General features: G+C 47.9%; 117 protein-coding genes and 3 pseudogenes (2 of these 120 running past the window's edge). 58 read left to right on the top strand and 62 right to left on the bottom strand.

All coding sequences use genetic code 11. The features are described 5' to 3' along the window. Positions 1 to 16 carry the 5' portion of an RNA polymerase sigma factor SigM gene (gene sigM / locus AUL54_RS05715; protein ID WP_003155312.1) on the bottom strand. Its footprint begins 476 nt before the window's first position, so 16 of the gene's 492 nt are visible here — the first part of the coding sequence; it begins with the start codon at positions 14 to 16; the stop codon falls past the left edge of the window. Between the two features lie 238 nt (positions 17 to 254). Here sigM and AUL54_RS05710 point away from each other — a divergent pair, with 238 nt between their 5' ends. Then, positions 255 to 854 (top strand): lysophospholipid acyltransferase family protein, encoded by a 600-nt coding sequence (locus AUL54_RS05710; protein ID WP_045927079.1) that lies wholly within the window; start codon positions 255 to 257, stop codon positions 852 to 854. Positions 855 to 899: 45 nt separating this feature from the next. On the opposite strand, the gene AUL54_RS05705 is transcribed toward AUL54_RS05710, so the two are convergent. Both AUL54_RS05705 and AUL54_RS05700 read right to left on the bottom strand, forming a co-directional pair. Beyond that, entirely contained in the window at positions 900 to 2234 is a 1335-nt protein-coding gene (locus AUL54_RS05705; protein ID WP_016938387.1) for a hemolysin family protein, read from the bottom strand. Positions 2235 to 2295: 61 nt separating this feature from the next. Next, positions 2296 to 2721: a Cu(I)-responsive transcriptional regulator gene (locus AUL54_RS05700; protein WP_016938386.1), complete on the bottom strand. Its 426-nt coding sequence runs from the start codon at positions 2719 to 2721 to the stop codon at positions 2296 to 2298. 178 nt (positions 2722 to 2899) lie between these two features. On the opposite strand from AUL54_RS05700, the gene AUL54_RS05695 reads away from it, so the two are divergent. The 3 genes and pseudogenes from AUL54_RS05695 (at position 2900) to AUL54_RS05685 (ending at position 6980) form a co-directional block, all read left to right on the top strand. Further along, a complete protein-coding gene (locus tag AUL54_RS05695; RefSeq protein ID WP_060965060.1) occupies positions 2900 to 4084 on the top strand; it encodes a pyridoxal phosphate-dependent aminotransferase in 1185 nt (394 codons plus the stop codon). 32 nt (positions 4085 to 4116) lie between these two features. Next, positions 4117 to 5360: pseudogene (locus tag AUL54_RS05690) on the top strand (beta-ketoacyl synthase N-terminal-like domain-containing protein). 231 nt (positions 5361 to 5591) lie between these two features. Beyond that, positions 5592 to 6980 carry a hemolysin family protein gene (locus AUL54_RS05685; protein ID WP_060963185.1) on the top strand — a complete coding sequence of 463 codons (1389 nt, stop codon included), beginning with the start codon at positions 5592 to 5594 and terminating at the stop codon, positions 6978 to 6980. A 13-nt stretch (positions 6981 to 6993) separates the two neighbouring features. On the opposite strand, the gene crcB is transcribed toward AUL54_RS05685, so the two are convergent. From crcB to AUL54_RS05670, 3 genes are read right to left on the bottom strand one after another with little or no spacing between them, the layout of a single operon-like run. Continuing rightward, entirely contained in the window at positions 6994 to 7353 is a 360-nt protein-coding gene (crcB, locus tag AUL54_RS05680) for a fluoride efflux transporter CrcB (RefSeq protein ID WP_045927082.1), read from the bottom strand. Next, positions 7350 to 7745, bottom strand: coding sequence for a fluoride efflux transporter FluC (locus AUL54_RS05675; RefSeq protein WP_060963184.1), 396 nt, complete (start codon positions 7743 to 7745; stop codon positions 7350 to 7352). The genes crcB and AUL54_RS05675 overlap by 4 nt, the downstream gene beginning before the upstream one ends. A gap of 1 nt (position 7746) precedes the next feature. Further along, a complete protein-coding gene (locus AUL54_RS05670) occupies positions 7747 to 8463 on the bottom strand; it encodes a glycerophosphodiester phosphodiesterase (RefSeq protein ID WP_060963183.1) in 717 nt (238 codons plus the stop codon). Between the two features lie 168 nt (positions 8464 to 8631). Here AUL54_RS05670 and AUL54_RS21120 point away from each other — a divergent pair, with 168 nt between their 5' ends. The 3 genes from AUL54_RS21120 to AUL54_RS05660 all read left to right on the top strand — a co-directional run bounded on the left by AUL54_RS21120 (position 8632) and on the right by AUL54_RS05660 (position 10811). Further along, entirely contained in the window at positions 8632 to 8736 is a 105-nt protein-coding gene (locus tag AUL54_RS21120) for a YhdX family protein (protein WP_003155299.1), read from the top strand. Between the two features lie 164 nt (positions 8737 to 8900). Further along, the gene (locus AUL54_RS05665; RefSeq protein WP_016938378.1) at positions 8901 to 10016 is read left to right on the top strand and encodes a mechanosensitive ion channel family protein; all 1116 of its coding nucleotides are present in this window, start codon (positions 8901 to 8903) and stop codon (positions 10014 to 10016) included. Positions 10017 to 10079: 63 nt separating this feature from the next. Then, the gene (locus tag AUL54_RS05660) at positions 10080 to 10811 is read left to right on the top strand and encodes an NAD-dependent protein deacylase (protein WP_395941028.1); all 732 of its coding nucleotides are present in this window, start codon (positions 10080 to 10082) and stop codon (positions 10809 to 10811) included. Between the two features lie 34 nt (positions 10812 to 10845). Here AUL54_RS05660 and AUL54_RS05655 read toward each other — a convergent pair whose 3' ends face one another. After that, positions 10846 to 11694 (bottom strand): polysaccharide deacetylase family protein, encoded by an 849-nt coding sequence (locus AUL54_RS05655; RefSeq protein WP_060963182.1) that lies wholly within the window; start codon positions 11692 to 11694, stop codon positions 10846 to 10848. Positions 11695 to 11950: 256 nt separating this feature from the next. Here AUL54_RS05655 and dat point away from each other — a divergent pair, with 256 nt between their 5' ends. Next, the gene (dat, locus tag AUL54_RS05650; protein ID WP_060963181.1) at positions 11951 to 12802 is read left to right on the top strand and encodes a D-amino-acid transaminase; all 852 of its coding nucleotides are present in this window, start codon (positions 11951 to 11953) and stop codon (positions 12800 to 12802) included. Positions 12803 to 12843: 41 nt separating this feature from the next. Here the strand turns inward: dat and AUL54_RS05645 are convergent, their stop codons facing one another. After that, positions 12844 to 13428 carry a TetR/AcrR family transcriptional regulator gene (locus AUL54_RS05645; protein ID WP_060963180.1) on the bottom strand — a complete coding sequence of 195 codons (585 nt, stop codon included), beginning with the start codon at positions 13426 to 13428 and terminating at the stop codon, positions 12844 to 12846. 108 nt (positions 13429 to 13536) lie between these two features. Here AUL54_RS05645 and AUL54_RS05640 point away from each other — a divergent pair, with 108 nt between their 5' ends. After that, positions 13537 to 14088 (top strand): hypothetical protein, encoded by a 552-nt coding sequence (locus tag AUL54_RS05640; RefSeq protein ID WP_060963179.1) that lies wholly within the window; start codon positions 13537 to 13539, stop codon positions 14086 to 14088. A 38-nt stretch (positions 14089 to 14126) separates the two neighbouring features. On the opposite strand, the gene AUL54_RS05635 is transcribed toward AUL54_RS05640, so the two are convergent. Next, positions 14127 to 14627 (bottom strand): universal stress protein, encoded by a 501-nt coding sequence (locus AUL54_RS05635; protein WP_016938372.1) that lies wholly within the window; start codon positions 14625 to 14627, stop codon positions 14127 to 14129. 420 nt (positions 14628 to 15047) lie between these two features. On the opposite strand from AUL54_RS05635, the gene AUL54_RS05630 reads away from it, so the two are divergent. Next, positions 15048 to 16805: a multidrug ABC transporter ATP-binding protein BmrC gene (locus AUL54_RS05630; RefSeq protein ID WP_060963178.1), complete on the top strand. Its 1758-nt coding sequence runs from the start codon at positions 15048 to 15050 to the stop codon at positions 16803 to 16805. Continuing rightward, entirely contained in the window at positions 16802 to 18823 is a 2022-nt protein-coding gene (locus AUL54_RS05625; protein WP_060963177.1) for a multidrug resistance ABC transporter ATP-binding protein/permease BmrD, read from the top strand. Before AUL54_RS05630 ends, AUL54_RS05625 begins: the two co-directional genes overlap by 4 nt. A 40-nt stretch (positions 18824 to 18863) precedes the next feature. On the opposite strand, the gene AUL54_RS05620 is transcribed toward AUL54_RS05625, so the two are convergent. The 6 genes from AUL54_RS05620 to AUL54_RS05600 form a co-directional block, all read right to left on the bottom strand. After that, positions 18864 to 19484, bottom strand: coding sequence for an NAD(P)-dependent oxidoreductase (locus AUL54_RS05620; protein ID WP_060963176.1), 621 nt, complete (start codon positions 19482 to 19484; stop codon positions 18864 to 18866). Positions 19485 to 19512: 28 nt separating this feature from the next. Then, positions 19513 to 19638, bottom strand: a complete 126-nt coding sequence (locus tag AUL54_RS21635) for a hypothetical protein (protein ID WP_235588401.1) — start codon at positions 19636 to 19638, stop codon at positions 19513 to 19515. 102 nt (positions 19639 to 19740) lie between these two features. Next, positions 19741 to 19947 carry an alpha/beta-type small acid-soluble spore protein gene (locus AUL54_RS05615; RefSeq protein ID WP_060963175.1) on the bottom strand — a complete coding sequence of 69 codons (207 nt, stop codon included), beginning with the start codon at positions 19945 to 19947 and terminating at the stop codon, positions 19741 to 19743. A gap of 224 nt (positions 19948 to 20171) precedes the next feature. Further along, positions 20172 to 20387 carry a YheE family protein gene (locus AUL54_RS05610; protein WP_012117190.1) on the bottom strand — a complete coding sequence of 72 codons (216 nt, stop codon included), beginning with the start codon at positions 20385 to 20387 and terminating at the stop codon, positions 20172 to 20174. A gap of 83 nt (positions 20388 to 20470) precedes the next feature. Then, the gene (locus AUL54_RS05605; RefSeq protein WP_060963174.1) at positions 20471 to 21829 is read right to left on the bottom strand and encodes a YheC/YheD family endospore coat-associated protein; all 1359 of its coding nucleotides are present in this window, start codon (positions 21827 to 21829) and stop codon (positions 20471 to 20473) included. Then, on the bottom strand, positions 21819 to 22910 hold the full coding sequence (locus AUL54_RS05600; protein ID WP_060963173.1) for a YheC/YheD family endospore coat-associated protein: 1092 nt from the start codon (positions 22908 to 22910) through the stop codon (positions 21819 to 21821). The genes AUL54_RS05605 and AUL54_RS05600 overlap by 11 nt, the downstream gene beginning before the upstream one ends. Positions 22911 to 23147: 237 nt before the next feature. Between AUL54_RS05600 and AUL54_RS05595 the strand changes: the two genes are divergently transcribed. Together AUL54_RS05595 and AUL54_RS05590 are read left to right on the top strand one after the other, a co-directional pair. Next, on the top strand, positions 23148 to 24281 hold the full coding sequence (locus AUL54_RS05595; RefSeq protein WP_060963172.1) for a DUF445 domain-containing protein: 1134 nt from the start codon (positions 23148 to 23150) through the stop codon (positions 24279 to 24281). A gap of 85 nt (positions 24282 to 24366) precedes the next feature. Beyond that, on the top strand, positions 24367 to 24717 hold the full coding sequence (locus tag AUL54_RS05590) for a YlbF/YmcA family competence regulator (RefSeq protein WP_045927096.1): 351 nt from the start codon (positions 24367 to 24369) through the stop codon (positions 24715 to 24717). 39 nt (positions 24718 to 24756) lie between these two features. On the opposite strand, the gene AUL54_RS05585 is transcribed toward AUL54_RS05590, so the two are convergent. Further along, a complete protein-coding gene (locus AUL54_RS05585; RefSeq protein ID WP_082761609.1) occupies positions 24757 to 25896 on the bottom strand; it encodes a DNA alkylation repair protein in 1140 nt (379 codons plus the stop codon). A gap of 370 nt (positions 25897 to 26266) precedes the next feature. Between AUL54_RS05585 and AUL54_RS05580 the strand changes: the two genes are divergently transcribed. The 3 genes from AUL54_RS05580 to AUL54_RS05570 all read left to right on the top strand — a co-directional run bounded on the left by AUL54_RS05580 (position 26267) and on the right by AUL54_RS05570 (position 30139). Further along, entirely contained in the window at positions 26267 to 27133 is an 867-nt protein-coding gene (locus tag AUL54_RS05580; RefSeq protein ID WP_060963171.1) for a Cof-type HAD-IIB family hydrolase, read from the top strand. Positions 27134 to 27245: 112 nt separating this feature from the next. Further along, complete coding sequence (locus tag AUL54_RS05575; protein WP_060963170.1) at positions 27246 to 28748, top strand: coproporphyrinogen III oxidase; 1503 nt, start codon at positions 27246 to 27248, stop codon at positions 28746 to 28748. A 101-nt stretch (positions 28749 to 28849) separates the two neighbouring features. Further along, on the top strand, positions 28850 to 30139 hold the full coding sequence (locus tag AUL54_RS05570) for a lysine N(6)-hydroxylase/L-ornithine N(5)-oxygenase family protein (protein ID WP_060963169.1): 1290 nt from the start codon (positions 28850 to 28852) through the stop codon (positions 30137 to 30139). 25 nt (positions 30140 to 30164) lie between these two features. Here the strand turns inward: AUL54_RS05570 and AUL54_RS05565 are convergent, their stop codons facing one another. From AUL54_RS05565 to AUL54_RS05555, 3 genes are read right to left on the bottom strand one after another with little or no spacing between them, the layout of a single operon-like run. Then, a complete protein-coding gene (locus AUL54_RS05565) occupies positions 30165 to 31379 on the bottom strand; it encodes a cation:proton antiporter (RefSeq protein WP_060963168.1) in 1215 nt (404 codons plus the stop codon). 7 nt (positions 31380 to 31386) lie between these two features. Next, entirely contained in the window at positions 31387 to 31884 is a 498-nt protein-coding gene (locus AUL54_RS05560) for a cation:proton antiporter regulatory subunit (protein ID WP_014469990.1), read from the bottom strand. Between the two features lie 27 nt (positions 31885 to 31911). Further along, positions 31912 to 32265 (bottom strand): hypothetical protein, encoded by a 354-nt coding sequence (locus AUL54_RS05555; RefSeq protein ID WP_060963167.1) that lies wholly within the window; start codon positions 32263 to 32265, stop codon positions 31912 to 31914. 185 nt (positions 32266 to 32450) lie between these two features. On the opposite strand from AUL54_RS05555, the gene AUL54_RS05550 reads away from it, so the two are divergent. After that, positions 32451 to 33218, top strand: a complete 768-nt coding sequence (locus AUL54_RS05550; protein ID WP_060963166.1) for an enoyl-CoA hydratase — start codon at positions 32451 to 32453, stop codon at positions 33216 to 33218. A 24-nt stretch (positions 33219 to 33242) separates the two neighbouring features. Here AUL54_RS05550 and AUL54_RS05545 read toward each other — a convergent pair whose 3' ends face one another. Beyond that, positions 33243 to 33428, bottom strand: coding sequence for a YhzD family protein (locus AUL54_RS05545; RefSeq protein WP_060963165.1), 186 nt, complete (start codon positions 33426 to 33428; stop codon positions 33243 to 33245). Between the two features lie 105 nt (positions 33429 to 33533). On the opposite strand from AUL54_RS05545, the gene AUL54_RS05540 reads away from it, so the two are divergent. The 6 genes from AUL54_RS05540 (at position 33534) to AUL54_RS05515 (ending at position 41256) form a co-directional block, all read left to right on the top strand. Beyond that, positions 33534 to 34430: an ABC transporter ATP-binding protein gene (locus AUL54_RS05540; RefSeq protein ID WP_060963164.1), complete on the top strand. Its 897-nt coding sequence runs from the start codon at positions 33534 to 33536 to the stop codon at positions 34428 to 34430. Continuing rightward, positions 34423 to 35682 carry an ABC transporter permease gene (locus tag AUL54_RS05535; RefSeq protein WP_060963163.1) on the top strand — a complete coding sequence of 420 codons (1260 nt, stop codon included), beginning with the start codon at positions 34423 to 34425 and terminating at the stop codon, positions 35680 to 35682. Before AUL54_RS05540 ends, AUL54_RS05535 begins: the two co-directional genes overlap by 8 nt. Positions 35683 to 35792: 110 nt before the next feature. Continuing rightward, positions 35793 to 37016 carry a metallophosphoesterase family protein gene (locus AUL54_RS05530; RefSeq protein ID WP_060963162.1) on the top strand — a complete coding sequence of 408 codons (1224 nt, stop codon included), beginning with the start codon at positions 35793 to 35795 and terminating at the stop codon, positions 37014 to 37016. Then, complete coding sequence (locus AUL54_RS05525) at positions 37013 to 39898, top strand: ATP-binding protein (protein ID WP_060963161.1); 2886 nt, start codon at positions 37013 to 37015, stop codon at positions 39896 to 39898. Before AUL54_RS05530 ends, AUL54_RS05525 begins: the two co-directional genes overlap by 4 nt. A 73-nt stretch (positions 39899 to 39971) precedes the next feature. Further along, a complete protein-coding gene (yhaM, locus tag AUL54_RS05520) occupies positions 39972 to 40916 on the top strand; it encodes a 3'-5' exoribonuclease YhaM (protein ID WP_060963160.1) in 945 nt (314 codons plus the stop codon). A gap of 112 nt (positions 40917 to 41028) precedes the next feature. Further along, complete coding sequence (locus tag AUL54_RS05515) at positions 41029 to 41256, top strand: sporulation YhaL family protein (protein WP_060963159.1); 228 nt, start codon at positions 41029 to 41031, stop codon at positions 41254 to 41256. Between the two features lie 38 nt (positions 41257 to 41294). Here AUL54_RS05515 and AUL54_RS05510 read toward each other — a convergent pair whose 3' ends face one another. Then, positions 41295 to 42152, bottom strand: a complete 858-nt coding sequence (locus tag AUL54_RS05510) for a peptidylprolyl isomerase (protein ID WP_060963158.1) — start codon at positions 42150 to 42152, stop codon at positions 41295 to 41297. Positions 42153 to 42310: 158 nt separating this feature from the next. Here AUL54_RS05510 and AUL54_RS20540 point away from each other — a divergent pair, with 158 nt between their 5' ends. Beyond that, a complete protein-coding gene (locus tag AUL54_RS20540) occupies positions 42311 to 42397 on the top strand; it encodes a YjcZ family sporulation protein (RefSeq protein ID WP_016938346.1) in 87 nt (28 codons plus the stop codon). Positions 42398 to 42521: 124 nt separating this feature from the next. Next, positions 42522 to 42608 (top strand): sporulation protein YhzE2, encoded by an 87-nt coding sequence (gene yhzE2, locus AUL54_RS05505; RefSeq protein ID WP_013351705.1) that lies wholly within the window; start codon positions 42522 to 42524, stop codon positions 42606 to 42608. A gap of 53 nt (positions 42609 to 42661) precedes the next feature. Here the strand turns inward: yhzE2 and AUL54_RS05500 are convergent, their stop codons facing one another. Continuing rightward, the gene (locus AUL54_RS05500; RefSeq protein ID WP_003155245.1) at positions 42662 to 42880 is read right to left on the bottom strand and encodes a hypothetical protein; all 219 of its coding nucleotides are present in this window, start codon (positions 42878 to 42880) and stop codon (positions 42662 to 42664) included. A 60-nt stretch (positions 42881 to 42940) separates the two neighbouring features. After that, positions 42941 to 43471, bottom strand: a complete 531-nt coding sequence (locus tag AUL54_RS05495; protein ID WP_016938345.1) for a DUF3267 domain-containing protein — start codon at positions 43469 to 43471, stop codon at positions 42941 to 42943. 210 nt (positions 43472 to 43681) lie between these two features. On the opposite strand from AUL54_RS05495, the gene AUL54_RS05490 reads away from it, so the two are divergent. Then, a complete protein-coding gene (locus tag AUL54_RS05490; protein WP_003155243.1) occupies positions 43682 to 44023 on the top strand; it encodes a YhaI family protein in 342 nt (113 codons plus the stop codon). On the opposite strand, the gene AUL54_RS05485 is transcribed toward AUL54_RS05490, so the two are convergent. Next, positions 44020 to 44631: an HTH-type transcriptional regulator Hpr gene (locus AUL54_RS05485; RefSeq protein ID WP_060963157.1), complete on the bottom strand. Its 612-nt coding sequence runs from the start codon at positions 44629 to 44631 to the stop codon at positions 44020 to 44022. The two genes, AUL54_RS05490 and AUL54_RS05485, sit on opposite strands and share 4 nt — an antisense overlap. Before the next feature lie 179 nt (positions 44632 to 44810). After that, a complete protein-coding gene (locus AUL54_RS05480; RefSeq protein WP_007409224.1) occupies positions 44811 to 45167 on the bottom strand; it encodes a YtxH domain-containing protein in 357 nt (118 codons plus the stop codon). Between the two features lie 118 nt (positions 45168 to 45285). Between AUL54_RS05480 and AUL54_RS05475 the strand changes: the two genes are divergently transcribed. After that, complete coding sequence (locus AUL54_RS05475) at positions 45286 to 45477, top strand: membrane protein YhzF (RefSeq protein WP_007409223.1); 192 nt, start codon at positions 45286 to 45288, stop codon at positions 45475 to 45477. A gap of 57 nt (positions 45478 to 45534) precedes the next feature. Here AUL54_RS05475 and AUL54_RS05470 read toward each other — a convergent pair whose 3' ends face one another. From AUL54_RS05470 to AUL54_RS05460, 3 genes are all read right to left on the bottom strand, one after another. Beyond that, positions 45535 to 46053: a tryptophan transporter gene (locus AUL54_RS05470; protein ID WP_060963156.1), complete on the bottom strand. Its 519-nt coding sequence runs from the start codon at positions 46051 to 46053 to the stop codon at positions 45535 to 45537. 119 nt (positions 46054 to 46172) lie between these two features. Then, on the bottom strand, positions 46173 to 47252 hold the full coding sequence (gene serC, locus AUL54_RS05465; protein ID WP_045925268.1) for a 3-phosphoserine/phosphohydroxythreonine transaminase: 1080 nt from the start codon (positions 47250 to 47252) through the stop codon (positions 46173 to 46175). 135 nt (positions 47253 to 47387) lie between these two features. Beyond that, a complete protein-coding gene (locus AUL54_RS05460) occupies positions 47388 to 47825 on the bottom strand; it encodes an HIT family protein (protein ID WP_007409220.1) in 438 nt (145 codons plus the stop codon). Between the two features lie 490 nt (positions 47826 to 48315). On the opposite strand from AUL54_RS05460, the gene AUL54_RS05455 reads away from it, so the two are divergent. The 3 genes from AUL54_RS05455 to AUL54_RS05445 are packed head-to-tail and all read left to right on the top strand — an operon-like array spanning position 48316 to position 51025. After that, positions 48316 to 49059, top strand: a complete 744-nt coding sequence (locus AUL54_RS05455) for an ABC transporter ATP-binding protein (RefSeq protein WP_060965058.1) — start codon at positions 48316 to 48318, stop codon at positions 49057 to 49059. Beyond that, positions 49052 to 50278: an ABC transporter permease gene (locus AUL54_RS05450; protein WP_060963155.1), complete on the top strand. Its 1227-nt coding sequence runs from the start codon at positions 49052 to 49054 to the stop codon at positions 50276 to 50278. Before AUL54_RS05455 ends, AUL54_RS05450 begins: the two co-directional genes overlap by 8 nt. 42 nt (positions 50279 to 50320) lie before the next feature. After that, positions 50321 to 51025 carry an EcsC family protein gene (locus AUL54_RS05445; protein ID WP_060963154.1) on the top strand — a complete coding sequence of 235 codons (705 nt, stop codon included), beginning with the start codon at positions 50321 to 50323 and terminating at the stop codon, positions 51023 to 51025. A gap of 21 nt (positions 51026 to 51046) precedes the next feature. Here the strand turns inward: AUL54_RS05445 and AUL54_RS05440 are convergent, their stop codons facing one another. From AUL54_RS05440 to hmoB, 3 genes are all read right to left on the bottom strand, one after another. Next, complete coding sequence (locus AUL54_RS05440; protein ID WP_060963153.1) at positions 51047 to 52234, bottom strand: M20 family metallopeptidase; 1188 nt, start codon at positions 52232 to 52234, stop codon at positions 51047 to 51049. 68 nt (positions 52235 to 52302) lie between these two features. Beyond that, a complete protein-coding gene (locus AUL54_RS05435; protein WP_060963152.1) occupies positions 52303 to 53688 on the bottom strand; it encodes a hypothetical protein in 1386 nt (461 codons plus the stop codon). Positions 53689 to 53801: 113 nt separating this feature from the next. Further along, a complete protein-coding gene (gene hmoB / locus AUL54_RS05430) occupies positions 53802 to 54302 on the bottom strand; it encodes a heme-degrading oxygenase HmoB (RefSeq protein WP_016938336.1) in 501 nt (166 codons plus the stop codon). Positions 54303 to 54424: 122 nt separating this feature from the next. On the opposite strand from hmoB, the gene AUL54_RS05425 reads away from it, so the two are divergent. The 6 genes from AUL54_RS05425 to AUL54_RS05400 all read left to right on the top strand — a co-directional run bounded on the left by AUL54_RS05425 (position 54425) and on the right by AUL54_RS05400 (position 63350). After that, on the top strand, positions 54425 to 56566 hold the full coding sequence (locus AUL54_RS05425) for a transglycosylase domain-containing protein (RefSeq protein WP_060963151.1): 2142 nt from the start codon (positions 54425 to 54427) through the stop codon (positions 56564 to 56566). Between the two features lie 123 nt (positions 56567 to 56689). Continuing rightward, the gene (hemE, locus tag AUL54_RS05420) at positions 56690 to 57751 is read left to right on the top strand and encodes a uroporphyrinogen decarboxylase (protein WP_029575331.1); all 1062 of its coding nucleotides are present in this window, start codon (positions 56690 to 56692) and stop codon (positions 57749 to 57751) included. A 75-nt stretch (positions 57752 to 57826) separates the two neighbouring features. Further along, positions 57827 to 58762 carry a ferrochelatase gene (gene hemH / locus AUL54_RS05415; RefSeq protein ID WP_016938333.1) on the top strand — a complete coding sequence of 312 codons (936 nt, stop codon included), beginning with the start codon at positions 57827 to 57829 and terminating at the stop codon, positions 58760 to 58762. A 27-nt stretch (positions 58763 to 58789) separates the two neighbouring features. Beyond that, positions 58790 to 60223 carry a protoporphyrinogen oxidase gene (gene hemY / locus AUL54_RS05410; RefSeq protein WP_060963150.1) on the top strand — a complete coding sequence of 478 codons (1434 nt, stop codon included), beginning with the start codon at positions 58790 to 58792 and terminating at the stop codon, positions 60221 to 60223. Between the two features lie 149 nt (positions 60224 to 60372). Then, the gene (locus AUL54_RS05405) at positions 60373 to 60945 is read left to right on the top strand and encodes a TetR/AcrR family transcriptional regulator (protein ID WP_016938331.1); all 573 of its coding nucleotides are present in this window, start codon (positions 60373 to 60375) and stop codon (positions 60943 to 60945) included. Positions 60946 to 61016: 71 nt separating this feature from the next. Continuing rightward, positions 61017 to 63350, top strand: a complete 2334-nt coding sequence (locus tag AUL54_RS05400) for a YhgE/Pip domain-containing protein (protein ID WP_060963149.1) — start codon at positions 61017 to 61019, stop codon at positions 63348 to 63350. 61 nt (positions 63351 to 63411) lie between these two features. Here the strand turns inward: AUL54_RS05400 and fabHB are convergent, their stop codons facing one another. Continuing rightward, positions 63412 to 64389, bottom strand: coding sequence for a beta-ketoacyl-ACP synthase III FabHB (gene fabHB / locus AUL54_RS05395; protein ID WP_060963148.1), 978 nt, complete (start codon positions 64387 to 64389; stop codon positions 63412 to 63414). Positions 64390 to 64524: 135 nt separating this feature from the next. Next, positions 64525 to 64731 (bottom strand): hypothetical protein, encoded by a 207-nt coding sequence (locus AUL54_RS21875; protein WP_060963147.1) that lies wholly within the window; start codon positions 64729 to 64731, stop codon positions 64525 to 64527. A 131-nt stretch (positions 64732 to 64862) separates the two neighbouring features. Here AUL54_RS21875 and AUL54_RS05385 point away from each other — a divergent pair, with 131 nt between their 5' ends. Beyond that, positions 64863 to 65894 carry a M42 family metallopeptidase gene (locus tag AUL54_RS05385; protein WP_060965057.1) on the top strand — a complete coding sequence of 344 codons (1032 nt, stop codon included), beginning with the start codon at positions 64863 to 64865 and terminating at the stop codon, positions 65892 to 65894. A gap of 39 nt (positions 65895 to 65933) precedes the next feature. On the opposite strand, the gene AUL54_RS05380 is transcribed toward AUL54_RS05385, so the two are convergent. Together AUL54_RS05380 and yhfH are read right to left on the bottom strand one after the other, a co-directional pair. Continuing rightward, a complete protein-coding gene (locus AUL54_RS05380) occupies positions 65934 to 67223 on the bottom strand; it encodes a glutamate/proton symporter GltT (RefSeq protein ID WP_060963146.1) in 1290 nt (429 codons plus the stop codon). A gap of 234 nt (positions 67224 to 67457) precedes the next feature. Beyond that, entirely contained in the window at positions 67458 to 67580 is a 123-nt protein-coding gene (gene yhfH, locus AUL54_RS20530; protein WP_370465857.1) for a protein YhfH, read from the bottom strand. A 169-nt stretch (positions 67581 to 67749) separates the two neighbouring features. On the opposite strand from yhfH, the gene AUL54_RS05375 reads away from it, so the two are divergent. The 4 genes from AUL54_RS05375 to AUL54_RS05360 all read left to right on the top strand — a co-directional run bounded on the left by AUL54_RS05375 (position 67750) and on the right by AUL54_RS05360 (position 71891). Then, positions 67750 to 68484 (top strand): MBL fold metallo-hydrolase, encoded by a 735-nt coding sequence (locus tag AUL54_RS05375; protein WP_060963145.1) that lies wholly within the window; start codon positions 67750 to 67752, stop codon positions 68482 to 68484. Positions 68485 to 68496: 12 nt separating this feature from the next. Beyond that, positions 68497 to 69492 (top strand): lipoate--protein ligase, encoded by a 996-nt coding sequence (lplJ, locus tag AUL54_RS05370; protein ID WP_016938323.1) that lies wholly within the window; start codon positions 68497 to 68499, stop codon positions 69490 to 69492. A gap of 81 nt (positions 69493 to 69573) precedes the next feature. Then, positions 69574 to 70218 carry an SDR family oxidoreductase gene (locus AUL54_RS05365; RefSeq protein WP_060963144.1) on the top strand — a complete coding sequence of 215 codons (645 nt, stop codon included), beginning with the start codon at positions 69574 to 69576 and terminating at the stop codon, positions 70216 to 70218. Positions 70219 to 70349: 131 nt separating this feature from the next. Continuing rightward, positions 70350 to 71891: a fatty acid--CoA ligase family protein gene (locus tag AUL54_RS05360; protein ID WP_060963143.1), complete on the top strand. Its 1542-nt coding sequence runs from the start codon at positions 70350 to 70352 to the stop codon at positions 71889 to 71891. Between the two features lie 50 nt (positions 71892 to 71941). On the opposite strand, the gene AUL54_RS05355 is transcribed toward AUL54_RS05360, so the two are convergent. Then, on the bottom strand, positions 71942 to 72337 hold the full coding sequence (locus AUL54_RS05355; protein ID WP_060963142.1) for a YhfM domain-containing protein: 396 nt from the start codon (positions 72335 to 72337) through the stop codon (positions 71942 to 71944). 154 nt (positions 72338 to 72491) lie between these two features. On the opposite strand from AUL54_RS05355, the gene AUL54_RS05350 reads away from it, so the two are divergent. After that, positions 72492 to 73742, top strand: coding sequence for a M48 family metallopeptidase (locus tag AUL54_RS05350; protein WP_060963141.1), 1251 nt, complete (start codon positions 72492 to 72494; stop codon positions 73740 to 73742). 43 nt (positions 73743 to 73785) lie between these two features. Here the strand turns inward: AUL54_RS05350 and AUL54_RS05345 are convergent, their stop codons facing one another. Then, positions 73786 to 74934 carry a S8 family peptidase gene (locus tag AUL54_RS05345; protein WP_060963140.1) on the bottom strand — a complete coding sequence of 383 codons (1149 nt, stop codon included), beginning with the start codon at positions 74932 to 74934 and terminating at the stop codon, positions 73786 to 73788. Positions 74935 to 75421: 487 nt separating this feature from the next. Here AUL54_RS05345 and AUL54_RS05340 point away from each other — a divergent pair, with 487 nt between their 5' ends. Continuing rightward, complete coding sequence (locus AUL54_RS05340) at positions 75422 to 76285, top strand: ABC transporter substrate-binding protein (protein WP_060963139.1); 864 nt, start codon at positions 75422 to 75424, stop codon at positions 76283 to 76285. Positions 76286 to 76300: 15 nt separating this feature from the next. Here the strand turns inward: AUL54_RS05340 and AUL54_RS05335 are convergent, their stop codons facing one another. From AUL54_RS05335 to AUL54_RS05310, 7 genes and pseudogenes are all read right to left on the bottom strand, one after another. After that, positions 76301 to 76876 (bottom strand): histidine phosphatase family protein, encoded by a 576-nt coding sequence (locus AUL54_RS05335; protein ID WP_016938316.1) that lies wholly within the window; start codon positions 76874 to 76876, stop codon positions 76301 to 76303. Between the two features lie 50 nt (positions 76877 to 76926). Then, entirely contained in the window at positions 76927 to 78018 is a 1092-nt protein-coding gene (locus tag AUL54_RS05330) for an acetyl-CoA C-acyltransferase (protein ID WP_060963138.1), read from the bottom strand. Then, positions 78006 to 79442 carry an acyl-CoA synthetase gene (locus AUL54_RS05325; protein ID WP_060963137.1) on the bottom strand — a complete coding sequence of 479 codons (1437 nt, stop codon included), beginning with the start codon at positions 79440 to 79442 and terminating at the stop codon, positions 78006 to 78008. Before AUL54_RS05325 ends, AUL54_RS05330 begins: the two co-directional genes overlap by 13 nt. A gap of 11 nt (positions 79443 to 79453) precedes the next feature. After that, on the bottom strand, positions 79454 to 80011 hold the full coding sequence (locus AUL54_RS05320) for a biotin transporter BioY (protein WP_060963136.1): 558 nt from the start codon (positions 80009 to 80011) through the stop codon (positions 79454 to 79456). Positions 80012 to 80141: 130 nt separating this feature from the next. Continuing rightward, on the bottom strand, positions 80142 to 80939 hold the full coding sequence (locus AUL54_RS21925) for a methyl-accepting chemotaxis protein (protein WP_420913154.1): 798 nt from the start codon (positions 80937 to 80939) through the stop codon (positions 80142 to 80144). A 9-nt stretch (positions 80940 to 80948) separates the two neighbouring features. Continuing rightward, a pseudogene (locus tag AUL54_RS21920) lies at positions 80949 to 81323 on the bottom strand (protoglobin domain-containing protein); the annotation flags it as partial. 232 nt (positions 81324 to 81555) lie between these two features. Then, the gene (locus AUL54_RS05310) at positions 81556 to 83079 is read right to left on the bottom strand and encodes an FAD-dependent oxidoreductase (RefSeq protein ID WP_060963134.1); all 1524 of its coding nucleotides are present in this window, start codon (positions 83077 to 83079) and stop codon (positions 81556 to 81558) included. Positions 83080 to 83202: 123 nt separating this feature from the next. On the opposite strand from AUL54_RS05310, the gene AUL54_RS05305 reads away from it, so the two are divergent. Beyond that, entirely contained in the window at positions 83203 to 84060 is an 858-nt protein-coding gene (locus AUL54_RS05305; RefSeq protein WP_007610477.1) for an SDR family oxidoreductase, read from the top strand. A 29-nt stretch (positions 84061 to 84089) separates the two neighbouring features. Here the strand turns inward: AUL54_RS05305 and AUL54_RS05300 are convergent, their stop codons facing one another. Beyond that, complete coding sequence (locus AUL54_RS05300; RefSeq protein ID WP_016938310.1) at positions 84090 to 84323, bottom strand: IDEAL domain-containing protein; 234 nt, start codon at positions 84321 to 84323, stop codon at positions 84090 to 84092. A 316-nt stretch (positions 84324 to 84639) separates the two neighbouring features. Between AUL54_RS05300 and AUL54_RS05295 the strand changes: the two genes are divergently transcribed. After that, a complete protein-coding gene (locus tag AUL54_RS05295; protein WP_045925287.1) occupies positions 84640 to 85218 on the top strand; it encodes a competence protein ComK in 579 nt (192 codons plus the stop codon). A gap of 145 nt (positions 85219 to 85363) precedes the next feature. Beyond that, entirely contained in the window at positions 85364 to 85735 is a 372-nt protein-coding gene (locus tag AUL54_RS05290; RefSeq protein ID WP_060963133.1) for an iron chaperone, read from the top strand. 212 nt (positions 85736 to 85947) lie between these two features. Here AUL54_RS05290 and AUL54_RS05285 read toward each other — a convergent pair whose 3' ends face one another. Then, positions 85948 to 86658, bottom strand: coding sequence for a YrpD family protein (locus AUL54_RS05285; RefSeq protein ID WP_060963132.1), 711 nt, complete (start codon positions 86656 to 86658; stop codon positions 85948 to 85950). A 195-nt stretch (positions 86659 to 86853) separates the two neighbouring features. Between AUL54_RS05285 and AUL54_RS05280 the strand changes: the two genes are divergently transcribed. Further along, entirely contained in the window at positions 86854 to 87123 is a 270-nt protein-coding gene (locus AUL54_RS05280; RefSeq protein WP_016938305.1) for an excalibur calcium-binding domain-containing protein, read from the top strand. 31 nt (positions 87124 to 87154) lie between these two features. On the opposite strand, the pseudogene AUL54_RS05275 reads toward AUL54_RS05280, so the two are convergent. From AUL54_RS05275 to AUL54_RS05260, 4 genes and pseudogenes are all read right to left on the bottom strand, one after another. Then, positions 87155 to 87467 (bottom strand): annotated as a pseudogene (locus AUL54_RS05275) (YbjQ family protein). Between the two features lie 40 nt (positions 87468 to 87507). Next, on the bottom strand, positions 87508 to 88977 hold the full coding sequence (locus AUL54_RS05270) for a sodium:solute symporter family protein (protein ID WP_060963131.1): 1470 nt from the start codon (positions 88975 to 88977) through the stop codon (positions 87508 to 87510). After that, complete coding sequence (locus tag AUL54_RS05265) at positions 88974 to 89174, bottom strand: DUF3311 domain-containing protein (RefSeq protein WP_003155162.1); 201 nt, start codon at positions 89172 to 89174, stop codon at positions 88974 to 88976. The genes AUL54_RS05270 and AUL54_RS05265 overlap by 4 nt, the downstream gene beginning before the upstream one ends. 114 nt (positions 89175 to 89288) lie before the next feature. Continuing rightward, complete coding sequence (locus tag AUL54_RS05260; RefSeq protein ID WP_060963130.1) at positions 89289 to 89648, bottom strand: YhjD family protein; 360 nt, start codon at positions 89646 to 89648, stop codon at positions 89289 to 89291. A 150-nt stretch (positions 89649 to 89798) separates the two neighbouring features. Between AUL54_RS05260 and AUL54_RS05255 the strand changes: the two genes are divergently transcribed. The 4 genes from AUL54_RS05255 (at position 89799) to AUL54_RS05240 (ending at position 93171) form a co-directional block, all read left to right on the top strand. Then, positions 89799 to 90425, top strand: a complete 627-nt coding sequence (locus AUL54_RS05255; RefSeq protein ID WP_016938301.1) for a TVP38/TMEM64 family protein — start codon at positions 89799 to 89801, stop codon at positions 90423 to 90425. Beyond that, positions 90422 to 90937 carry a signal peptidase I gene (gene lepB / locus AUL54_RS05250; RefSeq protein WP_045925291.1) on the top strand — a complete coding sequence of 172 codons (516 nt, stop codon included), beginning with the start codon at positions 90422 to 90424 and terminating at the stop codon, positions 90935 to 90937. Before AUL54_RS05255 ends, lepB begins: the two co-directional genes overlap by 4 nt. A 145-nt stretch (positions 90938 to 91082) precedes the next feature. Then, positions 91083 to 92561, top strand: a complete 1479-nt coding sequence (locus tag AUL54_RS05245; RefSeq protein ID WP_060963129.1) for a monooxygenase — start codon at positions 91083 to 91085, stop codon at positions 92559 to 92561. 88 nt (positions 92562 to 92649) lie between these two features. Then, entirely contained in the window at positions 92650 to 93171 is a 522-nt protein-coding gene (locus tag AUL54_RS05240) for a MarR family transcriptional regulator (protein ID WP_060963128.1), read from the top strand. A gap of 36 nt (positions 93172 to 93207) precedes the next feature. Here the strand turns inward: AUL54_RS05240 and AUL54_RS05235 are convergent, their stop codons facing one another. From AUL54_RS05235 to AUL54_RS05215, 5 genes are all read right to left on the bottom strand, one after another. Then, a complete protein-coding gene (locus tag AUL54_RS05235; RefSeq protein ID WP_016938296.1) occupies positions 93208 to 94365 on the bottom strand; it encodes an AbrB family transcriptional regulator in 1158 nt (385 codons plus the stop codon). A gap of 164 nt (positions 94366 to 94529) precedes the next feature. Continuing rightward, positions 94530 to 95726, bottom strand: coding sequence for an MFS transporter (locus AUL54_RS05230; RefSeq protein WP_060963127.1), 1197 nt, complete (start codon positions 95724 to 95726; stop codon positions 94530 to 94532). Positions 95727 to 95741: 15 nt separating this feature from the next. Next, positions 95742 to 96365 carry a TetR/AcrR family transcriptional regulator gene (locus AUL54_RS05225; protein WP_060963126.1) on the bottom strand — a complete coding sequence of 208 codons (624 nt, stop codon included), beginning with the start codon at positions 96363 to 96365 and terminating at the stop codon, positions 95742 to 95744. A gap of 208 nt (positions 96366 to 96573) precedes the next feature. Next, on the bottom strand, positions 96574 to 97083 hold the full coding sequence (locus tag AUL54_RS05220; protein ID WP_060963125.1) for a ferritin-like domain-containing protein: 510 nt from the start codon (positions 97081 to 97083) through the stop codon (positions 96574 to 96576). A 68-nt stretch (positions 97084 to 97151) separates the two neighbouring features. Beyond that, complete coding sequence (locus AUL54_RS05215) at positions 97152 to 97862, bottom strand: DUF421 domain-containing protein (protein ID WP_060963124.1); 711 nt, start codon at positions 97860 to 97862, stop codon at positions 97152 to 97154. A gap of 144 nt (positions 97863 to 98006) precedes the next feature. Here AUL54_RS05215 and addB point away from each other — a divergent pair, with 144 nt between their 5' ends. The 5 genes from addB (at position 98007) to AUL54_RS05190 (ending at position 110132) form a co-directional block, all read left to right on the top strand. After that, positions 98007 to 101507: a helicase-exonuclease AddAB subunit AddB gene (addB, locus tag AUL54_RS05210; RefSeq protein ID WP_060963123.1), complete on the top strand. Its 3501-nt coding sequence runs from the start codon at positions 98007 to 98009 to the stop codon at positions 101505 to 101507. Beyond that, positions 101494 to 105198, top strand: coding sequence for a helicase-exonuclease AddAB subunit AddA (gene addA / locus AUL54_RS05205; RefSeq protein WP_060965056.1), 3705 nt, complete (start codon positions 101494 to 101496; stop codon positions 105196 to 105198). The genes addB and addA overlap by 14 nt, the downstream gene beginning before the upstream one ends. A gap of 63 nt (positions 105199 to 105261) precedes the next feature. Next, a complete protein-coding gene (gene sbcD / locus AUL54_RS05200) occupies positions 105262 to 106434 on the top strand; it encodes an exonuclease subunit SbcD (protein ID WP_047476740.1) in 1173 nt (390 codons plus the stop codon). Next, a complete protein-coding gene (gene sbcC, locus AUL54_RS05195; protein WP_060963122.1) occupies positions 106431 to 109823 on the top strand; it encodes an exonuclease subunit SbcC in 3393 nt (1130 codons plus the stop codon). The genes sbcD and sbcC overlap by 4 nt, the downstream gene beginning before the upstream one ends. A 15-nt stretch (positions 109824 to 109838) precedes the next feature. Further along, entirely contained in the window at positions 109839 to 110132 is a 294-nt protein-coding gene (locus tag AUL54_RS05190) for a hypothetical protein (RefSeq protein ID WP_017417418.1), read from the top strand. A gap of 40 nt (positions 110133 to 110172) precedes the next feature. On the opposite strand, the gene AUL54_RS05185 is transcribed toward AUL54_RS05190, so the two are convergent. From AUL54_RS05185 to AUL54_RS05155, 7 genes are all read right to left on the bottom strand, one after another. Beyond that, positions 110173 to 110391: a spore germination protein gene (locus AUL54_RS05185; protein ID WP_003155143.1), complete on the bottom strand. Its 219-nt coding sequence runs from the start codon at positions 110389 to 110391 to the stop codon at positions 110173 to 110175. Between the two features lie 39 nt (positions 110392 to 110430). Further along, positions 110431 to 110826, bottom strand: a complete 396-nt coding sequence (locus tag AUL54_RS05180; protein WP_060963121.1) for a spore germination protein GerPE — start codon at positions 110824 to 110826, stop codon at positions 110431 to 110433. Continuing rightward, a complete protein-coding gene (locus AUL54_RS05175) occupies positions 110826 to 111002 on the bottom strand; it encodes a hypothetical protein (RefSeq protein ID WP_003155141.1) in 177 nt (58 codons plus the stop codon). The genes AUL54_RS05180 and AUL54_RS05175 overlap by 1 nt, the downstream gene beginning before the upstream one ends. Further along, a complete protein-coding gene (locus AUL54_RS05170) occupies positions 110999 to 111616 on the bottom strand; it encodes a spore germination protein GerPC (RefSeq protein WP_060963120.1) in 618 nt (205 codons plus the stop codon). The genes AUL54_RS05175 and AUL54_RS05170 overlap by 4 nt, the downstream gene beginning before the upstream one ends. 34 nt (positions 111617 to 111650) lie before the next feature. Then, positions 111651 to 111887 (bottom strand): spore germination protein GerPB, encoded by a 237-nt coding sequence (locus AUL54_RS05165; protein WP_007409164.1) that lies wholly within the window; start codon positions 111885 to 111887, stop codon positions 111651 to 111653. 12 nt (positions 111888 to 111899) lie between these two features. Next, the gene (locus AUL54_RS05160) at positions 111900 to 112121 is read right to left on the bottom strand and encodes a spore germination protein (RefSeq protein WP_060963119.1); all 222 of its coding nucleotides are present in this window, start codon (positions 112119 to 112121) and stop codon (positions 111900 to 111902) included. Between the two features lie 191 nt (positions 112122 to 112312). After that, on the bottom strand, positions 112313 to 112531 hold the full coding sequence (locus AUL54_RS05155; protein ID WP_060963118.1) for an aspartyl-phosphate phosphatase Spo0E family protein: 219 nt from the start codon (positions 112529 to 112531) through the stop codon (positions 112313 to 112315). Between the two features lie 215 nt (positions 112532 to 112746). On the opposite strand from AUL54_RS05155, the gene AUL54_RS05150 reads away from it, so the two are divergent. Beyond that, a complete protein-coding gene (locus tag AUL54_RS05150; RefSeq protein ID WP_060963117.1) occupies positions 112747 to 113652 on the top strand; it encodes a fumarylacetoacetate hydrolase family protein in 906 nt (301 codons plus the stop codon). A gap of 93 nt (positions 113653 to 113745) precedes the next feature. Continuing rightward, positions 113746 to 113779, top strand: the start of a protein-coding gene (locus tag AUL54_RS05145; protein WP_045925301.1) for a YisL family protein. The gene runs 323 nt beyond the window's last position; only the first 34 of its 357 coding nucleotides appear in the window; it begins with the start codon at positions 113746 to 113748; its stop codon lies beyond the right edge, outside the window.

Raw genomic sequence — 113779 nt, 5'->3', positions numbered from 1 at the left:
TTTCATCGATCGTCACTGCCTTTTCTCCCCTCTATGTTATACACGCATAAGAAAGGTTTAAAGTTGCACGTTCCATGCAAACGGCTTAAATTCATTTTCACCTCATCAAACACCATTTCTCTATAGTACCCAAAATCCGTCATAAAAGATAGAGATCGGCGGAGGAAAAATATATTTATTAGTACCAGGTAATAAAAAATATTGTTATAATAGAGAGAGAACACTTTTGATCATTACAACAAAGGAAGTGCGTTATGTATAAGTTTTGTGCAAATGCCATCAAATTCATTCTTTCTCTGCGCGGAGGAGTCAAAGTATACAATAAAGAGAATCTTCCGTCTGATAAAGGGTTCGTTATCGCGTGCACGCATGCGGGCTGGGTGGACGTCCTCACGCTCGGAGTCGGAATATTGCCTCATCAGATTCATTATATGGCGAAAAAAGAGCTGTTTCAGAAAAAGTGGATCGGAAGTTTTTTGAAGAAGATTCACGCGTTTCCGGTTGATCGTGAAAATCCGGGTCCGAGCAGCATTAAAACGCCGATTAAGCTTCTGAAGGAAGGGAAGATTGTCGGGATTTTTCCAAGCGGCACGAGAACTTCTGAAGACGTCCCGCTGAAAAGAGGGGCCGTGACCATCGCCCAAATGGGGAAAGCGCCGCTCGTTCCGGCCGCATACAGCGGACCGTCTGCGGGAAAAGAGCTGTTTAAAAAGGGAAAAATGCGGCTTATCATCGGCAAGCCGATTTTTTTGGAGGACTTTGCCGACCTTGCGCCGAAGGAGAGGCTTGCGGCCATGACAGAAGAGCTGAATGCCAGAATTAAAGACCTTGAGAAAAAACTGGAACAAATGTAAATAAAAAAGCTTGCCGTCTGTATCAGACGCGCAAGCTTTTTTTGGTTATGCTTCTTTTTGTTCGGCGGTTTCCAGCAGTTCATCAAACGCCAGTTTTTTTACTTCGATATATGCGACGTGATGGCCGTCAATTTCATTAATAATAAATTCACAGCCTTCTTCGATAATCGAGTCGTATTGTTCGACGTCGTATTTCTGTGTAAGGAACCAGCCGCCGATGGTGTCGACTTCGTCATTTTCCAAATGGATGCCGAGCAGTTCGTTCACTTGATCAATCAGAACCTTACCGTCAAGCATGTAATGGCCGTCGCCGAGTTTGCGGATTTCGTTGATTTCATCTATATCAAATTCATCACGGATTTCCCCGACGATTTCTTCGATGATGTCTTCAACGGTGACAAGTCCTGCGGTTCCGCCGTATTCGTCCGACAGAATCGCCATATGAACCCGCTCCTTCTGCATTTTCACAAGCAGGTCGTGAATCGGTGCCGACTCAATCACATGGATGATCGGATTGACAAATTCAGTAATCGGCGAGTCGACGGATACTTCGCCGCTGATGCAGGCGGTCAGCACTTCTTTAATATTAATGACGCCAATAATATTATCTTTGTCACCCTCTTCGACAGGGTAACGGGTATATTTTTCAATCTGAATGATGTCCATCATTTCAGAAATTTTGATATCATGCGGCAGACTGACGATTTCCGTACGCGGAATCATGATTTCTTTTGCAAGTCTGTCGTCAAATTCAAAGATTTTGTTCACGTATTTAAATTCAGACTGGTTGATTTCACCGCTTTTATAGCTTTCCGATAAAATGATGCGCAGCTCTTCTTCAGAGTGGGCAAGCTCGTTTTCTGACACCGGCTCCAGGCCGAACATCTTCGTTAAAAGACGGGCGGAGTTGTTCAGAAGCCATATAAACGGGAACATGATGCGGTAAAACCAAATGAGCGGTTTTGAAAACAGCATCGAAACGGCTTCCGCTTTTTGGATGGCGACTGTTTTCGGCGCTAATTCTCCGACGACCACGTGTAAAAACGTAATGACCGCGTAGGCGAGAATAAATGAAATAATGTGCGATAGTGAGCTTGGTACGTTTATCTTTGTGAAAAGCGGATGAAGCAGGCGTTCAATCGTTGATTCGCCTAAGACACCAAGACCAATTGAAGTCAATGTTATGCCGAGCTGACACGCTGATAAATACTCATCTAAATGCGTGGTCACTTTTTTGACACCGATTGCGGCTTTATTTCCTTCTGCTATAAGCTGGTCAACCCGTGAGCCTCTGATTCTGATTATCGCAAACTCAGATGCTACGAAAAATGCCGTCAGCGCGATTAAAACCGCGACTAAAATCAAATTCACAATGTCCAATTAGAACCTTCACTCCTTTTGGGAAGATGAAGGTAACACCTCCTGTTAGTAAGATAATGGTTTAACTTAACAGCAGCATGAATGATTGAAGCACTGCAAGCTTTTCAGGAGCCAGCTTTTTTTTCAGCTGTGCGCGCTCCTCTGGTTCAAGCTTTTCAAACCGATGCAAGATCCCGGAGATGTTTTGATTCATGTGATCAATTTCCGATGCCAGATTTCCAATATCGTCAGGCAAGGCTGAAGAGGGAAACTGGTTCTCCAGTCGGTCTTTTATATCAGACAGGGCCAATCGCTGCTTTTTACAAGCGACTATAAACTTTAACCGATTGAGTGCAAGTGTATCGTAGTAACGATAGTTTGAACAAGACCTGCCAGGCTTTAAAAGCCCGAGGTTTGTGTAGTAATCCACCGTGCGTTTCGTTACACCGGCAAGCTCTGCTAATTCACTGATGCGATAAGTCTCAGCCCCATCTAAATCCCTCCCCAACCATCACGTTATAGTTATGAGAATAGTTTAATATATGAAGGGGAGTTTGCACAAGTTTATTGTTTTCCGTCTTTCTCTTGAAACCGGGCGGCATGATCCTGAAAAAGCGTTGACTGCGCTATGTAAATCTTTCATAATCATTGTAAATAGAAACGGCAGAAAAAGACAGAAGGGACAGATGACAATGGGCGGTTTATCACGGGAAGTGACAGAAAATCTGGAGAAAGGATCATGGATACGCAAACTATTTGATGAAGGCGCGCGGCTGAAAAAAGAATTCGGCGCCGATAAGGTGTTTGACTTTTCTATAGGAAATCCGGTTGCGGAGCCTCCGGAAACATTTAAAAAGGCGCTTTGCGAAGCGGCTGAAACAGGACGGCACGGATATATACAAAACCAAGGGCTTCCGGAGGCGAGAGAGAAGGTTGCGGGCTTTTTATCAGAGCGGTTCCGGACTGAAATTTCTGCCAGACATACAGTGATGACGGTCGGAGCCGGCGGGGCGCTGAATGTTGCGCTCAAGAGCATATTGAACCCGGAGGAAGAAGTCATTCTTCTGGCGCCTTATTTTGCGGAATATAAAGCGTATGTTGAAAATTACCGCGGCAGACCCGTCATCTGTCCGCTGACTGACTCATTTGAGATTGATATTGAAGCGGTGAGAGAAGCGATCACTCCCCGTACGAAAGGGCTGATCGTCAATACGCCGCATAATCCGACGGGAACTGTGCTGAGCCAGAAAAATCTTAATGAATTGGGCGCCTTATTAAAAGAAGCCGAGGAACGGAACGGACAAAGCATCTTTATTTTATTTGACGAACCTTACAGCCAGCTGATCTACGGCGAAGAGCAGGCGAATCCGTTTCAGGCGTATCACCGCGTGATTTTAGTCAGTTCGTTCAGTAAAGATCTCGGCATTGCGGGGGAAAGGCTCGGGTATATTGCAGTTGACGCGCAAATGCCTGAGGGGGATCTTCTGACGGATGCGTTCGTTTTCTGCAACCGGACGCTCGGCTTTGTGAACGCTCCGGTCATGATGCAGCGCGCCGTGGCGAAAATGGATGATCTTTCGATTGATGCTGAACCTTACCGTAAGCGCAGAGACCTTATGGTGGACATCCTCACAGAATCCGGCTTTGAATTTGAAATGCCAAAGGGAGGCTTTTTCGTCTTTCCTAAATCACCGATTGAAGACGAGGTGGAATTCTGCATGCATGCCGCACAGAAATACAAACTATTGATCGTACCCGGCAGCGGATTTGGAAGAAGCGGCTATTTCCGCTTATCTTTCAGCGTGCCTATAGAACAGATCAGACAGTCGCGGGACATTTTCAAAGCGCTGTATCAAGATTTTTCTTCATAGCTTCCAATACATAAAGATGGGAGAACGGGCAAATGTCGAGGAGAAGTGTTGGCACGTCAGACATCAGCATTACAGGAATCGGGGTCTTAACCGCGGTCGGACAGGGCAAAGAGGCGTTTCTTGATGCGCTTATGGAAGGGCGGCACGCCTTTGATGTGATGAAACGCCCCGGCCGGCAGAAGGGCAGTTTGTTTGTCGGCGCGGAGCTTAGCGAATTAACGCCGCCGGATGCGCTGTCCAAACGCTTGTACCGAAGGGCTGCATTATCAGGAAAGGCGGCGCTTATCGCTTTATATGAAGCATGGCATGACGCTCAATTAGACGGTGCTGATCACAGCCGCACCGGTCTGATCGTCGGCGGCTCGAATACGACGCAGCGCGAACTGCTGCAGACCTTTGAGAAAAACGGCGAAACGCCGCAATTTGTAAATCCGGTGTACGGTCTTTCTTTTATGGATACTGATCTATCAGGGCTTTGCACCGAGCAATTCGGGATAAAAGGGCCGGCCTTTACGGTCGGCGGCGCGTCGGCAAGCGGCCAGGCGGCGGTTATCCAGGCTGTCCAAGGAATCAATGGCGGCCTGTTTGACCGCTGTATCGTGATCGGGGCGCTGGCCGATCTGTCGTATATGGAGTGTCACGCTCTCCGCTCATTGGGAGCAATGGGCACTGATCAATTCGCTGAACATCCTGAAGCCGCCTGCCGCCCGTTTGACCGGCATACGGACGGTTTTATATTCGGAGAAGCATGCGGGGCGATTGTGCTGGAACGCGCTGAATCTGCCGAACAGAGGGGCGCGCGTTCGTGGGCCGGCTTAAAGGGCTGGGGGATGGCTTCTGATGCGAACCGCAACCCGAATCCTTCAGCAGAAGGCGAAATGACGGTGATCCGCCAGGCGCTGGAGCGGGCCGGTCTTTCAGCGAAAGAGATTGACTACATCAATCCCCACGGCACCGGTTCGCCGATCGGAGATAAAACTGAGTGCCGGGCGCTTTCTGAAAGCGGTCTGGCCCACGCGCGGATTAATGCGACAAAATCGATCACCGGACACGGCCTGAGTGCGGCCGGAACGGTGGAAATCATTGCCGCACTATTGCAGATGCGGGAATCCAAGCTTCATCCGACCCGCAATTTAACGGAGCCGATTGACGATTCATTTCAGTGGGTGACCGACGGGCCGAGCGCCCATACCGTACACCATGCGTTGAGTTTAAGTATGGGATTCGGGGGATTAATACGGCGCTTTGTTTAGAAAATCATTTCCGAAGCAGATAACGGCAGTCTTCTTTTTTGAAGGCTGTTTTTTATATGATGAAAAATCTGAAAATGATGAAAGAATGGAGTTATGATACAATAAAATATACAAATGACAATCATACTTTGACTTAGGAGGTGGCAGGATGGGGCCCTCTGTGTAGTCAATCGCCCATTTCGTTCCTCTCGCTTAAGAAAAAACGATGAAATCAGGAGGTGACGTCCTTATCCTTCAATTCGGGATAAGGTGAAATGGACGATATTGACAGTTTGATTTTAATCGGTGTGCTCATTGCGTTAACGGCGTTTTTCGTGGCGAGTGAATTTGCGATCGTCAGAGTGAGGAGATCCAGAATCGATCAGCTCATCTCAGAAGGGAACAGACGGGCAGTGCTCGCAAAGCGTATCATTACGGATCTTGATGAGTATTTATCCGCCTCGCAGCTCGGCATTACACTGACATCTATCGGGCTCGGCGTACTGGGAGAGCCTGCATTTGAGCGGATGCTTCATCCTGTGTTACAGAGTATGGGGCTGCCGGATTCTGCTGAGCATGTGATTGCTTTTGCTGCGGCGTACGGGCTGATTACGTTTTTACATGTCGTCGTCGGTGAGCTTGCGCCTAAAACGGTTGCGATTCAAAAAGCGGAAAAGCTGACGCTATGGATTGCCGGGCCGCTTCGGTTATTTTACGTGTTCATGTTCCCGTTTATTTGGGTCTTAAACGGCTCCGCGAGGATTTTAACCGGTCTGGCCGGATTAAAGCCGGCATCTGAGCATGAAGGCTCCCATTCTGAAGAAGAGCTGCGGATCCTGCTGTCAGAAAGTTTAAAAAACGGAGAAATCAATCCGTCCGAATATACATTTGTGAATAAAATTTTTGAATTTGATAATCGGATCGCCAAGGAAATCATGATTCCGAGAAAAGAAATCGCCGCTGTTTCCACTGATATGACCGTGCCGGAAATGCTCGATATGATGCTGAAAGACAAGTATACGCGATGGCCCGTAACAGACGGGGACAAAGACAGCGTCATCGGCATGATCAATACGAAGCATCTTTTTTCAGACTTGCTGTTTATGACAGAAGATGAAAAAGCGGAAGTATCCATCACGTCTTACGTCCGCCCGGTCATTGAAGTCATTGAGACGATTCCGATACACGACCTGCTGATAAAAATGCAGAGAGAGCGGATTCATCTGGCGATATTGTCTGATGAATACGGCGGGACGTCCGGTCTTGTGACGACCGAAGACATCCTTGAAGAAATCGTCGGGGATATCAGAGACGAATTTGATGAAGATGAACAGCCGCTGATTCAAAAGCTGTCCGAACGTCATTATATTCTGGACGGAAAAGTTCGGATCGATCAGGTGAATCATCTGCTCGGCGCAGAGATTGAAGAGGAAGTCGACACGATCGGAGGCCTTGTGCTGAAGCGGAATATTGATATTTGTGCGGGGGAGTCGATACAGATTGGGGGATACACTGCCCTCATCTTAGAAATGGACGGCCGGTTTATTAAACAGCTTGAATTAAAAGAAGAACAGGGCCGCCCGGGCGGTCAGGGGACAATAAACCGCCCGCTGCCCGTGCCTGAAACGGTCATGCTTCATAACGCAACCTTGAGCGAAAAATAAGCTCAAGGTTTTTTTAAATGGAAATGATAATGAAGCCGCACCAGAACACCAAAAGGCTTCCGGCTGCTGAAACTGCGATGTAAAGCAGGCTTTCCTTTATGCGGTTGTTCATCATCAGCTGCACGGCTTCAATACTGAAGGTGGAAAAGGTCGTAAACGCACCGAAAAAGCCTGTCGCAATGATGATGCCGGCTGAAGGGTTATCCAGACCCAATCCGGTGAACATGCCGAGGCCGAAGGAGCCGAGCAGGTTGACCGCAGCCATTCCAAGCGGAATCGGCAAACCCTTTGTCCTTTCTGAAACGGTTTGCCCCAGCAGAAACCGTAATACCGCTCCGATTCCCGCTGCAATAAGCATCAAGACAATCGTCATGGCGTATCATGCTCCCTTCCCGCGATGCGAAGAGCAATCCACCGTCCCCAGAAAATGCCGGCGTATGCAAGGGCAAGACCGGCGAATAAAGTCGCGGCAGCATAACAAAAAGCCGCTGCGGGAGACGATTGCAGCAAAAAGACGGTTTCTTTTGCGAAGGTGGACATCGTCGTGAAACCTCCGCAAAAACCGGTTCCGAAAAAGGCGGTCAGGAGAGGGCGTTTAGCCCGAATGAGAAAATAACCCGTGATAAGACCGAGTAAAAGGCTTCCCGCCGCGTTTTCGAGGAAAGTAGCCGCCGGGAAAGACCGGCTGTGAATGTGTGTGCTCATTTCAAAGCGGAGCAAAGCGCCGAGCGCCCCTCCGATAAAAATTGCGATGTATTGTTTCATATCAGCCATCCTTAGAAATAAAATCCGGAAAATCAGTTACAATGCCGTCAACTTCCATCATTTGCAGCTTTTCGGCCGTCTTTTGATTTCTGACCGTCCAGGCAAATACTTTCAGGCCGTGTTTGTGAGCGGTGGAAATCAAGAACCGATTCAGGCGGGTATATTTAATATTGACATAATGTGCGGCTGATTTGTAGGCGTTCAGCTGGCTTCTGGAAAACCTCCCGAAGCTGGGCCTGGCAATAATTGCAGTCGGAACGGACGGATACATATCATGAAAGGCCTGAATCGACTTCAGGCTGAAAGATTGAACGATATGATGCATGGAAAAGGAAAACCTGCTTAACAGCCGGCCGACTGCTTTTTCAAGACCGACTTGAGAAGCGTGCCCTTTCAGTTCAATTAAAAATCCGATTTTAGAATGATAACGCTTCAAGACCTCTTCGAGCAGGGGAATCCGTTCCCCTTTAAACTCAGCCCCGTACCAGCTGCCGGCGTCCAGGGACTGCAGCTGCTTCAGCGTGAAATCTTTTACAAAACCAGAGCCGTCCGTCGTCCGGTCGACTCTGTCATCATGTATGACGACAATGTGTCCGTCTTTTGTGAGCTGGACGTCAAGCTCAATGAAATCAGCGTTCATTTCGGCAGCGATATCAAATGCCGCAAATGTATTTTCGGGCGCATAACCGGATGCGCCGCGATGAGCGATGGTATACAAGCTTGTCAGCTCCCCTCATGGGCATTTCTGTTATTATATCAAATTCATATATGCACAGCGATTCAAACTGGTGAATGTGCGAAACAGTATTTTTTGGAATAAAGATAGTGCTTTTTTCGGTTTACATTCCGCAGTGATGATTTATAATGGCAAAAAGGAGGCGAGATCATGGGAAAAGGGAGATTGAAAGTGGAGGAAAGAATTAAAGCCGAAACCGATGCTGAGATCCAAAAAGCGACTCTCCTGAAACAGACACAATCGAAGAAGAAATAGTGCCTGCCCCTGTTGTATCTGGCTGAAAGATGAACGAATTTGTGAAAAACCCCGGCTGTGTTCTGCTGCCGGGGTTTTTCAGGCTTTCATAAAGACATTAAAAGAAGCTGATGTCCGAATGTTTTAGTATAATAGATTTTCGACAAGACAAAGGAGTATATGCCATGGTGACACACTTTAAGAGCTTTTTTACTCTTGACCATATTTTGCAGATCTGTATCAGCATTGGGATTTTAGCGGCTTTTCTCATTTTGAGAAAACTGTTTGTCAAATACTTTTTCCAGCTTGTTTACAAATTGGCGAACAAACCGAAAACCGATATATTCAAACAGATTGCTGTAGCGTTTGATAAGCCGGCCAGATGGTTTTTCGTGGCGCTGGGGCTGTTTTTAGCGATTGAGTATTCGCCGTTTTTAGACGGGCAGATGGACATTGTTAAAAAAATGTACCGCTCTCTGATCATAGCGCTGATCGCCTGGGGGCTTTGCAATCTGACATCGGCGTCTTCCTTTTTATTTCATAAAGTCAATCAGCGCTTTGAGCTTGATATGGATGACATTTTGGCGCCGTTTTTATCCAAGGTGCTGCGCTTTGTCATTCTCGCACTCAGCGTCAGCGTGATCGCACAGGAATTCAATTATGATGTTAATGGGTTTGTGGCCGGACTCGGACTTGGCGGATTGGCCTTCGCGCTCGCGGCTAAAGATACGATCAGCAATTTTTTCGGCGGCATTATCATCATTACGGAAAAGCCGTTTACGATCGGCGACTGGGTCGAGACGTCATCTGTGACGGGAGGCGTTGAAGATATCACATTCCGAAGCACAAGGTTCCGGACGGCGCAGGGGGCGCTCGTCACTGTGCCCAATTCAACGCTGTCGATGGAAGCCATCACAAACTGGACGAGAATGACGAAGCGCCAGATCACGTTTTCCGTTCGTGTCTCTTATGCGACGCCGATTGATCGTTTAGAGCGGTGCATCACAAGGCTCAGAGAAATGCTTCGTGAACATGAAGGCGTGCATGATGATACGATTATGGTTAACTTTGACGTGTTTGCGGACAGCTATTACAATCTTTTTTTTAACTTTTACACAAAGACCATCGTTTGGGCGGAAAGCCTGGACGTGCGGCAGGATATCAACCGCCGGATTATTGATATTTTTGCGGAGGAAGGCGTGGAATTCGCCTATCCGGGCCAGAATGTATTCGTAAAACAGAAAAGCCACGATGATCCGGTTCATGTGAAGGATCATTCCGGAGAAAAAGAACGGGCATAACGGGCGCCGTTCTTTTTTCATGATATGATAAAAAGAAAAGGCGGTGGAAGAGTGGAAGCGTTTATGACATTGATCAATCAGGCTGAACGTATCGCGGTGCTGACGGGAGCGGGAATGAGCACGGAATCCGGCATTCCGGATTTTCGTTCGGCGGGCGGTATATGGACCGAAGACACCTCCAGAATGGAAGCGATGAGCAGGGAATACTTTGAACGCCGTCCGCGTGACTTCTGGCCCAAATTCAAACAGCTGTTTCAGATGAAAATGAGCGGAAGCTATGAACCGAATGCCGGCCATAAGTATTTGGCAGACCTTGAAAAGCGGGGAAAGCAGGTAGACATTTTCACGCAGAATATTGACGGGCTGCATAAGAAAGCGGGAAGCAGCAGTGTCTATGAGCTTCACGGTTCAATTCAGACCGCCGCATGCCCCCGCTGCGGAGCGCGCTATGGGCTTTCTCATCTGCTGAAGGAAGAAGTGCCGGAATGTACGGCGGAAACCGGAGATCATGCGGTTTGCGGCACTGTATTAAAGACGGATGTCGTACTTTTCGGCGATCTCGTCCAGCATTTTGAAACCCTTTATGAAAAGCTTGATCAAGCTGATCTCCTTCTTGTGATCGGCACTTCGCTTGAGGTGGCGCCGGCAAGGTTTGTCCCTGAGGATGCGAGCCGGATTCCCGGTTTGAAGCAGGTGATCATTAATCTTGAGCCGACATATTGCGACCATTTATTTGATCTTGTCATTCATGAGAAGATCGGTGAATTTGCAAAGCGGATCAGCGCTGCGATATAAAAAAAGCCGGATCATATACAGATCCGGCTTTTTCTTATTCATGGACGGGAATCATTTGGTCCGTCAGAATATCAAAGGAGTAGCCCTGGGCTTTCAGTTTTTGGATCAGGCTCGGCAAAGCATGCACGGTCGCAGGCAGATCGTGCATTAAAATGACATGCGGCCTGCTCGTATGGACGCTTTCCAAATATGCGAGCTGATTCAGTACTTCCGGCACGTACCGGGCATTTTTGTATTTCCAGTCCTCACTGTCAATCGTCCAGTCCCAGTACACAAAGCCGCCTCTTTCGAGATGCTTGATCTGGGTGTCTGTCAATGACGGTTTGCTGCCGTAAGGCGTGCGGACAAGATCCGTTTTCACTCCCGTGATGGCCTGGAGCGTATCGCGTCCCTGCTGCATTTCTTTCAGCGGCGATGTCGGTGTTTGATAAAACAGGTGATTATCGTGCGTCACGCCATGCAGGCCGAGCGCGATTCCTTCCTGATTCGCTCTTTGCACGGAATGTCTATAGGCTTTCATCCGCGGTTCAAGCATAAAAAAAGTGGCCTTTGCGCCATTTGCCTTCAATACATTCAACAGCTGTTCAGTATAAGGAGACGGCCCGTCGTCAAAGGTTAAATATACCGTTTTTTTTCCCGTGTCCCGCTCTTTCTGCAAATGTTTAAGCAGGATGTCGGGAGAATCGTTTTTCATCCGCAGGCTTTCTGTTTCATCTCGAAGCTGCCCGTTTGCAGTCACTGTGACCTGTTTATTTTTTGCGGCGGAAGCGGAATAACCCATTATGACGATTACCAGAAGCAGTCCGCACAAAACTGCTAAACTCGTAAGTTTAAAAGCTAATGAAAACAGAGAAGGGGAAGCACCTTCTTTTGTCTTGCGCATAACAATCTCTCCAGTAGCATAAATTTCTTCATAATGCCGATAACAGCAGAGGCTTGCATAGTACCATAAGTTAACAGCATATGTATGTCGAATCAAGTATACAGGAACAAAACTGGAAAAGACATAGAAAATATGTCGAATCATAAGATTTTAAGAAAAAAATAAACTCCGCTGCCTGCTTGTTCAATATGATAGAATAGTTGACAATAACAGCTGAGAATCCGCATCACGGCAGATAACGATGAGGAGGGTTTACATGAAGACATTGGTAAACGGCCAGTTGATTGATCGTGAAGAAGCCGCAGTTGATATTGAGGATCGCGGATATCAATTCGGTGACGGTGTGTATGAAGTCATCAGAGTATACAACGGCGTTTTATTCGGTCTGCATGAGCATATCGGCCGTCTTTTCAGAAGCGCCGCAGAAATCGGCATCACCCTGCCGTTCTCCGCAGAAGACATAGAATGGGATCTCCAAAAGCTCGTACAGGAAAACAAACTCATTGACGGCGGGGTCTATATTCAGACGACGAGAGGGAAGGCGCCCCGGAAGCACCAGTATGATGAAGGATTGGAGCCGCAGACGACGGCATACACCTTTTCAGTGAAAAAACCGGAAAATGAACAAAAAGCCGGAGCGCAGGCCATAACGGCCGAAGACAAGCGCTGGCTGAGGTGTGACATTAAGAGTCTGAATTTACTGTATAATGTGATGGTAAAACAAAAAGCCTATGAAGCAGGCGCTTATGAAGCGGTGCTGATAAGGGACGGAGCAGTCACGGAAGGAACCTCTTCCAATGTATACGCCGTCATAAACGGCACCGTCCGGACGCATCCTGCAAATGAGCTGATTTTAAACGGCATTACGCGGATGAAACTTTTAGGGCTGATGAAAGAAAACGGGATTGAGGTGCGGGAGAAGCCCCTTACTGAAGACGAACTCAGAAACGCGGATGAAATTTTTATTTCGTCGACAACCTCTGAACTAATCCCGATCGTAACTCTTGACGGAAAACCGGTCGGCAGCGGTGTGCCGGGTCCTGTAGCCAAAACGATTCAAGAGGCTTTTCAATTGAGCATTCAGCAGGAGATCGGCGTTCAGTCATAAACGGAAAAAGGCCGGAAACACATCCGGCCTTTTTGCTTCTGTCAGATAAAAAGAGACTCGATATGCTGAACGAGCACGCGGGAGATTTTCTCTTTTGAGAGACGCTCAGGTTCAAGCAGTGCATGCAGCGCCAATCCGTCGGCAATGGCATACAATTTCTCCGCTTCTGTCTCTTTATCAAGATTTGGTTTCAGATGCTTATTATCATCCAGCCAGTCAATCAGACCGCGGATATATGCCAAGATCCCGTCGTGCTGGGGATGAAATTCTTCTCCCTTATGTCTGGCATAAGCTGTGAAAGCGAACCATACCTCCATTTCAGCCATCGTTTCTTCATCTGTCGGGATGATTTCAAGCATCAGACGCACCGCTTTTTCTTTCGGCGGCAGATCTGTCTTGGCAACTTCGTTAATTCTGGCGGCCGCTTTTTCTTTTACGAGGGTCATCGCATACCCTAAAAGCTCATCCTGGGTGGTGAAATAGTGCCTCAGCGCGCCTAAAGAAAGACCCGCTTCCCGGGCGATGTTTCTCACTGTCGCTCCTTCCATGCCCCGCTCCAAAATCGTCCGCCAAGTGGCTTCGGCTATTTGTTTTCTTCTTTTTTCATGATCGATGATTTTAGGCATGTCTCCAGTGTAACAGGAAAAAATATTTCTTGCAATTTTATAATACAATTGTATTAAATAAAAAGAGGTGTTACAATGCTCTTTAGAAAACGATAAGGGGGAACCGGATTGAACGCGATTGCTTGGTTGATTGTCATTTGTGAGGCTGCTTTTTGGGCGGCTGTCATCTTCGGATTGGCGGCGCGGTATTTATTCAGGCGGCAAAAGCTCGGAATGTTCTTTTTCGCTCTCATTCCTTTACTTGATGCCGTATTGTTTGCGGCGGCCGCAGCTGATTTATACAGAGGGGCGACGGCGACTATGGCGCATGCAGTGGCGGCCGTTTATATCGGAGTGTCTGTCGCCTTCGGAAAAAGCATGATTCAATGGGCGGATGAGCGTTTCCGCTATTATGTCGTAAAGGAAGGGGCAAAACCGGTCAAGCGGTACGGACTGGATTATGCCAAACATTATGCAAAAGGATGGGGAAGGCATGTATTAGCGTTTGTCATCGGCGGCGTTCTTTTAGCCGGAACGGTATTTCTCATTCAGGACGCTTCCCGCACCGAAGCGCTAAGCGGGCTGTTGAAGGGCTGGTCTGTCGTGCTGTGCATTGATTTTTTGATCATGGCGAGTTTTTTTGTGATGCCGAAAAAAAGAGGAAACAGCCGGGAGCTTTAAAAAAAGCAGCTTTTGATTAAGCTGCTGTACAGAAAGGATTATTTTACGATCAGCACCGGAATGTCGGATTTCGATGACAGCTTTTCACTGACGCTTCCGAATAAAAGTTTTTTCAGCCTGTTCTGGTCTCTGCTCCCCATGACGATCAGATCCGCCGATATGCGGTCGGCGTGCTCGATAATGGCATCAGCGGGATCACCTTCTAAAATGTCGATATCCCCGTCAATCTGGCTGTCGTTCATCAGCATTCTCGCTTCGGCAATGATTTCTTCCGTACGGTCTTCATAAATCATCGGGTCAGGGGGGATTCTTTCCGCTTGAAGCGGGTCGGGAACGCTTGCAATCCCGCCGCCGATATACGTGGCACCGGCTCCCGGCCTCGGGGGATCGACAATCGTCTGGGTATCTTTTGCATTGTGAGAATGTACGACCGTTAAATTCGCGTGAAATGTTTTTGCAAGGTCTATCGCTTTTTGAAGCGCTTTCTTGCTGTCATGACTTCCGTCAAAAGCTGCAATCAACCGGTCCGCGTGAAACATCGGCCTCATCCTTTCAGTAAAAAAGGTTTATAAAACGATACCCGTACGGAAGAAATCTAAAACCTGTATTGACAAAAAAAGGATTCGTTTATATGATAAAGGAATAATATAGGAAAAAAGGAGGTATGGATCATGTCAGAATTAAAGCTTGTCAACTCATCTTCAGCTGAATATCGGCGTGACTGCCATACACCTTCCGTTTTCTGAACATTTGCTTAAAAACGGTGCAGTCGCGCATATCAGGCGGGTCTGTACCTTATTTATAATAATAAGAGGCATGGAGCTGACGCTTCATGTCTTTTTTTATACAAAAAATGAATGAAAGACAGGTGTGATGCATGTGGCGGTATTAGCGAAAACAATGAAAAACAATCCGGAAAAACTTGAGGGCGGCTGATTCATGAAAGGGGATGACGGTATTTGTTTACTGTATTAAAAAAGCTCGCTTGGTTTTTTAAAGCCTATTGGCTGCGCTATACGACAGCGATTGTTCTGTTATTGATTGTGAATGTCATCGAAATGTTCCCGCCGAAACTTCTCGGTAACGCAATAGACGATATGAAGGCGGGCGTGTTTACGAAAAGCGGGATGCTGTTTTACATATGTGTGTTTCTCGCTTTAACGGCAGCCGTTTATTTGCTGTCCTATTTTTGGATGTACCAGCTTTTCGGCGGGGCGAATGTCATGGAGAAAATTCTCCGATCAAAACTGATGGGAAGGCTTCTTCAAATGTCACCGCCGTTTTTTGAGAAATACAGAACGGGCGATTTAATGGCGCGGGGGACGAATGATTTGCAGGCCGTCAGTATGACGACGGGCTTCGGGGTCTTAACGCTCGTCGATTCGACGATGTATATGCTGACGATATTTTTGACAATGGGGCTTCTCATCAGCTGGAAGCTGACATTTGCCGCGATTATCCCGCTGCCGATTATGGCGGCTGCGGTCAGTCTGTACGGAAAAAAGATCCATGAGCGGTTTACGGAAGCGCAGGATGCTTTCGGATCATTAAATGACAAGGTGCTGGAGTCGGTATCCGGCGTCCGGGTCATTCGGGCTTTCGTGCAGGAAAAAAATGATGTCAGCCGTTTCGGTGATATGACGGCGGATGTATACGAGAAAAACATGAAGGTGGCGTTTATCGATTCACTCTTTGAACCGACTGTGAAACTTCTAGTCGGGCTCAGCTATCTCATCGGTCTCGGCTACGGCGCCTATCTCGTTTTTCAAAACCGGCTGACGCTGGGAGAGCTGGTATCGTTTAACGTGTATCTCGGAATGATGATCTGGCCGATGTTTGCGATCGGAGAATTAATCAATATCATGCAGCGCGGCAATGCCTCCTTAGACCGTGTCAATGAGACCCTTTCCTATGAGCCTGATGTGACAGGGCCCAAGCGGCCCGCCGATATCAAGGAGCCCGGGCGTCTTGTTTTTGAACAAGTGACTTTTACGTACCCGAGCGGAGCGGGACCGGCTGTTTCCGATGTATCATTTTCCGTTGAAAAAGGGCAGACACTCGGCATCGTCGGAAAAACGGGAAGCGGAAAGACGACGATTATTAAGCAGCTGCTGCGTGAATATCCGCCCGGTGCGGGAGCCGTCACGTTTACAGGCGTTCCGATTCAGGAGATTCCGCTTGAGAAGCTCCGAGGATGGATCGGCTATGTGCCGCAGGATCATATTTTATTTTCAAAGACGGTGAAGGAAAATCTGCTTTACGGTCGGCAGGACGCAACCGAAGAGGAAATCGGCAGCGCGCTGAAGGATGCGCATTTTAAACAAGATATCGGCATGCTTTCAGAAGGGCTTGAGACGCTTGTCGGCGAGAAGGGGGTAGCGCTCTCGGGCGGACAAAAACAGCGCATCTCAATTGCGAGAGCGCTTTTGACAGATCCGGACATTCTCATATTAGATGATTCGCTTTCTGCCGTAGACGCGAAAACGGAAGCGGCCATCATTGACAGCATCCGTAAAAAACGGCGGCATAAAACAACGATTATTACCACTCACCGGCTCTCGGCAGTTGAACACGCAGATCTCATTCTCGTCATGGACGAAGGCCGGGTGTCTGAAAGAGGCACGCATCAGGAGCTGTTGGCGAAGAATGGCTGGTATCGGAAACAATATGAGAGGCAGCAGCTGTCCTCTCTTGAAGAAGGGGGGACGGGCGCATGAAGACCGGAAGAAGATTATGGAATTACGCGCTTCAATACAAAAAGCTGCTGATATGGGCGGTCGTTCTGCTCATTATTGCGGTCGGGACTGAGCTGACCGGCCCGTTTATCGGAAAAAAAATGATTGACGACCATATTCTCGGCGTTGAAAAAACATGGGTTAAAGCCTCTGGGGACGATCCGGACGCCGTCAGGTTCAGAGGGCATGATTATGTCAGGGAGGACCGGCTCAAACCGGGGACGAAGAAAACCGGAGAGGCGCACATTTATCAAGTCGGTGCGGCCTACTATTTTGTTGAGGGTCCCGTCAGTTTTGACGGAAACCGTTCGGTGACTGACGGCCGGCTGACAATATCAAACGGTAAAGAAAGCAGGTCATATCCCGCTATTGCGTTATCTAAACAGGAAATTTTTCAATTTTACCGTCCGGAAATAAAAGGATTGCTGACGTTGACCGCTATTTACGCGGGACTGCTCATGTTTTCCGTGTGCTTTCATTACGGCCAGCATTACCTGCTGCAGATGGGAGCGAACCGAATCATACAGCGTATGAGGCAGGATGTATTTTCACACATTCAAAAAATGCCGATCCGCTACTTTGATAATCTGCCTGCCGGAAAAGTCGTGGCCCGCATTACGAATGACACAGAAGCGGTCAGAGATTTATATGTAACGGTGCTGTCTACGTTTATCACAAGCGGCGTCTACATGCTCGGTATTTTTACGGCGCTGTTTATGCTTGATGTCAGACTGGCCGCCGTCTGCCTTTTGATTATTCCGATCTTAATGATCTGGTCGGTTGTGTACCGCAAATACGCATCCGTCTTCAACCAAAAAATCCGTTCCATTAACAGTGACATCAATGCAAAAATGAATGAGTCCATTCAAGGGATGCCGATTATTCAGGCGTTTCGCCGCGAGAAGGAAACGATGAAGGAATTTGAAGAATTGAATGAAGCTCATTTCCGCTATAAGAACAAAATGCTGTCTTTAAATTCCCTCATGTCCCACAGTCTTGTCAATGTGTTGCGCAATCTGGCGTTTGTCGGGCTGATCTGGTATTTCGGAGGCGCGAGTCTGAGTGCGGCCGGAATTGTTTCGATCGGCGTTTTATATGCGTTTGTTGATTATTTAAACCGTTTGTTCCAGCCGGTTACGGGGATTGTCAACCAATTTTCAAAGCTTGAATTGGCCCGTGTTTCCGCGGGCAGGGTATTTGAGCTTTTACAGGAGGAGGAAACGGAAGAAACAGGCTCTCCCGCAGACAGAAAGGCGGAAGGGACTGTGGAATTCCGCGATGTTTCTTTTGGGTATCGAAAGGGAGAAGAGGTGCTGAAACACATCAGCTTTACAGCTGAAAAAGGCGAGACGGTCGCCCTCGTCGGCCATACGGGTTCAGGCAAAAGCTCCATCCTGAATCTTCTGTTCCGTTTTTATGATGCCGAAAAAGGCGATATCCTGCTGGACGGAAAAAGCATATACGGCATGTCAAGACAGGAGCTGAGATCGCATATGGGGATCGTGCTGCAAGATCCGTATCTTTTCTCTGGAACGATCGGCTCCAATGTGACCCTCGATGATCAGCGTATTTCCCTGCAGCAGGCTGAAGAAGCGCTTCGGCAAGTCGGCGCCGCAGGCCTTCTGCAATCCTTGCCGAAGGGCATTATGGAGCCCGTCACGGAAAAAGGCGGGACACTGTCTTCAGGCCAGCGCCAGCTGATTTCTTTTGCAAGGGCGCTCGCGTTCGATCCGGCGATTTTAATTTTGGATGAGGCGACGGCGCACATTGACACCGAAACAGAAGCAATCATTCAAAAAGCGCTGCACGTGGTGCAAGAAGGGCGCACGACATTTATTATCGCCCATCGGCTTTCCACGATCAGACACGCAGACCAGATTCTCGTTTTGGAAAAGGGGCGCATCATTGAAAAAGGAAGCCATGACGAATTAATGGCGCAAAAGGGGCAGTACCATCAAATGTATGAATTGCAGAAAGGAACGGCGCAGTCCGCGGTGTAATCAGGAGGAGGGTGAATCAAAAGATTCGCCCTTTTTCAATTTAGTAAGCCAGTCCCACCCGTTTTCTGACAAACCGCGGGTTCATCAGTTCACGGTAAAGAAAATGCGCCGTGTCTCCGACGGTGATTTCAGTCCCGCCTTCAGGAAGCTGATCTTGTTCGAACCGGTAAACTCCGGCAGCTTCTCCGTCAGGAAGGTAGGTGGGGCAGATGATCGTCCAGTCAATATCCTCTGCCAGAAGCATCTCGTATACGCGGGCGTGTTCCTTTGCGGCTCTTGTTGATTTTCGTTTTGATTCTGACGATTCAAAACGGTATTTGTCAGGCATAAGCCGTGATTGAAGGATACCCGCGGTTCCGATCGTAATCAGACGCTGAACATGATGCTGTTTCATGCTGTCTATTATATGGATCATAGCGGCTGAAAGGGTATCGTCACCGTCCGTGCCGAGACAGCTCACGACTGTGTCCGCTTTAGAAATCAATCGGCCGATATCCTCCCGCCGTCTGGCATTCCCTGTTATGATATGTTTTTCAGAAATGGGAAGGGGCGTTCCGGCAGATCTTACAAGAGCGAATATTTCAATGTCTCCGTGTTTCTGCGCTTCTTTTATAAAAGCCTGTCCGACTCTTCCCGTTGCTCCGAGTAAAGCGATTTTCATGTAAAAAACCTCCTCGCCGCTCATTATATCATTCAAAGAAGCGGGGAAAAGAATACCGGTGAATAAAGGGGAGATGGTGGGCAACATATTCATTGACCAAAGAAACCGTTACGAACTGAAACAGCTCCCAATTGACTGCGGCAATGAATGACATGTTTTCCCTCCTTTTTTCCTAGGGTATGTGGAATAGGAAAAAGGGTGACGGCAATAAAAAGAAGACGCGGTATCCCGCGCCTTCTGTAAGCCATTTATTGAGTTATTGTACGCCTTGTCCGCCCATTTGCTGCTGCGCGAAAGATACTAAACGTTTAGTGATTTCTCCTCCGACAGAACCGTTTGCGCGGGAAGTTGTTTCTCCGCCAAGGTTTACGCCGAACTCAGAAGCAATTTCGTATTTCATTTGGTCGATTGCTTGAGCAGCGCCAGGTACTACTAGTTGGTTTGAAGAGTTGTTGTTTGCCATTTGTATGATCTCCTTTATAAAGTAGTATGGTTGGGTTTGCTGGAATTGCACCAGCTGATGGTTTCCGGAATGAAAACCATTGCCAGCTCGGCTTCACCCAATGCTGTTTGCCGCTTTGTACTACGTATTATGGTGAATCATAAGGCATCTCATTCGGAAAACAGGGTGGTAAATAGCGGAAGGAAAAAGAAAAGCCCAGCCTTTTGCGGCTGAGCTTTTAGCTTTCAGTCATATATGTGATAAAGCATTAATTCATGCAGCTCTTTGACGAGAGCCGGCTCTTCTTTCCCCGGATGTGTGTGTCCCCATTCAATGTCTCCGGACTTGTGGTAAATTCCTTCGTAATGCGTACCCTGCCAATAAAACGAAATCCGCCATCCGGGCAGTTTCTCTTTTTTGAATAACGGTTTCCAGCTGAAGTGCGAAATCATGACGTTCACGCTCCTTATCGGGAAATGTTGATCCTGTTCATTGTAGCTCATAAGTTCTGTGCCTGTCCCGGGTCAACGAAAAAAAGGCGGCCTCACCGCCAAAGTTTTTCCGGAGCGGTAATGGACCGTTCTGATAAATATGACGCGTATTCAAAATTTCTCCGTTTTGTGAGGTAATCGACTGATCTCAGCTTCGGATGCGAGAAAATGCTCCGCCCGGGGCGGGAGTTGGCCTCAAACATCCAAACTTTCCCCGCCTCATCAACGCCGAGGTCAAAGCCGATTTCGCCGATAAAGCCTTCAATATGTTCATTTAACACACGGCTGACCGCCAAGGCGGCTTTCGAAAGCTTCCGGATCATGCCGACTCTCTCTTTCGGATCGCCGTATAATTCAGCTAACGTTCTGACTTCCCCGCCGTTTGCCAGATGCGTTGTAATGCTGTTTCTGCCGGAAATTTTTGCTGCGATCGCCGTCACTGTCCATTTTCCCTCGGCATTTTTGTTCGTATGCACCCTGAAATCGACGGGACGCCCGTCAAGCCGGATCAGATCAATGCCTTGCTGCAATAAAAAAGCGGACGGGTCATTGTTTTCTTCAAATGATTTCATGAAGGATGCCGCATCTGCATAATCTGCCGTCACCACCGTTTTTTCTTCATTCGTGTATTTGACTGAGAAGCCGGCGTCTGTTTTTTCCAGCTTGTAAATTCCCGTTCCGAGTGTGCCGTCTGCAGGCTTGATAAATACGGTGTCAAACGTGCTGCATAACGTCTCTATCGCTTCTGCATTCGGCTGCAGGATTGTTTTTGGCAGGAGAGAAGCCGTGAGACTGTTTTTTTCCAGAAGCTTGTGAATGTCCCATTTATTAAAGAATTGCGGATTAAACCAGGGAATCTGATAGTCATTCATCAGCCTATATTTTGTCTGCTGTAAAAGAGGAACTTTTTCCGTTTTTCGGCTCGGGAGCCTGTCATATACAACATTCGGAAGCGGGACGTCCGCCCGTTTCCAGCTGTTTTCTTTATAAATCAGCGCCTGGACTGTGCCTTCTTCCCAGTTGATTTGATGTGCCCCGAAAACGAAACAATATCCGTTCGCCTGCTCGTGAAGGGAGAGCAGCTTGGTAAAGAAGGATGTGCGGTCTCTGAACGGGCGCTGCGTCGATGATGTGAACCCTGCTGTAAAAACGCCGATCAGCGGTCCGATATGCACCGTCTGGCCGTGGATGAGAAAATCAGCCCGGCTTTTATGCGGTATCATCAGCTCCTCAAATAAGTCTTCAGAAAGGAGCGCGCTTTTTTCAAGAGATTGAGAAAAGGCTACACGGCATTTGACAACCTTGGTCCCGAAGGCAGCGGATAAAATCCCTTCCCGTTTCATGGCGGAGGGGAGATACAGCGTATTTTTGCTTTTTTTATCGATGCCGACCATCATCCCTTTATGATTCACGCGGAAGTGCTCCTTTCCGGCTTTCCTGTGACTGAAGATCGCGGAAGCGTTTCAGCGGACTGGTGTACAAATCCTCTTTCGCCTCGGGAGCCACGCTTAAAATGGCGTTCCGTCCCGGTTTTGAATTGACATCCAAAAGCCAGATGCGCCCGTCTTTGGCATAACAAATATCGAGCCCCAGCTCAAACAGCGGTCCGAATTGTTCATCAAGAAAATAAGGGACGGACTGGGTGATCGAAAAGACATCATCCAATAAAACGGCCTGCTGCTTTTTCGGAATTTCTTCAAACCACGTGTCAAATTTAATCGGTTCGGACCCTCCCCGCAAATGAGATAAAAGACCGTTCTGATAACCTCTTCGGATCGCTTTTCCGACCGTTTCCCAAGCTCCTGACTCATTTTTGCGCATGAAAATGCGGATGTCGCACGGGTGCTGTTCCTTATCCTGAATATTTAAGTAGGCTTGAAGCAAATAACGGTGCTGCAGCACTTTTTTGCACCAGGACTTAAAAGACACGTGGTTGGAAAACGTTTTTGTTTGCTTGTTTTTCCCGATATAGTAAGTGGCTGAAATTGATTTTTTCCCTGCTTTAAGGAGGATGATGCCTCTTCCTCCCGCGCCGAAAGCGGGCTTAAGTATACATGCTTTTTCTTTCGCTAAGTATGATTGCACCTCTTCATAGCGGCTGACTTCGACCGTTTCAGGAATATAGGGACTGATCAGATGATGCTCTTGGAGCGCATTCGTAACCGTCCATTTATCAGGAAGCCCGCGGCCGATAAATTCCGTTTTCGGATATTTTTTCAGCCATTCGACGATCGGTTTGGCTTTTTGAGCTTCAGCAGATTTTCCGTAAAAACAGCGATCGTAAATAAATTCGGGAATATCAATTTCCGTTTCGTTCCATTTTCCGCTTTTCGGATGATACACGAGCGCTTTTACGCGTAAAGAATCCGGATAAATATCAAACGGTGTAAAGCGGGCAAAGCGCACATTGTATTGAGGCGCTCTTTCAGCCAGTTCACCGGCGAAATCTTCTTCGTGCCGGCGGGATACGGACATAAAACCGAGTGTTGTCATGTTGTTACTCCCCCTTTATTCAAAAGCCGCTGATGAAACGGCCCTTCCATCCAATAGACATGTTAAGCGCAGCATAAAAGATGATCTACTGTAAAGAGTACGAAACAGCATCTTGCCTTATTCCTGAGAAACAACAATTCAGGTTCTTCATTTGCCCGCATTCACGCCAGCCTCTATAATACGAATAGATATATCATCTAGAAAAATAGAACATAAGATGGAGGCAGAAGAAAAGGAATGGGCATAGCAGGAACGTTTATATTTATGATTGTGATCGGAGCCGCGATCGGCGCGGTGACAAATCACCTTGCCATTCAGATGTTATTTCGTCCGTACCGTCCGTATTACCTGTTCGGAAAACGGATTCCGTTTACTCCGGGGCTGATCCCGAAAAGACGGGACGAATTGGCAAAACAGATGGGGCTCATGGTGACGAACCATCTGTTAACTCCGGAAGGCATAAAAAAGCGGCTTTTGTCAGATACCGTTAAAAACCAGGCGCTTGTGTTCGCCGAACAATTCACGCAAAAAATGACCGCTTCCGATATGACGGTGCAGGAAGCTCTGGCCGCTGCAGGCATCCGGAATCCGCAGGAAAAGACGGATGCCTGGATTGACCGTTTTACAGATGAAAAGCTTTCGGAACTGTACCGGAAATATGAACACCGCGCCATAAAGGACTGGCTTCCTGATGAGCTGCAGAAAAAGCTGGATGAAAAAGTTCCGATGGCCGCCGATTATATCCTGAAGCGGAGCATTGATTATTTTGAAAGTGAAGAAGGCAAAGACAGACTCGGCAATATGATTGACGACTTTTTGAATGCACGGGGGATGCTCGGCAGCATGGTGCAGATGTTCCTCGGCAATTCAAGTCTGGCCGGCCGTGTGATGCCTGAGCTGTTAAAGTTTTTGCACAATGAGGAAACAAAAAAGCTTCTGACTGATCTGCTTTCTCAAGAATGGGGCAAGCTCAAATCTTATACACTTTATGAGGCCGACGAAAAGTGGAATGCGAAAGAGCTGCTGTTCAGCCTGAAAAAACAGGCTTTGGCCGCGCTTCAAACCGCACCCTTTTTTGAGGGCCGGCTCGGTGACATCATCTCCCGCTATGAAGGGGAGATTACGGGAACGTATGCGCCGAAGCTGCTTGATGCAGCGCTCGGCAGTATTGCCGCTCATTTGGAAGATGTGCTCAAACGCCTTCGTCTTGAGGAAGTGGTCAAAGAGCAGGTTGATCAGTTTCCTGTTGAGCGGCTGGAGGAAATGGTGCTGTCGATTTCCAAGAAAGAATTTAAGATGATTACGTATTTAGGCGGTCTGCTCGGCGGGATCATCGGAGCAATCCAAGCTTTGTTTGTCATTCTTTTCTAAGGAAAACATCGGCCGAGGATGAAAGTCGCTCCGCAGTCTGTTATAGTGGAGTGGTATGTCTGAAAGGAAGAAAGGAGCGGTTACTATGGCAGTTCATTTTTATGATGCAGCATATGATCTTGAAAAAGCTTTGCGTAACAGTGATGAATACAGCCGTTTAAGAGGGCTTTATGATCAAGTAAACGCAGATGAATCGGCAAAACGCATGTTTGATAATTTCCGCAATGTACAGCTGCAGCTGCAGCAGAAACAGATGTCAGGCGAAGAAATCACTCAGGAAGAGGTAGAGCAGGCGCAAAAAACGGTTGCTCTTGTACAGCAGCATGAATTGATTTCTCAGCTGATGGAAGCGGAACAGCGCATGAGCATGCTGATCGGCGAGTTAAACAAAATTATCATGAAACCTCTTGAAGAGCTTTACGGAAACCCGCAGTAAGCTCAGGGACCCCTCCATCTATGAAATGGAGGGGGTTTTTTATTCAACAGAAAAATCAAGCGAACCTTTTACCGTTCCGTTAATGATGACAGACAGAGTGTGAATTCCCCGATAATGCTTGCGGGTGGTTAAATCTTTAAGGGAATGATGTTTGCTGAAGGCTTTTACGTCTCCGTTATCCATGGCGGACTCCGACATCTTAAACACCTTGCGGCTGCGGTGCCCCCTTTTCTTTACAAAATCAATCGCGTATTCAACCCTGACTTTTTGCCGGGCGGATGAGCGGATCTGAAAAGAAAAATGTATGCTTGTTCCGATGGCGGCCGTTTCCGAATTCAGTGTAAAATGTTCCAATGAAATCCGGGAGGCGTCTTCAAACCCGAAAATCGCAAGCGCCTGTTTGTCTCCTCTTTTTAACAGTGTCCTGCAGGCGTGCTTCAAAATCCAATCCGTGTGCGGACAGCTTCCGAACCGATCGGCTGCGATCTGTGCCAGAAGATCCGGATGTGTTTTGGAGATGTCATTCAGGTTATTCGCCACGCTTTTTCTGACATATAACGAGTCATCCTGCATCAAGCGGTCCAGAACAGGGAGAATCGGAGAAGGGTCGTCAAGAAGAGCCGGAATGGAGATTCCCCACGGCAGGCGCGGTCTTGAGCCTTCGCTGGCAAGCCTTCTGACATGTTCGTCCGGATGCTCCGTCCAGGAAAGGAACTCTTTGAACATCCGCTCCCGGTCAAGCTTGATATACGGGCGGACCGCAAATTCGGAAGTGGAAAAACGAGTGAAAAACTGAAGCGCCTGCATTGATTCTTCCCAGTGATCCGTTCCGTACTGTTGGACATAATCGGGAAAAATAATCCCGGCGAGCCCTGTGAAATGGGGAGCTGTCTCATATAAGACGTCAAGCGCCCGTATGTAATCCTTCGGCAGTGTTTCATATAAAGAGTCTGTGATCCGGCGCATCCGCTGTTTTAATGCCAGTTCGGGCCAATCTTCCTGAAACATCAGCGCCCGGCACATGTCCCGCTCAAAAGCCGGATGCGCCGATTTGATTCTGTTCAGAAGTGCTTCTGCAAATTCTTCGTTATAAATATCTTTTAATAGAGACATGACAGTCACCGCTTTTTTTCTTTTATTATATGCGAATATATGTTCTCTTTCAACTTTATCATACATTCAGCATAGATGTCCCTCTGATTTTTTTAGTTAAAAAAACCCTTGTCTTTTAACAGTAAACGTGTGATAATAACCCTGAAAGCGCCTACACTTACAGAAGGTCCAAGGATACGGTCGCCTATACTGCCTGTTATGTTAAGGGGTAGCAACAGAGAGTAAGTGAAACGAGCGCATCAACGGTCAAATAAGGGGTTCCTGATATAGAAATACACATTGGGGAGAAGGCAGCAAATCGATCGTATCCCACAAAATGACAGTTCGAAGTCTGCTTGAGGCAGGCTTTTTTGCTGCTGAGAAAAGGTTGTTCTAAACAAAGAGACAGGGTCATATCCTAATGACAAGTACAGTCATCAAGGAGGGGGACTTCTCTGTGTCAAAACAAATGCTGGCGTTAAATATAGACGGAGCGCTTCTTCGCTCCAACGGCAAACTGCATCAGACGACAAAGGATGCCATTGAATACGTCAAGAAAAAAGGAATTTACGTCACACTGGTCACAAACCGCCATTTTCGCTCCGCTCAAAAAGTAGCGAAAATATTAAAACTGAATGCAAAATTGGTTACCCACAGCGGCGCATACATTTCCGAAAAAATAGATGAGCCGTTTTTCGAAAAGAAAATATCGGAAGATCACACGTTTAATATTGTCCAGGTGCTGGAAAGCTATCAATGCAATATCCGGCTTCTGCACGAAAAATATTCGATCGGAAACAAGAAGAAAGTGAACTCCAATCTGGTCGGGAAAACGATGATTCATCCGTCTGACCCGATTTTTTACCCGGTTCAGTTTGTCGAATCATTAAGCGATCTGCTCCTTGATGAGCCGGTTTCCGCGCCCGTCATTGAGGTGTATGCTGAAAACGGATTGCAGGCTGACATAACAGATACGATCGTGAAAGCATTCCCGGCCGTGGACGTGATCCGCGTTAACGAAGAAAAACTGAACATCGTGCCTAAAGGGGTTTCAAAAGAAAGCGGACTTTCGATGGTCGCAGCTGAACTCGGGCTTTCAATGGAAGAGGTCGTGGCTATCGGCCATCAGGAAGATGATCTGCCGATGATCGAACTGGCAGGCCTCGGTGTCGCGATGGGGAATTCCTCCAATGAATTAAAAAGAAGAGCGGATTGGGTGACAAGGTCAAATGATGAACAGGGCGTCGCCTATATGATCAAGGAATACTTCCGCATGCAGCACCGCAAAGGCTTTCTCGATAAGTTCCACATGAAACGGCCGTAATAAAGAGCCGCAGACACGAAACACCGGTCTGCGGCTTTTTCGCGGATTGATTTTAGCCTGTTCTTTCTGTACACTAAAGAAAGTTTTGAATCTGAAAAATAAGGTGATCACATTGCAAATCAAAATAGACGGCATAACGGATGACAGGCTGCATCGTCCGCTGCAAAACATCGCGAATTTATTTTTTGAGGAGTGTGTTCTTGCGTACGCCGAAACGGAGGAACCCTCTGATCTCGTCATCTCACTTGCCATTTCTCAAGAAGCTGACAGCGTGTCAGTATCGGGAGAAATCAAAGGAACCGGCGAAAAGGAGCACCACACGAAACCGATTTTTGCCGGATGGAGCGACAAAGAAGTATTTAAACAGGTGAAAAACACGCTGTCATACGTTTACTTAAATCTTCTTCAATCGCATACGGGCATGACGCAAAAATGGGGAATCCTGACCGGAATCAGGCCTACTAAACTTCTTCATAAAAAGCTGCAAAGCGGCCTGACAAAAGAAGAGGCGCATGCCGACCTGAAAAAAGATTATCTGATCCATGATGAAAAAATCAATCTGATGCAGGAGATTGTCGACCGCCAGCTCGCTGCGGTTCCCGATCTGTACCGGGTCAAAGATGAAGTCAGTATTTATATCGGCATTCCGTTCTGTCCGACGAAGTGCGCCTACTGCACGTTTCCGGCTTATGCCATCCAAGGACAGGCAGGCAGAGTCGGCTCCTTTTTATGGGGGCTTCACTATGAAATGAAAAAAATCGGTGAATGGCTGAAACAGCATGATATCAAAGTGACGACCATTTATTTCGGAGGCGGTACGCCGACAAGCATTACCGCTGAAGAAATGGACCTTTTATATGAAGAAATGGTCCGTTCTTTCCCGGATGTAGAGAATATCCGGGAGATTACCGTTGAAGCGGGCCGTCCCGACACGATTACGGAGGAAAAGCTTGCCGTTTTAAATAAGTATAAGATTGACAGAATCAGCATCAACCCGCAGTCTTATGAAAACGAAACGCTTAAGGCCATCGGCAGACATCATACAGTCGAAGAAACCATTGAAAAGTACCGCCTTTCCCGCAAACACGGCATGAATAACATCAATATGGATTTGATCATCGGCCTGCCGGGAGAAGGGACGGGTGAGTTCAGGCACAGTCTTGATGAAACGGAAAAGCTGATGCCTGAATCTTTGACCGTTCACACGCTTTCTTTCAAACGGGCGTCAGAAATGACGAGAAACAAGCATAAATATAAAGTTGCCGACAGGCAGGAAGTATCCCGCATGATGGATGACGCCGTCCGCTGGACAAAAGAGCACGGCTATAAACCATACTACCTGTACCGGCAGAAAAACATTCTCGGAAATCTTGAAAATGTCGGCTACTCCTTCCCGGGTCAGGAGAGCATCTACAACATTATGATTATGGAAGAAGTGCAGACGATTATCGGTATCGGCTGCGGCGCGGCAAGCAAATTCATTCATCCGGAAACCGGAAAAATCACGCACTTCGCCAATCCGAAAGATCCGAAATCATATAATGACCGATTCGAGCATTATACAGAAGAGAAAATCAAATACTTAGATGAAATGTTCGTCAAATCTGCTTTGTAATATGAAAAACGGCACGGAATCAGCGTGCCGTTTTTTTATGTTTATCCGTATGTGAAAACGGGAAAAAGATCATCAGACTGTAATTCGTAAGAGGTGTAATTATGTATGATGTCATAGGAGCGGGAATCGGGCCGTTTAATTTAGGGCTTGCCGCTTTGTTAGAGGATATACCCGAAACAGACGCTCTTTTTTTCGATAAAAAGACAGAATTTGCGTGGCATCCGGGCCTGTTAATTAAAGGAACGGATTTACAGGTGGCGTTTTTGGCGGACCTGGTCACACTTGCCAATCCGAAAAGCCGCTACACATTTTTGAACTTTCTCCATGAACATGACCGGCTTTACCGGTTTTATACGTTTAATGAATTTGATATTCCAAGGCGGGAGTTTAACGACTATTTGAGCTGGGCGGCTTCAGAAATCAAATCATGCCGTTTCGGCTCAGAGGTAATCGGCGTGAAAAATGCCGGCAGCCATTATGAAGTCAGCGTCAAGAACATTGAGGACGGAAGCATTAGCGTGTATCAAACGAAGCATTTCGTCATGGGAACGGGTTCTGAGCCGCTTATTCCAGCAGAGATTGCTGACCAAGCGCGTCAGGACACGATGGTCAGCACGGAATATTTGTTCCGGAAAGACGAACTCGCCGGCGCCGAATCAATTACAGTAGTCGGCTCCGGACAGAGCGCAGCGGAGATCTTTTCTGATTTATTGCATGATGAACAATACCGCCGCTGCCGGCTGCAATGGGTGACACGCTCCGCCGGATTTCGAGAATTGGAAACCGCCAAGCTCGGACAGGAAATGTTTACACCCGATTATGTGGAATATTTTAACCGCCTGCCTTTTCAGGAACGGCTGAATACACTGCCTGAGCTGGACGGACTGCGCCATGGCATTGATTCTGACACACTTGCTGACATTTACGATGCCCTGTACCACAGGTCAATCAGCGGAGGCTCGCCTGATGTCTATATTCAGCCGATGGCGGAGCTTAAAAAAATTGAAAAGAAAAACGGCCGCTGCGCACTGAGCTTTCATCAATGGCAGATGGATGAAACTTTTACGGCCGATTCAGAAAAAGTGATTTTGGCGACCGGCTTCAAGCCGCATATTCCGGATTGGTTTTCGGCCATTTCTCCCGATATTGAATGGGAGGATGAGAAACGGTTTAAAGTGACGGCCGATTCCCGCCTCGTCTTTAAGGACGATAGGCGGCATCATTTCTTCACATTGACGAATCTTGACCACGCCCACGGAACGGGCGCAACGAATTTGAAGCTGTCTGTTTACAGAAACCAAAAAATCATTAATACCATTCTGGGAAAAGAGCATTTCTCCATTAACAAAAAAACGGCTTTTCAGCAATTTCTTCCCGCGCGAAAGAACTGACCCCTTTAGTAAGGGGTCAGTTTTTTTATGATTTCTGCAGCGTCTTTTCAGGCTTTTTCCATTTGAAAACGCTGTTCAACAGGAGATATATCCGCTTCGATTCTTTCGTGAGCAAAGGGCCGAAGATGGCCAGTATCAAAACATACAAGGCGGCGAAAGGTTTTAGTGAGGCGGACAGACCGCCGGCAATACCGAGATTCGCTACGATGATGGAGAATTCGCCGCGGGAGACGATGGTCAGCCCGATGTTGGACGATGCTTTATGAGAAAGCCCCGCCCGGCGCCCGGCAATCATGCCGGCGATAAAGTTTCCGGCAATCGTCAGCAAAACGGCGCCGAGGGCAAGCCATACCGCATCTCCGAGTGAAAACGGATCAATGCTCAGTCCGAAGCTGAAGAAAAACATGGCCCCGAAAAAGTCACGGAACGGCACGACAAGATGCTCAATCCTGTCAGAATGGGCCGTCTCCGAAAAGACGAGTCCGAGTAAAAGCGCACCGATCGCTTCAGCGACATGAATCGTTTCGGAAAAGCCGGCAATGAAAAAGAGCGCTGCAAAAATGACAATGACAAACACCTCGTTTGAACGGATATCGAGCAGCTTGTTCAGAAGAGGCGGCAATTTTCGAGCGGCAATGAAAAACAGCAGCATGTATCCGAAAGCGATCACGATTGACATCAGCGCGCCTCCGACAGACGTCGCGTCTCCCAATACAAGCCCGGAAACGACGGACAAGTAAACCGCCAGAAAGATATCCTCAAACATAATGATGCCGAGAATCAGCTCCGTTTCCGGATTGGCTGTGCGCTTTAAGTCGACAAGCACTTTTGCGACAATGGCGCTTGATGATATCGTGATGACACCGGCCAATACAAGCACTTCCAAAAAGGAAAAGCCCGTGATAAAGCCGTATATCAGTCCTAAGCTGAAATTAATCAGAATATAAATCGTTCCGCCGGCGGCAATGGAACGTCCGGATTTGACTAATTTTCCGACCGAGAATTCAAGTCCGAGGTAAAAGAGGAGGAACAGGACGCCCATCCGTCCGAAAAAATCAATCACTTCCCGGCTTTCGATAAATGTCAGGTCAATGATGCCCGCTTGGGGCGCGTGCGGCCCGACAAGCATTCCTAAAATAATCAGGAAGGGAATAATCGAAAATTTAATTTTATTGGCGATGACACTTGCAATGGCCACGAGAACTAGCGCCGTACCGACTTCAAATACGAGATGATCCATAAACAGATCACACTCCGTCTCTGGAGAGAAAGTCTTGGATCAGTTTCTTCAAATGCTTTCTTTCACCTGAGAGGACGAGTGTATCGTTTGCTTCAAGGAGCGAATCAGCGCCCGGGTTTAAAAACTTTTTCTGGTTATGCTTAATGATGGCGATGACCGTTACGTCGTAGTTTTGGCGCACATCCAGTTCGCCGAGCGTCCGCCCTGCCGCTTTTGCCCCTTTTTCAACTTTAAACCATTCGATAATCAGATCGCTGAACGCCATTTCAATCGATTCAAGCGCCTGCGGTTTGTACACCATCCCGCCGATAATCGCGGCAATCTGTCTTGCTTCCGCATCATCAAGAGAAATGCTTGCCAGAAGCTCATCAGGGTCGCGGTCATCAAATCTGTATATTTCCCGCCTGCCGTCGTCATGAATGATGATCGTCATTTTTTCATGGTTTCTCGTTTCGATTTCGAATTTTTTCCCGATGCCGGGCAGATCGTTTTCCTTAATATTCATAAAAAATCCCTCCGGAATAGACTGTTTTTACACCGTAAATACAGACTGGCAATGAGAAATGGTCTGATGCCGGAGGTAATTTGACTGGTATTGTATCGGAATGGCGCATGTCCTTTCCAGTGTGGAATCAATGAATTGATCAAGAGGTTTGACAGATAACAGGGTGACCATTCGGGATAACGCACCGTACCCTTTTGACAAGCCGTGCGGAGCGGTTTTGGCAGGGGCCGGCGTCTTTGCCGAGTCCGTTTCCTGCGGGTAAACCGAAATTTGAACGTGGCTGTCTGTTTCTGTCACCAATTGGGAAGGAAGGGCGACATCCGAAGGGGGGAACAGCACCATAAAAAAGCTCAATAAAAAGCTGAGTATCACATATTTCATGATCGGCGTTCCTCCCCCCTTTTTGTTTTGTATGTCAATTTCACTATATAAAAATGTATGTTCATTTTCAAATGATATGCATTTTTCGGTATCTGTTGACCTTGAAAAATAAAGGAGTTTCGCTTCGGCGGAAGGAATATATCATTTGAACAAAATATGTAAGCGGATACAAGGAGGGTGTAAACATGCAGTATATTCGATATGAAGAAAAGGGAAAGATGGCAGAGATTGTGCTGAACCGGCCTGGCAGTTACAATGCGCTCAATGAACAAATGCTCCGGGAATTGGAGAATGCATGCGTGATGGCAGCTGACAGCGAGGCGCTTATCGTCCTTTTGCGGGGGGAAGGCAGGGGATTTTCCGCGGGCGGTGATATTCAGATGATGACATCGAATCATGATCCAGAAGAATATGAACGGCTCATGAAAATGATCGAATCCATTACACTGACGCTCTATGATATGAAAAAAATTGTGATAGCCGCCATCCACGGAGCCGCGGCGGGGCTCGGGCTGAGTTTCGCGCTGTGTGCCGACGTGGTTCTCGCCGAAGAAAACGCCCGCCTCGCGATGAATTTCATCGGCATCGGACTGGTTCCCGACGGAGGAGGCCATTATTTATTAATGAGACGCGTCGGTGAGATTGAAGCGAAAAAACTGATTTGGAGCGGCGAAAAATTGCCGGCTGAAAAAGCGGTGGAGCTCAAGCTTGCCGACGGGCTGTTCAGCGGCGGCCCTGCGGCAGGGGCAAAGCCGTATATCGACCGGTTGTTACATGCGCCGCTGGCAGCAATGATTGAAACGAAGGCTATTTATCAAAGCCTTCATATCAGCCGGTTAAAAGACGTTTTGTCTCTTGAACGAAAGGCCCAGGAAAATATGAGAAAAACGGATGATCATAAAGAGGGCATCCGCGCCTTTTTAGAAAAACGGACGCCGCAATTTAACCGGTAACATACAGAAGCCGGAAAGCTTCTGTTATCTGTGGAATAAAATCAGCTTTCCGGCTTCATTTACCAAACGATGAGTAGTGTTCTCGAACTTTTTTTCCTTTAACAAAGCCTCTCCGGCAGCCTTTGCCTCCGCCTCGTTGTCTGCTTCGATCCGTTCATCCAGCAGTGTTTCTCCCGACGCATGGAATGCAGTCAATACATATTGTCCCATCACGTCACCTCCTTTATAGAATGATATTCTCATAAAGAATTTAAAATCCTCCATTAATTTTTACCCATTATTAGTATATAATGGGTCAAGGAAGGAGTTGGATTCGTGCTTACAATTGAAAACGTAACGAAAAGATTCGGCAGCTTTACCGCTGTTGACAATTTGAACCTGCAAATACCTGAAAGGGAAATGTTCGGGCTCCTCGGCGCAAACGGCGCGGGAAAAACGACAACCTTTCGGATGATTTTGGGGCTTTTAAGCCTGACTGACGGGCAGATCAGCTGGAAAGGGAAGCCGGTCAATTATTCTATCAGCGAAAAAATCGGCTATCTCCCGGAAGAGCGGGGGCTGTATCCGAAAGTGAAGGTCAGTGACCAGCTTGTCTATCTTGCGAGATTAAAAGGAATGAGCAAAAAAGAGGCGGAAAAAGAGCTCATGACATGGCTCGAGCGGTTCGGCATTACAGATTACAAGAATAAGAAAGTCGAAGAGCTGTCAAAAGGAAACCAGCAAAAAATCCAGTTTATTTCCGCCGTCCTGCATAAGCCTGAACTGCTGATTCTCGATGAGCCTTTCAGCGGTCTTGATCCGGTGAATGTCGAACTGCTGAAAGAAGCGGTTATTTCTTTGAAAAACAGCGGCGTTTCCATCGTTTTTTCAAGCCACCGAATGGAGCATGTAGAAGAGCTTTGCGAGAATTTGTGCATTCTCCAGAAGGGAAAACCCGTCGTTCAAGGCAATCTGAAAGACATTAAGCGGTCTTTCGGCAAAAAAAATGTCACCGTTCATTCAGATGATGATCTCAGCTTTTTAAAAACGCATGAAGGTGTCGTGAAATGGAAGGAAACAAATGACGGGATCAGATTGCAGGTCGCGAATGAACCGGTTTCCCAGGATATTTTCCAGGCGCTGCAAGGGAAAGGTTTTATACGGAAGTTTGAATTAGAAGAGCCGTCACTGCATGATATTTTTATAGAAAAGGTGGGGGCCGTTTATGAATAAATTCTGGATTATGCTGTTTCATACATATAAAAACAAAATCTCGACAAAGTCATTCATTATTTCGACCGCCATTACCGTGTTATTAGTATTAGCGGTGACCAATCTGCAATCGATCATTTCTGTGTTTCAATCGGATGACGGCAAGCAGCAGATTGCGGTGATTGATGAAACGGGCGGGCTGTACCCGGCGTTTGCAAAACAGCTTAAAGCGGCAGATACAGACAATGATCTGCAGGCGATGGAGACGAAGGAGTCCGAAAAAGATGCCGTAAAGCGTGTCAAAGACGGTGAATGGGACGGGCTTTTTATCATCAGACAAGATCAAAAAGGAACGATAACAGGAGCCTACAAGGCGCTGACCATTTCTGATGAATCAGCGTATAAACTTCTCAAGCAGGCTTTAACCCAGACAAAAACCGCTGTCGAAACCGCCAAGCTCGGCATTTCGGCAGAAAAAGTCAGCAGCCTCTACACTCCGCCTGAAGTCAGCAAAGACGCGCTGGAAAAAGGGGCGAAATCTGAGGAAGAGCTCGGTCAGGTGATGGGGCTTGTATACATCATGCTGTTTGTCATCTACTTCTCGGTTATTATGTACGCAAGTATGATTGCGATGGAAGTGGCGACGGAAAAATCGTCACGGGTCATGGAAATTTTAATTTCAAGCATGCCGCCGATTCAGCAGATGTTTGCTAAACTGTTCGGTATCGCGCTTGTTGGAATCACACAGTTTGCGGTGCTGCTTGCGGCGGGTTTTCTCTCGCTGAAGCTGAACCCTCAAAATGATGAGTCGTCGCCGATCAGTGCATTTCTCAATTTTTCGGATGTTCCCGTCTCGACGATTGTCTATGCCGTCATTTTCTATCTGCTCGGCTATTTTCTTTACGCGACGCTTGCCGCGTTTCTCGGCAGTGTTGTCAGCCGGATAGAGGACGTGCAGCAGACGATTCAGCCGATGTTTTTTTTAATCGCGGCAGGTTTTTTTATCGCCATGTTCGGACTTGGCAATCCTGATGCGGGTTTTATTACCGTTACATCTTACATTCCGTTTTTCACGCCGATGATTATGTTTTTACGCGTGGGGATGCTCGATATCCCGTTTTGGCAGGCGGCGGCCGGAGTCGCCCTGACACTGGTCACTATCGTGATCTTTGCAGCGGTCGGCGCGAAAATTTACAAAGGCGGCGTTTTGATTTACGGAAACGCCGGCGGATTCAAAGCGATCAAACAAGCGCTGCGCATCTCCAAAAAATAAGTGAAACAGCCCGGGACAGCCGGGCTGTTTTTTTATCGTGCAGAACGTGCATTCGTATGAAAACGATGCTAGAATAAGGGTAATTCAACCTACAGAAAGGGGAAGGCGAGATGGCTGATCTGACGTTTATTCATGCCGCTGACCTGCATCTGGACAGCCCGTTTTACGGCATTTCGCATCTGCCTGAACCGGTATATGCGCGTATTAAAGAAAGCACATTTCACAGCGTCCGCCGTCTTACCGACGGGGCGCTCCGGGAGCAGGCAGATTTCATGCTGCTTTCGGGAGATCTGTTTGATGAAGCCAACAGAAGTTTAAAAGCCCAGCTGTTTTTGAGAAAGCAGTTTACCAGATTACAGGAAGCGGATATCCAAGTGTTCGTCATATTCGGCAACCATGATCATTTGGGCGGTGAGTGGACACCGATTGAATGGCCGGAAAATGTACATATCTTCACTTCGGATACACCGGAGGAAAAATCCTTCTTTAAAAACGGAGAGCTCGCGGCAAGCATATACGGATGCAGCTATCAGGAAAGAAGCGTAACGGACAATCAGGCAGCCCGTTACCGGAAAATGACCGGCGCGCCTTATCATATCGGCATGCTCCACGGCATGTTATCAGGAGCGGAGGGACATGACCCGTACTGTCCGTTTACGAAAGAAGACCTTGAAAAAAGCGGCATGGATTATTGGGCGCTCGGACACATTCATAAGCGGCAGGTTCTGTCCGCTCAGCATCCCGCCGCCATTTATCCAGGAAATATTCAGGCCCGCCATTTAAAAGAAACCGGGCCTAAGGGATATTATCTCGTCCGGGCGGCAGACGGTGAGATGTCTTGGGAATTCAAAGAAGCGCACGATGTCTTATGGGAGGAAATTGATCTTGATATTTCCAAAGCCGAGCATATGACCTCACTGATGAAAACGGCATCGGATATGTTCACCGGCTTGCGTGCCGCGGGCCGCCCGGCATGTGTCAGACTGGTGCTCCGCGGCGAGGCGCCCCGCTTTTGGACGGAGGCGCCCGCAGGCATTGCGGAGGAGCTTCTTTCCGCTTTACAGGAGGAAGAGGCTGAAGAGGAATGTTTCATCTGGCCGCTTGCGATTGAGGATCGGACGGATCAAACAGACACCGTGCCGCCGGACCCGTTTTTTAAAGGGCTTCTTCAGGACATAGAACAATGCGCGGACATGAATGGTGTATTCGAAGCGCTCGAGCGTCATCCCGTATACCGGCGGCAGATGACTTTATTTACAGATGAAGAGATACTGGACATTAAACGGCAGGCTCAAGCCGTTTTAAAGCGCCAGCTGAAGGAGCTTCAGCGATGAAAATAACGACGATGCTGATTTACCAGTACGGGAAATTTTCCAACCGAAGCTTCCAGCTGTCAGATTCGCCCGTCCAAGTGATTTACGGCTTAAACGAAGCGGGCAAAACGACATTGATGTCCTTTATCAAAAGCGTACTGTTCGGTTTTCCGAAATCAAAAAAATACGAACCGAAAAACGGCGGAGTGTACGGCGGCGTTGTGGAACTGAAGCATAACGATTACGGCGCTGTTAAAATTGAACGCACAAAAGGCGCTGCCGAAAAAGTCAGAGTGTATTTGCCTTCAGGCGAAATCAAGGACGGAGAATGGCTCAAACAGCTGCTTTCCGATACGGATCGGGCGCTGTACGAAGCAATCTATTCGTTTGATGTATTCGGTCTGCAGGAGATTCAAGCCTTTAACCGGGACAAAATCGGCGAGTTTCTCCTGTTTTCCAGCTTATTCGGATCTGAAGCGGCGGCAAAGCTTGACGGCAGACTGGCGAAAGAGCTCGACAGAATGTATAAGCCGAACGGACGGAACCCCCGTTTAAATCAGGAATTAGATACGTTAAAGCAGCTCAGCGCCCGGCTGAAACAGGCGGAAGCTGCGGAAGCGGGTTATCACAGCCTTCTGGAAGAGAAAAAAAGCGCCGGCGTCCGTCTGCAGGATGCCGAAGCACAATTGAAAGATGTAACTGAAGAAATCAAAACAGTAAAAGCTGCGATAGAAGCAAAGCCGCTCGCAGACAAAAAAACAGCATTGGAAAGCGAACTTTCTTCTTATCCGGAAGCATTGGAGCAATTCCCGAAGGATGGAATGCATCAGCTCGAAAAATACGAATCGCATCTCCATCCGAAAGCGGCCCGGCTTGAGGGGCTTCGGGCAAAAACGGCTGAAATCAGGCGGCAGGCTGAGCTGCTCGCGCCAAATGAGGACCTGCTGCAAAAAGAACGGCAGCTGCAGGAGCTTTCCGGCGAGCAGCATATGTACGAATCACGCGGCGAACAGCTTGCCGCCATCCAATCACAAATCAGGCAGATATCGGCCCGTGTTTCTTCAGGGTTACAGCAGCTCGGCGGCAGACATGAGGAAGACGGCATTCTTTCGCTGAACACCGATTATGAATATGAATGGCGGCTGCAAGAAGCCGTGCAGAGCGCCGGACAGGCAAGAGAAAGAAAAAAACAGCTTGATGCGATTTTCGAACAAGCGCGTCTGGAGCTGGAAGACGCCGAACGAAAGCATGCCGTAACGGCGAAAAACATCTTGGCTCCCGCCGTCAGGCAAGAAAAAGAAGCCGCTTTACAATCATATAAGCAAATGGCTGATACTGAAGGAAACGAATGGCAGGCGCATGTTCAGCAGCTGGAAAAACAGCGCGCCAAACAAAAAAAGCTCTTTCTCGGTGCGGGCATTGTGTTCATTGCGATTTTCGCTGTGTTAAAGGAATGGCTGCCCGCCGCCCTTTTTACCGGCGCTTTGATGCTGTATATGCTGTCTGGCATACAGAAGCCGCTGCCGTCAGAAAGAAGAGGTGCCCATCACAAAAAGCAGCAGCCGCCGATCTCAAAAGAAGAGGCTGACATTCTGCAGGAAGAGCTTTGGCGTGACGGCCGGCACCGCCAGCAGCTGATTGCGGACCAAGCCGTGCTTGAACAGAAAGAAGCGGCATATGAAAGAGTCATCCGCCAATATGAAGAATGGGAGGCCGAAATGGCGCCGTCTGAAAAACAGGCGGAACATTTTATGAAGGAACTAGGGTTTTCGGGCAGCCCGTCCCATCTTCTTGACGCATATCATGTGATGAAAGATGTCAAAAAAGAAATTCTTAACAAGCATGAGCTGACCATTGAAGCGGGCCGGCTCCAAAAGCTGCAAAGATCATTTGAGGAACGGGTCAAAAAGCTGAGTCCTTCAGACGGCCGGGAGCTGTCCGTAAAAGAAAGATTGCGTGCTTTGCTGGCGCAGGCGGAACGGACCCGTGAGGACGCAAAACGAAAGCAGGCTCTCGAAACGGATCTGCTGCATGCCCAAGAGCAAATGCGCGAATTAAACGAAGAAGTTCATTACTACGAACAGCAGGTGAAACAGCTTTTTATGGCGGCAGGCGCAAAAAACCGCGGACACTTCTGTGAGCTCGCCAGGCTGAATGAAAGCCGCCGGGAAACAGAGAGGCAGCTGCGCGAAATCAATACGCACTTGTCCGGCAAAAGCCAAAAACAGCTGGCGCCGTACATGAGCCATACAGTGCCCGAACTTGAACATACACTCGCTCAGAAGGAAAAAGAGAAAGAAACACTCGAGGGAAAAAGCGTGCATCTCCGTGATCAGATCGCTTTATTAACGGTGAAGCAAGAGCAGCTGGAGTCCTCGGGGCTTGTGTCCGATTTAAAACAGCAGACGGAAATGCAGAAGGAACGCGTTAAAAAAACAGCTAAAGAGTGGGCCGCATTGCAGACGGTCAGAAATGTGATCAGAGAAAAAATGGAGCGGCATAAAAAGGTGACGCTTCCCCGTCTATTAGAAACCGCCGGCGCATTGTACGGACCGCTTACGGACGGACGCTATCATAAATTGTATTTCTCAGAGGCTGATGATTCCATTATGGTCATGCAGAAAGACGGTACGGTTTTTTCTGCAAGCGAGCTGTCACAGGCGGCATGCGAGCAGCTTTACGCGGCAATCCGTTTTGCCCTTGCGTCAGAACGGGAATCTGCGGTATCACTGCCGTTTTTACTCGATGACAGTTTTGTTCATTTTGACAGGCAGAGGCTTGAGCGGCTGTTTGATGTGCTGAATCAGCTTACAGAAGGCGGGCGGCAGATACTTTATTTCACCTGCCATGAGCATGTGAGCCGGTCATTTCACAACGGACAAGTTATGCGGCTCCTGTCATAAAAGAGTTTATTTTCAAAAAAGAGGTATGTGCTATACTGGTATTATGTAAGATATGGAGGGAGCTTTTAATAGAATGGCAAAAGGTATTATGCTGCACGAGGTCGGCGAGCAGGTCGATCAATACTTTCTGATTAAATCTTCGACTAAAGGAATCGCAAGCAACGGAAAACCATTTTTGACGTTAATGCTGCAGGACCAATCGGGTGATATCGAAGCGAAGCTGTGGGATGCCAAGCCGACTGATGAAGAAACGTACGCGGCGCAGACGATCGTGAAGGTAATCGGGGATGTACATCACTATCGCGGACGAAACCAGCTTAAGCTCAGAAACATCCGGCCGGCCGGCGAAAATGAAAATGTCAGCATTGATGATTTTCTGGAAACAGCGCCGATTCCGAAAGATGAAATGATGGAGACCGTCACTCAATACATTTTTGAAATGAAAAATCCAAACATCCAGCGGATCACGAGACATCTGGTCAAAAAATATGCCGCTGATTTTATGGATTACCCGGCGGCTGCTAAAAACCACCATGAGTTCGTCTCAGGGCTTGCGTATCATGTTGTGTCGATGCTGAACCTGGCAAAAGCGATTGCCGATCTGTATCCGTCTCTTGACCGGGATTTACTGTATGCGGGAGTCATCCTGCATGACCTCGGCAAAGTAAAAGAGCTTTCAGGCCCTGTTTCCACCACGTACACTGTGGAAGGGAATCTGCTGGGACACATTTCAATCATGGTGACAGAGCTTTCAAAAGCAGCCGAAGAGCTTCAGATTGACGCTGAAGAAGTGCTGATTCTGAAGCATTTGATTTTAAGCCATCACGGAAAAGCGGAATGGGGAAGCCCGAAACCGCCGATGGTGAAAGAAGCGGAAATTCTGCACTACATTGACAATCTGGATGCAAAAATGATCATGATGGACAGAGCGCTTGAACGGGTAAAGCCGGGCGAATACACCGAGCGTGTATTTGCGCTTGAAAACCGTTCTTTCTACAAACCGACTTTCCATCAATAAGAAAAAAAGGCCGATCCTTTACGATCGGTCTTTTTTAAGTTCAGCTCTCATAACTTGTCTTGATCAGGCATAGCTTAAAATAAAGACTTTGGGTAAAAAGGGAGGAAACAACGTGCTATTTTTTCCTTGGTGGGTATACCTTTGCATTATCGGGATTATTTTCAGCGCCTATAAGCTTTTTACGACAGCTAAAGAAGAGGAAAAGCTTGACCAGTCGTTTATTGAAAAAGAAGGAAGAGTGTATATTGAACGGATGGAGCAGGAACGCGAGCGCCGTATGGCGGCGCCCGAAAATGAAAGCGAAGATGCAGAAGAAAATTCCAATCATTCGATTGCATAAAAAAACTGTGCGGCTCACGGAGAGCCTGCACAGTTTTTTTATTTAGATTGAGAAGATGTTGATGCTGAAGTGTTAAACGTGTCTTTTAAGTCTTTGTCTTCAACTTTTACGTCAGCTTTCTTCATGACTTTTTGAATCGCTGCCTGCACGGCTGAGTTGTCGTTTAATTTCTGTTTAAGAACTTCTTCTTTCAGTTCTTTTTTCATGTCATCATATTTGCCGCGTTCTTCCGTCTTTTTGATGATATGATAACCGAATTTTGTTTTGACCGGATCGCTGACTTGTCCGACTTTCAGGCCGAATGCAGCTTTGCTGAATGTTTCATCCATTGATTTTTTATCGAACCAGCCAAGGTCGCCGCCGTTGTCTTTTGAGCTGTCGGTTGAGTATTCTTTCGCAAGCGTTTCAAACTTCTCGCCTTTTTTCAGCTTTTTCTCCACTTCATCAGCTGTCTTTTTGTCAGCGACAAGGATGTGGCTCGCGCGGATTTTCCCTTTTAAGCCGTCGTAATATTCTTTCGTGTCGGAGTCAGTCACTTTGATGTTGTCTTTCGCCGCTTTTTGGGCAAGCAGTTCGTATTTCACCTGATCTTTCAGGTAATCTTCGCCGTACTGCTGTTTAAGGGCGCTGTACTGATCGCCAAGCTGCGTTTTATACTCTTTCAGCTTGTTATCAATGTCTTTGTCCGATACTTTGTATTTTTTGGCTAATACTTTTTCTTGTACGAGCTGTGTCAGCACACTTGCGCCCGCGGTTTTTTTCATGTTCGTGTAGAGCTCGCCTTTTGTTACATTGCCGGCATCCGTCTTGGCGATCACGTCGTTGTCGCCGCTGCTGCAAGCGCTGAGAGCCAGGACGCTCGTTGCCGTAATAGCTGCTATCGCGATTTTCTTCATTCCTTTAAACACTCCTAATCATCCAAATTAAATTGCATATGCGTATCATAACATATTGTGGCTTTCTGTAAAAAGATTTTAAATAAAGGGCATTCGTCTAGTCAAACTTTTTCCTGATACATACAAATATATTGATCATGAAAAGGAGGTAATGAACCATGGGCGGAGGATATTCAAACGGTTTTGCACTGCTCGTCGTATTGTTCATTTTGCTTGTCATTGTAGGTGCAGCTTACATTTGCTAAGCGAAACGGATCGCTTTTTCCAAAAGCGGTCCATTTTCTTACCCGGGCGCCTAATCGTTTCTGAAGTGAATTGCATATGATGTAATTGGAAAAATAAAACGTTTTGTAGGAGGTGCTTCTGGAGATGGGTGAAGTATTTGCAGGCGGTTTTGCGTTGTTGGTTGTTCTGTTCATCTTATTGATCATCATCGGCGCTTCTTGGATTTACTAAGAAAAAAAGATGGCTCCGCGTTAATCCGCCGGCAGCCATCTTTTTTTGCCTGTTTACACAGTAAAGGAGATCTCGACGAACGAAGAGATCAGTAAAATTAAAATAGATACATTAATAAAACGGAATACCTTATCCTGCCGGTCTTCAGGAATCTCTCTGACAAGGCATAATGTATTTGTGAGCCTGTTTATGAAATAAAGAATAAACAGGGCAGCCACGATAAAATAGAATAAAATGATGGGAGATTCCCCCTCTCTCTGAACTGCTCCCATATTACATTACCAAATATTTATTGAAAAAGATAGAATGTAAGCTGAAAAATCAGCGGGACATCAGGACTCCGGCACTTTTTTTACTAAAATATCAAAGCCGTCGGATTCCTGGTCAATCAGACATGATTTTGGCGCTTTGACCAGATGCAGCGCAAACAGAAGATCAGGCAGGCAATAGCCCGCATGAATGCTCGAAATCATATAAAAGTAATGGGCGTGTCTCGGAAATGCCAAGCCTGCATAAAATAACACCGGCGTAATGAATAAAAACGGGCTGATCGTTGAAATCAGCATCGTTGTTTTCGGTATGCCTTTCCATGTTGGCATCCGTAAAAAGTACATTTTCATTTCCTTTTTTCTTTTTTTGCAAAACATCGGCAGGACATGTATGACTTTATGTACAAATAAAGTAACGACGAGCAGAACGCAAAAAGCTAATACATGCCCGTCACTTAAACTGATATTCGGACGAAGCAGCCCGAATGCCAAGAAGTTGCATATAAAAAACAGGATCATAAAACCTACAGCAGTCAATAATAAACGAACCGCACCATAATCTTTAATCAGATTAATGGTTTTCCAGCAATTCATCAGAGTCATCCTTCCGTACAAATATGGAATACAATCTCAAAATAATTTACTCTCTTCAGGAGAAAAAATCAATCCTTTTTTAAAGAAAAAAATAAACCCGGAAAGAGAAGAACAGAAGAGAGCGGTGAAACATGGAAATGTACGGTTTAACCTTTCTTCTCCATTCATTATCAGCTAAAATAAGATTAAAGATAGAAAGAAGTGAAACGGATGGATTCAATGGATCAGCGTATCGGGCGGTTAGAATATTACATACAATTGCTGGTGAAAACGGTGGATATGGATAAGTACCCTTTTTATGCGATGATGATTGAAAAAGGGCTGACCGAAGAGGAAGGTGAAGAGGTCGGGCGGATCTGCCGCGAATTGGAGGACGAGCTGGAGTCGCAAAAAGCGCAAGGCTTTGTGACGTTCGACAAGCTCCTTGCGCTTTTTGCGGGACAGCTGAACGAAAAATTAGATGTTCATGAAACGATTTTTGCTTTGTACGAGCAGGGGCTTTATACAGCGCTGATGGAAGAATTCATCGAGATTATGAAGCACTTTGATTAATTGCTGACCGGTTCCAGCTCTTCAGCCGTTTCATGGGCAGCCGATCCGCCCGCTTTTTTCTTCAGGCTTCCGTCTTCACTTTCAAAATCATTGTTTATGTTTGTCAATGATTTCTCGAATATCTCCATAAAATCTTCCCCGTAAATGTGGCGGATGACACAGGTCAATTCTTCCATCTCCGGAAACTTCCCGAATAAGTGGTAGAGCGGCTGTGAGCCTTTAAACACCGCGTTTCTCGACGGGTCAAACTCCTCTAGCAGACTTTCAAATACTTTTTCCCCTTCTTCTGTTAACTGAATGTACGTGTTCCGCTTGTCATTCAGCCGCTTGGAAAAATTCAGATACCCGCGTTCTTCAAGTTTTTTTGAAAAATTAAATGCAGTTGATACGTGCATAACGCCGAATTTGGCGATTTCCGAAATAGAAGCTCCTTTAAGCTGATAAGCAATCCATAATATGTGATGTTCATTAATATTAAGATCGTACGGCTTCAGCCAATTCTGCCAGTCTTTCTCGATAGATTTCCACAGCGCTTTGGACAGCTGCGCCATTTTTTGGGTATAGATTAAAGCTTCTTTTAAATCGTAAGGCGGTTCAACACGATTCAATACAGATCACCTGCTTCACATTTTCTTTTCCTCTATTATGCCAATAAAATAAAGATTAATAAAGATGAAAATTTAAGAATTTTATAATAAATTCTCGATCCGTTGCTGTGAAAGGCTTTAAACCGCAAAAAAAAGTGCGGAACGCAATATGTCCGCACTTTTTTTGGTTGTATAGGATATTAGTTTTGTAAGGTTTTCTCCAGCTGTCTGATTTTCTCTTCAATATCAGCGATTTCCTTTTGGAGATCCTGCTGGTGCGGCTTGATTTCCTCCTGCCACCTTTTAATGCTTGTCTGAAGCTCTCCGCCTACGTCTTTAATCACTTCGGCGCTTTCTTTCGCCGTTTGGACAAGCTGGTCTTTCAGCGCCATTCCGTCTTTTTTTAACCGTTTGATTGTGTCCTCAATAGAATTACAATTCGCTTTGATTTTGCCCCGCAGCTCTTTTCCGGATGAAGGAGCCGAAAGCAAAACCGCTGCGCCTCCGATCAATCCGCCTACGAAAAGGCCTGTTAAAAGGGAACGTCCGTCAGCCATTTGAAATCACCCCGTTTTTTTTCTCATAAGCTTTTACCATTTTTGTTCAGAAGAATAAACTTCTATACATAGCTTGCTTTATTTTAGCATATTTTTTAAGGGAAAAGGAGGGAGAAGGTTGTCTGTCTTCATGATTGTTTTATCTTGTATGGCTCTTGTCTTTGCGGCGGGCGCCGTTTATTACCTGAAACTGCTCGGTCAGGCCGCTTCTTATCCGCCGAAGCGGGTCGTCCGCCAAAAGGCCATTGTCTGCTCAGCAGGAACCGCCCTCGCATTGTTCCTTATCTTTTTCACAAAACTTCTCGTATGAAACATGCTGAAACACATTAAAAAACCTCTTCCGGCCGGAAGAGGTTTCAGTATGCGGCTATTTTGCCGTTTCAATCATATTGGACCGTTTTAAGATCGTCTGCACAATCGGATACATGATGATAATGGCGATCGCGTTCAGCGCAGCCGCCGGAAGGACGACCGCGAGCACCAATGCCGTGAATCCGCCAGGCAGGCCGACAATCAGAAGGGCCAGCGCCAGAAAGATCACACCGGAGATGAAAGTGCCGACTATCGTAATGACGGCAGCCGCCGCTGTTTTCACGCTTTTTTTCACCAAAAGCGCCAGTGCGAGAAACAGAAACGCCGTTACCGGTTTTTCAATGATATTCGGAAGCTGTCCCCCCGGAAAAGAAGTCGTGAGTGCGGAAATGATTCCCGTTACAATCCCGATCATCAGCACGTTCTGCACACGGGGGAATAACAGAATTCCCATGAACATCATCACAAGCATCATGTCGGGTTTCATTCCGAATAATACCGGGGGCATAATGGAATGAAGCACTGCTCCGATTGCCGCAAACAGGGCCATAATGACTAATTCTTTTGTTTTCATACTAAGCTCTCCTCTGCTAAGCTTTTTCGCCATCCAATAATATGCTCGTCATTTATTGCGATGGCCGGAAAAATGATATGCAAACAGTATATCAAAGGAACTGTCAGGTTAGAAGAAATTTATTCGTTTTCCTGCTGGAACTTTCTCATAAACTGAGCCAGTTTTTCACAATCAGCCAGGCTGACGGCGTTGTAAACAGACGCCCTGCAGCCTCCGACTGAGCGGTGGCCGGCGAGTCCGGTCATTTTTGCCGCTTTCGCTTCTTCAACGAATTTTTTCGTCAGACTGCTGTCGCGGAGGGTGAACGTAATATTCATGTGAGAACGGCTGTCTTTTTCGGCATGGCCCGCGTAAAATCCGCCGCTTGCATCGATTGTGCCGTACAGGACATCCGCCTTTTCCCGGTTGCGCCGTTCAGCCGCTTCGACACCGCCGTTTTCAGCCAGCCATTCAAGGACGAGGCTCAGCATATAAATCGCAAATGTAGGCGGCGTATTATACAGTGAATCGGCTTTTGTGTGGGTGGAATATTTCAAAATTTTAGGAACGTTGGCGTTTTCGTTTTCAAGCCATGATTTTTTCATGATGACGACCGTAACGCCGGACGGCCCGAGGTTTTTCTGGGCTCCGCCGTAGATGACATCAAACTTTTTGACATCAAATTTTCTGCTCAGGATGTCGCTTGACATGTCGGCTGCGAGCGGAATCGGTGAATTCGGGAACTCTTTCCACTGCGTTCCGAAAATCGTGTTGTTGGACGTAATATGCAAGTAGGCGCCGTCTTTTATCTGTGAGAGGTCCGCTTTCGGTATATGGTTGTGGTTTGAATCTGCGCTTGTTGCCGTGACGGATGTGTTTCCGAACAGTTTCGCCTCAGCGAGGGCCTTTTCAGACCATGCGCCCGTCACGATGAAGTGCGCCGTCTTCTCCGGCGTTAAAAAGTTCATCGGCAGCATTGAGAATTGAAGGCTTGCTCCGCCTTGGAGAAATAAAATATCATAATCGTCGGGGATATCCATCAGTTCTTTCAGAAGGGTTTTCGCTTTTTGATGCACAGCGTCATATTCTGTGCTCCGGTGGGACAGCTCCATGACAGACATGCCGGTATCATTGAAGTTGATAAATTCTTTCTGTGCTTTTTGCAGCACATCAAGTGGAAGGGCTGCGGGTCCTGCATTGAAATTCGTTGTACGTTCCATTTTTACGATCTCTCCCTGTTTTCCGCTTTAGTGTAAGAAATAATACAATTATCCTATCACAATTTTTAGATTTTTTTGATATGAAAAAATATTATTTTATGTATTTTATGTTTCGGGCGCAAAAAAACCTCATCCTTAAGATGAGGCAAGCCGTTTTCTGACGGTTGAGGCGATCTCCTGAAGATCGTCAGGCGTATAGTCTTCGGCATGTGTCTTCCAGACGGCTCCGAATCCGTCGCCTTTTCCGTAACGCGGAATGATATGCATGTGAAAATGGAACACGGATTGGCCCGCTTTTTCACCGTTGTTATTGAGAATATTCAGCCCGATCGGCTCGAATTCATCCCGGATGGCGCGCGCGATTTTCGGCACCGCTTCAAAATATTCTTTAGAAAGCTCAGGCGTAAACTCGTACACGTTTTCGATATGTGTTTTCGGAATGACGAGCGTGTGGCCTTTTGTGACCTGGCTGATATCAAGAAACGCAACGACGTGTTCGTTTTCGTATACTTTTGAAGACGGAATGTCACCGGCAATGATTTTGCAGAAAATACAATCGTCCGCTTTGTGCATAGATGGGTTTCCTCCCTGAAAAGAAATATATGTATATTCTCATCGTACCACAAAACCCGCTGAAATAAAAAACAGGATGAACGGCTGGCGTTCATCCTGATGCAGAAGTACGAGCTTTATCACAGAAAATTGAATATGCCTTTTGTAAGCACCTCATTTGTTTTTAAAATGAAGACTTATGGGTCTGCTTGATCATTCCTGGGACAAACACCTCATTTGATTATTTCATCATGACTGAAGAACATCATCAAAGCAGTGTGTGAAGAAATTGTAAGCATAAGACATGTTGATTTTCATCCAACTGTTCTAAGACGTCTTTTATAAACACCTCATTTTCAGTTGATTAAAGCTGTTTCCTTCTACACACATTATGATGTCCGCTATCACGATAACTATGCAGGCTTTTTTACGTGAGAAAAAAAGGGAATCGTTTCAAATCAGCCTTTATTTTTGGTACTATGAAGAAAAACGAATCAGAAGGGGAGAAATTATGTCTCTGCTATCGGTAAAAGACTTAACCGGCGGTTATACGAGAAACCCGGTTTTAAAAAATGTTTCATTCACCCTTGAGCCGAACCAGATTGTCGGACTCATCGGATTAAACGGCGCGGGCAAGAGCACGACGATCCGGCATATTATCGGTTTAATGGACCCGCATAAAGGCTCGATCGAGCTGAACGGCAAGACGTTTTCAGAGGATAAAGAGGGCTATCGTTCGCAATTTACGTATATCCCCGAAACGCCGGTGCTGTATGAAGAACTGACGCTCAAAGAGCATTTGGAGCTGACGGCCATGGCGTACGGCCTTTCGAAAGAAACGCTTGAAAAAAGGCTTCCGCCGCTTCTGAAAGAATTCAGAATGGAAAAAAGGCTGAAATGGTTTCCCGCTCACTTTTCCAAAGGGATGAAGCAGAAGGTCATGATCATGTGTGCGTTTCTCGCGGAGCCTTCGCTTTATATTATTGACGAGCCGTTTCTCGGGCTTGACCCGCTTGCGATCAATGCATTGCTGGAGCGGATGGACGCCGTGAAAAAAGCCGGATCAAGCGTGCTGATGTCAACGCATATACTGGCGACGGCAGAGCGCTACTGTGACGCTTTCATCATTTTACATAACGGCGAAGTACGCGCAAGCGGCACGCTGGAAGAATTGAGAGAGCAGTTCGGCATGAGAGACGCCGCTCTTGATGATTTATATATTGAACTGACGAAGGAAGACGCCGGCCATGAATAATATGTCTGCGATTTGGCGGTCCCGGCTTGAGGAGCATATAAAGGAAACCAGAATGTATATGAAATATATGCTCAATGATCATCTCGTCATTGTCCTGATCTTTTTTATTGCCGGCGCTGCGAGCTGGTACAGCAAATGGGTCAAAGACATTCCCGTTTATTTCCCGTCCTTTTGGGTGATGGCGGTGCTCTTTTCTATCGTGCTGACGGGTTCATACGTCCGGACGCTGTTAAAGGAAGCGGATCTCGTGTTTCTGCTGCCGCTTGAACCGAAAATGGGGACTTACTTTAAGCATGCATTCAAGTACAGCTATCTGTCACAGCTGTTTCCGCTTATCGCTCTGTCGCTTGTATGCATGCCTCTGTTTTTCGCTGTAAGTCCGGGGGCGTCGCTTGCGTCGTATGCCGCCGTTTTTATTCAGATGCTGGCGGTGAAGGCGTGGAATCAGGCCATGGAGTGGCGGATGACATTTATGAATGACAGAAGTATGAAAATGATGGATGCAGTCATACGCTTTAGCTGCAACATGCTGCTTTTATACTTCGTCTTACAATCGTTTTATCTGTACGCTGCCGCCGTCTACATTGTGATGGCCGGCCTTTATGTCTATTTCACATCAGCCGCGAAACAAAAATCGTTAAAATGGGAAGCTCATATTGAATATGAATTAAGAAGGAAGCAGCGGTTTTACAGAGTCGCCAATCTGTTTACCGATGTGCCTCACTTGAAGAAACAGGCAAAACGCCGGGCATATCTCGACTTTTTGCTCAGAATGATTCCGTTCGAACAGCGGAAAACGTTCTCCTATATGTATGCGCGGGCCTTTCTTCGTTCAAATGATTATCTGGGCATTCAGGTCAGGCTCACGATTATTTTTATCCTGATTATTATGCTCGCTTCCGCCAATCCGTTGATAACGGCGGCGTTAACCGTATTTACCGTCTTTATTACGGGGATACAGCTTTTGCCGCTGTTCGGGCATTTTCATCATCTGTCGTTACAGGAGCTTTACCCGGTCAATCAGAAAGCGAAGCTGAAAAGTTTCTTTTCACTGATGAAATCGGCGTTAACCGTGCAGGCACTGCTGCTTTCGGCAGCGTCAGCCTATGCCGCGGGAGTCAGCGGGGCGCTTTATGCCGCTATCGCTTCAGCCGTCCTGATCTTTGTGATGATGCCTTCGTATATGGGCGGCAGATTGAAAAAGTACGGCAGGCTGTAATCAAACGGTTTTTTGAAACCTATACGAAAGAAGGAGACGCGGATGGCCGGCGATCAGCAGCTGATACAGGAAGCCCTGCAATGGAAAGCGCGTTTTTTGCGTAAGGATTCCATGTTTGAACGTTTTTCTAAAGGCATGCAGGCGAAAATAAATGAGCGGATTCCCGGAAAAATTCATGCCGTCATCACAGAAAGCATTAAAAAAATGACCGAAGCAACAATGGCGGGGTCAAACCTGATAAAAAGCAAGCGGGATACAAACGGCATGTCGCTTTCAGAAAAAGATGCCCTCGCCAGACAAACCATCGCATCCTATCAAAAGGTGGCGGCAGCCGAGGGCATCGGTACGGGGGCCGGCGGAATTTTTTTGGGGATGGCCGACTTTCCTTTGCTGTTGTCCATTAAAATGAAATGTCTGTTCGATCTTGCCTCCATTTACGGCTATGATGTGAAAGATAGAGATGAACGATTGTTTTTGCTGTATATTTTTCAGCTTGCTTTCTCAAGCGGTGAACAGCGGAAACGCATATATTCAATCATTGAACATTGGGATTCAAAAAAGCATGAAGTTGATTGGAGAGTTTTTCAGCAGGAATACCGCGACTATCTGGACGTGGTGAAATTGTTTCAGCTTTTGCCGGTCGTCGGAGCCGCCGTGGGCGGAGCGGCCAATTATAAACTGCTGTCACAGCTCGGTGAGACGGCAAGGCACGTTTTTCATTTAAGAATTACAGCAGCCGGTACGTAATGTACCGGCTGTTTTTAGTGCCTATCGGGGGTAGCTCACTGCGGCGCCGATCAGCACCTTGGCGGCGGTCAGCATCGCTTTTTCATTAAAATCAAATTTCGGATGATGGTGAGGGTAAATAGATTCCGCATCGTCTAAAGCGGCGCCCGTAAAGAAAAAAGCGCCTTTTGTATGCTGCAGATAATAGGAAAAATCCTCTCCCGCCATCTGCGGCTCTCCTTCAACGACTTTCGTGACGCCGTCTGTTTCCGCGGCGGCTGCCGCAGCGTGCGCCGCTTCCTCCTGATGATTGACGACGGCGGGATAGCCGCGTTTGAAACGATACTCATAGGAAGCGGAGTGCATGGAACAGATCCCTTTTACGACAGCTTCTATTTCTGCTTCGAGCAGGCTGCGCACCTCCTCATCAAACGAGCGTACGGTGCCTGTGATAACTGCCTGATCAGCAATGGCGTTAAACGGATTTTCAGCGATGAATGAGCCCGCTGAGATGACGGCCGGCTGCATAGGGTTTACACGGCGGCTCACGATATGCTGAAGGGCTGTGACGATTTGTGAGCCGATTAAAACGGCGTCTTTCGTATCGTGAGGGATCGCACCGTGGCCCCCTTTGCCGATGACTTTAATCGTAAAGCCGTCAGCGGCGGCCATCACTGGGCCCGGGCGGCATAAGACCGTTCCGACGGGTTCAGTCGCCCATAGGTGTGTGCCGAAAACGGCATCGACATGTTCAAGGCAGCCGTCCTCAATCATTGATTTTGCTCCGCCGGGAGATAATTCCTCGGCGTGCTGGTGGATCATTACAAATGTTCCTTTCAGTTTTTCCCGGTTGTGATAAAGCACTTTTCCGGCAGCAAGCAGAGCCGCCGTATGGCCGTCGTGGCCGCAGGCGTGCATGACGCCGGGAATTTGTGAAGCATAGGGCACATCTTTTTCATCCTGTATCGGCAAAGCGTCAAAATCAGCCCTGAGCGCGACACAAGGTCCCGGTTCTCCGCCTTCAATATAGGCTGTGACACCGTTTCCCCCCACGTTCGTCCGGATGGGAACGCCGAGCTTTTCATAAAACGAAGCGATGAATGCCGGTGTTTTCTTCTCTTTAAAGGAAAGCTCGGGATTCCTGTGAAGGTGACGTCTGATTTCAACCATTTCCTCATACAGCCCGTCAAGCTGAGCGTACAAGCTTTTTTGAAGTGTCGTTAATGTCAAAAGCGGTGCCCCCTCGTCTGCTTTTCCCATGATTGTATAGAAAATGTCAGAAGATTTCAATCTTTTTGCTACGGAAGAATGATGATGGCAGCAATCGTCGTGACGATAAGTCCGGCCGTCACCGGGATAAAGTTTTTTCTGGCAAGCTCAAACGGGTCAACTTTACAAATAGCCGCTGCGGGAATAAGTGCCCAAGGGACCAATGTTCCGCCCCCGACCCAGATCGCTGAAATCTGGCCCAGCGCCGTTAAAACGGCCGGATTCGTATGAAGCGCTGCTGAAAACAGCTTTGCCATCGAGCCCGCAAGAGAAATACCGGAAAAGCCTGAACCGTCAAGCCCGGTAATCGCGCCGACTGCGGTCAGGGCGATGCCGGCGAATTCCCCGGACATCGGAAAGGAGTGGGACAGCGCCAGGCCGAGGTCATTGACGATACCCGCAGATCCTTTCGGCAGCGAGGTGTTCAACATACTTTTAAACCCCGCGTCACCGAGATAAAAGAAAGCCGCGATCGGAATGACGGGGCCGAATACTTTAAAGCCGAATTGAAAACCGCCGATAAAATACTCAGTGATCTTTTCTAAATGCCGCTGCTTATGCACGATGAAATGAATGATCAGGAGAATGCCGATCGCCGTTCCCCCCACGAGCGCCGTCGCATCATTTCCTTGCAGGCGGTAGACGATCATGCAGATAATATCGGCGAGGAAAACAAGCGGAATGAGAACAGCCAGAGTCACTCTGAGTTTTTTCGGGAGATACATGCTTGTGTCCAAAGAACCGGTGCTGTCAAAGGAGAGGGGGACCTGCGTTTTTTTTCGCTCCCGCATGATGAGAAAAAAAGCGGTGATTGTCGTCGTTAACCCCATGATTAAAACGAGCGGAATACTAGCCTGCATGACATCGCCCACAGGAACGCCCGCGGCATCGGCTGTCAATTTCGGCGCCGCCTGAATGACGTAATCACCTGATAAAGCGAATCCGTGGCCGAACAGGTTCATCGCCATTGCCGCGGCGATCGGAGAAAGGCCCGCCCGGATCGCCGCGGGAAGCAGCACAGCGCCGATCAGCGCCACACCGGGTGACGGCCAGAAAAAAAGAGAGATGGCAAACATCAGGCAGCCGATGATCCAATACGCGGCAGCCGGCCCCTTCATCAGCTTTGCAAACGGAGAAATCATCGCTTCATTAATACCTGTTTTGGTCAAAAGGCCGCTCATCGCCACGATAAAACAAATAATAAAAATCGTCGGCAGCAATTCCCCGGCGGCATACGTGAAGCTGTGAAACAGGCTGCTGACCGAAGCGGAGAATGAATGCGTAGTCCATAGCGCAATCACAAAAATACCGGCAAGTGAAATAAAGGTTGTATCTTTTCTGAGAAGCATAAAAACGATAATGGCCGCGATAAAAGCAACATAAAGCAGATGTACCGAGTAGACGCCGATCCCCAATTGAACCACTCCGTTTATAAATAGGATTGCTACAGGTTATTCATAGGCGGGCGGAAGGTGCAAAGAGGAGGCGGAAAATCGGGACTAAAAAAGCCGGAGAATCTCCGGCGGTTTTAATCTATAGCGTAATAAGCGGTTACATAAGACGGGCGGGAGAAAATGGACGTCGTGTCGATGCCGGCTGATGTTCCGCGTTTTTTATGGGCTTCCTGATAAGAGTTTGACTGCTGCCAGCCCTGAAAGGCTTTTTCCTCTTCCCACAGGGTCAGGATGACATACGTGTCGCCTTCAAGCGGCCTTAATACGCGGATGGCTTCAAAGCCGGGTTCATTTTCCACTTTGCCGGCGCGGTTTTTAAACCGGTTTTCAAACAGCGGACGGCCTTCCTGGGTAACGGCGATGTTATTGAGGACGGCGTAGCCCGGATGTTTGATTTCACCGACACTGTCGATGCTTTCATAGGAATGGGGCGCCTGAAAAACGGTTTCTCCATTTGTCTCGTGGATTAAAATCGCATTTTCCTCTCCTTGCATCAGCACCATATTCTCATTTGGGTGTTTCTTTGCAATCGTTTTTAAAAAATCGGCTGTCCCATATGTAATATAAACCTTCATATCAGCCACCTCCTGCTTGCTAGTATAACAAAAGAGTGGTATAAGTTTCTATTGGCGACTCATTCTGACATAATTCGAAACAATATTTCCCATACTACAAGTTAAGAAAGGCGAGGTGACTTATGCTGAAAAAGAAAAAAAGATTCTTTATTCCGGCTGTAATTGCGGCGGTAACCGCTTTTCTCGCGTTAATCGGATACATTATCATTATATTTCTCGGCCATTATGTCATCGATGAAAAGAAATTAATCCTGCACGCATCTTCAAAAATCGTCGATCAAAACGGTGATGAAATCGCGAGTCTTTATACCGAAAACCGCGAACCGGTATCCATTCAGGAAGTCCCTGAAGATGTGAGAGATGCCTTTATCGCCGTTGAAGATAAACGGTTTTACGAACATCACGGCATTGACGTGAAGTCTGTCGGCCGGGCGATGTTCCGGGATATTTTAGCGGGCGGCAAGGTGGAGGGCGGAAGCACGATCACCCAGCAGCTGGCGAAAAACATTTTTCTGACTCATGATAAAACATTTTTGCGCAAAACGAAGGAAGTCATTATCGCCATCAATCTTGAGCGTGATTACAGCAAGGATAAGCTGCTTGAAATGTACCTGAACCAGCTCTATTTCGGCCATGGCGTTTACGGCATTCAAGCCGCGTCTCACTACTATTTTAATAAAGAAGTAAAAGATATAACCGTTGCAGAAGGCGCCGTTCTGGCGGCTATACCGAAGGCGCCTTCCCTTTATTCGCCGATTCAGCATCCCGGCAAAAATAAAGAGCGGCGCGATACGATTCTTTCCATGATGAACGATCAAGGCTATATCAGCGCAAAAGAAGCCGTCAGAGCCCAGGGCAGGACATTGGGGCTTCATATCAAGAAAACATCTGAAACGCCTTGGTTTGACAGTTATATCGATCTTGTCATCAAGGAGGCGGAATCCCGTTATTCGATGTCAGGCGAACAGCTTCTTCAAGGCGGCTATACGATCCGGACATCGCTTGATTCCAAACTGCAGAAAACGGCATATACGCTCATGAGGGAAAGCGGCTATTTTCCGGGAACGGATCAGGCGGCGGAGGGAAGCGCCGTCTTTATTGATAATAAAACCGGAGGCGTCCGCGCGGCGGTCGGCGGGCGCGACTACGTGACAAAAGGATACAACAGGGTAACGGCGCCGCGGCAGCCGGGCTCAACGTTTAAACCGCTTGCCGTATACGGGCCCGCCATGCAGGAGGACAAGTTCAAACCATACTCGCTTCTTCAAGACAAACTGCAGTCTTACAACGGGTACGAACCGAAAAATTATGACGGACAGTACAAGGGGCAAGTGACGATGCAGGACGCAATCACCTACAGCATAAATGCGCCCGCTGTCTGGACATTGAAGCAGATCGGCGTGGATACGGGAAAATCGTATCTTAATAAAAACGGCATAAACATTTCTGACAACGGACTCGCGATTGCGCTGGGCGGTCTGTCAGAAGGCGTCACCCCGCTTCAGCTGGCCGGGGCTTATCATACATTTGCGGCAAACGGAATGTATACGAAGCCATTTTTTATAGAGAACATCACGGACGAAGACGGAGAAACGATATCCGGGCCTAAAAACGGCAAAACGCGCGTCTTCAGCGGACAGACGGCATGGAATATGACGAGGATGCTTCAGCAGGTCGTAAAAGAAGGAACCGCTTCACAAGGCAGCTATCAGGGCGGCCTGGCGGGGAAAACCGGCACGACGTCATTTACCGGCGTTCCCGGCGCCACGAAGGACGCCTGGTTTGCGGGATACACTCCCGGACTGACGGGAGCCATCTGGATGGGGTATGACAAAACAGATAAAACCCATTACCTGAAAGGCGGAAGCCAGTATCCTGTCAGACTCTTTAAAGATATCGTCACAAAAGCGGGGGAAAACGGCAAAACATTCAAAAAGCCCGAAAATGTGAAAGAACTGGGAAGCCCGATTGAGCTGAAAGCGGTGAAGTCCCTGTCGGCCGGTTATACATTTAAGGCGATGGGACTGATTACGGTTCAATTAAAATGGGATGCCCAAAAGGATGATCGGGTTGTTTACCGAATATATGAAAAGAAAGACGGAAAAGAGAAGCTTCTGGATTCGGTGAAAGGAAAAGGCAGCTTTGACATACCATACGCCAACCTGTTTTCAGGGGCTTCATACAAAGTCGTTCCATATAATTCACAGACGAATCAAGAAGGAGAGGGAACGGAATACGTTCAGCCGAAGCTTTTCTCTTCTTAATGATGAATTCGGCGATTTTTTGAACATTAGGCCTCAATTCTATACCATTTTTAAAAAACAAGGTATAGTGTAATGGGCGAAGAACACGAACGTATGGTTGCAGGAGGAAAGGTGGAAATTCAGATGAGTAAACGAGAAGCGTTTAATGATACGTTTTTAAAAGCGGCACGGGGAGAAAAAACAAATCACGTCCCTGTCTGGTACATGAGACAGGCGGGGAGGTCACAGCCGGAATACCGCAAGCTGAAGGAAAAGTACGGCTTAGTCGAAATTACGCATCAGCCCGAGCTGTGCGCGTATGTGACGAGACTTCCGGTCGAGCAGTACGGAGTGGACGCTGCCATTTTATATAAAGATATTATGACGCCTCTTCCTTATATCGGAGTGGATGTTGAAATTAAAAACGGAATCGGCCCGGTGATCGATCAGCCGGTGCGCTCTGCTGCGGATATTGAAAAGCTCGGCGAACTGAATCCCGAACAGGATGTTCCTTACGTGCTGGAAACGATCAAATTACTCGTAAACGAACAGCTGAATGTCCCGCTCATCGGTTTTTCGGGAGCGCCTTTTACGCTGGCCAGTTATATGATTGAAGGCGGGCCTTCTAAAAATTACAACAAAACAAAAGCGTTCATGCACAGTATGCCGCAAGCGTGGCAGATGCTGATGGACAAGCTCGCGGATATGATTATCGTTTATGCAAAAGCGCAGATTAACGCCGGCGCAAAAGCCATTCAGATTTTTGATTCCTGGGTCGGCGCGCTGAACCGCGAAGATTACCGGCAATTTATAAAACCGGTGATGGACAGGATTTTCCGGGAGCTTTCAGCAGAACAAGTTCCGCTGATCATGTTCGGCGTAGGCGCAAGCCACCTGGCCGGAGACTGGCATGACCTTCCTCTTGACGTTGTCGGTCTTGATTGGAGACTCAGCATAGATGAAGCCAGAAAACAAGGCATCACAAAAACGGTTCAGGGCAATCTTGATCCGTCGCTTCTTCTTGCGCCTTGGGAGGTCATCGAGAAAAAAGCGAAAGCGATTCTTGACCAGGGTATGAAAACGGATCGGTTTATTTTCAATTTAGGACACGGCGTGTTCCCTGATGTAAACCCGGAAACGCTGAAAAGGCTGACGGCGTTTGTGCATGAATACTCCGCGGCTAAAATAGGGGAACAATCTTCCTGAGCAGATCGTTGGTTATAAGAAGATTTTCCTGTCAAAATCAAGATAGACAGACCATCAAAAGAGGTGTTTAACAAAATGAGCAGCAAAAAGAAAATGGGACTTCTCGTCATGGCTTACGGAACGCCTTACAAAGAAGAAGATATAGAACGTTATTATACACATATCAGACGCGGAAGAAAGCCGGAGCCGCACATGCTTCAAGACTTAAAAGACAGATATGAAGCGATCGGAGGCATTTCGCCGCTTGCAAAAATTACGAAGGAGCAGGCGGAGAAGCTCGGACAGCGTCTAAATGAAATCCAGGACGACGTCACATTCAAAGTGTACATCGGATTAAAACATATTGAACCGTTTATCGAAGACGCGGTGGCGGACATGCATAAAGACGGTATTACAGAAGCTGTCAGCCTGGTGCTCGCCCCTCATTTTTCAACATTCAGCGTCCAGTCATACAACAAACGCGCCAAAGAAGAAGCGGAGAAGCTTGGCGGCTTGACCATCAAGTCGGTTGAAAGCTGGTATGATGAACCGAAATTCGTTGATTATTGGGTCAGCCAGGTGAAGAAAACGTATGAATCAATGCCGAAAGAAGAACGGGATGACGCGATGCTGATCGTCTCAGCGCACAGCCTTCCTGAAAAAATTAAAGAATACGGCGATCCGTATCCTGACCAGCTGGAGGAATCCGCAAAACTGATTGCCGAAGGCGCCGGAATTACCGATTACGCAGTCGGCTGGCAGAGCGAAGGGAACACCCCTGATCCGTGGCTCGGGCCGGACGTGCAGGATCTCACGCGCGAGCTGTATCAAAAGCATCCTTATAAAGCATTTGTATACGTGCCCGCAGGCTTCGTTGCCGATCATTTAGAGGTGCTTTACGATAATGATTACGAATGCAAAGCTGTGACCGATGAAGTCGGCGCAAGCTACTATCGTCCGGCCATGCCGAACGCACAGCCCGAATTTATCGACGCGCTTGCAGCGGTCGTGCTGAAAGAGCTGGACAAGTAGAACTAAACGGTAAAGAAGGCGATAAAAATGAGTGGCGATAAAAAACATCTGGTCATCATCGGCGGCGGCATAACGGGATTAGCCGCCGCCTTCTACATGGAAAAAGAAATCAAAGAAAAACAGCTGCCGCTTGAGGTCACCCTGATTGAAGCGGGCCCGAGAGCGGGCGGCAAAATTCAGACGGCGCATAAAGACGGCTACATCATTGAGCGGGGGCCGGATTCTTTTCTCGAAAGGAAAAAAAGCGCTCCGCAGCTCGTAAAAGATTTAGGGCTTGAGCATCTGCTCGTCAACAATGCGACCGGCCAGTCTTACGTGCTCGTCAACGAGACGCTTCACCCGATGCCGAAGGGCGCGGTGATGGGCATCCCGACAAAAATCGCACCGTTCATCTCCACCGGCTTATTCTCTGTTCCCGGAAAGGCGCGGGCGGCGCTTGATTTTGTTCTGCCTGCGAGCAAACCGAAGGAAGATCAGTCTCTGGGTGAATTTTTCCGCAGACGCGTCGGTGACGAAGTTGTTGAAAATTTAATAGAACCGCTTTTGTCAGGGATCTATGCCGGAGATATTGATAAGCTGAGCCTCATGTCCACATTTCCGCAATTCTATCAGACTGAGCAAAAGCACAGAAGTCTGATTCTCGGCATGAAAAAATCGCGTCCGCAGCCTTCAGGACAGCAGCTGACGGCCAAAAAGCAGGGGCAGTTTTTAACGCTGACAACAGGGCTTCAAACGTTGGTGGAGGAGCTGGAAAAGCAGCTTACGCTGACAAAAGTGATGAAAGGTACGAAAGTCACCCATATCGGCCGCGAGGAGAAAGGATATTCCGTGACGCTGGATAACGGCAAAGTGCTTCATGCGGAAGGATGCATTGTAACAGCGCCGCATAAAGCCGCGGCGAAAATGCTTTCTGATCTGCCGGCGGTTTCATGTCTCAAAGACATGCATTCTACGTCCGTCGCCAACGTCGCCTTAGGTTTTCCTGAGGGAGCCGTCAAGATGGAGCATGAAGGTACGGGATTCGTTATCTCAAGAAACAGCGACTTCTCCATCACGGCCTGCACATGGACGAACAAAAAATGGCCGCATGCGGCGCCGGAGGGCAAAACACTGCTCAGGGCGTACGTCGGAAAAGCCGGAGATGAATCCATCGTAGATCTTTCAGATAACGAGATCATTAAAATCGTAATGGAAGATTTGAAAAAAGTAATGAATATCAAGGGCGAGCCGGAAATGACCTGTGTGACCCGCTGGAACGAAAGCATGCCGCAGTACCATGTCGGCCATAAAGAGCGCATCAAAGAGTTCAGAGACGCGCTGAGAGCTTCCTATCCGGGTGTATACGCGACAGGCGCGTCTTTTGAAGGGGTGGGCATCCCAGACTGTATCGACCAGGGAAAAGCGGTCGTATATGATTCACTGGCTTATTTATTTGAAACGTACCAGCCTCCGTTACCTTAAAACGGAGGTTTTTTTTGCATGTTCCCGTTCTGTAAAGGGAACACCAATAAAAAGAAAAAACATTTGAATCTTCTTTGCGACTGTGATAAGTTATCTTATGTACAAAATGACTAAAACGTTCAAACGGTCAATTTAACGAGGTGGGAAACATGTCCGTCGATCGGAAAAAGCTCATTCTGGAAGCGGCAACGAAGTCTTTTACACAATTCGGCTACAAAGCAACGACAATGGATCTGGTGGCAAAGCTTGCAAATGTGGGGAAGGGAACCATCTATACGTTTTTCAAAAACAAAGAAGAACTGTTTGATGACATTTTCACCACTATTTTAAGAGAAATGAAGGAACACGCCGATGAAGCGATGAAACCGGAGCTTTCATTTCACGAAAATGTCCACCGGGCGCTTGTCGCGATTTTGGAATTCAGAAAAACACACCAGCTGACTATTAAAATTTTTCAGGAGAACGCCGAGATTGGTACAATAGCCGTTCAGGATGTCATTGCGAAAATGGAGCGGGCCATTCTGTCATATATTAAAGAAAAGATAGAATATGCCATTGAAAACGGGAGCATTAAACCGTGCGATCCGGAGCTGACCGCTTTTGTCATGCTTAAGCTTTACATCGCGCTGATATTTGACTGGGAAAAAAATCATCCGCCTCTTGAAAAAGAGACGATCGCCGAATTGCTGGAAATGTATGTTGGTCAAGGATTATCTAAATAGATGATCCTTCACTTTTTAGGTGCCGTGACCGTTTTGTCAAATGAGTCAGTTTGCGGAAGGAGGCAACAGGGTTGAATACAATAAAAAGCCAGTGGAAAGACATTGTAACGAGCAAGAAACTGTTAATCCCCATCATTGCCATATTATTCGTTCCGCTGATTTACAGCGGAGTGTTTTTGAAGGCGTACTGGGACCCGTACGGCACGGTGGATCAGCTGCCGGTTGTCGTTGTCAACCAGGATAAAGGGGCGGACTACGAAGGGAAACATCTTCAGATCGGTGACGATCTTGTGAAAGAATTAAAGAAAAATGATAATTTTGATTGGCATTTTTCAAGCGATCTTGATCAATCGTTAAAGGACTTATTAAATGCTAAATATTATTTAGTGGTCGAGATTCCTGAAGGTTTTTCGAAAAACGCCAGCACGGTAATGGATAAAAATCCGAAAAAGCTGGATCTGAAATATCATACGAACGCCGGATCCAACTATGTCGGGGCGACAATCGGCGAAAAGGCAATCGATAAACTGAAAGCCTCCGTGTCGAAAGAAGTGACAGAGCAATACGCAAAAGTCATTTTTGACAACTTTAAAGATATTGCCAAAGGACTCGGCAAAGCCAGCAGCGGCGCCAAGAAAATAGACGACGGCACGAAAAACGCGAAAGACGGCAGCGCCAAGCTGAAGGAAAATTTAGCGAAGCTTACTGAAAGCACCGCAACCATCAGCGATAAAACGCAGCAGCTTACCGACGGAGCGGCGAAAGTGACAAGCGGAATTCAAACGCTTAACAGCTCTATCGCAAAACTGCAGAGCGCAAGCGCCGACATTCAAGACAAATCAGGACAGATTGCTTCAGGAGGAGGCCAAGTGGCCAGCGGGCTGAAAACGAGCCTTGACGCACAAAAGCAGCTCCAGCAAAAGCTTCCGGATTTAACGAATGGATTAAGCGCGTTAAACAGCAAGGCGCAGGAAGTATCGCAAAAAGCGGCGGCATTTGAAGATGCGATCAATTCAGTCAACCTCTCAGATATTGAAAAAGCGGTTGGGGAGCTTGAGCAGACTGAAAAGGAATTGCAGCAGTTTAAGAAAAAGCTTTCCGATCTGAAAAACAGCCTGGACGCCCGGGATGACGCGGTCAAAAAGGTGATTCAGGACAGTGATTTCTTAACGGGTGAGCAAAAAACGAAACTGGTTCAGCTTCTGAATGAGAAGATTCCGAAGGCTGACCTTCCGGATTTAGATAATATCGTCAGCCAGCTTCCGTCCGGCGGAGATGTTCAGCTTCCGGATATGTCAGTGATAAAAAGCGCGCTGGAAGATGTAAAAGCGAAGGCTGATCAGCTGAAAGCACTGCCGCAGTCCACATCGAAACTGTATAACGGCGCGGCGGCGGTACAAGACGCGATTAACCAGCTGACAGCGGGAACTGATAAATTATACAGCGGAGCGCAGACCGTCTTTGAAAGCCAAAACAAACTGACGGCCGGCATCGGCGAATACAACAGCAAGTTCAGCCAGCTCAAATCAGGATCAGAAGCGTTAGTGTCAGGGAGCGGCCAAGTATCAGGCGGCTTAACGAAACTGCTTGACGCACAAAACAAAATCCATGACGGCTCGTCCAAAATTGAGCAGGGCCAAGCGTCACTCGGCACCGGTTTAAGCAAGCTTTTAGACGGCACCGGACAATTGTCCAGCCAGCTGAAAGATGCGGCCGATCAAACCGGAGACATTAAGACAGATAACAAAACGTACAGCATGATTGCCGATCCGGTAAAAACAGACGATAACGCGATTCATTCCGTGCCTAACTACGGTACCGGACTGACGCCTTATATCCTGTCTATGGGCTTATATGTCGGCGGATTGATGCTGACGGTCGTATTCCCTCTGACAGAAGCTTCGGGCCGGCCGAGAAACGGGTTTGAATGGTTCCTCAGCAAATTCAGCGTTATTCTGCTCGTCGGCCTGATTCAATCTGTTATTGTCGCAACGGTTCTGTTAAAAGGAATCGGACTTGATGTGGAAAGCACCTGGAGATTCTATCTCTTTACGATGATTACGAGCATCGCGTTTTTGTCCATGATTCAATTATTAGCGACTACGATGGGAAATCCGGGACGTTTTATCGCTGTCATCATTCTGGTGCTCCAGCTCGGGGCAAGCGGAGGAACCTTCCCGCTTGAACTTCTGCCTGGATTCTATCAAGTGATCCACGGGGCACTGCCGATGACGTACAGCATCAACGGATTCCGTGCCGTCATTTCAAATGGCGATTACGGCTACATGTGGCAGCAGGCATCGATTCTATTAGGCATTGCCGTTGTCATGATCGTGCTGACCATCGTGTACTTTACGGTGCAAAGCAAAAAAGAACACAAAGCGGAAGAAGAAATCACAGCATAAGAAAAAGAGGCCCTGGGCAGATGCTCGGGGCCTCTTTTTTCAGTTTTCGATCATCGTTCTATTAAAATCCCCATCTCACCAGCAATCCGGTATAAGTCAATCCGCCGCCGAACCCGAATAATACCAGTGTCTGGCCTTCCGACAGTTTTTTCGCTTTCACAGCTTCATCCAAAGCGAGAATAATAGAAACCGATGAAGTGTTGCCGTAATATTCAACGCTTGTCAGCGTCCGTTCAAGCGGGAAGGGAAGTTTTTCACAGATGGATTCGATCATCCGCATGTTGGCGCTGTGAGGAACGAACCAATCCAGATCGTCTTTTGAAAAGCCGGCTTTTTCTAAAAGAGCGTTGCATTCCTCAGGCACGGTTCTGGCCGCCCATTTATATACTTCGCGCCCGTTTTGGACCATATTTCCTCCGCCTTTAAGCGGTTCGCCGTTTAATTCAGCGCTCAGTCCCGTCCGATACAGCACGTCCGCCCCGCTCCCGGCCGTTCCTTGCACGGCTGCCAAAAAGCCCGGCGCTGATTCGTCGCGTTCCACCAATAAGGCGCCTGCAGCGTCTCCGAAAAGGACACAGGTCGTCCGGTCAGTATAATCCGTTACTTTTGATAATGTTTCACCGGCAATCACGATCACTTTTTGATGAGAACCGGCGGTGATTAATGCGTCTGCGAGCTGAAGGCCGTATGTGAGTCCGGCGCATGTGGCGTTAATATCAAGGGCGCCGGTGTGAGGCCAGCCGAAATGAGCCTGCACGCGTGCCGCAGTGCTTGGAAACGCATAGTCCGCGGTCGTTGTAGCGACAAGGATCATATCGACATCATCAAGGGTCCCGCTGTATCGTTCCGCAAGGTTTTTCACCGCTTCTATACATAAATCCGATGTGAATTCATGTTCGCCGGCAATACGTCTTTCCTTCATGCCGGTACGCTGGACGATCCATTCATCAGATGTATCGACGATGCGCTCCAAATCCGCATTTGTTAATCGGCGTGCCGGAGCATATGTACCGATTGCTGTAATTTTAGATTTTGACATGATGAATCACTCCTTTATAATCAGATTATAACACCAGATATTATTACTTGGTACTAATATTAATAAAAAAACCCAAGCAGCATCCGCTGTTTGGGGAGCATGAGACATCTATTTATAAAACGGGCTTGTGTGATATTACCAATGACGGCAGCAGTGGCGGCATGAATGATGATGCTTCTTTTTTTCTTTCTTCTTTTTACAAGGGTCTTCTTTTTTCTTTTTACAGTGATCTTCTTCTTTTTTACAGCCCCAGAAGGCTGCACCAGACCAATCATCCTCAAACCAATCCTCAAACCAATCATTATGAAACCTTTTCCGCTTGTGCGGTTTACGGCTGATCATACATTTCCCTCCTATCCCCATGCTCCCTTCATCTTATGAAAAAAGAGAAGGAAAAGATTGGACGGGTTGTGGATCAAAAGAGTATATTTTAAGAAGAATCAAATTGATAGGAGGAATGACCTGTGGCAGATATGAAACATACGATGGAACTGATTAAAGAACTGGTGTCGATTCCGAGTCCGACGGGCAATACATACGAGGTTATCGCTTATACAGAAAGTCTTTTAAAAGACTGGGGCGTCTCCTCTTACAGAAACCGCAAAGGCGGTCTTTTTGTCACGATTCCCGGCCGTGATGACAAGAAACACAGATTGCTGACGGCGCATGTCGATACGCTCGGCGCGATGGTAAAGGAGATAAAGGCGGACGGCCGGCTGAAGATTGATTTGGTCGGCGGCTTCCGATACAACTCGATTGAAGGGGAATATTGCGAAATCCAAACTTCTTCCGGCAAAACCTATACAGGCACCATTTTAATGCATCAGACTTCAGTGCACGTCTACAAGGACGCCGGCAAGGCAGAGCGGAATCAGGAGAATATGGAAGTCCGCCTTGATGAGCCTGTCCGGACGAAGGAAGAGACGTCCGATCTCGGCATCAGAGTCGGCGATTTCATCTCATTTGATCCGCGCGTGCAAATGACGCCGAGCGGTTTTATAAAATCCCGGCATCTTGATGATAAAGCGAGTGTGGCCCTGCTCCTGAACTTAATCCGCCGCATCACAGAAGAGAAAATCGAACTTCCGTATACGACGCATTTTCTGATTTCTAATAATGAAGAAATCGGCTACGGCGGCAATTCCAACATTCCGCCTGAAACCGTCGAATACTTGGCTGTTGATATGGGAGCGATCGGCGACGGCCAATCTACGGATGAATATACCGTCTCTATTTGCGTGAAGGATGCAAGCGGCCCGTACCATTATCAGCTCAGAAAACATCTGGCCGGGCTTGCGGAGCGCTATGGCATTGATTATCAGCTTGATATCTATCCGTATTACGGTTCTGATGCTTCAGCAGCCATCCGTTCGGGCTATGACATCGTCCACGGGCTGATCGGCCCGGGAATTGACGCGTCACACGCCTTTGAACGCACGCACGAATTATCGCTTCTTAATACGGCGAAGCTTTTGTACCGGTACGTTCTATCGCCGATGGCATAAAAAAACCCTGCGCGGAAAAGTTCCGTGCAGGGTTTTCGTTTAACCTGAGATGGTTGTGTTTTGTTCTGTTTTGGCGAGGCTCATGACCTTCGCGCCTTTAGCGGGATCATACTGGCCTTCCCATTTTGACATCACAACGGATGCCAGCGCGTTTCCGGTCAGATTGACGACCGTACGGGCCATGTCCATAATCCGGTCAACACCGGCGATGAATGCAAGGCCTTCTGCAGGAACGCCGATTGTGCCTAGTGTCGCAAGCAGGACGACGAAAGAAGTCCCGGGCACGGCAGCCATTCCTTTGGAAGTGACCATCAAGACAAGCACAAGGGTAATCTGCTGCCAAATGGACAAGTCAACGTGGTATACCTGAGCGAGGAATAATGCGGCGATAGATTGGTACAGCACAGATCCGTCTAAGTTAAAGGTATATCCGATCGGCACAACAAATGAAACAATTCCTTTCGGACATCCGATTTTCTCCATTTTTTCCATAACGCGGGGGAGTACAGTTTCGGAGCTTGACGTACTGAACGCCAATAAAATTTCATCCTTCATATAGGCGAGGAATTTGAAAATGTTAACCCCGGCAAGCTTTCCGACGATTCCGAATACAACAATGAGAAAGAAAGCCAAAGCTACATATACTAAACCGACCAGTTTACCGAGTGAAAGCAGGGAACTGAGCCCAAATTTGGAAACGGTAACACCAATCAATGCAAAAACACCAAACGGAGCAACTTTCATGACCAGGTTCACAACGTGGAACATCGCATGAGAAACACCTTCAAAGAAGGCCAATACGGGCTTTCCTTTTTCACCGATTGCCGAGATGCCGAGTGCAAACAGCACGGTAAAGCAGATGATGGCAAGCAGATCTCCTTCGGCCAATGATTGGAAGAAGTTTGTCGGTACAATATGCAGGAATGTGTCCGCGATGGATTTATTATTTTGTTCTTTTTCTGTTTCAACATATTGACTGATATCTGTTTTTTGAGCCTCATGTATATTAACGCCTGTTCCCGGATGAAAAAGATTCGCCAAAGCCAGTCCGAGAATGATGGCGAAAGTGGTAATGATCTCAAAATACAAAATCGTTTTGAAGCCTAATTTTCCGACCTGTTTTCCGCTTCCCGCGCCGGCAACGCCGATGATTAAGCTGGAGACGACGATAGGAATCACTATCATTTTGATTAAGCGTAAAAACAAATCGCCGATAGGCTGTAAATAAGTTGGAACAGCAGGATTGCCATACCAGATGACACCGACTACAACCCCTAGTATGAGTCCGACGAAAATTTGCGTCGCTAATCCAAAACGTAATTTTTTCATAGATTACCTCCCGAAGAAAAAAGTGCAATAAGTATCTAAAAAGATAGCTATTAGAACAAATTATAATAGAAAAGAAAACAATCCGTCTATAAAAAAATATAGATTGAAAATACTGAATCTTTTAAAACGTACATATAATTGCTAATAATGGTGAATAACGCCCTATTCAGAAAGTATGATGAGGGCCGAAAAAAACGGGCGCCGCACAACTTAGAATTGTGCGGCGCCCTATTGTCACATATCCTTAATTTTCAAGCAGTCATTGCACAGATTAATGTGACACTCATACTGCTCAACAATCTCATTTCCGCATTCTTCACATTTCTTACCGGGTAAATTTCTGAAAAAATCCGACATCTTTTCCAACATACCCATCCCTCTTTCGTTGTGTTTTCTCTACATTGTATTATAACAGTTAACGAAAATCAACGGCTGTTTTGGCACAATGTTTAAAACATGCAATTTATACGAAAAATAGGTATATTGAAGGAAAGGATCTTTTTATCTTAAACATTCGGAGGATGCTATGAAAGTTACAGTTATTGGATGCTGCGGCGGGTTTCCGGCCGCAAATGAAGCAACTTCAGGCTATCTGTTTCAGTCCGGCGGTTATTCTTTGCTCGTCGATTGCGGAAGCGCCGTATTATCAAAGCTGTTTGCCTATGTACCGGCAGAAGAGCTTGATGCCGTGATTTTGTCCCATTATCACCATGACCACATCGCTGATATCGGGCCGCTTCAATTTGCCAAGCAAGTCGGCTCATTTCTTGGAAAAGGAACGGATGCGCTGCCGATTTACGGGCATGATGCTGATATAGAACAGTTTGAGCGTCTTACATACAAAACGCATACAAAGGGAATGGCCTATCAGCCGGACCGTCCGCTTTCTGCCGGGCCGTTCACGATTACCTTTCTGAAAACGGTGCATCCTGTCACTTGTTATGCGATGCGGATTACTGACGGTTCCGCTTCCGTTGTGTATACGGCTGATTCAAGCTATCAGGACTCGTTTATTCCGTTTGCGGAAAATGCCGATCTGCTGATCTGTGAGTGCAATTTTTACGCAGACCAGGACGGCACGTCAGCCGGTCATATGAACAGCTTGGAAGCCGGACGTATCGCGAAGGAGGCGGGAGCGGGGGAGCTGATTCTCACGCATCTGCCTCATTTCGGCGAGCACCGCAAGCTGAAAGAAGAAGCGGAAACCGTATTCGGGGGCGAAGTAAAAATCGCGGCCTCCGGATTGAAGTGGGAGAAATAGAGGAGGAGCACCATGTTATTTATTGATAACCAAAACATAACCGATCCGAGGATCAACCTCGCGATCGAAGAATATTGCGTGAAGCATCTCGACCCTGAACAGACATACCTGCTTTTTTATGTTAATCAGCCGTCGATTATTATCGGGAAGAATCAAAATACAATAGAAGAAATCAATACGAAATACGTAGAAGATAACGGAATCATCGTCGTCCGCAGACTGTCAGGAGGCGGCGCGGTTTATCACGATCTCGGAAATCTGAATTTCAGTTTTATCACAAAGGATGACGGAGACAGCTTTCACAATTTTAAAAAATTCACCGAACCCGTCATTCAGGCGCTGCGCCAGCTCGGTGTGGAAGCTGAATTAAGCGGCCGCAACGACATTGTCGCAGATGGCAGAAAAATTTCCGGCAACGCTCAATTCTCGACGAAAGGGCGGATTTTCAGCCACGGAACATTAATGCTGGATTCGGCCATTGACCATGTTGTGTCAGCACTGAAAGTGAAAAAAGACAAAATCGAATCAAAGGGCATTAAATCAATCAGAAGCCGTGTCGCCAACATCAGCGAGTTCCTTGATGACAAAATGACGGCCGATGAATTCAAAAAGCACCTGCTTCACCATATTTTTAATACAAATGATCTTTCCAAAGTGCCGGAATATAAGCTGACGGATGAAGACTGGAAAGCGATCCGGAAGATTTCTGAAGAGCGTTATCAAAACTGGGACTGGAATTTCGGCCGGTCGCCGGCATTTAATCTTCAGCATTCCAAACGTTATCCGGTCGGATCAATTGATCTCCGCCTTGAAGTGAAAAAAGGAATCATTCAAGACTGCAAAATTTTCGGTGATTTTTTCGGTGCGAAAGATGTGAGTGAAGTCGAACAGGCGCTGATCGGAAAACAGTATGACAGAACCGCGATCAGGGAGGCGCTGGCCGGAATTGAGCTGAAACAGTATTTCGGCAACATAGAGCTGGAAGACTTCCTCGAACTGATTTATTAGAACACTTGCCAAACCGCATGATTTGAATCAGCGCCCGTTTTTATGAAATGATAGAACCATAATAGATAGGGAGGGATCATGATGAAAGTATTTCTCATCGGAGCAAACGGACAGATCGGACAGCGGCTGACCGGGCTGTTTCAACAAGACGGCACCCATACGCTTCGGGCGATGGTCCGGAAAGAAGAGCAGAAAGAAGCGCTTCAAGCTGCGGGAACAGAAGCCGTTCTTGCGGATCTCGAAGGAAGTGCGGAAGACATCGCGAAAGCCGCCGAGGGCTGTGACGCGATGGTTTTTACCGCCGGATCAGGCGGAAGCACCGGATATGATAAGACGCTTTTGATTGATCTTGACGGAGCGGCAAAAGCGATAGAAGCGGCAAAGAAAGCCGGCATTAAGCGGTTTATTATGGTGAGCGCTCTTCAGGCTCATAACCGGGCCAACTGGAATGAATCGCTGAAGCCGTATTATGCCGCAAAGCATTATGCGGACAAAATTCTTGAAGCGAGCGGTTTGACGTATACGATTATCCGTCCCGGCGGGTTATTAAATGATCCCGGTACGGGCAATATCAATGCCGCCGCCGATTTAGAAAGAGGCTCCATTTCAAGAGACGATGTCGCCAAGACCGTTATCGCATCCCTTAATGAACCGAATACGTATGAAAAGGCGTTCGATCTGACGGCGGGCAGCACGCCCATCAGAGAAGCGCTGAAACAATTATAGTTTCCGGTTTTACGGCACTCGGGGCTTTTAGCCCTTGAGTGTTTTTCTATATTTTTCTATAATGAAAGTGAACGTTTATTCCGGAGAAATGAATGACTATTCATTCATTACATTTTTAAAGGGGTGGGAAAATGAATCTGGTTTCCAAATTGGAAGAAACGGCATCACAGAAACCGGAAAAACCAGCTTGTCTGTTTCAAGATCAGTACATGACGTATGAGGAGCTGGCAGGTAAAATCGAAGCATTTGCAAACGGATTGGAAGACAGGGGACTGAAAAAAGGGGATCATCTCGCTTTGCTGCTCGGAAATACGCCTGATTTTGTCATTGCGTTTTTCGGTGCGTTAAAAGCGGGAGTTGTCGTTATACCTGTTAATCCGGCATACACACCTTCAGAGATCGCATATATGCTGAAAAACGGCGATGTCAAAGCGATCGCCGGCATCGACCTTTTAATTCCCGTATTTGAAAGCCTGCACGGCTCACTGCCGCTAGTGGAGCATATCATCATCAGTCAGACCGCGGAGAACGCTCCATCGACAGAAGACCCTCAATTGCGCTTGAAAATGACAACGTTTACAAAAATGCTCCGTCCGGCGGAGCGCACCAGAACCTATCCGACATTGTCCCAAGATGATACTGCCGTCATTTTATATACCTCAGGGACGACGGGAAAACCGAAAGGCGCCATGCTCACCCATCAGAATCTTTTTTCCAACGCGAATGATGTCGCCGGATACTTAGGAATGAATGAGAAAGATAAAATTGTAGCCGCATTGCCGATGTTTCACGTTTTTTGTTTAACTGTTTGTATGAATGCGCCTCTGATGAGCGGAGCGTGTGTATTAATCGAGCCGCAATTCAGCCCGGCCTCTGTGTTTAAACTGATTAAACGCCGGCAGGCAACTATTTTTGCAGGCGTTCCGACGATGTATAACTACCTGTATCAATATGAGCACGGCAAGGCGGAGGATTTTGCGTCTATCAGGCTCTGCATTTCAGGCGGCGCTTCGATGCCGGTCGCTCTGCTGCAGACGTTTGAACAAACCTTTAATGTCACCATTTTGGAAGGATACGGACTTTCTGAAGCGTCTCCGGTTACTTGTTTCAATCCGTTTGACCGGGGGAGAAAGCCCGGCTCAATCGGGACGAATATTTTGCATGTCGAAAATAAAGTCGTTGATACGCTCGGTCGAGAACTGCCCGCCCATCAAGTGGGGGAATTGATTGTGAAAGGGCCGAATGTGATGAAAGGCTATTACAAGATGCCGGAGGAGACGGAACATGCGCTGAAGGACGGCTGGCTATACACTGGTGATTTGGCGAAGCGCGATGAAGACGGTTATTTTTATATCGTCGACAGAAAAAAAGATATGATTCTCGTCGGCGGATACAACGTCTATCCGCGTGAAGTAGAAGAAGTGCTCTACAGCCATGAGGGCATTAAAGAAGCCGTGGTTATCGGCGTTCCTGACGCCAAAACGGGGGAAGCGGTGCATGCTTATATAGTGCCTGCCGATGGTGAGCTGACAGAGCAGGCCGTTGTTGATTACTGTGAACAGCATTTAGCAAAATATAAGCGCCCGGCGGAAGTGGTTTTTCTTGATGAGATTCCGAAGAACGCGACCGGGAAGCTGCTGAGACGGGCGGTCCGGGACATGCTTCCGAAATGACAGACGAAAAGCGAAGCCTGAGGGCTTCGCTTTTACATGAACTGATCCGGTCAGCTCTGCGATTCTTCCTTAATGATGCTTTGCACAAGCAACGTATCATGCCGGGTCAGTTTGTAATACGTGTTTTTATGCTTGTACGTCATATAATTGCCGCGTTCGAGCCACATGCTGAATGAATCAAAACGGTCTTCATGGTATTTGACCGTTCCGTTGTAATCGGGAGACACGCTTTTGGTCAGTTTGACTTGTTTTCCTTGGTTCAAGATATCGAGCATATCTTTTACATTCTGCCTGTCTTTAATTTTGATTTCTTTTTTTCCGTGCTCAGACAGAATAATCAGATCTGCGTTGCTTGATGGAAACACATCGCCGGTCCGGCTGTATACATAGAAGAAAGCAATAACCAAAAGGGCGATTACTACAATAAATGCGATTATTTTTTTCATATTCATCACTCCGTCTTTTAGTCTTTCCCGCTTCCTGTTGTTCCATTCTTTTCTGTTGTGAAAAGATTAACATCCGTTTCGGAGGCTTGGTTCTATTTATTTGCATTTATGCTTACAATAGGAGTAAGTCATAAGGGTAAGGAGGGTGACTTCCATGCGCAAATGGATTGCGGCAGCGGGACTTGCCTATGTGCTGTACGGCCTTTTTTTCTATTGGTATTTCTTTATGACAGGAGACTCCGCGGTCCCGGAGGCCGTAAAGGGAACGAAAGCTGATCCGGCCTCGTTTATGGACCCGGGCCGCCTGGCAGCCGCTGAAAACTATTCAAATGTAAAAGATTTTCTGTTTTTTATCGGGGCGCCGTTAGATTGGTTTTTATTTTTTCTGCTGCTCATTACTGGGCTTGCCAAAAAAATAAAGCAATGGCTGGAAGCAGCGGTGCGCTTTCGGGTGCTGCAAATCGTAAGCTTCGTATTTGTCATTTCACTCATCGTTACGGCGGCTTCGCTTCCGCTTGAGTGGATCGGCTATCGGGTTTCGCTTGCGTATCATATTTCGACCCAGACCGCAACAAGCTGGATCAGAGACCATGTCATTGATTTCTGGATCAGTTTTCCGCTGTTTGCCGCGTGTGTGCTTGTGTTTTACTGGCTGATCACAAAGCATACAAAAAAATGGTGGTTTTACGCATGGTGTCTGACCGTGCCGTTTACCCTGTTTTTGTTTTTCCTGCAGCCGGTCGTCATTGATCCTTTATACAATGATTTTTATCCGCTGAAAGACAAGGAGCTGGAAAGCAAAATTTTGTCGCTTGCCGACAAGGCCGATATTCCCGCCAGCCATGTTTATGAAGTAAATATGTCGGAGAAAACGAACGCGCTGAATGCGTATGTGACGGGCATCGGTTCGAATAAGCGCATCGTTTTGTGGGATACGACTCTTAACAAACTGAAGGATCCGGAAATTTTGTTCATAATGGGGCATGAGATGGGGCACTATGTGATGAAGCACGTGTACATCGGACTTGCCGGGTATCTGCTGCTGTCATTGGCCGGGTTCTATATCATTGACAAGCTTTACAGGCGGCTGGCGAAATCCTTCAGCCGGATGCTCCATATAGAGGGGCCTAAAGATCTGGCCGCTCTCCCGCTGTTATTGCTGCTCATATCCGTGCTCAGTTTTGCTTCTGATCCGATTACGAATGCCGTCTCCCGGTATCAGGAAAACGCCGCCGACCGTTACGGCATCGAGCTGACCGGAAACCGGGAAGCGGCGATTGAGACGTTTCAGGATTTGGCCGTTACGGGACTGAGCCGGGTCAATCCTCCGTTTCTCGTCAAGATTTTCAAAGGAAGCCATCCGTCGATTATGGAGCGGATAGAACATGCGGAGGAAGAAAAATAATAAAAAACCGGCGGGGCCAAGGCCGACGCCGGTTTTTTATGTTTTACTGAGCTGCCGCCTGTACGTTGATCAGCCCTTTTCCGTAGTAGAAAGCATCACCAAGTTTTGTAGCGGTGTTTTCTAAACTGCTGCGGACTTGAGTGGTTGTCCAGTTCGGATGCTTAGAAAGAATTAAAGCAGCCGCTCCGGCAACGTGCGGAGATGCCATTGACGTACCGTTGTACGCGCCGTATTTGTTTCCGGGAAGCGTGCTTTGGATCGATACGCCAGGTGCCATGACATCAAGCTCAGAACCTACGCTTGAGAAAGATGCTCTTTGGTTGCTGCTGTCAACAGCGCCAACCGCAATGACAGAAGGGTATTTACCAGGGTAGCCCACTGTGCTTGAGCCGCCGGAAGTGCCTTCGTTACCGGCTGCCGCAACGACTACGACGCCGGAAGCAACGGCTTTGTCAACTGCCGCTTTTAACGCTGCAGAACCAGAAGGTCCGCCGAGGCTCATATTAATAACGTCCATTTTGTTTGCGATCGCCCACTCAATTCCGTTAATGATCCAGCTGTACTGACCGGAACCGTCAGCGCCGAGAACCTTTACCGCGTAAAGGGATGCGCTTGGCGCAACGCCTAATACACCGATTGAGTTATTAAGAGCCGCAACTGTGCCGGCAACGTGAGTTCCGTGAGAGTTGTTGTCTTGGAAAGGATTTGTTTCAGAAGGAACCATGCTGGCTCCGCCTGCCACCTTTAAATCAGGATGAGAAGAATCGATACCGCTGTCGATAACCGCTACTTTAACATTTGATCCGGTGAAGCCTTGAGAGTGCAGAGCAGGGGCTTTGATTTGAGATACGCCGTAAGGCACGGATTGCGCGTACGCTTTTGCAACGTGATCTTCTTCAACGTAAGCGACGCTAGGGTCTTTTTTCAGCTCTTTTACAGCTTTTTCATTTAATGTAGCTGAAGCTGCGTCTACATATTTGAATTGCTTCTGTACTTTTCCGCCTTTTTCAGAAATGACATCTTTCTTCTTAGCGGCGCTCATCGTGCTCATTGTCTGTTTGAACCCGACAATATATTTCTTTTCCCCGTTTGATTTTCCTGCCGCCTGGGCAGAAGACGTGCTGCCGAACGCCATCGTAAAGATTAACGCTAAAGCAAACAGCAAACTGATCCATACCTTTTTGCCTCTCACTCTTTATCCTCTCCTTTTTTTCATTTGCAGAATAACCAATAGACTGACTATTCTGTGGATTAATTGTATAGTATGGAATAATATTTTAGTAGGCCCAATTTTTTTCATCCCGTTTTATTTCTATTTAGGTATATCAACTCTCTTTCATTTAGTAGGAACCCGAAATATTTAAATTTTAATGGAAAAAACCGATGGAAGGACATGAGTAAATGTACACAAGCGCCATGACTTGCTTGTTTACTGGGTCGAATGTTTTGCTTCCATTTTTGGATGCTGTACCAAAAACAGGATAAATGTCACTTTTTGTTGAATGCAGAAGACTGATGGAGGTGAAAGCGGAATGAGAAAAAGCTTCAGCATGAATCAGCCTTTGACTTCCTTGGTGGAGAATAGCCATGAAACCATTTTATAAAAATAATGATTATGAATATCATTGATGCTTATCTTGCTCATGATATAATTGCGGAAAAACGAAAGAGGGGAACAGATGAAACGATTCAGTATGCTGATGCCGATCTTGGCCGTCCTCTTCATATCGGCATGTTCAGGGCCGGAGCATGAGACTGCCATCAGACATGATCTGGGGACCTCACATGTGCCAGCGCATCCGCAGCGCGTCGCCGTGCTGAATCCGGGTTTTAATGATACCCTTCATGATCTCGGCATAAAGCCTGTGGCTGCGGCCGATAACCGGTCAGCGGGAAACGCCGGCACCCGGTCACATCCCGACCTGAAAAAGATCGCTTCGCTGAAACCCGATCTCATCATTGCGGACTCAGACCTGCACGGAGGGATATACGATAAGCTGACGGAGATCGCTCCGACAATCGCTTTAAAAAATGAAGATGCGGATTATCAGGATGCGGTTGACGCCGCCCTTACCATTGAAAAGGCGGCCGGTAAAGAGGGCATCATAGAGAAACAGTTGTCGGCTCAAGAAGAAAAGCTGAATGACATCAAAAGAAAACTGGATGCAGAAGGCGCCTCGATTTTAATAATGAACGCTGTAAACGGCAGCTTTTTCGTAAAGGATGATCAGTTTTTTACGTCCCGGCTTTTAACGCTCGCAGGGTTTACCTATGCGGTCCAGACAGCTTCCGGCGGAAAATCTGAGCCTATCAAAATGACGCACGGGAAGCTTTTGCATATCGATCCTGATTACATCGTGCTGTTGGGCGGAGAGAAAGAATTCGAAAAGAATCCGATCTGGAAACAGCTTAAAGCCGTGAAAAACGGACATGTTTACCGCGCGGACAGGGCGGTTTGGACGGAACGCAGGAGTATTGACGGTGCGGACGCCATATTACATGATCTGCAGGAAAAAATGCCCGCTAAAAAGGCCCGGCATTGAATGCGGGCCTTTTTGCTATGATTCTGAAAGGTGGCTGCTTACATTGTAATCCTTGACGCGCCACTGATCTTCAATCCGTTCGATATTGCTGAGACAAGCATTGACAAGCTTTGCGTTTTGTATGTCGGTGTCACCGTCAGAAATGGCGGACAAGAGGGCGTGAATGGCTGCGCCGTGAGCGACGATCAGTACTTTTTGATCAGGGAAGCGCTCCTGAACTTTCACTAAACCGGCCAGCATTCTGTCTGTCAGCTCCTCTGCGGTCTCCATGTTCGGATAGTTTTTATCCGGATAGCGCTTCGACCGTTCGGGTAAAGACATTCCTTCCGCATCCCCATAGCTCCGTTCTCTGAAATCTTCCATGACGACAATGGGAAGATTCAAAAACCCGTTAATAATGTCAGCCGTTTTTCTGGCCCGTTTCATCGGGCTTGAGACGATGACATCCCATTTGAAACCTTTTAAGTATTCTCCTGTTTCTTTCGCCTGACGCTCTCCCGTCGCATTTAACGGAATATCCGATTTGCCTTGAAGCTTCTTTTGGGCGTTCCAATCAGTCTCTCCATGTCTTACTAAACAAACGGCAGTCATAAAGTCTCCACTCCGATCATTTTTTATCGATATCATCTATTATACTGCCGTTACGTTAACACTTCAAAGAGAAGCGCCAGTCCGACTCCGCCTCCGCTGCCGATCGCTGCTGCTGCAAATCGGGCATCCGGCCGCCTTTTTGCTTCATAAAAAAGCCGGGTGACAAGCGCCGCTCCGGAAGCCCCGTACGGATGTCCGACGGCCAGAGCGCCGCCCCGGACATTTATTTTAGAATACGGCACTTGAAGCTGCTGTGAAAAGACGCATATTTTGACGGCAAACGCCTCGTTTATTTCGTATATATCAATGTCATCGGGTGACAGGTCCAGCTCCTTCAGCAGTTTTTGGACGGCATACACCGGAGCTGCTGAAGGATAATGCGGATGGACGCCGCTTACTGCGCTTCCGATAAAACGCAATCCCGGCTTTAAACCGAGAGACCGCGCTTTTTGTTCTTCCATCACACAGACTGCCGCCGCCCCGTCAGAAATTCCGCAGCTGTTGGCGGCGGTGACAGAGCCTCCGGGCTGAAAGACGGGTTTGGCGCGGGCGATGAGAGGCTCCATGTTCCGCTTTTTTTGCATGTTTTCGTCAGCATCGAATCCGCGAAAGGGGAGGATCTCCCGGCGGTACAGGCCGTCTTCGTGCGCTTTGACGCTCCGTTCATAGCTGAGAAGGGCATATTCGTCCTGCATCTTTCTCGTTACCCCGTAAGCCTGTGCCGTATACTCGGCTGCTATGCCCATATCAGGATCGCCGATATGTTCAGGTGAAAAACGCGCGCGCGATGAGAAAGGGGAGCGGCTGCTGCTCTCCGCTCCTCCCGCGATATACGTGCTCCCTGCGCCGGCTTTTACAAGATGACACGCGATTCTCACGGCATCAAGCCCGGAGCCGCACTGTCTGTCGATGGTCGTCCCGGACACGCTCAAAGGAAGTCCGGCCGCCAAGGCTGACAGCCGGGCGAGGTTTCCGCCGCGGCCCGTCGCGTTTCCGATCAGGACTTCATCAATGTCTTCGGGTGTGTTCCGGCTCAAATGGCGGATCAGCGGAGCGGCTAAATCCTCAGGAAGACAGTCCTTTAACAGGCCGTTTTCCCGGGCAAAAATCGTCCGTTTCGCATCCGTAATTACCGCTTCCATTCCATCATGTCCTTTGCCTGCTTTCGTATGGCGGCACGGGCGATCTTTCCGCCGGCTGTTTCCGGTATTTCTGAAAACAGCCATTTTTTCGGGATTTTATATGCCGCCAGCTGTTCGCGGCACCTTTTCTTCAGTTCTTTTACATCCGCATGTCCGTCGATCACCGCAACGGCGATGCTGCCCCAATAGGCATCAGGCACACCGGTTACGGCTGCTTTTCTGACGCCCGGACAGCCGTTGAGCACACGTTCAATCTCTTCAGGAAACACGTTCAGGCCGCCGGATACGATCATCCCGTTTTCACGTCCTTCGATATATAGATAGCCGTCACGGTCGACATACCCCATGTCGTCAACCGTCATCCATCCGGAATCATCAGGCTTTGCGCCGCCGATGTATCCCGAAAATTTCATCGGGCTGTTCACAAAAATCTTCCCCGTTTCGCCCGGCATGCAGCGTTCTCCGCCGGGCCGGCGGATTTCGATTTTAACATTATCAAACGGCCGGCCCGCCGCATTTGGCTTTTTTGCGCCGTCTTCAGGCGATAAGAAAGCCACGAAACTCAGCTCGGACGTTCCGTAAAAATCATATAACCGCAAATGAGGATAGCGGTCTGACAGCGCTTGTTTAGACGAAGCGGGCCAGTCTGCACCGGAAGAAATTACCTTGAGCGGTTTATCCGGAAACGCTTCTGCCGAGAGCAGGGCGTCGGTCATTGTCGGTACGGTATACAGAACATCAGCTTGTCTCAGCCGGTCTTTCATTCCGGCCGGGTTGAATTTTCTTTGAAGGATGACGGTTCCGCCGATAAACAAAGTGCTGACGGCGCCGTATAAAAAGTGAGATGAGCGCAGCGTGCCCGGTACCAGCACTTTGTCATCAGGGGAAATGCCGAATTCACGTTTCGTACAAGAAAAGCTCTCCAGCCACGAACGGTGGGAGCGGGTGAAGGCTTTCGGCTTTCCGGTCGAACCCGAGGTGAACCCGGTATAAAAGGGCAGGCCGGCGTTTTTGATAAAGGCGCCTTCTGTGTTCTCCGCCTCGATACAAGATCTGCATTCATCCCACAGAATGACGGGTGTTTTGACGCCGTTCAATCTGCCGCTCAGCCGGCGGTCACAGATGACGAGATCGGTTTTGCTGATGTGCAGCTGATCCGCGAATTCCGCCGCTGTCGAGCGGGGATCTAACGGAACCGCCGTGCAGCCGGCATGCGCCGCGCCTGCGAATAGTTGTAAAAAAGGGATTTCATTCGGCAGTAATATTGCAATGTTTTTCGGCTTACCTGAAAGGCTGCCAAGCCAGTTTGCGGTTTGGTTTACTAGCCTGTTCCAGGTTTGATAGTTGATCTGTTCTGTTTCTGTCTGAATGGCGATGTGTTCCGGCGCTTGTCCGGCTGTATCTGAATATGATGATGTAATCATGATGAGTAAAATCAGCTTCCTTTCGTCGGCAAAAGCCGGCTTGCTTGAAGAGTTTTTCTGATTCTTACGGCTGCGAATGAGGCTGCGGCCGCTTTAAGCAGATCTCCGGGCACATAGATGAGGCTGAGCTTTACGGCAGTCAAGATATCAATGTGCATCATAAAAGCCTGAACGGGAATGCCGATGACATACAAAAACAGCACGCCGAACAAAAACTGTCTGATAAACAAATGGGGTGCGCTGGCTGAGCGAAGGTTTCGGATGCTGAGGCTAAGCAGGAATGCCGCAAGCGGATATGCGGCGAGATATCCGGCGCTCGGCCCGAAAAAAACCCCGAACCCGCCTCTTCCGCCCGAAAGGAGAGGCGCTCCGCATGCCACAATCAGCAAAAACAGCAATTGGCTTAAAAACGCGGCTTTCGGTTTTAGGATGCTTCCTGATAAAAGCACACCGATCGTCTGGAGTGTAATCGGAACTGGCGTAAAGGATAAGAAAAGAGGGGGGAGAAGCCCCAAAAGTCCCATAATGGCGGTAAACACGGCAATATGCATCATTTCTGTCAATTTCATTATGTATTCCTCCAGCTTATCAAAATATGTTTATACAATAAAGCGAGTCTTTATATATGTCAACATCATTATATTTTTGGTTTACATTAAAAAGACCGGCCCTTTATAAAAAAGGCCGGCCGGTTTATCTTTATTCTTCTGTGAGGATAACAAGTGAATCAACGGATGATGCAACGTGGGAAACGGCGCGGCTGACTTCTTGAAGGCCGCCGAGAAAAGCCTGTAAATCAACGTCGATTTTGCCTGTCTGATCTTTGCTCGTTTTCATGCTTTGGACGATGTCATCAAACAGACGGTTGATCTGCATCATTTTTTCTTTCGTTTCACCCACAAGTCCGTTTACATCTTTAATATGTTTGGATACGATGTTGATTTGTGTATTGGTATTGTTCACAAGCTCTGATACGGTGGAAACGGTTTTTTTTGTATCCTCTGAAAGCTTTCTTACTTCGGTTGCGACAACCGCGAAGCCTTTGCCGTGCTCCCCGGCTCTCGCAGATTCTATTGAAGCGTTTAATGACAGGAGATTTGTTTGCTCGGCGATCCCCGTCACGATGCCGAAGATTTTTTCGATTTGCTGGGCAATGTCATTCAGCTTATCCATTTCTTCTTCAATATGCAGAAGGCTGGCGTCGATTTTATTCAATTGCTTCTGCTGGCTTTCAAGTTCTTTTTTTCCGCCGATTGACTTTTCTTCTACATGTACGGAAGTGACGGTGCCGGCTTTTGACGCCTCGGAAATGTCCTCTGATTTATCGACCAGCTCCTGCACGGCTCTGCTCGTTTCTGAAAACAGATCAGCGAGTGATCCGGATGTTTCCTGAATTTTTTGATGAAGACGGGCTTTCTTTTCCTCTTGCTCGTCCCGCTGGCAGTTATATTCGGTCTGGAACGCTTCAAGGACGAGCTGCTGTTCGAGATTCAGTATTTTAGTCGTCGCTTTGATCGCTTTTAAAAGCTCATGCAAATCCGGGATGGAAGCTTCATATATGTTCATCATCGACAGAAGCAGATCCTGAAACGCCCCCATATACCATTTCGGTTCAAGGCCGATCCGCAAATGAATGGAAGCGATGCGCTGTCTTTTCTCAATGAATTCATCATCAATCGTGCCGGCGAACATTTCGTGGATGTGACGGCGTAATGTTTTTTTCAGGCGCTCGACCGTGCTGTGGTCGTTAATGATCGTCATTAATGATTTTTCGTGATCCAGGTTTCGGTAAAAGGAATCGACGATTGTGGAAATATGTTCTTTGATTAACGGCTGCAGCTCTTCAAGCACATGAAGCTCTTCGTTTCCAAGCCTGACCATTTTCAGCTGCTTTTTGACATCTGCATATTGATTTGAAAGCTCGATGCGTTTTTTGCCGTCGGCTTCTGAAAAATAAGCTGTTTCTTTTTTGCGGTCTTTTTTAAATAACAATATTAGTTCCCCCAGATATTCTCTTTTTCTTTTTATCGGTTTGGAAGGAACTTGAATGAAGGAATCCGGTAAAAATATTTTAATGCCGAAAAAATAAAACCATTCATACAGAATGGTTCAGTTAATCTTGCGTGATACGCTTCAGCGGCTTGATGGCGGGACCTTCGGCAACCCCGCCGTCAGGTGTGAACCGGGAGCCGTGACAAGGGCAGTCCCACGTCCGTTCGCCGTCATTCCATTCAACCTCACAGCCTAAATGGGTGCATGTCGTGTCGACAAGATGCAGGCAGCCTTTTTCATCTTTATAGGCGCCGGCCCGTTTGCCGTTTACGGTTACGATTTTTCCCTCTCCGGGCTGAAGGGACTCAGGTGAAGCGTCCGGCCTTTCAAGTTTGCCCGAGATAAGGTGTTTGGCTACGTCGGCATTATAGGAAATCAGTTTTTTCAGCCCCGGATCTGCGTGGAAACGTGACGGGATAAACAGGCCGGAAAACGGGTTCTTTTTGTTTTGGATATGATCGGCCAAAAGCTTCGCCGCAAGGGCTGAGCTTGTCATGCCCCATTTTTTAAAACCGGTCGCCGCCAAAATATATTCTTCATCGCCTGAGATCGGACCGATGAACGGGATTTTGTCAATGGTGACAAGGTCTTGCGCAGACCAATGATATGGGATGCTTTCGACTCCGATTGTGTCTTCTGCAAATTGTTTCAGCGCTTCGTAATGCTCGGACATTTCTTTTCCTTGGCCTGTTTTGTGGCTTTCGCCTCCGACGAGCACCAGTTTTTCACCGTTCAGCTCTGTATAGCGCAGTGATCTGGACGGCTTGTCTATGCTGAGAAACATACCGTCAGGATACGCTTGCTTCGGTTTTACCGCCAGCACGTAGGATCTGCTGGCATACATTCTGGCGGCATAAAGCCCTCCGCCGTCATAAAAAGGAAAGTGGGAGGAGCAGACAATGTAGCGGCACTTGATGCCGTGTCTGTTTTTCGTGACCACCTCAGGCTGCGGTTCTTTTTTAATGTCAATTGCCGCCGTCTGTTCAAAAATCCGCGCTCCGTTTTTGACCATCTCCTTCACAAGCGCCGCGCCATATAAAAGCGGATGAAATTGCGCCTGATTCTTCATGGCAAGGCCGAGCCTGCAATCAACGGGGACGGGAAGTTCTTTCACAAGCTCGTGTTCAATGCCGAGCTTGGTGTAGGCTTCCTGCTCGCTGCGGATTTTTTTGACGCCTGATTCCGTATTCGTGTAAATATACGCGTCTTGTTCAATCAGCCTGCAGTCAATCGAAAGGTCCTTGATGATCTGCTTCATGTCTTCCATAGCGCGAAGATGGGCTTCGAAATAGAGCCTTGCGCTGGTCAGTCCGATCTGCTGAATTAGATCGGCATAGATGAAATCATGCTGGGCGGTGATTTTTGCGGTCGTGCCCGCGGTCGTCCCGTTTAAAATCCGGTCTGCTTCAATGACAGCGACACGGAAGCCTCTTTTCGTCAGCTCGTATGCCGTTGTCAGGCCCGTAATTCCTCCGCCGATAACCGCAACGTCGCATTCCGTATCTTCAGTCAGGGCGGGAAAGGAAGGAATGTCAGCTGTTGCTTTCCAATAGGAAGCAGATTCCTCGTTTGAAAAAGCAGTCATTTCAAATTACCTCCTCTATTGTATATTCTTAATTTTCCCAATAAGTCTATATTCATACATGAAAGTCGTATAAGATGCTCAAATTACTCATAATATAGTAATTAATGTAAAGGAGTGATTAAATTGGCGAATCAGAAGAAGAAAACCTTGCCGCCGCAGCATCAAAACCGGCAGCCGGGCTTTGAATATGTAATGGACCCGCGCCCTGTATTTGACAAACCGAAAGCGGCGAAAAAACTTGAAGGAAAAACTGCGATTATCACGGGCGGAGACAGCGGAATCGGACGTGCCGTATCCGTTTTGTTCGCGAAGGAAGGCGCAAATGTGGTCATCGTTTACTTTGATGAGCATCAGGATGCCGAAGAGACGAAGCAATATGTAGAAAAAGAGGGGGCAAAGTGTCTGCTGATCGCAGGTGATGTCGGCGACGAAGCCTTTTGCAACGATGTCATCCGTCAGGCGGGCCAAGCCTTCCCTTCCATTGACATCTTAGTCAACAATGCGGGTGAGCAGCACGTGCAGCCGGGGATTGAGAAAATCACGAGCCACCAGCTCATCAGAACGTTTCAGACGAATATTTTTTCAATGTTTTACTTAACGAAAGCCGCGCTCCCTCATTTGAAAAAAGGAAGTTCAATCATTAATACGGCCTCCATTACCGCCTATAAAGGCCACAAAACATTGATTGACTATTCAGCGACAAAAGGGGCGATCGTCACGTTTACAAGATCTCTGTCCCAGTCTCTTGTCACTCAGGGCATCAGGGTGAACGCAGTGGCGCCGGGACCGATCTGGACGCCGCTCATTCCGGCGAGCTTCTCGGCGAAGGAAGTGGAAGTCTTCGGCTCAGACGTGCCGATGCAGCGCCCGGGAGAGCCTGTTGAAGTGGCACCGAGCTATTTGTACTTAGCAAGCGATGATTCTTCCTATGTCACGGGACAGACAATTCATGTGAACGGCGGCACCATCGTAAACGGATAATATAAAAAAGCCAATCCATTTGGATTGGCTTATTCACTCAGTTTGAGTGCAGCATATTCTTTAGAAAGCGTAAGGAACGCTTCTTTATTTTTATCATCAAGCGCTTTATCAATCTGTTTTGTCAGCGTGTGGAGCCGGCGTTTATACAAGGATTCGTCGAGCACCATTTGAATGTAAATATCGGCCATTGTCACATCGAATTCATTTGCTTTTTGCGTGTTGCGGGACTTCATGAGCTCAGTGTACGATTTTTTCTCTTTCATAAAGAATCCCCCCAATGCCTTTTTTATAGTATATGGATAACAGCCGGAAAAATCAATTAATTTTTATAATCTTTAGACAACTAATACTTGGAAATATATCGACATATCCTGCAAACTGACGAAAAATTGAAAAATAACATTGTATAAATGTTGTGAAAACGAGAGTGAAAAATAATCTTTAAGTAGTAAATTAAGACTAAATTATATCTTTAAAAGGTGATTTTTAGCTATATTCAAAAAAAACCTGTCGTTTTCCAATGACAGATGATAGATTATTAGTATAAATTTTCAAGAAAAGGATTGGAGGCTGCACATTATGTGCCAGAAAACACACGCACCCTTAGAAAGCTACGAAGTAAATCGTTCAACCATCGCTGTTTTGCCTGAGGAAATAGACGGTAAAATGGGGTCGAAGATCATTGAAAAAGATTGCATTCTGTATGTCAGCATGAAGCCGATTCACATCATTGACAGAAGCTGCCGCTACTTTGGCTCGAGCTACGCCGGGAGAAAAGCGGGAACGTATGAAGCGATTAAAATTTCTCACAAGCCGCCGATTATGGTGGACCCTTCAAATCACATCTTTTTATTCCCTACACTTTCTTCTGCAAGGCCTCAATGCGGCTGGATATCTCATGTGCATGTTAAAGATTTTCAACCGACCGCATTCGATGATACAGCGGTCACATTCTCAAACGGCAAGACGATGGAGCTGGAAGTATCTTATCATTCTTTTGAAAACCAGGTTTACAGAACCGCCTATCTCAGAACCACTTTTCAGGACAGGATGGGCAGCCATATCCCGAAGCGGCAGGAATTCATGCTGTACCCGAAAGAAGAGCGGACTAAAATGATTTACGACTTTATTTTGCGGGAGCTGGGGGAGAGATATTAGAGAAAGCTGTGATGTGAAGGGACGGGCTCTTTCCTTTTTGGAGAGGGCTTTTTTGATTTACATGCCCGGGCAGAGTTGTATCGTCTCCGTCTGTTGGCTATGATGGTGGAAAGAGTCATGACATTATATTTTAGGAGAGATGGGCATGAATGTATTTGCAAAATATGTATCAGGAATCGACAACCCGGATCACCGGCTCAAACTAGAGGAAATCCTGTCTTGGACGGCTGACCGATTCCCGAATTTACAGCCGCAGATCAAGTGGAATACGCCGATGTTTACTGATCACGGCACCTTTATTATCGGCTTTGCAGCAGCGAAGCATCATCTAAGTGTTTCCCCCGAAGAAGCGGGGATTGCGCACTTTGCCGATGACATCGCCCGCGCCGGCTACAGCGCCACTTCCCGTTTGTTCAGAATTCAATGGACTGAACCGGTGCATTATGATCTGCTTGAAAGCATGATTCAATTTAATATTCAGGAGAAGGCAGACTGTTCAGCGTTTTGGCGGAAATGAACGAAAAAATATTAAAGCACAAACCTGATCAGGAGCTTTTTTATGAAAAGTAATCCTAAGGGATTTGCGTTTCCGGCTGAGGATCATCATGCGTTCATCGCTTGAATACCCGGTTCGGCGACCGACCCTTTCCTTCAGGCAAATCTTCGCGGTAAAGAGCGGGATTGACATAACGAAACGCACGATGGCAGGAATCGTGCGTTCAGAATTCTTTATTTGACGACAGACATGCTGATGCTGCTGCCTGACACCGTCACTTTGGCAAAGTCCTGTGTATCCACCACAGGTGTGACTGCTTTATTGTCGATCGTGATATTTGTAAAAGCTGTTGAGAAGTTTGATTTGATGTAAGGGCGCTGATCCTCTGATGTGACCGCAACGGTGGCGAGCGCTTTCCATTTTGAGACTGAACCTACATTTGTTTGGGCGAGTTCTGAGATGATGCGGCCGGTGTATCCGTCATTATTCGTCCCCCAATATGTGGCGCGGGTATTGCCGTTCAGATTTTTGTAAATGGTCAGCTGTACGGTGCTGCCGGGCCGAAAGCCTTTCGTATAGGTGAATTGGCTTTCTCCTTCCAGATACCGGACCTGGCTTTGCCCTTTTGAGCCGACTTTCATGATCGGTTTCCATACACGATACGTTTCACTGTACTGAAGCCCGATATCGGCCTCCGTGCCTCCGGTAAATCCTGAGTAAATATAGGCTGTCCCATTTGACACCTGAATCGAGCTCGGAAGCTGAATTTTCGTGACGAGAACAGAGCCTGTACTGTTCAGGTAGGCCCTTCCGCCGATTCCTTTGCTGAGCTGGGACGCCGCTTCCGCCGTATTGGGGCTGATGACCCCGGGAATATCCGCAGTACATACACCGAATAGAACGGCTGAAGTGAGCACACCCGCAAGAAGCCCTTTTTTCATCATCATTTCTCCTCCTATCATCATAGTCAGATAGCGCTATCAATTCATATTATAAAAGGTTTTGAAAGAAATTCCATAAAAGAGATACGGGCAAATGTAAAACGAAACTTTTTTCCTATTTATCTTGTAAATGGAGATTATTTGAACTATGATATGTTCAGCAATACCGCATCACTCAGGAGAGGGGATAGATAGAGGATGAAAAAGACGGCAGCTGTGCTTTTGTCTTTCGGTCTGGTATTCGGATGTTCATACGGGGCGGGGCAGACGGCAGAAGCGAAAACAAAGGTGAAAACGTATCAAAACTGCAAGGCGCTGAATAAGGTGTATAAGGGCGGCGTGGCCCGGACGTCAAAAGTGAAAAACAAAGGCGGCAGAACAAAGTACAAGCCGTATGTCTCAAAAGCGCTTTACGATGCAAATAAAAGACTTGATCGTGATAAAGACTATATCGCATGTGAGAAATAAAAAAACAAGCCTCTTTAAAGGGCTTGTTTTTTTACATTGATTCGATGGTGACGGCGGTTCCGTATCCGATTAATTCGGATGTGTTCTGTCCGGCGTTCGAACCGCAGGCCAACGATGGCGTTCGCTCCGAGCTGCTCCGCTTCTCTGATCAGCCGTTCTTTCACCGCTTTTTTGGAGTCTTCCAGCATTTCGGTATAGCTTTTTAATTCGCCGCCGACGACAGATTTTAAGCCTGCAAGCAAGTCTTTTCCGATGTGACGGGACTGGACGATACTGCTTGTCACCAGGCCTTTTATCTCCGTAATCTGTTTTCCGGCGACGGTTTCAGTTGTGGTCATGATCATGCGGCTTGCCCCCTCCATGTGTCTTACCGCTATTTTATCATTAAGCCGCCTTTTCGGCTGCGCTGATTTGTTTTTTTCTGACTGCGGCACTGACTGCAAACATGACGGCAGTGTTTAACATTAGCGCGATGATGCCTGTATTCATGTCTTTCACGATCTGCGGAAGAAACGGAAAGAGGGTTCCGATGGTTGATTCGGTCAGCGTGATGAAGGTGACCGTCCCGACCCCGGCCGCTATGCCGGCAAAAGCGCCGTGGCTTGTGATAAAACGGCGTTTCGGCAGGCTGAATAAAAGCGCGGGGAAAAGCTGGGTGACAAGGCTGTAGCCCATTAAAAGCAAGGTGACGATGGTATTTCCGCCTTTCAGCGTAAAATATACGGAAATCAGCGCGATAACGGGTACGGCGTATTTTGCGAGCCGCGAAACTTTTTTGTCAGTCGTGCCGGGCCGAATGGCTTTGTACACATTTTTGGCGAACAGCGTGCTTGAGGCCATGAGTATCATTGAACCGGGGACAAGCGCCGTCAGAATGCCAGCCGATCCGATCAGTCCGACAAACCAAGGATCAAAGGTTTTCACTGACAGCTTTAATAAGGCGAGGTCCGTGTCCGCCCCTTTTAAACCGGGCACCTGCAGAATCGCCGCAAATCCGGTAAAGATGACAAACAGCAGGACAAGCTGATAAAGAGGCATGATGATCGCGTTTTTCCGAAACACCCGCGGATGCTCCGCCGAATAGGAAGCGGCAAAGGTGTGGGGCCACATATAAAAGCCGAGAGCGGTCAGCAGGACGGTTGAGCTGAACCATGAAGGGCTTTGTCCGGTTTCAGAAAGTGTGAGAAATCCGGGTTTTGCGGCGTCGATTTGTTTGAACATCTCTGAAAAACCGCCGTAGTAATGAATGGGCAGATAAATGCCTAAATACAGGACGATGCCTAAAATCATGATATCTTTGACGACTGATATCCACGCTGAACCGTGGATTCCTGAAATCATCACATAAATCGTGATGGAGACAGCGCCGATCCAGACTGCGGCTGATGGCGGAATCTGGCCGTACGACGTTGCCGAAACAATTAATCCGAGCCCTTTCAGCTGCAGGACGAGATAGGGGATGAGAGATGCGATGCCGACGAGCGATACGAGAATGCCGAGGAGCGGGCTGTTGTATTTTGAAATAAAAAAATCAGATTGCGACATCAGTTTGTGCTGTTTGGCGTATGTCCACACGGCAGGCAGAAGCCAATATGACAAAATGTAGGCAAGACAGCCGTAAGCGATAATGTAAAAGGCGGGACCTCCTTTTCCGTAAGCCCATCCGCTTCCGCCGAGGAATGTGAAGGTCGTGTAAATTTCTCCCGCCATTAATAAAAAGACAAACATCGTGCCGAAGCCGCGTCCGCCCACCGTCCATTGTTCAAGGTCCATCTTTTTTCCTTTTCGGGCGCGGATTCCGAGATATACACAAAACAGGAGCACGGCGGCCATTACGGGAAATGCGGCGTTCATTCCGTCTCACCCGCCTTGTTTTCTTTGTCCAATTTGTAAACCGCAGCCATCAGAACAGAAGTCAGAACGGCCCAGATGACGACATATGCGAGAATGAAAGGCATTCCGAAAACATAAGGCGTCACCCGGTTGGCGAATGGAATGCCGGCGAGAATTCCGAAAAAGGGCAGGGCAGCGAGAACATGAATCAGTTTCATAACATTCCTCCTTTGAAAAGCGTGTACCGAATTATAAAGAAAATCATGTCGAATGTATAGTGTGAATAGTCTGAATTTTATAGTTTCAAAAGGAAAAGCAGTCCCGGCTGCTTTTTAAATGGTCGCAAGAGACAGGTAATATTCCACTAAGGCGGTTACCTGTTCCCGTATTCTCGGGTTGAAATAACGGTGTTTTTCTTCATAGCCGTTAATGGTGCATATATAAAGCGTAAATGCTTCATCTCTTTGGGCTTCGTATATGTTGATTTTACGCTTTCTTAACTCTTTTCGAACATCACTCAAATCCTTTTGTGCTAATTTTAAAGAGCAGCTGATAAGCTGTTTATAGGGTTGTTTTAATTTGAACGGGCACGAATCAAGCGCTTCGAAATCCCGATTCAGAATGGCGGCCGCCATGGGCAGAAACAGCCCTTTTTCGATGAGGTCGCGGGTGCCGCTCCGGATGTCAGGCATAAATACTCCTTCTTTCTTAAAAGGGAACGTTTGTTCTTATTTTATACTCACTTACACGATATTTCAAGTCGGAAAATCTCGTAAACATTTTCGTTTTTTGGAGATAATGTGTAGAATAAGGATAGACAAACTCGTTAAGGAGTATAAACGTTGGAGCAATTTTTATCATATTTCACTGAGGAACAGCTGACGGAATGGTTCCAAAGCTATAGAGCTTTCGGCCCGGCGGCTGCGGTTTTACTGCCTTTTATTGAAGCGTTTCTTCCGTTTTTGCCGCTTGTTGTATTTGTGGTGGCGAATACGAATGCATTTGGGCTGTGGGAAGGTTTTTTTCTGTCGTGGCTCGGATCTGCGGCAGGATCACTGCTTATGTTTTATGCCGTCCGCCGTTTCGGACAGAAAAGAGCTTTCGGTTTCATCCGCAGGCATCAGACCATAAGGCGGATGATGCTGTGGGTTGAGCGGCACGGTTTCGGTCCGCTGTTTATTTTACTTTGCTTCCCCTTTACGCCGTCCGCTGCGGTTCATATCGTTGCCGGCCTGTCACGTGTGGGGGCGCTGCAGTTTGTATCAGCCGCCGCTATGGGGAAAATGGTCATGATCTTTATGATCAGCTTTATCGGGTATGACCTTCACGCGCTCTTTACACAGCCTTTCAGGATGGCGGGCGCCTTAACGGTGATCGCGGTGCTGTGGTATGCAGGAAAGCATATCGAACGGCGTTTACAGACGAGGATCAGTCAGCATGAGAAAGACGGAGGGAGACAGGAATCTTGAAAAAACGATTTTGGTTTATAGCCGGCGTGCTTATCGTTGTTTTGGCCATACAATTAAAAAATGCCATTTTTATTGATTACAAAGTCGAAGGAATCAGCATGAATCCGACCTTTAAACAAGGAAATGAGCTGATAGTCAACAAGTTTTCCCATCGTTACAAAACGATCCGCCGTTTCGATATTGTCCTGTTTAAAGGCCCGCACCACAAAGTGCTGATCAAACGTGTCATCGGGCTCCCGGGCGAGTCGATCGCTTACAGGGAAGACCAGCTGTATGTGAATGGAAAACGGGTTTCAGAACCGTTTTTAAAACCGTTAAAGTCATCATTGTCCGCAGGCAGCCATGTGACCGGTGATTATACATTGAAGGAAACGACCGGGCGCAAAAGCATACCGAAAGGACAATATTTCGTTATTGGCGACAATCGCATATACAGCCTCGACAGCCGTCATTTCGGACCGATTAAGGATAAAGACATCGTCGGGGTGATCAGTGAATCAGACGCCAAGTGAACGGCGTCTTTTTTTCGGAAATGATTGTCAAAAAGCAGAGGGAAGACTATAATGAGGATTGTTACGCGTGAAACAAAAATCAGGTGTTTTATTTTTAGTGATTTTGTTGCGTTTGTAACAAAAAATATGAAAGAGGGCTGATGAGATGGAAACACAGGCTGCCATTATCGGGGGAGGTCCGGTCGGGCTTATGCTTGCATCAGAACTGGCACTGGCCGGAGTGAAAACGACTGTCATTGAACGATTGAAGAAGACGGTGCCCTATTCCAAGGCGCTTATTATGCATCCGCGCACACTGGAGCTTTTTGCCATGAGAGGCATATTGGAACGCTTTTTGGATAAAGGGACGAAGGTGTCATCCGGCCATTTTTCGATGCTGGATACACGGCTGGATTTTTCCCGGCTGGATTCTAAGCAGAATTATTCGTTAATGCTGCCTCAGGCAGATACGGAGCGGCTTTTGGAAGAATATGCATCAAGTTTAGGCGCAGATATCATCCGCGGGGCGGAAGCGGTGTCCGTTACCCAGACGGATGACGGAGTGGAGACGGTGTTCCGGGATGAAAGCGGTATCCGCACCCTGCGCAGCTTATATGCCGCGGGTACAGACGGAGCGGGGAGCATTGTCCGGAAACAGGCGGGCATCGCTTTTTCGGGCACTGATGCCGACTTAATAGGAACCCTCTGTGATGCCGTTTTGAAAACTCCGCCTGAATCTGCCTTCTTTTCAACGTGCCGTCTGGCGGGATCGGTTGTCATTGTCCCTCTTACGGACGGGCTTTTCCGCGTCCTGATCGTTTCTCCGCACGCTCCGCAAAAGCGGAAAGAAGAGCCGGTCACAGAAAAAGAGCTGAAAGAAGACCTGCGGCAGATATGCGGCACTGATTTCGGATTGAGTGATCCGGTGTGGACGTCAAGGTTCGGCAATGCCGAGCGTCAGGCCGAACAATACCGCTCAGGCCGGGTTTTTGTGGCCGGTGATGCGGCGCATATTCATTTTCCCGCAGGCGGCCAAGGGCTGAACACGGGGCTTCAGGATGCCTTCAACCTCGGCTGGAAGCTGGGGGCGGAAATGAAGGGGAAAGCGGCGCCTCATCTTCTGGACAGCTATCATCAGGAAAGGCACAGCGCGGGAAAAGAAGTGTTGCACAATATAAAAACCCAGATCAAGCTCATGGATTTTACCGAGTCAGGGATGGCATTAAGAGATACGATGACCGCTTTGCTCGATTTTCAGGAGGCCAACCGTTTATTGGCGGGAAAAGTATCCGCGCTTGATCTGCATTATGAACCGGACCCGGAGCTGCCGCCGCATATCCTGAACGGAAAACGGCTGCCCGATATAGAGCTGATTCTTTATGACGGCCGGGCGGCCCGGCTGTATGATTTTCTTCACAAAGGCGGCTTTGTGCTGCTATCATTAAGAGGAAGCATTCCTGCCGATATTGATACGGACAGCGTGGCGACTGTCAGGGCGGCGCTTTCTGAAACACGTGCCGGCTGGGGTGACGTCTATTCTGTTTTGATCCGGCCGGACGGCCACGCGGCTTGGGCGGCCGGCGGCTCGGGACGTGAAGCGGAAGAAGCCGTACTGGCCGGTTTGGAGAGATGGGGACTTATCTGATACCCTTTTATGCGCCTGTGTGATTGTTTCTTCCGTAACAAAACGTTATAGTAAAAGAAACAATTCATACGGAAGGGGTGACCCGCAGTTGGACAGAAGACAGCCAGACCATGCAAAACACATGATTCTTGAAGGGCTGACAGACATTTTCCACGAGCAGGAGAGGTGTCAGGAGGACATCAGGGCGTCGTTGGCCGGACGGATGGACGAACTCCGAGAAGAAAACGGCAAAAAACTTCAGCTGACCTTGACGGAAATACACATTTTATCTTGTATCGGAGATCATGAACCGATCAATGTCACATCAATAGCAGAAAAAATGAAGACGACAAAACCGACCGTGTCGAGAAGCTGCGCGAAGTTTTTGGAAGCCGGCTTTCTGCGCAGAATCCGGCTGAGCGACAATAAAAAAGAAGTCTATTTCCGGCTGACTCCTGCCGGAAAAGAGCTGCATTCCCTTCATCACGAATACCACGAAATGATAAAAAAGCGGTTCTTGGCATTTTTGGACCGCTATACAGATGAAGAACTGTTATTTGCTGAACGGCTGTTCCGTGATCTTTCAGCAAACTGGCGCTCTGTAAATGGCGTCGGGCAGCTGTTGAAATAAAAAAACACGCATATGGATGCGTGTTTTTTATTCGGCTCATGTTCCTCTTTCTGCCCGGCCTCTATCGCCGTGCGCCTTTTTCAGCTGAGAAAGGTGGTGCAGCAGGCGATAGAAGGGCGGAAGCATGGCGATGACGAGAACGATCCTGATGACCTGAACCGCGACGACGAAAGTCGAGTCCTCATGCAGCGTGATCGAAGTCGCCGCCATCTCGGCGATTCCGCCGGGAGAGAAGGCGAGAACGGATGTAATCATGGAGATGCCCGTTAATTTAGAAACGGCAACCGCACTAAGGATCATTGCGGCGATTAATCCGACGGAGGAAATAAATCCGATCGTAAGCACTCTGGACACGCCGGTGAACATGCTTTTGTACATTTTCGAACCGATTGTGGCGCCGAGAAAAATTTGTGACAGCTGGTTCGCTTCCGGCGGCCACCAGGCCAGCATGTCTTTTCCCGCTAAAGCCGACACGCCGATTTCCGCGGCAGCAACGCCGATCATGCTGCCGAGCAGCCAAGGAGCGGGAAATTTCAGCCGTTTTGCGGCCTTACTTGCAAGCCAGGCAGCCAAAATAAATCCGGCCGTTAACAAGACGGGAATAAGGCCCGGATGTGAAGCTCCTGCTGAAACGGCTCCGGCTGATGTCTGAGCCGTACCGTTTTGTTTGGTAAATAAGAAAATGACGAGAAACGGTATTGTCATGACAACCAAAAGGACGCGTGTCAGCTGAATGAGACTTACAATCGCGGTATTTGCGCCGACTTCCTGGGCGATACCGGGCATGGCGGATAAACCGCCCGGCGCCGTTCCTACAAAGCTTGTCATCATGTCCGTCCGGCTGAACCGAAAGAGCACATATCCGGAAACAAGCGCCATCGCGATAGAGAAAATCAGCATGAAGCCAACCGGCAGCCAATGATCCCGTAAAACTGAAAGAACGGACAGGTTCAGTTTTTGGCCGAGTTCGATGCCGAGAATCATTTGTCCCGCCGCAAGCCATCTGCGGTTAATCCCTCTTCTGTCAGCCGCCATGAACAGCCAGCGGGGCCTCGTCATGGAGAGGATGCAGCCGGCGGCCAGCGTTCCGAGCATCCAGGCGATCGACATTCCTGTAAGCGAAAGAAGAAACCCCCCTGCCGCACTGATGAGAATAAACCAGATATCCGTAAGGAGATGTTTGTCTTTCTTCAATGAAAACCCTTCTTCCTGAAACATTCATATTAAATTGTTAAGCTCGTTAACCTTACTATTACTATAGTATAGATTTTGAGATAAATAAATGATGAATTATTTCTCATAATCCATTCATTTTTCTTATCATAAACAAAAAAGCTCCGGAGAAGGGGGAGTGCACCCTACTCCGAAACCTCGCCGGTCTTTCCTTTCCACACAAGGGTCAGTCCCAGACCGAGACATAAGACCACGCCTGCGAACAGAAACGGGAAGTGAATATTCATATCAAATAAAATACCGCCCAGAGCCGGGCCAAAAATGGTGCCTAAACTCGTGTATGTTGAATTCATTCCGGCGACAAACCCCTGCTGATTTCCTGCGATTTTCGATAGGAAAGTGGTCAGTGCCGGGCGCAGTAAATCAAACGCAAGGAATATAATGCAGGTGACAGCAAGCACGGGCAAAAATCCTGACATCACCGTAGAAACGAAAGCCAGCACAGCCCCGATGACCAGACAAAGCTGAATGACTTTTTTCTCCCCGAGGAAGTTGACAAGCTTGCCGAATGCGAGCACTTGGATGATGACCGCAACAATGGAGCTGAACGTAATAATAACGGCGATATCCTTTGGCGTAAAGCCGAATTTATGATTTGTAAATAAACTGAACACCGTTTCGTACGCCGACAGCCCGAATGCCAACACAAAGACGATAATAAAGGCGATCAGATAGCTTGGATGAATTGACTTTTTCAAATCTTTTAAGAAGGTTGACTCTTTGACGCTTTCCATCTGCTGGGCGCGTTCCTCTTTAGTTAATGGCTCTTTCAGCATAAAGACAGAGGAAATCACTGCGATAAATGCAATTCCCGCCGCAAAGAAAAACGGCATACGGACACCGTGATCGGCAATAAATCCTCCTATGCCGGGCCCGATGATAAACCCTGTGCTGATGGCGGCAGATACATAGCCCATCGCCTTAGATCTTTCCTGCACTGTCGTAATATCTGCGACATACGCTGTAACAGCGGGCATGATAAAAGCGGCGCTGACGCCCCCCAGCACCCTTGCAAAATACAAAACGTAGACATGTGTGCCCAACCCGAAGGTCAGCTCGGATAACGCGAACAGAAACAGCCCGGCGAGAATCATGATTTTTCTGCCGAAGCGGTCAACCCATCTTCCCGCAATGGGGGATGTGATTAATTGCGCGACGGCAAAGGCAGCGACAAGGTATCCCATTGTGCTGCCCGTCAAGTGCATCACATTCATAAACAGCGGCATAACGGGAATAATTAACCCAATCCCTAAAAACGCAATAAATATGTTGCTTAATAAGATGATGAGTACAGCTTTTTGTTCTCTAATCGGTTTTTGCATGTTGTTTCTCCTTTATCAGCTGCCCTGATTCTGTTGATCTGCATTGATGACTCCGTGAATAAACACGGAGATGGCTTCTATTTGCAATTCTCTTCTTTGCTGAATGGAATCGTTTTTATATAACACATCCAACCCGTAAAAGACGGACAGCAGGATTTTCACTTTTGATTCGACATGATGAATGGACCAGCTGCCGTCTTGATTTCCCTCTGTTAAGATCTCTCTCATCACATCGTCATATTCAATATCAATTTTGTTGAGACGTTTTACGACCTCCTCCGACGTAAACGCGCTCGCATAAAACTCTTCACTTGCTCTCATCAGCGGGTAATTGATGCTCATCCGGCTGAGCAGTTCCGCAAAGCCCGTCAGCTTTTCGGCAGCGTCTTTCAGATCAGCTTCCATTTCCCTCCACGTCTCGATCATCACGCGGTGATCCTCTTCCATGATATGAAGAAACAGAAACTCTTTTCCTTTAAAATGATGATAAAGATTGCCTTTGCTGATCTCGGCCGCCTCTAAGATATCCCGGATTGAGGTTTCTGAATAACCTTTTTTTGCAAATAAGTCACGCGAAGCGGATACGAGCTTTTTCTTCGTCTTTTCGCTCTTTCCGGCGCCGCCTTTTGTATTTGTCACATCACACAAATCCTTTCCGCCAAGTGAGGCTCGGTTCCTTAAAAACCGACCGGTTGGTTTATTTTATTATAAAGTGTTTTTGCTGATTATACAATGAAGAAGTCGGCGGTTTTTTAGAGAGGTCACGCAGCTTGAAAAATAAACCCCATTCTCTCCTATTGAAAGAATGGGGTTTGTCTGCGGCCTGAATGCTCCCGGCGGGGGAGCGTTATTTTCCGGTATTTGCCTGGGTATAGCTCGTGTTCGGCGCGTTTGATACCGTCCCTCCTGTGTGGTGGGAAGGAGAGTGGGTCATATCGTATAAAAACCAGACGGCATGACGCTGCTCGTCAAATGCCGTGCGGGCAAATAACCGCTTTGCTTCCGGGTGCACCGCTCTATCGGATGCCTGCAAATAAAAATCATTCGTTTTCTGCTCATCATAAAACGCCGCCCTCAGTCCTTCTCTGTATGTGTGCGGACAAAGTTCCGTCTGTTTCGGCGTCAACTGGTTTCCGGTAATTGAAGTATACAGTGAGGAGAAGGCATGCAGGTGGCGCATTTCTTCCTCTCTGATATGTTCGATTCGTCTTCTGATTTCTGCGGTCGGCGCTTTTTCGGCTAATATCGAGTAGCAGATCACAGCGCTGTATTCGCCGTTAATGGATTTTATCAGATCTTTTATAAGAACAGAGTCGTCGCCGCAGACGGCTGTATAATGAAAAAAATTCTCGTGCATTGGACTCACCCCCGGATGTTTATAGGGTATTATACGGCGATAGCCCGTGACATGTGCGGATATCATGCTTATTCTTGATCAAGCGGCGATGTGATATGGTCATTATATGTATCGACAAACAGCTGGCCGTTGCTTCCGCGCACCGCGTATACGACCTCTTCGGGTGTAAGGTTTCTCTTGTCTAATTCTTCTCTGAGCCATTTTTCCGATACGCGGTTTTCTTCGAAATTCTTCGTCACCAGCTGGCCGTCCATAATGAGCTCAACGGCAAAGTTCTTTTCGTGTCCTGCAAAAATGCCGAGATCCTGTCTTGTAACGGGCGCGAATTCCGGTTTGACCTCCACGGACATGCTGCCGTTTGTTTCAATGATGGCCGTCTGAACCTGAGAAATGTCAAATACATCATTTACACGAAGCTGCTGGTTCAGGTAGTCGAGGGTATAGCGCATCGTTTTCATATTATGCTCAAGTATTTTTCCGTTTTGAATGATAATGGTCGGTTTGCCCGCAAAGAAACCCCTGGCGGTTCTGTTTTTCATAGAAAGATATGCGACCAGGTAAATGATGACCACAAAAATCGTGTAAGCACTGACAGTAAAATGAATCGGCAGTTTTGTATTAAACGACAGATTGGCTGTGATGGCGCCGAGCGAGATGGCCGCAATGAAATCAAAAAGCGTCATCTGTGAAATGGTTTGTTTTCCGAGTATCCGGGCGCCGATAAACAAAATGCTGAACGACAGAATCGTTCGCACAATCACTTCGAGATATTCTGACATTATATTTAATCCTTTTTTTCTTTAATCTGGTCAAGAATGATATTTTTTAAAACAGTCATCCCGTTTTTACCAGCAGATGAGATTGGTCATTTTCGTCAACTTTCGATAAAATGTAGAAAGAATAAAAGAGAGGGGTCTTCTAATTTGGGTGTTGAGTTTTTAGTAGGCAGATCGGGGAGTGGGAAAACGAGGCTGATTATCGACAGCATTCAAGATGAACTGCGCCGGGAGCCGTTCGGGAAACCGATCATTTTTCTAGTCCCGGATCAAATGACGTTTTTAATGGAATATGAGCTTGCTAAAACGCCGGATATCGGCGGCATGATACGCGCTCAAGTGTTCAGTTTTTCGCGTTTGGCGTGGCGCGTGCTTCAGCATACCGGAGGCATGAACCGTCCGTTTGTGACGACGACGGGTGTGCAGATGCTGTTGAGGAAGCTGATTGAAGAGCATAAGCACGATTTTAAAGTGTATCAAAAAGCGAGTGACAAAGCCGGGTTCACTGAGCAGGTGGAACGGATGCTGACAGAGTTTAAGCGTTACTGTATTGAGCCTGAAGACGTCCGCCGCATGGCGGAAAGCGGAACGGCGTCAGAATATCGCGGAGAGCGGATGCTGTCTGAAAAACTTCATGACTTAGGCATTTTATATCAGCAGATGGAAAGAAGCCTCGCCGGCCACTATCTGCATTCAGAGGATTATTTGACGCTGCTCGCCCAGCAGCTTCCGTTAGCGGATGTTGTAAAAGGCGCCAGAGTTTACGTCGACGGCTTCTATCAATTTACACCGCAGGAATTAAGGGTGCTGGAGCAGCTGATCATGCATGCTGAACATGTCACATTCTCGCTGACGGCGGACAGCCCTTCGGGAGAACAGGCACCGGATGAGCTCAATCTGTTCAGAATGACGGGAAGCACATACTATAAGCTTTATCAGATGGCAAAGGAATTGAATGCCGATATTTCCTGCAAGGAACTGCATGGCACGAAACGGCATCAGCATGTGCCGGAGCTTGCCTGTTTAGAATCGCAGTACGATGTGCGTCCCGCTGCGGCGTATACCGGCGGGCAGGAAGCGTTTACCGTCATACAGGCGCAAAACAGAAGAGCCGAGCTTGAGGGTATTGCCCGGGAAATTCAATCACTTGTCCGGGACGGAGGATACCGGTACAGGGATATGGCGATTCTCATCCGTCAGCCGGAAGATTATAAAGATTTGCTGAAGGAAGTGTTTGCAGATTACGGGCTTCCTTATTTTATTGACGGAAAAGCTTCTATGCAGCATCACCCGCTTATAGAATTCATCCGTTCAAGTTTGGATGTCGTAAAGGGGAACTGGAGATATGAAGCGGTGTTCCGCTGTGCGAAAACCGAACTGTTATTCCCGCTTGATCAGCCGGTGCAGAAAATAAGAGAGCAGGTCGATCAGCTTGAAAACTATTGTATCGCCTACGGAATTAAAGGGGAGCGCTGGACGAACGGCGAGCGGTTTGTATACAGGCGCTTCGTATCGCTCGATGAGGATTTCGCGCAGACGGATCAGGAAATAGAGATGGAGCAAATGCTGAATGAGACGAGAGAATGGATGGCCGCGCCCCTCGTCCGGCTTCAGAACCGGATGAAAAAAGCGAAAACGGTTCAAAGCATGGCGGAAGCTCTTTATCTCTTTTTGGAAGATACCGATGTTCCCCTGAAGCTGGACCGGAAAAGGCAGCAGGCCGAAGAGGCCGGAAACATGATCGAAGCGCAGCAGCACGGCCAGGCATGGGACGCCGTTATCCAGCTTCTCGAGGAGTTTGCCGGCATGATGGGTGAAGATGAAATGTCTTTGGCGCTGTTCCAGCAAATGCTTGAAACGGGAACCGAATCACTTCATTTTTCTTTAATTCCCCCTGCGCTTGACCAAGTGTTTGTAGGGAATATGGACCTGTCAAGAATGTACGGCACGTCCTGCACGTTTGTCATCGGGGCCAATGACGGCGTTCTTCCTGCGCGCCCGGATGAAAACGGCGTGCTGTCCGATGATGACCGGGAGTGGCTGAGAGCGGTCGGAGTGGAGCTGTCTTCCGCGGGGCGTGAGCGGCTGCTTGATGAGCATTTTCTCATCTATATGGCGCTGTCAAGTCCGTCTGACCGTCTGTATGTGTCATATCCGATTGCCGATGCGGAAGGAAAAACGCTCCTGCCGTCAATTGTTGTAAACAGGCTTGGCGAGCTGTTTCCCGATCATCAGGAAAAACTGTCGGCTGCTGATCCCGAGCAGGTAAGTGAAGAAGAGCAGCTTCAGTATCTCGTCAATAAACAGGTGGCACAGACGTATACGGCAAGCCAGCTCAGGCTGTGGACAAGAGAGTATGAAATCAGTGATGTATGGTGGAGCGCATACAATGTGCTGATGAAAGAGCCTGATCACCGGCGCGCGAAAAAGCTGTTTTCAAGCCTGTTTTTCCGCAATGAGGCGAAGCGTCTTGAACGTCCTGTTTCGCGCCAGCTTTACGGCGAGCACATTAAAGGAAGCGTCTCCCGGATGGAGGCGTTTAATGCCTGCCAGTTTTCTCATTTTGCATCTCACGGGCTGCAATTAAAAGAGCGGCAGTTTTTCAAGCTGGAAGCGCCGGATATCGGACAGCTGTTTCACTCCAGCCTCAAGCTGATTTCAGACCGGCTTCGTGAGCAGAAGCTGGAATGGCGCGATCTGACGAAAGATCAGTGCCGGAATTTCTCCTATGAAGCGGTGGAACGGCTTGCGCCAAGGCTGCAAAAGGAAATTCTGCTCAGTTCAAACAGACACTTTTATGTGAAGGAAAAACTGCAGAAGATCGTCACGCGTGTCTCAGGCATATTAAGCGAGCATGCGAAGGCGAGCGGTTTTGTCCCGATCGGCCTTGAACTCGGTTTCGGCGGAAACGGTCCGCTGCCTCCGCTCACTTTCACGCTGAAAAACGGCTGTACGATGGAACTCGTCGGCCGGATCGACCGCGTGGATAAAGCGGAAAGTTCAAAAGGCCTGCTGCTTAGAATCGTGGATTACAAATCAAGCGACAAGGGGCTTGATCTGGCTGAGGTATATTACGGGCTCGCTCTGCAAATGCTCACGTACCTTGACTTATCGATTACACATTCAGCGGATTGGCTCGGCATGAAAGCGACCCCCGCAGGCGTTTTGTATTTCCATATCCATGATCCGATGATTCAGGCCAGTCTGCCGATGGGGCTTGATGAAATCGAGCAGGAAATTTTCAAGAAATTTAAAATGAAAGGCCTTCTCCTCGGTGACCGGGAGGCAATCAGCCTGATGGACACGACTTTGGAGGAAGGACGTTCAAATATCATTAATGCCGGTTTGAAAAAGGACGGTTCTTTAAGATCCGATTCAGCCGCAGTCAGCGAACGGGATTTTCATCTCCTGACAGACCATGTGCGGCGGACATTTGAACAGGCGGGCGAAGCGATAACGGACGGGCTTGTGTCCATTACCCCGTATAAGCTGAAAGATAAGACGCCTTGTACGTACTGTGCGTTTAAATCGGTGTGCCAGTTTGATGAGTCCCTTAAGGAAAATGAATACCGCAGCCTGAAAGCGGAAAAAGACGGCACCATACTGGATTGGCTGAAAAAGGAGGCGGATGATGATGCAAATTCCTAAACCGAAAGACAGCATATGGACGGATGACCAATGGAGCGCCATCGTTTCTTCCGGCCGCGATATTCTGGTCGCTGCCGCAGCCGGATCAGGTAAAACGGCCGTGCTCGTGGAACGGATGATCAGAAAGATAACCGCGGATGAAGATCCGGTTGATGTTGACAGGCTCCTTGTGGTGACCTTTACAAACGCCTCAGCAGCGGAAATGAAGCATCGGATCGCTGAAGCATTAGAAAAAGAGCTCGCCAAAAATCCGGGATCTCTCCATATCAGACGGCAGCTCTCTCTATTAAATCGGGCGAGCATTTCGACGCTGCACTCTTTCTGTCTGCAGGTGCTTAAAAAATATTATTATATGATTGATCTTGACCCGGGCTTTCGGATGGCTGACCAGACGGAAGGCGAATTGCTCGGAGACGAAGTCCTTGATGAGCTGTTTGAGGATGAATACGCAAAAGGGAATCAAGCGTTTTTTGAGCTTGTGGACAGATATACGACGGACAGGCATGATTTGGATCTTCAAGATCTCGTCAAGCGGGTGTACGAGTATTCACGGTCTCATCCTGATCCGGAAGCGTGGCTGAAAAGCTTTGTCCGCCTATATGATGTGACGGAAGAAAGCAAAATGGAAGAGCTGCCGTTTTACGAGTATGTGAGAGAAGATGCTGAAATGGCGCTCTTCGGGGCAAAGCAAAAGCTTGAAAAGGCGCTTGAACTGACAAAAGCGCCCGGCGGGCCGGCGCCGCGCGCTGATCATTTTTTGGATGATCTTCAGCAGATAGAAGAGCTGATCAGCTGCCGGCATGACTTTGAGGCGCTGTATGAACGGGTTCCCGCGGTCACATTTAAGCGGGCTAAGGCGGTAAAAGGTGATGAATTTGACAAGGCGCTTTTGGATGAAGCGACCGATTTGCGAAACGGCGCGAAAAAACTGATCGAAAAGTTAAAGACCGATTACTTTACAAGAAGCCCGCAAGATCATGTAAAGAGTTTAACAGACATGAAGCCTGTCATTGAAACGCTCGTTCAGCTCGTGATATCGTACGGAAAACGATTTGAAGCGGCGAAACAAGAAAAATCAATCATTGATTTCTCAGATTTGGAACATTACTGTCTGGCGATTTTAACTGCGGCTGATGAAGACGGCCGGCGGGTGCCGAGTGAAGCGGCCGTTTATTATCAAGAGCAGTTCCATGAGGTTCTGGTTGATGAATATCAAGATACCAATCTTGTACAGGAATCTATTCTGCAGCTTGTGAAAAGCGGGAATGAAGAGGCGGGAAATCTGTTTATGGTAGGCGATGTCAAACAATCGATCTACCGATTCAGACTTGCCGAGCCGCTGCTGTTTCTCGGGAAATATAAAAGGTTTACAGAAAGCGGGGAAGGCGCGGGACAGAAAGTTGACCTGAACCAAAACTTCCGCAGCCGCTCCGATATTTTGGACAGTACGAATTTCTTGTTTAAGCAGCTGATGGGCGGCAAAATCGGCGAAGTGGACTACGATGAACAGGCGGCATTGAAACTCGGTGCGTCGTATCCGCCGAATGACGCGGCAAAAACGGAACTGCTGCTCATTGACAGCGCTGATGGCGCAGACAGCTCCGAGGATGCCGAAGACTTTGAAACTGTGCACTGGGAAGCGAAAGCGATAGCCGGGGAGATCCGAAAGCTTGTCTCATCTCCGTTTAAGGTATATGACGGCAAAACAAAAACACACCGGAATATCCAGTACCGGGATATCGTAATTTTGCTGCGTTCCATGCCTTGGGCGCCGCAATTGATGGAAGAACTGAAAAACCAGGGCATTCCGGTTTACGCCAATTTGACGTCGGGTTATTTTGAAGCCGTGGAGGTGGCTGCGGCGCTTTCGGTCTTAAAGGTGATTGACAACCCGTATCAGGATATTCCGCTTGCTTCCGTATTGCGCTCGCCCATTGTCGGCTGTGACGAAAATGAACTTGCGCTGATACGACTGGAAAAGAAAAAAGCGCCGTTTTATGAAGCGCTGAAAGCATATATAGCGAACGGTGACAGACATGATGAGCTGTATCAAAAGCTGAGAACATTTTATGACCATCTGCAAAAGTGGCGGTCATTCTCGACGAATCATTCGGTAGCTGAGCTGATTTGGGAAGTATACCGCGATACCGGGTATTTTGATTATGCAGGCGGCATGCCTGGCGGAAAGCAGCGCCAGGCCAATCTGCGCGTCTTGTATGACCGGGCGCGCTCGTACGAAGCGACGGCGTTCCGCGGGTTATTCCGCTTTTTGCGGTTCATTGAACGGATGCAGGAGCGCGGCGATGATCTGGGGACGGCGCGGGCGCTCAGCGAGCAGGAGGATGTCGTGCGGCTGATGACGATCCACAGCAGCAAAGGACTTGAATTCCCCGTCGTTTTCACTGCCGGACTCGGCAGAAGTTTTAATATGATGGATCTCAACAAATCATATCTGCTTGATAAAGAGCTCGGTTTCGGAACGAAGTATATTCATCCGGAACTCAGAATCAGCTATCCGACTCTGCCGCTTGTGGCGATGAAGAAAAAAATGCGCAGAGAGCTTTTATCAGAAGAATTGCGCGTGTTATATGTGGCGCTGACAAGAGCGAAGGAAAAGCTGTTTCTCATCGGTTCCTGCAAAAACCGGGAAAAACAGCTGGCTAAATGGCAGGCGCAAGCGGACAGGGCCGACTGGCTTCTCTCTGAATTCGACCGCTATCAGGCGGCATCTTATTTGGACTTTATCGGGCCGGCGCTTATCCGCCACCGTGACATGGAGGCGCACAGGCCGCCGGGTCTTTCGGCTCCGGAGGATATCGCGCACGACCCGTCCCGTTTTCATATCCGGATGCTGCAGCAAAGTGAACTGCTGGAAGATAACCCAAAAGAACGTGCTGAAGAAAAGAGCAAACGTCTCAAGGCGATTCAGCAGGGCGAGCCGATTCCTGATTCGTTTTCATTTGATGATCAGGCGCGCCGTCTCCTTGAATGGGAATACCCGTACCGAGAGCTGACGGCTATCAGAACGAAGCAGTCAGTTTCTGAGCTGAAGAGAAAGCAAGAATACGAGGATGAATACAGCGGCCGCTCTCTCATCAAACCGTCAGGGGACACGCTTTTATACAGGCGTCCCGGTTTTATGATGAAAAAAGGGCTGACAGCCGCCGAAAAAGGGACGGCGATGCATACGGTGATGCAGCATATACCGCTGACGCACGTTCCGACTGCCGAAGAAGCGGAGCGGACGGTTCAGACGCTTCACGAAAAAGAGCTGCTGACAGAAGAACAGCGGGACGCTATTGATATCGAAGACATTATACAGTTTTTCGAAACTGAAATCGGGAAAGATCTTCTCGGGGCGCGGCGGATTGATCGGGAGGTGCCGTTCAGTATGGCGCTTCCGGCCGGCGAGGTGTACAAGGATGCCGAAACGGCCGGTGAACCGCTGCTCGTGCAGGGGATTATTGACTGCCTCTACGAAACGGCGGACGGACTCTATTTGCTGGACTATAAAACAGATCGGATAGAGGGGAAATTCCGGAACGGATTTGAAGGCGCGGCCCCGATCCTGCAAAAAAGGTATGAAACACAAATCGAATTGTATACAAAAGCGATTGAACAAATTACAAAAACGAAAGTGAAAGGGCGTGCGCTCTATTTCTTCGATGGAGGTCACGTTCTTACACTGTAACAAGATCCGAAGCTCCTTTTTGGAGCGGATCTTTTTTTCTATCAGAAAAGTGAGGTGAATGCTATGCGCATTTTACATACAGCTGACTGGCATCTCGGCAAAACGCTTGAAGGCAGAAGCCGGCTGAGTGAGCAGGCCGAGGTATTGGAAGAGCTGAATACCATTGTCAAAGAAGAAAACATTGATGCGGTCATTATGGCAGGAGATGTATTTGATACGGTCAATCCGCCTGCGCTCGCTGAACAATTGTATTATGAAAGTCTTTCCGCGCTTTCTGACGGCGGAAAACGCCCGGTTGTCGTCATTGCCGGAAACCATGACAATCCTGACAGGCTGGCGGCGGCTTCTCCGTTAACAGATGAGCGGGGCATTCATTTAATCGGCTATCCGCGGACAGAACCCGTCCATATCGAGGTGCCGTCGGCGGGCGAGCTGTTAGCCGTAGCCGCGCTGGCCTATCCGTCAGAAGCGAGATTAAACGAAGTGCTGTCTGATACGTTTGAGGAAAAGCTTCTTCGCGATCATTACGATGTGAAAATCAGAGAGGCGTTTGCCCGCATGTGCGGACTGTGCCGGGATGATGCCGTGAAAGTCGCGGCGAGCCATATTTATGTCGCGGGAGGAAATCAGACCGATTCAGAGCGTCCGATTGAAGTCGGGGGCGCCTACACGGTCGCCGCAGAAAGCCTGCCGGCTGATGCGGCTTATGTGGCCCTCGGCCATCTCCACCGTCCGCAAACGATCAAGCGCGCCAAAACGGCTGCCCGCTATTCCGGCTCTCCGCTGGCATACAGCTTTTCAGAAGCCGGTTATGCCAAATCGGTGACGGTGGTAGAAGCGAAGCCCGGAGGAGAAGCGAAGTGGGAAGAGATTTTTCTGTCCTCGGGTAAACCGCTCGTTAAATGGAAAGCGCAGGGGCTGAGCGAGGTTCACGGCTGGCTTGATGAAGGGCGTGACCGGAATGCCTGGATCGATCTTGATATCCATTTGACGGATCAGCTTTCTCTTGAGGAAATTCACCGGCTGAGAAAGGCGCATCCCGGCTTTATCCATATCAGGCCGGTTTTTGAAGAAAAAGAGACAGGCAATGACCGGATTGAAGTGAAGCATATATCAATTGAGGACCGATTTAAGAAGTTTTATGAAAAGCAAACAGGCGGCGCCGTGCCGGATGAGGAGATGGTCAAGCTGTTTTTAGAGCTTGCGTCAGCAGATGATGAGGAGGATGCGACATGAAGCCGATTCTGTTAACGATAAAAGGGCTTCACAGCTTCAGAGAAGAACAGACGATTGATTTTGCCGGACTGTCCGGAGCAGGCGTGTTCGGAATTTTCGGCCCGACGGGAAGCGGAAAGTCGTCGATCCTTGATGCCATGACACTCGCTTTATACGGAAAGGTGGAGCGCGCCGCAAATAATACGCACGGCATCCTGAACCATGCCGAAGATCAGCTCGCCGTCTCTTTTACATTCGCGCTTCAATCAGGCCACCGGGTGTCCTATAAGGTCGAGCGCGTTTTTAAGAGAACGGATGAAACGAAAGTGAAAACCGCCCTCTGCCGCTTGATTGAAATCAAAGACGAACAAACCGTGCTTGCTGATAAAGCGAATGAAGTGAACAAAAAGGTGGAAGAGCTTCTTGGCCTGACCATTGACGACTTTACAAGAGCCGTCGTGCTGCCGCAAGGGAAGTTTGCCGAGTTTCTGTCGCTTAAAGGCGCGGAAAGAAGACATATGCTGCAGCGTCTTTTTAATCTGGAACAGTACGGGGACAGGCTTGTCAAAAAACTGCGGAAGCGCGCGCAGGAAGCGGCGGCGAAAAAAAATGAAATGCTTGCCGAACAATCCGGCCTCGGAGACGCGGGTGAAGATGCGCTGAAGCAGGCGGAACAGCAGTTTCACGAAGCGAACGCACGGCTTGAAGCAGCTGAGGAGAAACGGGTCCGGGCAAAAGAGCGTTTTGAAAGTCACCAGGAGATTTGGAACCTGCAGACAGAAAGAGATGAATATGAGCGCCGCCTGAAAAAGCTTGAGGACAGGCGCCCGTATATCACGGATTTGACTGAGCGTCTTAAAGAGGCGGAAACCGCTCTCGCCCTTGAGCCGTACGCAGAACGCTATTCGGAAGCCGTACGCCGGCAGCAGCGCGCCGAACAGGAGCACGAACTGGCCAAACGGAAATCAGAGGCGGAAACCGCTTCATTTACCCGGCAAAATGAAGCCTATGAAGCGTGGCGGGTTCATAAGGCTGAACAAGAGCCGAAGCTTGTCAAGGAAGAAGAATTGTATCAAAGATTGTCAGCCGTTGAACAAAAGCTGCTTGAAGCAAAAAAAGAAGCGGAACAAACAAAGGCGGAGCACCGTAAAAAAGAGGAAGAATACGAAGCCGCCTCGAAACAGCTGAACGCAGTGAAAGACCGCCTGATCCGCGGCCAAAACAGGCAGAATGAGCTGAAAGAAGAGCTGAAGGCAGTTCAGGTGACCGCTGATGAACGGAAAAAATGCCAGACCGCCGCACAGCTGGCAGCCGGCTTTCAGCAGACACAGGAACAAATCACGAAAGAACGGGCCAATCTGACAACGCAGATGAAGAACATGGAGAAGCTGAACGGAGAAAGCGAGGCGCTCAGCGCAAAGGCGAAAACGGAACAAGAAGACATTACGCGCGCTTATCAAACGCTTCAAACCGTTTACCATATGGTCTGTGAAACGGAACGGTCACTAAAAGCCGCAGCCGAACGGGCCGGCAAAACGCAAGCCGACCTGCGCAGGCGCTCAGAGGAAGCGAGAACGGCTGCATTAACGAAAGAATTATCGGAAAAACTGATTGAAGGAAAGCCTTGTCCTGTATGCGGCTCGACGCAGCATGACCGTCCGCGCTCCGCTCATGAAACACATTCGCCAGATACGGATGTGCAGGAACGTTTGCAGCAGGTTGAAGCGCTGCTGTCCGAGGCGGCGGCTCTTTCTCAGGAAGTGCTGACGGCCAAGGTTGCATTAGAAGAGCAGTCGGGGCGTTTTACCGAAGAATGTCCGTTCCTGCAAAGCGCCCGGACCCCAGAGCTGGAAGCCGCTTCTTCCATCAGCGGCCGTCCGCTTGATGAAGCGTTCAGCGCCGTCCGCTTGGAATGGAAACAAATGAAGCAGGATATGCTGTCGGTAAAAGAGAAGGTCACGAGACTGATCAGCGCGTATCAGCAGACGGTGAAACAAGCTGAGCAGCTGGCTGAACGAATCCGCTATGAGGAAAAAGAAGCCGATCGCCTCAGACATTCATTACAAGAGCTTGAATCACTCTCAGAAAGCCGCTTAAATCAGTACAACGAAGTCTGCGGGGATATTCCGGTAAATGAGGTTGACGCCTGGCAGGCTTCGATAGACGATAAAGACCGGCAGGCAGAAGAGTTTGAGAAGCGCATTGAAACGAGCATCGCATTTCTCAAGGAACATGAAGAAGAGAAAGAGCGGCTGCAGGAGAAGAAGCATCAGCTTGAACGGGAACGGCTCGAGCTTCACTATGCAGCAGAGCGCCTGCAGCAGGTGATTGACGGGTATGAACAAGAGCTCGGCACAGCAGCAGAAGAAACATCAATTTCCGCAAAGCTTGAAGCGGTACGGCAGGAATTACAGCTGTTAAAAACGAAAGAACAGTCCTTATTCGATGCGCTGAAGCAGGCTCAGCAATCACTGAATGACGCAAAAGGCCGGGAATCCGGAAGTCTCATGTCACTGCGGGACGCTGAATCCGCCCTTGAGAAAGCGCAAAATGACTGGCGCGTGAGGTCAAAAGACACCGGGTTTACCGAGCCGGACCAAGTCAAAAAAAGTCTGCTTCCGCAAGGGCGTGCAGAGGAAATGAAAAAAGAAATTGATGAGTTCCTGGACACCTCAAAACAGCTATCGGCAAATATCAGCCGTGTTACTGATAAATTAGCCGACCGCCGGATATCAGAGGAAGAATGGACAGCATCCGTTTCTCTGCTGAAGCAGGCAGAGGCTGAGTCAGGCGCCGCCATGGAGGAAAAAGGAGCACAGGCAAAAGCCTTCGCGGTTATGCAAAAACAGCATAAGCGCTTTAAAGAGATTGAAGCCGAACTGAAAAGCTGGCAGACACAGATTGACAGGCTTGATAAGCTCCAGTCTGTATGTAAAGGCAATACATTCGTCGAATTTTTAGCGGAAGAACAGCTGGAAAGCGTGGCTCGGGACGCCTCTGCCCGTCTCGGAGCGCTGACAAGGCAGCGGTATGCCATATTAGTCGATTCAGAAGGCGGTTTCGTCATGCGTGATGATGCGAACGGAGGCGTCAAACGGCCCGTATCAAGCCTTTCCGGCGGGGAGACGTTTCTGACATCGCTGTCGCTTGCGCTTGCCTTGTCCGCCCAGATTCAGCTGCGGGGGCAATACCCGCTGCAATTCTTTTTCTTAGATGAAGGATTCGGGACTCTTGACCAAGGGCTCTTAGACACCGTTGTCACAGCGCTCGAAAAGCTGCAATCGGACAACTTATCCGTCGGAGTGATCAGCCATGTGCAGGAGCTGAGAGCGCGTCTGCCGAAAAAATTAATCGTTCATCCGTCCGAACCGGGCGGGAAAGGCACCCGGGTCACATTGGAGATCATGTAGAAAGGAGAAGGAATTATGGCCGATTCTGCCGAGGGCACATGTGAATTATGCGGCCGCCATCATGTGCGGCTGACGGAGCACCACTTAACGCCTAAGGAAGAAGGCGGGACATTCCTTCCGACCGCAATGCTCTGCATCCCTTGTCATAAACAGGTTCACGCGCTCTATACGAATCAGGAGCTTGCGGCAAGGCTCGCGGGAATAGAAGAGCTGCGGCGTGACCCGAAACTCGCGCGGTTTGTGAAATGGATCAGAAAACAGCCGCCAAAAAAGCTTGTAAAAACAAAAAAAGCAAATGAACGAACATAACGCCTAAAAAGCAGCCCTCTTCTGAAAGAGCGGCTGCTTTTTAGGCGTTTCCGACCACATTTTGATCGCTGACATCGGGGTCTATATAGTTTGTCGCATTGACAACGTTGTTTAATAACAGGAAATCTCCGGTATTGCCTGCTCCCGAACCGAGCGCAGATTTAGAAGAGCTTTTTGGAGAAAGATAAAAGGAATCACCAAAGTTTACGACTCCGCCCGATATGGAATTGATAGCTATAGGTCCGGTAATTGCTGGCATAAACGACACCCTTTATAGAAGTCTCACCGTCATTATATGTCAGGGCTGCTGTGATTGTGAGCTTGATGTGAAGATCTGCCTAATATGTTTCAGCCGCGAATCTCCCAGAACGATTGACGTCGATCCGATTTGAACCACGGACGCTGACGATACCCCTTGAACTTTCACATTCCTTACCCGAATTGAAGGGTTTTCATGGCAGAATGCGCTTTGGACTCCCGTTTCCGGTAACGGCATGACGGCCGGCTGCCGAAAGATCTGGTATTCTTTTTTGTTAAATGAGCCTTCATCATCTCTGTATACAGCAAGACTACGCTGATCGGCCAATACTGTGACCCGCATATTGATTTCATTCGTATCGCCTGCTTGAAAGACACTCGCAATTCCGACTGAATTGATTTTGGCGTTCCGGAGGCGTGAAATGCGCTTTAACATTATTCCGGCGCCAGCGGCACATAAGGCCCGATAATAAGAGATTCCGGAGGCGTGTCAAAGATGGAAGACAGATAGACGGAATCGGTGTCGCCGATTAATAATAAGGAAGAACTGGATACACCGGTAGACCGGATGTCGCCGACTTCAATATTCCGGTTAATCACTGTAAAAATCATGACGGATCATCACCTTTCATTTCACCAGGTATGTGCTTAATAAAGTGCTCGACGGCCCTGACAATATCACGCTTCACATGTTCGGCAATCTGCTCGGCATATTGCGCGGGCGCCGTATTTTCTTCTTTCGGGACATGGGACAGATAATACTGAATCCGGCTGTCCATCTGCTTTCTGATATCTTCAATAATATGATATTTGTTCGCTTCGTCCAGCCTGCTCTCATACTGAGTTTCGAGCTTCTCTAAAAGCGCGGGGATTTCTTCATTCAGATACATATCGACGTTTTGGCGGATTTGCTGCATTTGCTGGCCCGCCTGTTCCTGCTGCATCATTCCGACCTGCGGAGTTGTCTGGCCGACTTCAAAATTTTGCACGGCATTCGGATCAGTCGGATTCAATCCGATATTCAGCGTTCCTTCCAGCCGTTCAATTTTCAGCTGATCAAATTTATATTCGAGCCGATCAATCCTTGTGGAAGGCTGCTGTTTCAGTGTTGATATTTCACTCTGAAATTCTTTCAGCTGCCGTTCGAGCTCCTGAATCTGAAGCGCCTGCTGCTGGACGAAGGAATTTAAATTCTGCAGGTAGGATGAAACCGATTGATCATACATGACATTCACCTCGCGTCTCGTTTCCTTCATTGAACTACCGGCTTGGCGGCTGGAGCGGTACAAATGATGAGGTGCCGGGGCCTCCCCCTGTGGTTACAGTCTGCTGCCCCGCGGTGACAGGCGGCGCTGGCTCTACATAGCTCCCTGTGTTATACAGATTGGAAAGAGATTTAATTGAACCGGCGCTCCCGATTTGCAGTATGGAGGAATTGCTGACAGATTCTACACGCATGTAATTGATATGGATCGACTGATTGACGTAAAAATTCATACGGCGCCTCCTTTATGCGTTACCTGCCATCGGCTGATCGATTACATCATTATCGTACACATTCGTTGCATTCCTGTAATTCGTCAGTGTGAGATTGTCTCCGGTATTAAAGCTGCCCGCTCCGGCAAATGTCTTAACCTCTGCTTTTGGAGAAATGGTGATGCAGTCGCCTATATGAACGACTCCGCTCGTACCGACGGCATTAATTTTAAACGCTCCGACAATTGCGGGCATACGAGCACATCCTTTTCGTGAAAATTTTAATGGAATACACTCCAGGAGCTTATTTGGGCTGCCTGCCTAAAATAGCTTATGACAAACGCACATTTTTGTGAGCGGAAAAAACTTTAGGCATAAAAAAACACCGGCGCTTTAAGCATGCCGGGTCTTAAAACAAATGATTCAGATCTATATACATATCATGTTTATGAGAAAGCCTGTTTTTTTCCTGCTGTGTACTCCGGCTGAATCTGTGCGGCCGGGTTCATCCTGCCGTCTTTCGTTTGTTGGATGAGCCCGCCCCGGCACCCGTTTAAGAGGCTGTCCAGCTCCTGGCTGCACCTGATGGTCTCCGTCGCATTGATTCCGAATTTTTGCGCTGTCTCGAATAAAGTCAATCTTTTTTCTTCAATTTTTCTGTTCATCGTGCGATCTCCAATTCTCGATTATTTTGGAAAACATAGGATGATAATAGTATAACCTATTTTGGCTGAGAAGGTTTTATTTCGTCAATATGACTAAAAAAGTGACAATTTTTGATACTCTTTTACGATGATTTTCAGCCTGTTCAAAAGAGGAATTTCCCGCCTGCAGAAAGAATACATAAAGATGCCAGATTTAAAAATGATGGGGGATTAACATGAAATTTGCGACAGGGGAACTGAACAGCCGGAAATTTGTCGGTCTGATCATTGATGATGACAAAATCTTAGATCTGCAAAAGGCTGAAAAGAAACTGTTTGAACTTGAGACGATTCCGGGTTCGCTGATCGAGTGCATTCAAAAGGGGGAAAAGTTCGTCGCGCATGCCGGACAGCTTGCGGAATGGGCGAAAAAACCGAATGATGAGTCGGGTTCATTTATGTATGCGCTGTCTGACGTGAAGCTTTGCGCGCCTATTCCGAGACCTTCAAAGAACGTGATCTGCATCGGGAAAAATTACCGTGATCATGCCGTTGAAATGGGAAGCGAGGCGGATATCCCGGAGCATCCCATGGTTTTTACAAAAGCCCCGACCGCCGTTACGGGTCACGGAAAAACGGTGAAAAGCCACTTGGACGTAACGGAGCAGCTTGATTATGAAGGGGAGCTTGCGGTTATCATATCAAAAAGCGGATCACACATCTCCAAAGAACATGCGCTCGATCATGTATTCGGCTATACCATAGTAAATGATATAACAGCGCGCGATCTGCAGAAAAAGCATCAACAGTTTTTTATCGGCAAAAGCCTAGATACGACATGCCCGATGGGACCGGTCATTGTACATAAATCAGCTGTCAGTGATCCGCAAAGCCTGCAAGTTGAAACGCGGGTGAACGGGGAACTGCGCCAATCAGGATCAACGGGCGACATGATTTTTCCGATTGCTGAATTAATCGAGACGCTGTCAAAAGGAATGACGCTTGAAGCCGGGGACATTATCGCGACGGGGACGCCGTCCGGTGTCGGGAAAGGATTTAAGCCGCCGACATTTTTACAGCCGGGGGACCGCATTGATATTACAATTGAACCGATCGGCACGCTGTCGAACCAAATCGGATAATTGAGTGTTTTTCTTGAGAATGATTATGCTCACAGCGGCTTGTTGTGGTACCATAAGTGAGGCAGATTGATCTGATAGGGGGAATTGAACATAATGACACATTGGCATATTACTTCATGGGTCGTTG

It is taken from the genome of Bacillus sp. SDLI1, assembly GCF_001553895.1.
Lineage (GTDB): Bacteria > Bacillota > Bacilli > Bacillales > Bacillaceae > Bacillus > Bacillus siamensis.
Note: the sequence above shows the minus strand (reverse complement) of the source record. Positions and strands in the feature narration are given on the sequence as shown.

Bases quoted from the DNA above. Each gene is read 5' to 3' on its own strand.
- AUL54_RS05710 (WP_045927079.1), top strand. From the start codon at position 255: ATGTATAAGTTTTGTGCAAATGCCATCAAATTCATTCTTTCTCTGCGC.
- AUL54_RS05695 (WP_060965060.1), top strand. From the start codon at position 2,900: ATGACAATGGGCGGTTTATCACGGGAAGTGACAGAAAATCTGGAGAAA.
- AUL54_RS05685 (WP_060963185.1), top strand. From the start codon at position 5,592: ATGGACGATATTGACAGTTTGATTTTAATCGGTGTGCTCATTGCGTTA.
- crcB (WP_045927082.1), bottom strand. From the start codon at position 7,353: ATGACGATTGTCTTGATGCTTATTGCAGCGGGAATCGGAGCGGTATTA.
- AUL54_RS05675 (WP_060963184.1), bottom strand. From the start codon at position 7,745: ATGAAACAATACATCGCAATTTTTATCGGAGGGGCGCTCGGCGCTTTG.
- AUL54_RS21120 (WP_003155299.1), top strand. From the start codon at position 8,632: ATGGGAAAAGGGAGATTGAAAGTGGAGGAAAGAATTAAAGCCGAAACC.
- AUL54_RS05665 (WP_016938378.1), top strand. From the start codon at position 8,901: ATGGTGACACACTTTAAGAGCTTTTTTACTCTTGACCATATTTTGCAG.
- AUL54_RS05660 (WP_395941028.1), top strand. From the start codon at position 10,080: ATGACATTGATCAATCAGGCTGAACGTATCGCGGTGCTGACGGGAGCG.
- AUL54_RS05655 (WP_060963182.1), bottom strand. From the start codon at position 11,694: ATGCGCAAGACAAAAGAAGGTGCTTCCCCTTCTCTGTTTTCATTAGCT.
- dat (WP_060963181.1), top strand. From the start codon at position 11,951: ATGAAGACATTGGTAAACGGCCAGTTGATTGATCGTGAAGAAGCCGCA.
- AUL54_RS05645 (WP_060963180.1), bottom strand. From the start codon at position 13,428: ATGCCTAAAATCATCGATCATGAAAAAAGAAGAAAACAAATAGCCGAA.
- AUL54_RS05635 (WP_016938372.1), bottom strand. From the start codon at position 14,627: ATGTTTCACGCGGACCGGTTGATTGCAGCTTTTGACGGAAGTCATGAC.
- AUL54_RS05625 (WP_060963177.1), top strand. From the start codon at position 16,802: ATGAAGACCGGAAGAAGATTATGGAATTACGCGCTTCAATACAAAAAG.
- AUL54_RS05620 (WP_060963176.1), bottom strand. From the start codon at position 19,484: ATGAAAATCGCTTTACTCGGAGCAACGGGAAGAGTCGGACAGGCTTTT.
- AUL54_RS21635 (WP_235588401.1), bottom strand. From the start codon at position 19,638: ATGTCATTCATTGCCGCAGTCAATTGGGAGCTGTTTCAGTTCGTAACG.
- AUL54_RS05615 (WP_060963175.1), bottom strand. From the start codon at position 19,947: ATGGCAAACAACAACTCTTCAAACCAACTAGTAGTACCTGGCGCTGCT.
- AUL54_RS05600 (WP_060963173.1), bottom strand. From the start codon at position 22,910: ATGACAACACTCGGTTTTATGTCCGTATCCCGCCGGCACGAAGAAGAT.
- AUL54_RS05595 (WP_060963172.1), top strand. From the start codon at position 23,148: ATGGGCATAGCAGGAACGTTTATATTTATGATTGTGATCGGAGCCGCG.
- AUL54_RS05590 (WP_045927096.1), top strand. From the start codon at position 24,367: ATGGCAGTTCATTTTTATGATGCAGCATATGATCTTGAAAAAGCTTTG.
- AUL54_RS05585 (WP_082761609.1), bottom strand. From the start codon at position 25,896: ATGTATGATAAAGTTGAAAGAGAACATATATTCGCATATAATAAAAGA.
- AUL54_RS05570 (WP_060963169.1), top strand. From the start codon at position 28,850: ATGTATGATGTCATAGGAGCGGGAATCGGGCCGTTTAATTTAGGGCTT.
- AUL54_RS05565 (WP_060963168.1), bottom strand. From the start codon at position 31,379: ATGGATCATCTCGTATTTGAAGTCGGTACGGCGCTAGTTCTCGTGGCC.
- AUL54_RS05560 (WP_014469990.1), bottom strand. From the start codon at position 31,884: ATGAATATTAAGGAAAACGATCTGCCCGGCATCGGGAAAAAATTCGAA.
- AUL54_RS05555 (WP_060963167.1), bottom strand. From the start codon at position 32,265: ATGAAATATGTGATACTCAGCTTTTTATTGAGCTTTTTTATGGTGCTG.
- AUL54_RS05550 (WP_060963166.1), top strand. From the start codon at position 32,451: ATGCAGTATATTCGATATGAAGAAAAGGGAAAGATGGCAGAGATTGTG.
- AUL54_RS05545 (WP_060963165.1), bottom strand. From the start codon at position 33,428: ATGGGACAATATGTATTGACTGCATTCCATGCGTCGGGAGAAACACTG.
- AUL54_RS05535 (WP_060963163.1), top strand. From the start codon at position 34,423: ATGAATAAATTCTGGATTATGCTGTTTCATACATATAAAAACAAAATC.
- AUL54_RS05530 (WP_060963162.1), top strand. From the start codon at position 35,793: ATGGCTGATCTGACGTTTATTCATGCCGCTGACCTGCATCTGGACAGC.
- AUL54_RS05525 (WP_060963161.1), top strand. From the start codon at position 37,013: ATGAAAATAACGACGATGCTGATTTACCAGTACGGGAAATTTTCCAAC.
- yhaM (WP_060963160.1), top strand. From the start codon at position 39,972: ATGGCAAAAGGTATTATGCTGCACGAGGTCGGCGAGCAGGTCGATCAA.
- AUL54_RS05510 (WP_060963158.1), bottom strand. From the start codon at position 42,152: ATGAAGAAAATCGCGATAGCAGCTATTACGGCAACGAGCGTCCTGGCT.
- AUL54_RS20540 (WP_016938346.1), top strand. From the start codon at position 42,311: ATGGGCGGAGGATATTCAAACGGTTTTGCACTGCTCGTCGTATTGTTC.
- yhzE2 (WP_013351705.1), top strand. From the start codon at position 42,522: ATGGGTGAAGTATTTGCAGGCGGTTTTGCGTTGTTGGTTGTTCTGTTC.
- AUL54_RS05500 (WP_003155245.1), bottom strand. From the start codon at position 42,880: ATGGGAGCAGTTCAGAGAGAGGGGGAATCTCCCATCATTTTATTCTAT.
- AUL54_RS05495 (WP_016938345.1), bottom strand. From the start codon at position 43,471: ATGAATTGCTGGAAAACCATTAATCTGATTAAAGATTATGGTGCGGTT.
- AUL54_RS05490 (WP_003155243.1), top strand. From the start codon at position 43,682: ATGGATTCAATGGATCAGCGTATCGGGCGGTTAGAATATTACATACAA.
- AUL54_RS05480 (WP_007409224.1), bottom strand. From the start codon at position 45,167: ATGGCTGACGGACGTTCCCTTTTAACAGGCCTTTTCGTAGGCGGATTG.
- AUL54_RS05470 (WP_060963156.1), bottom strand. From the start codon at position 46,053: ATGAAAACAAAAGAATTAGTCATTATGGCCCTGTTTGCGGCAATCGGA.
- serC (WP_045925268.1), bottom strand. From the start codon at position 47,252: ATGGAACGTACAACGAATTTCAATGCAGGACCCGCAGCCCTTCCACTT.
- AUL54_RS05460 (WP_007409220.1), bottom strand. From the start codon at position 47,825: ATGCACAAAGCGGACGATTGTATTTTCTGCAAAATCATTGCCGGTGAC.
- AUL54_RS05455 (WP_060965058.1), top strand. From the start codon at position 48,316: ATGTCTCTGCTATCGGTAAAAGACTTAACCGGCGGTTATACGAGAAAC.
- AUL54_RS05450 (WP_060963155.1), top strand. From the start codon at position 49,052: ATGAATAATATGTCTGCGATTTGGCGGTCCCGGCTTGAGGAGCATATA.
- AUL54_RS05445 (WP_060963154.1), top strand. From the start codon at position 50,321: ATGGCCGGCGATCAGCAGCTGATACAGGAAGCCCTGCAATGGAAAGCG.
- hmoB (WP_016938336.1), bottom strand. From the start codon at position 54,302: ATGAAGGTTTATATTACATATGGGACAGCCGATTTTTTAAAAACGATT.
- AUL54_RS05425 (WP_060963151.1), top strand. From the start codon at position 54,425: ATGCTGAAAAAGAAAAAAAGATTCTTTATTCCGGCTGTAATTGCGGCG.
- hemE (WP_029575331.1), top strand. From the start codon at position 56,690: ATGAGTAAACGAGAAGCGTTTAATGATACGTTTTTAAAAGCGGCACGG.
- hemH (WP_016938333.1), top strand. From the start codon at position 57,827: ATGAGCAGCAAAAAGAAAATGGGACTTCTCGTCATGGCTTACGGAACG.
- hemY (WP_060963150.1), top strand. From the start codon at position 58,790: ATGAGTGGCGATAAAAAACATCTGGTCATCATCGGCGGCGGCATAACG.
- AUL54_RS05405 (WP_016938331.1), top strand. From the start codon at position 60,373: ATGTCCGTCGATCGGAAAAAGCTCATTCTGGAAGCGGCAACGAAGTCT.
- fabHB (WP_060963148.1), bottom strand. From the start codon at position 64,389: ATGTCAAAATCTAAAATTACAGCAATCGGTACATATGCTCCGGCACGC.
- AUL54_RS21875 (WP_060963147.1), bottom strand. From the start codon at position 64,731: ATGATCAGCCGTAAACCGCACAAGCGGAAAAGGTTTCATAATGATTGG.
- AUL54_RS05385 (WP_060965057.1), top strand. From the start codon at position 64,863: ATGAAACATACGATGGAACTGATTAAAGAACTGGTGTCGATTCCGAGT.
- AUL54_RS05380 (WP_060963146.1), bottom strand. From the start codon at position 67,223: ATGAAAAAATTACGTTTTGGATTAGCGACGCAAATTTTCGTCGGACTC.
- yhfH (WP_370465857.1), bottom strand. From the start codon at position 67,580: ATGTCGGATTTTTTCAGAAATTTACCCGGTAAGAAATGTGAAGAATGC.
- AUL54_RS05375 (WP_060963145.1), top strand. From the start codon at position 67,750: ATGAAAGTTACAGTTATTGGATGCTGCGGCGGGTTTCCGGCCGCAAAT.
- lplJ (WP_016938323.1), top strand. From the start codon at position 68,497: ATGTTATTTATTGATAACCAAAACATAACCGATCCGAGGATCAACCTC.
- AUL54_RS05365 (WP_060963144.1), top strand. From the start codon at position 69,574: ATGAAAGTATTTCTCATCGGAGCAAACGGACAGATCGGACAGCGGCTG.
- AUL54_RS05360 (WP_060963143.1), top strand. From the start codon at position 70,350: ATGAATCTGGTTTCCAAATTGGAAGAAACGGCATCACAGAAACCGGAA.
- AUL54_RS05355 (WP_060963142.1), bottom strand. From the start codon at position 72,337: ATGAAAAAAATAATCGCATTTATTGTAGTAATCGCCCTTTTGGTTATT.
- AUL54_RS05350 (WP_060963141.1), top strand. From the start codon at position 72,492: ATGCGCAAATGGATTGCGGCAGCGGGACTTGCCTATGTGCTGTACGGC.
- AUL54_RS05340 (WP_060963139.1), top strand. From the start codon at position 75,422: ATGAAACGATTCAGTATGCTGATGCCGATCTTGGCCGTCCTCTTCATA.
- AUL54_RS05335 (WP_016938316.1), bottom strand. From the start codon at position 76,876: ATGACTGCCGTTTGTTTAGTAAGACATGGAGAGACTGATTGGAACGCC.
- AUL54_RS05330 (WP_060963138.1), bottom strand. From the start codon at position 78,018: ATGGAAGCGGTAATTACGGATGCGAAACGGACGATTTTTGCCCGGGAA.
- AUL54_RS05325 (WP_060963137.1), bottom strand. From the start codon at position 79,442: ATGATTACATCATCATATTCAGATACAGCCGGACAAGCGCCGGAACAC.
- AUL54_RS05320 (WP_060963136.1), bottom strand. From the start codon at position 80,011: ATGAAATTGACAGAAATGATGCATATTGCCGTGTTTACCGCCATTATG.
- AUL54_RS05310 (WP_060963134.1), bottom strand. From the start codon at position 83,079: ATGACTGCTTTTTCAAACGAGGAATCTGCTTCCTATTGGAAAGCAACA.
- AUL54_RS05300 (WP_016938310.1), bottom strand. From the start codon at position 84,323: ATGAAAGAGAAAAAATCGTACACTGAGCTCATGAAGTCCCGCAACACG.
- AUL54_RS05295 (WP_045925287.1), top strand. From the start codon at position 84,640: ATGTGCCAGAAAACACACGCACCCTTAGAAAGCTACGAAGTAAATCGT.
- AUL54_RS05290 (WP_060963133.1), top strand. From the start codon at position 85,364: ATGAATGTATTTGCAAAATATGTATCAGGAATCGACAACCCGGATCAC.
- AUL54_RS05285 (WP_060963132.1), bottom strand. From the start codon at position 86,658: ATGATGAAAAAAGGGCTTCTTGCGGGTGTGCTCACTTCAGCCGTTCTA.
- AUL54_RS05280 (WP_016938305.1), top strand. From the start codon at position 86,854: ATGAAAAAGACGGCAGCTGTGCTTTTGTCTTTCGGTCTGGTATTCGGA.
- AUL54_RS05270 (WP_060963131.1), bottom strand. From the start codon at position 88,977: ATGAACGCCGCATTTCCCGTAATGGCCGCCGTGCTCCTGTTTTGTGTA.
- AUL54_RS05265 (WP_003155162.1), bottom strand. From the start codon at position 89,174: ATGAAACTGATTCATGTTCTCGCTGCCCTGCCCTTTTTCGGAATTCTC.
- AUL54_RS05260 (WP_060963130.1), bottom strand. From the start codon at position 89,648: ATGCCTGACATCCGGAGCGGCACCCGCGACCTCATCGAAAAAGGGCTG.
- AUL54_RS05245 (WP_060963129.1), top strand. From the start codon at position 91,083: ATGGAAACACAGGCTGCCATTATCGGGGGAGGTCCGGTCGGGCTTATG.
- AUL54_RS05230 (WP_060963127.1), bottom strand. From the start codon at position 95,726: ATGCAAAAACCGATTAGAGAACAAAAAGCTGTACTCATCATCTTATTA.
- AUL54_RS05220 (WP_060963125.1), bottom strand. From the start codon at position 97,083: ATGCACGAGAATTTTTTTCATTATACAGCCGTCTGCGGCGACGACTCT.
- AUL54_RS05215 (WP_060963124.1), bottom strand. From the start codon at position 97,862: ATGTCAGAATATCTCGAAGTGATTGTGCGAACGATTCTGTCGTTCAGC.
- addA (WP_060965056.1), top strand. From the start codon at position 101,494: ATGCAAATTCCTAAACCGAAAGACAGCATATGGACGGATGACCAATGG.
- sbcD (WP_047476740.1), top strand. From the start codon at position 105,262: ATGCGCATTTTACATACAGCTGACTGGCATCTCGGCAAAACGCTTGAA.
- sbcC (WP_060963122.1), top strand. From the start codon at position 106,431: ATGAAGCCGATTCTGTTAACGATAAAAGGGCTTCACAGCTTCAGAGAA.
- AUL54_RS05190 (WP_017417418.1), top strand. From the start codon at position 109,839: ATGGCCGATTCTGCCGAGGGCACATGTGAATTATGCGGCCGCCATCAT.
- AUL54_RS05185 (WP_003155143.1), bottom strand. From the start codon at position 110,391: ATGCCAGCAATTACCGGACCTATAGCTATCAATTCCATATCGGGCGGA.
- AUL54_RS05180 (WP_060963121.1), bottom strand. From the start codon at position 110,826: ATGTTAAAGCGCATTTCACGCCTCCGGAACGCCAAAATCAATTCAGTC.
- AUL54_RS05175 (WP_003155141.1), bottom strand. From the start codon at position 111,002: ATGATTTTTACAGTGATTAACCGGAATATTGAAGTCGGCGACATCCGG.
- AUL54_RS05170 (WP_060963120.1), bottom strand. From the start codon at position 111,616: ATGTATGATCAATCGGTTTCATCCTACCTGCAGAATTTAAATTCCTTC.
- AUL54_RS05165 (WP_007409164.1), bottom strand. From the start codon at position 111,887: ATGAATTTTTACGTCAATCAGTCGATCCATATCAATTACATGCGTGTA.
- AUL54_RS05160 (WP_060963119.1), bottom strand. From the start codon at position 112,121: ATGCCCGCAATTGTCGGAGCGTTTAAAATTAATGCCGTCGGTACGAGC.
- AUL54_RS05155 (WP_060963118.1), bottom strand. From the start codon at position 112,531: ATGAACAGAAAAATTGAAGAAAAAAGATTGACTTTATTCGAGACAGCG.
- AUL54_RS05150 (WP_060963117.1), top strand. From the start codon at position 112,747: ATGAAATTTGCGACAGGGGAACTGAACAGCCGGAAATTTGTCGGTCTG.